Origin of the sequence: Hymenobacter glaciei, from assembly GCF_039539585.1 — a bacterium.
In the GTDB taxonomy this organism is placed as follows: domain Bacteria; phylum Bacteroidota; class Bacteroidia; order Cytophagales; family Hymenobacteraceae; genus Hymenobacter; species Hymenobacter glaciei.
The window spans coordinates 57,672-173,014 of the sequence record NZ_BAABDK010000029.1; the positions used below are offsets into that span (position 1 = coordinate 57,672).

Annotated in this window: 86 protein-coding genes and 1 riboswitch (2 of these 87 cut by a window edge); of the genes, 40 read left to right on the forward strand and 46 right to left on the reverse strand. The window is 60.4% G+C overall.

The window, feature by feature from the left end; translation table 11 throughout:
- From ABD837_RS18090 to ABD837_RS18120, 7 genes are all read right to left on the reverse strand, one after another.
- On the reverse strand, nt 1–114 hold the 5' end (the start) of the coding sequence (locus ABD837_RS18090) for a TldD/PmbA family protein (protein WP_345057282.1). It extends 1,212 nt beyond the left edge of the window; the window shows 114 of its 1,326 coding nt (coding positions 1–114); its start codon is at nt 112–114; its stop codon lies off the left edge, out of view.
- A gap of 131 nt (nt 115–245) precedes the next feature.
- Complete coding sequence (locus tag ABD837_RS18095) at nt 246–1,895, reverse strand: TldD/PmbA family protein (RefSeq protein WP_345057283.1); 1,650 nt, start codon at nt 1,893–1,895, stop codon at nt 246–248.
- A 105-nt stretch (nt 1,896–2,000) separates the two neighbouring features.
- The gene (locus ABD837_RS18100; RefSeq protein ID WP_345057284.1) at nt 2,001–3,194 is read right to left on the reverse strand and encodes a carboxypeptidase-like regulatory domain-containing protein; all 1,194 of its coding nucleotides are present in this window, start codon (nt 3,192–3,194) and stop codon (nt 2,001–2,003) included.
- Nucleotides 3,195–3,389: 195 nt separating this feature from the next.
- Complete coding sequence (locus tag ABD837_RS18105) at nt 3,390–4,724, reverse strand: TldD/PmbA family protein (protein ID WP_345057286.1); 1,335 nt, start codon at nt 4,722–4,724, stop codon at nt 3,390–3,392.
- A 171-nt stretch (nt 4,725–4,895) separates the two neighbouring features.
- Nucleotides 4,896–6,548, reverse strand: a complete 1,653-nt coding sequence (locus tag ABD837_RS18110) for a TldD/PmbA family protein (protein WP_345057288.1) — start codon at nt 6,546–6,548, stop codon at nt 4,896–4,898.
- A gap of 136 nt (nt 6,549–6,684) precedes the next feature.
- Entirely contained in the window at nt 6,685–8,004 is a 1,320-nt protein-coding gene (locus ABD837_RS18115) for a TldD/PmbA family protein (protein ID WP_345057290.1), read from the reverse strand.
- Nucleotides 8,005–8,169: 165 nt separating this feature from the next.
- Complete coding sequence (locus tag ABD837_RS18120) at nt 8,170–9,819, reverse strand: TldD/PmbA family protein (protein WP_345057292.1); 1,650 nt, start codon at nt 9,817–9,819, stop codon at nt 8,170–8,172.
- Between the two features lie 242 nt (nt 9,820–10,061).
- On the opposite strand from ABD837_RS18120, the gene ABD837_RS18125 reads away from it, so the two are divergent.
- Nucleotides 10,062–12,188 (forward strand): molybdopterin-dependent oxidoreductase, encoded by a 2,127-nt coding sequence (locus tag ABD837_RS18125; protein ID WP_345057294.1) that lies wholly within the window; start codon nt 10,062–10,064, stop codon nt 12,186–12,188.
- Between the two features lie 46 nt (nt 12,189–12,234).
- Here ABD837_RS18125 and ABD837_RS18130 read toward each other — a convergent pair whose 3' ends face one another.
- The 4 genes from ABD837_RS18130 to ABD837_RS18145 form a co-directional block, all read right to left on the reverse strand.
- Complete coding sequence (locus tag ABD837_RS18130; protein WP_345057296.1) at nt 12,235–13,041, reverse strand: phosphatase PAP2 family protein; 807 nt, start codon at nt 13,039–13,041, stop codon at nt 12,235–12,237.
- A gap of 454 nt (nt 13,042–13,495) precedes the next feature.
- Nucleotides 13,496–16,687 (reverse strand): efflux RND transporter permease subunit, encoded by a 3,192-nt coding sequence (locus ABD837_RS18135; protein ID WP_345057298.1) that lies wholly within the window; start codon nt 16,685–16,687, stop codon nt 13,496–13,498.
- Between the two features lie 376 nt (nt 16,688–17,063).
- Complete coding sequence (locus ABD837_RS18140) at nt 17,064–18,041, reverse strand: efflux RND transporter periplasmic adaptor subunit (RefSeq protein ID WP_345057300.1); 978 nt, start codon at nt 18,039–18,041, stop codon at nt 17,064–17,066.
- 113 nt (nt 18,042–18,154) lie between these two features.
- The gene (locus tag ABD837_RS18145; protein ID WP_345057302.1) at nt 18,155–19,501 is read right to left on the reverse strand and encodes a TolC family protein; all 1,347 of its coding nucleotides are present in this window, start codon (nt 19,499–19,501) and stop codon (nt 18,155–18,157) included.
- Nucleotides 19,502–19,678: 177 nt separating this feature from the next.
- Here ABD837_RS18145 and ABD837_RS18150 point away from each other — a divergent pair, with 177 nt between their 5' ends.
- The 16 genes from ABD837_RS18150 (at nt 19,679) to ABD837_RS18225 (ending at nt 46,887) form a co-directional block, all read left to right on the forward strand.
- The gene (locus ABD837_RS18150; RefSeq protein ID WP_345057304.1) at nt 19,679–20,356 is read left to right on the forward strand and encodes a response regulator transcription factor; all 678 of its coding nucleotides are present in this window, start codon (nt 19,679–19,681) and stop codon (nt 20,354–20,356) included.
- A gap of 85 nt (nt 20,357–20,441) precedes the next feature.
- A complete protein-coding gene (locus ABD837_RS18155) occupies nt 20,442–21,776 on the forward strand; it encodes a sensor histidine kinase (protein ID WP_345057306.1) in 1,335 nt (444 codons plus the stop codon).
- Nucleotides 21,777–21,821: 45 nt separating this feature from the next.
- Nucleotides 21,822–22,259, forward strand: coding sequence for a PepSY-like domain-containing protein (locus ABD837_RS18160; RefSeq protein WP_345057308.1), 438 nt, complete (start codon nt 21,822–21,824; stop codon nt 22,257–22,259).
- 115 nt (nt 22,260–22,374) lie between these two features.
- The gene (locus ABD837_RS18165; protein ID WP_345057311.1) at nt 22,375–22,857 is read left to right on the forward strand and encodes a DUF6799 domain-containing protein; all 483 of its coding nucleotides are present in this window, start codon (nt 22,375–22,377) and stop codon (nt 22,855–22,857) included.
- Nucleotides 22,858–22,909: 52 nt separating this feature from the next.
- Nucleotides 22,910–25,090, forward strand: coding sequence for a WG repeat-containing protein (locus tag ABD837_RS18170; RefSeq protein WP_345057313.1), 2,181 nt, complete (start codon nt 22,910–22,912; stop codon nt 25,088–25,090).
- Nucleotides 25,091–25,240: 150 nt separating this feature from the next.
- A complete protein-coding gene (locus tag ABD837_RS18175; RefSeq protein ID WP_345057315.1) occupies nt 25,241–26,056 on the forward strand; it encodes an SDR family oxidoreductase in 816 nt (271 codons plus the stop codon).
- Between the two features lie 150 nt (nt 26,057–26,206).
- Nucleotides 26,207–28,858: an MGH1-like glycoside hydrolase domain-containing protein gene (locus ABD837_RS18180; protein WP_345057317.1), complete on the forward strand. Its 2,652-nt coding sequence runs from the start codon at nt 26,207–26,209 to the stop codon at nt 28,856–28,858.
- Nucleotides 28,859–29,013: 155 nt separating this feature from the next.
- On the forward strand, nt 29,014–29,640 hold the full coding sequence (locus ABD837_RS18185) for a cyclase family protein (RefSeq protein ID WP_345057319.1): 627 nt from the start codon (nt 29,014–29,016) through the stop codon (nt 29,638–29,640).
- 460 nt (nt 29,641–30,100) lie between these two features.
- The gene (locus tag ABD837_RS18190; protein WP_345057321.1) at nt 30,101–34,372 is read left to right on the forward strand and encodes an Ig-like domain-containing protein; all 4,272 of its coding nucleotides are present in this window, start codon (nt 30,101–30,103) and stop codon (nt 34,370–34,372) included.
- A gap of 313 nt (nt 34,373–34,685) precedes the next feature.
- Nucleotides 34,686–36,158, forward strand: coding sequence for a CoA-acylating methylmalonate-semialdehyde dehydrogenase (locus ABD837_RS18195; protein WP_345057323.1), 1,473 nt, complete (start codon nt 34,686–34,688; stop codon nt 36,156–36,158).
- A gap of 155 nt (nt 36,159–36,313) precedes the next feature.
- A complete protein-coding gene (locus ABD837_RS18200) occupies nt 36,314–37,666 on the forward strand; it encodes an aminotransferase class III-fold pyridoxal phosphate-dependent enzyme (RefSeq protein WP_345057325.1) in 1,353 nt (450 codons plus the stop codon).
- A gap of 141 nt (nt 37,667–37,807) precedes the next feature.
- A complete protein-coding gene (gene hydA, locus ABD837_RS18205; RefSeq protein WP_345057329.1) occupies nt 37,808–39,181 on the forward strand; it encodes a dihydropyrimidinase in 1,374 nt (457 codons plus the stop codon).
- Nucleotides 39,182–39,353: 172 nt separating this feature from the next.
- On the forward strand, nt 39,354–40,220 hold the full coding sequence (locus tag ABD837_RS18210) for a nitrilase-related carbon-nitrogen hydrolase (RefSeq protein ID WP_345057331.1): 867 nt from the start codon (nt 39,354–39,356) through the stop codon (nt 40,218–40,220).
- 156 nt (nt 40,221–40,376) lie between these two features.
- Entirely contained in the window at nt 40,377–41,702 is a 1,326-nt protein-coding gene (locus tag ABD837_RS18215; RefSeq protein WP_345057333.1) for an FAD-dependent oxidoreductase, read from the forward strand.
- A gap of 75 nt (nt 41,703–41,777) precedes the next feature.
- Nucleotides 41,778–43,166, forward strand: coding sequence for an NAD-dependent dihydropyrimidine dehydrogenase subunit PreA (gene preA, locus ABD837_RS18220; RefSeq protein WP_345057335.1), 1,389 nt, complete (start codon nt 41,778–41,780; stop codon nt 43,164–43,166).
- A 928-nt stretch (nt 43,167–44,094) separates the two neighbouring features.
- Complete coding sequence (locus tag ABD837_RS18225; RefSeq protein WP_345057337.1) at nt 44,095–46,887, forward strand: TonB-dependent receptor; 2,793 nt, start codon at nt 44,095–44,097, stop codon at nt 46,885–46,887.
- 91 nt (nt 46,888–46,978) lie between these two features.
- Here ABD837_RS18225 and ABD837_RS18230 read toward each other — a convergent pair whose 3' ends face one another.
- Nucleotides 46,979–48,121 carry an XdhC family protein gene (locus ABD837_RS18230; protein ID WP_345057339.1) on the reverse strand — a complete coding sequence of 381 codons (1,143 nt, stop codon included), beginning with the start codon at nt 48,119–48,121 and terminating at the stop codon, nt 46,979–46,981.
- A 276-nt stretch (nt 48,122–48,397) separates the two neighbouring features.
- On the opposite strand from ABD837_RS18230, the gene ABD837_RS18235 reads away from it, so the two are divergent.
- On the forward strand, nt 48,398–48,757 hold the full coding sequence (locus tag ABD837_RS18235; RefSeq protein WP_345057341.1) for a hypothetical protein: 360 nt from the start codon (nt 48,398–48,400) through the stop codon (nt 48,755–48,757).
- A gap of 657 nt (nt 48,758–49,414) precedes the next feature.
- Here the strand turns inward: ABD837_RS18235 and katG are convergent.
- The gene (gene katG / locus ABD837_RS18240) at nt 49,415–51,673 is read right to left on the reverse strand and encodes a catalase/peroxidase HPI (protein ID WP_345057343.1); all 2,259 of its coding nucleotides are present in this window, start codon (nt 51,671–51,673) and stop codon (nt 49,415–49,417) included.
- Between the two features lie 203 nt (nt 51,674–51,876).
- Here katG and ABD837_RS18245 point away from each other — a divergent pair, with 203 nt between their 5' ends.
- A complete protein-coding gene (locus ABD837_RS18245; RefSeq protein ID WP_345057345.1) occupies nt 51,877–52,803 on the forward strand; it encodes a hydrogen peroxide-inducible genes activator in 927 nt (308 codons plus the stop codon).
- A gap of 142 nt (nt 52,804–52,945) precedes the next feature.
- A complete protein-coding gene (locus ABD837_RS18250; protein WP_345057347.1) occupies nt 52,946–53,398 on the forward strand; it encodes a hypothetical protein in 453 nt (150 codons plus the stop codon).
- A gap of 128 nt (nt 53,399–53,526) precedes the next feature.
- Here ABD837_RS18250 and ABD837_RS18255 read toward each other — a convergent pair whose 3' ends face one another.
- The 3 genes from ABD837_RS18255 to ABD837_RS18265 are packed head-to-tail and all read right to left on the reverse strand — an operon-like array spanning nt 53,527 to nt 57,404.
- Nucleotides 53,527–55,767: a xanthine dehydrogenase family protein molybdopterin-binding subunit gene (locus tag ABD837_RS18255; RefSeq protein ID WP_345057349.1), complete on the reverse strand. Its 2,241-nt coding sequence runs from the start codon at nt 55,765–55,767 to the stop codon at nt 53,527–53,529.
- Nucleotides 55,764–56,789: an FAD binding domain-containing protein gene (locus ABD837_RS18260; protein ID WP_345057351.1), complete on the reverse strand. Its 1,026-nt coding sequence runs from the start codon at nt 56,787–56,789 to the stop codon at nt 55,764–55,766. Before ABD837_RS18260 ends, ABD837_RS18255 begins: the two co-directional genes overlap by 4 nt.
- 24 nt (nt 56,790–56,813) lie before the next feature.
- Nucleotides 56,814–57,404, reverse strand: a complete 591-nt coding sequence (locus ABD837_RS18265; RefSeq protein WP_345057353.1) for a (2Fe-2S)-binding protein — start codon at nt 57,402–57,404, stop codon at nt 56,814–56,816.
- Between the two features lie 354 nt (nt 57,405–57,758).
- On the opposite strand from ABD837_RS18265, the gene ABD837_RS18270 reads away from it, so the two are divergent.
- The 4 genes from ABD837_RS18270 (at nt 57,759) to ABD837_RS18285 (ending at nt 62,822) form a co-directional block, all read left to right on the forward strand.
- Nucleotides 57,759–58,439: a response regulator transcription factor gene (locus ABD837_RS18270; protein ID WP_345057355.1), complete on the forward strand. Its 681-nt coding sequence runs from the start codon at nt 57,759–57,761 to the stop codon at nt 58,437–58,439.
- 185 nt (nt 58,440–58,624) lie between these two features.
- Entirely contained in the window at nt 58,625–60,019 is a 1,395-nt protein-coding gene (locus ABD837_RS18275) for a sensor histidine kinase (RefSeq protein ID WP_345057357.1), read from the forward strand.
- A gap of 258 nt (nt 60,020–60,277) precedes the next feature.
- Nucleotides 60,278–61,924: a SulP family inorganic anion transporter gene (locus ABD837_RS18280; RefSeq protein WP_345057359.1), complete on the forward strand. Its 1,647-nt coding sequence runs from the start codon at nt 60,278–60,280 to the stop codon at nt 61,922–61,924.
- 154 nt (nt 61,925–62,078) lie between these two features.
- Nucleotides 62,079–62,822, forward strand: a complete 744-nt coding sequence (locus ABD837_RS18285; protein ID WP_345057361.1) for a carbonic anhydrase — start codon at nt 62,079–62,081, stop codon at nt 62,820–62,822.
- Nucleotides 62,823–62,941: 119 nt separating this feature from the next.
- On the opposite strand, the gene ABD837_RS18290 is transcribed toward ABD837_RS18285, so the two are convergent.
- Nucleotides 62,942–65,425 (reverse strand): M1 family metallopeptidase, encoded by a 2,484-nt coding sequence (locus tag ABD837_RS18290; RefSeq protein ID WP_345057363.1) that lies wholly within the window; start codon nt 65,423–65,425, stop codon nt 62,942–62,944.
- 211 nt (nt 65,426–65,636) lie between these two features.
- On the opposite strand from ABD837_RS18290, the gene ABD837_RS18295 reads away from it, so the two are divergent.
- From ABD837_RS18295 to ABD837_RS18305, 3 genes are all read left to right on the forward strand, one after another.
- Entirely contained in the window at nt 65,637–67,616 is a 1,980-nt protein-coding gene (locus ABD837_RS18295; protein WP_345057365.1) for a TonB-dependent receptor plug domain-containing protein, read from the forward strand.
- 87 nt (nt 67,617–67,703) lie between these two features.
- Entirely contained in the window at nt 67,704–68,495 is a 792-nt protein-coding gene (locus ABD837_RS18300) for a M48 family metallopeptidase (protein ID WP_345057367.1), read from the forward strand.
- 221 nt (nt 68,496–68,716) lie between these two features.
- Nucleotides 68,717–68,808: riboswitch (SAM riboswitch) on the forward strand.
- Between the two features lie 232 nt (nt 68,809–69,040).
- A complete protein-coding gene (locus ABD837_RS18305) occupies nt 69,041–70,498 on the forward strand; it encodes an amino acid permease (protein ID WP_345057369.1) in 1,458 nt (485 codons plus the stop codon).
- 149 nt (nt 70,499–70,647) lie between these two features.
- On the opposite strand, the gene ABD837_RS18310 is transcribed toward ABD837_RS18305, so the two are convergent.
- The 3 genes from ABD837_RS18310 to ABD837_RS18320 form a co-directional block, all read right to left on the reverse strand.
- On the reverse strand, nt 70,648–71,106 hold the full coding sequence (locus ABD837_RS18310; protein WP_345057371.1) for a hypothetical protein: 459 nt from the start codon (nt 71,104–71,106) through the stop codon (nt 70,648–70,650).
- A 128-nt stretch (nt 71,107–71,234) separates the two neighbouring features.
- Complete coding sequence (locus tag ABD837_RS18315; RefSeq protein ID WP_345057373.1) at nt 71,235–72,155, reverse strand: DUF2382 domain-containing protein; 921 nt, start codon at nt 72,153–72,155, stop codon at nt 71,235–71,237.
- A 49-nt stretch (nt 72,156–72,204) separates the two neighbouring features.
- Nucleotides 72,205–72,639: a YsnF/AvaK domain-containing protein gene (locus ABD837_RS18320; RefSeq protein WP_345057375.1), complete on the reverse strand. Its 435-nt coding sequence runs from the start codon at nt 72,637–72,639 to the stop codon at nt 72,205–72,207.
- A 568-nt stretch (nt 72,640–73,207) separates the two neighbouring features.
- Here ABD837_RS18320 and ABD837_RS18325 point away from each other — a divergent pair.
- On the forward strand, nt 73,208–73,990 hold the full coding sequence (locus ABD837_RS18325; RefSeq protein ID WP_345057377.1) for a hypothetical protein: 783 nt from the start codon (nt 73,208–73,210) through the stop codon (nt 73,988–73,990).
- 567 nt (nt 73,991–74,557) lie between these two features.
- On the opposite strand, the gene ABD837_RS18330 is transcribed toward ABD837_RS18325, so the two are convergent.
- Complete coding sequence (locus tag ABD837_RS18330; protein WP_345057379.1) at nt 74,558–75,253, reverse strand: hypothetical protein; 696 nt, start codon at nt 75,251–75,253, stop codon at nt 74,558–74,560.
- Between the two features lie 352 nt (nt 75,254–75,605).
- On the opposite strand from ABD837_RS18330, the gene ABD837_RS18335 reads away from it, so the two are divergent.
- Both ABD837_RS18335 and ABD837_RS18340 read left to right on the forward strand, forming a co-directional pair.
- Entirely contained in the window at nt 75,606–76,328 is a 723-nt protein-coding gene (locus tag ABD837_RS18335) for a GAF domain-containing protein (protein ID WP_345057381.1), read from the forward strand.
- A gap of 46 nt (nt 76,329–76,374) precedes the next feature.
- Complete coding sequence (locus ABD837_RS18340) at nt 76,375–77,016, forward strand: HD domain-containing protein (RefSeq protein WP_345057383.1); 642 nt, start codon at nt 76,375–76,377, stop codon at nt 77,014–77,016.
- 77 nt (nt 77,017–77,093) lie between these two features.
- On the opposite strand, the gene ABD837_RS18345 is transcribed toward ABD837_RS18340, so the two are convergent.
- Nucleotides 77,094–77,513 (reverse strand): secondary thiamine-phosphate synthase enzyme YjbQ, encoded by a 420-nt coding sequence (locus tag ABD837_RS18345; RefSeq protein ID WP_345057385.1) that lies wholly within the window; start codon nt 77,511–77,513, stop codon nt 77,094–77,096.
- Nucleotides 77,514–77,640: 127 nt separating this feature from the next.
- Between ABD837_RS18345 and ABD837_RS18350 the strand changes: the two genes are divergently transcribed.
- Both ABD837_RS18350 and ABD837_RS18355 read left to right on the forward strand, forming a co-directional pair.
- Entirely contained in the window at nt 77,641–78,402 is a 762-nt protein-coding gene (locus ABD837_RS18350; protein ID WP_345057387.1) for a hypothetical protein, read from the forward strand.
- Between the two features lie 191 nt (nt 78,403–78,593).
- Nucleotides 78,594–81,182 carry a type IA DNA topoisomerase gene (locus tag ABD837_RS18355; RefSeq protein WP_345057389.1) on the forward strand — a complete coding sequence of 863 codons (2,589 nt, stop codon included), beginning with the start codon at nt 78,594–78,596 and terminating at the stop codon, nt 81,180–81,182.
- A gap of 108 nt (nt 81,183–81,290) precedes the next feature.
- Here ABD837_RS18355 and ABD837_RS18360 read toward each other — a convergent pair whose 3' ends face one another.
- Nucleotides 81,291–82,199 carry a hypothetical protein gene (locus ABD837_RS18360; protein ID WP_345057391.1) on the reverse strand — a complete coding sequence of 303 codons (909 nt, stop codon included), beginning with the start codon at nt 82,197–82,199 and terminating at the stop codon, nt 81,291–81,293.
- Between the two features lie 134 nt (nt 82,200–82,333).
- A complete protein-coding gene (locus tag ABD837_RS18365; RefSeq protein WP_345057393.1) occupies nt 82,334–83,824 on the reverse strand; it encodes an SDR family oxidoreductase in 1,491 nt (496 codons plus the stop codon).
- A 157-nt stretch (nt 83,825–83,981) separates the two neighbouring features.
- Here ABD837_RS18365 and ABD837_RS18370 point away from each other — a divergent pair, with 157 nt between their 5' ends.
- Nucleotides 83,982–84,839 carry a DUF2911 domain-containing protein gene (locus tag ABD837_RS18370; RefSeq protein ID WP_345057395.1) on the forward strand — a complete coding sequence of 286 codons (858 nt, stop codon included), beginning with the start codon at nt 83,982–83,984 and terminating at the stop codon, nt 84,837–84,839.
- A 141-nt stretch (nt 84,840–84,980) separates the two neighbouring features.
- Here ABD837_RS18370 and ABD837_RS18375 read toward each other — a convergent pair whose 3' ends face one another.
- The 11 genes from ABD837_RS18375 to ABD837_RS18425 all read right to left on the reverse strand — a co-directional run bounded on the left by ABD837_RS18375 (nt 84,981) and on the right by ABD837_RS18425 (nt 94,906).
- Entirely contained in the window at nt 84,981–85,745 is a 765-nt protein-coding gene (locus ABD837_RS18375; RefSeq protein WP_345057397.1) for a slipin family protein, read from the reverse strand.
- A gap of 135 nt (nt 85,746–85,880) precedes the next feature.
- Nucleotides 85,881–87,071, reverse strand: a complete 1,191-nt coding sequence (locus tag ABD837_RS18380; protein ID WP_345057399.1) for a sensor histidine kinase — start codon at nt 87,069–87,071, stop codon at nt 85,881–85,883.
- A gap of 2 nt (nt 87,072–87,073) precedes the next feature.
- Entirely contained in the window at nt 87,074–87,883 is an 810-nt protein-coding gene (locus tag ABD837_RS18385; RefSeq protein WP_345057401.1) for an alpha/beta fold hydrolase, read from the reverse strand.
- 282 nt (nt 87,884–88,165) lie between these two features.
- Nucleotides 88,166–88,429, reverse strand: a complete 264-nt coding sequence (locus ABD837_RS18390; protein ID WP_345057403.1) for a DKNYY domain-containing protein — start codon at nt 88,427–88,429, stop codon at nt 88,166–88,168.
- A 35-nt stretch (nt 88,430–88,464) separates the two neighbouring features.
- Nucleotides 88,465–89,592: a flavin monoamine oxidase family protein gene (locus ABD837_RS18395; protein WP_345057405.1), complete on the reverse strand. Its 1,128-nt coding sequence runs from the start codon at nt 89,590–89,592 to the stop codon at nt 88,465–88,467.
- Between the two features lie 25 nt (nt 89,593–89,617).
- Complete coding sequence (locus tag ABD837_RS18400; protein WP_345057407.1) at nt 89,618–90,538, reverse strand: carbon-nitrogen hydrolase family protein; 921 nt, start codon at nt 90,536–90,538, stop codon at nt 89,618–89,620.
- An 11-nt stretch (nt 90,539–90,549) separates the two neighbouring features.
- Complete coding sequence (locus tag ABD837_RS18405; protein ID WP_345057409.1) at nt 90,550–91,914, reverse strand: M28 family peptidase; 1,365 nt, start codon at nt 91,912–91,914, stop codon at nt 90,550–90,552.
- A gap of 170 nt (nt 91,915–92,084) precedes the next feature.
- A complete protein-coding gene (locus ABD837_RS18410) occupies nt 92,085–93,020 on the reverse strand; it encodes an enhanced serine sensitivity protein SseB C-terminal domain-containing protein (protein ID WP_345057411.1) in 936 nt (311 codons plus the stop codon).
- Nucleotides 93,021–93,205: 185 nt separating this feature from the next.
- Nucleotides 93,206–93,610, reverse strand: coding sequence for a c-type cytochrome (locus ABD837_RS18415; protein ID WP_345057413.1), 405 nt, complete (start codon nt 93,608–93,610; stop codon nt 93,206–93,208).
- 159 nt (nt 93,611–93,769) lie between these two features.
- On the reverse strand, nt 93,770–94,447 hold the full coding sequence (locus ABD837_RS18420) for an SCO family protein (RefSeq protein WP_345057415.1): 678 nt from the start codon (nt 94,445–94,447) through the stop codon (nt 93,770–93,772).
- A gap of 9 nt (nt 94,448–94,456) precedes the next feature.
- Nucleotides 94,457–94,906 (reverse strand): hypothetical protein, encoded by a 450-nt coding sequence (locus ABD837_RS18425; protein WP_345057417.1) that lies wholly within the window; start codon nt 94,904–94,906, stop codon nt 94,457–94,459.
- A gap of 488 nt (nt 94,907–95,394) precedes the next feature.
- Here ABD837_RS18425 and ABD837_RS18430 point away from each other — a divergent pair, with 488 nt between their 5' ends.
- Complete coding sequence (locus tag ABD837_RS18430; RefSeq protein ID WP_345057419.1) at nt 95,395–96,387, forward strand: aldo/keto reductase; 993 nt, start codon at nt 95,395–95,397, stop codon at nt 96,385–96,387.
- Nucleotides 96,388–96,427: 40 nt separating this feature from the next.
- On the opposite strand, the gene ABD837_RS18435 is transcribed toward ABD837_RS18430, so the two are convergent.
- Entirely contained in the window at nt 96,428–97,126 is a 699-nt protein-coding gene (locus ABD837_RS18435; RefSeq protein ID WP_345057421.1) for a hypothetical protein, read from the reverse strand.
- Between the two features lie 527 nt (nt 97,127–97,653).
- Between ABD837_RS18435 and ABD837_RS18440 the strand changes: the two genes are divergently transcribed.
- The gene (locus tag ABD837_RS18440) at nt 97,654–99,096 is read left to right on the forward strand and encodes an MFS transporter (RefSeq protein WP_345057423.1); all 1,443 of its coding nucleotides are present in this window, start codon (nt 97,654–97,656) and stop codon (nt 99,094–99,096) included.
- 76 nt (nt 99,097–99,172) lie between these two features.
- Nucleotides 99,173–99,682, forward strand: a complete 510-nt coding sequence (locus ABD837_RS18445) for a DinB family protein (protein ID WP_345057425.1) — start codon at nt 99,173–99,175, stop codon at nt 99,680–99,682.
- Between the two features lie 260 nt (nt 99,683–99,942).
- Here the strand turns inward: ABD837_RS18445 and ABD837_RS18450 are convergent, their stop codons facing one another.
- On the reverse strand, nt 99,943–101,610 hold the full coding sequence (locus tag ABD837_RS18450) for an amidohydrolase (protein ID WP_345057427.1): 1,668 nt from the start codon (nt 101,608–101,610) through the stop codon (nt 99,943–99,945).
- Between the two features lie 149 nt (nt 101,611–101,759).
- Nucleotides 101,760–102,530 (reverse strand): AMP nucleosidase, encoded by a 771-nt coding sequence (locus ABD837_RS18455; RefSeq protein WP_345057429.1) that lies wholly within the window; start codon nt 102,528–102,530, stop codon nt 101,760–101,762.
- 120 nt (nt 102,531–102,650) lie between these two features.
- On the opposite strand from ABD837_RS18455, the gene ABD837_RS18460 reads away from it, so the two are divergent.
- On the forward strand, nt 102,651–103,124 hold the full coding sequence (locus tag ABD837_RS18460) for a type I restriction enzyme HsdR N-terminal domain-containing protein (protein ID WP_345057799.1): 474 nt from the start codon (nt 102,651–102,653) through the stop codon (nt 103,122–103,124).
- 84 nt (nt 103,125–103,208) lie between these two features.
- On the opposite strand, the gene ABD837_RS18465 is transcribed toward ABD837_RS18460, so the two are convergent.
- The 5 genes from ABD837_RS18465 to ABD837_RS18485 all read right to left on the reverse strand — a co-directional run bounded on the left by ABD837_RS18465 (nt 103,209) and on the right by ABD837_RS18485 (nt 108,411).
- Nucleotides 103,209–103,514, reverse strand: coding sequence for a hypothetical protein (locus ABD837_RS18465; protein ID WP_345057431.1), 306 nt, complete (start codon nt 103,512–103,514; stop codon nt 103,209–103,211).
- 171 nt (nt 103,515–103,685) lie between these two features.
- Nucleotides 103,686–105,593: an LTA synthase family protein gene (locus ABD837_RS18470; protein ID WP_345057433.1), complete on the reverse strand. Its 1,908-nt coding sequence runs from the start codon at nt 105,591–105,593 to the stop codon at nt 103,686–103,688.
- Between the two features lie 109 nt (nt 105,594–105,702).
- Nucleotides 105,703–106,830 carry an alanine dehydrogenase gene (gene ald, locus ABD837_RS18475; RefSeq protein ID WP_345057435.1) on the reverse strand — a complete coding sequence of 376 codons (1,128 nt, stop codon included), beginning with the start codon at nt 106,828–106,830 and terminating at the stop codon, nt 105,703–105,705.
- A 141-nt stretch (nt 106,831–106,971) separates the two neighbouring features.
- Entirely contained in the window at nt 106,972–107,496 is a 525-nt protein-coding gene (locus ABD837_RS18480; protein WP_345057437.1) for a VOC family protein, read from the reverse strand.
- A 144-nt stretch (nt 107,497–107,640) separates the two neighbouring features.
- The gene (locus tag ABD837_RS18485; protein WP_345057439.1) at nt 107,641–108,411 is read right to left on the reverse strand and encodes a DUF1573 domain-containing protein; all 771 of its coding nucleotides are present in this window, start codon (nt 108,409–108,411) and stop codon (nt 107,641–107,643) included.
- A gap of 255 nt (nt 108,412–108,666) precedes the next feature.
- Between ABD837_RS18485 and ABD837_RS18490 the strand changes: the two genes are divergently transcribed.
- On the forward strand, nt 108,667–111,087 hold the full coding sequence (locus ABD837_RS18490; RefSeq protein WP_345057441.1) for an alpha-ketoacid dehydrogenase subunit alpha/beta: 2,421 nt from the start codon (nt 108,667–108,669) through the stop codon (nt 111,085–111,087).
- A gap of 18 nt (nt 111,088–111,105) precedes the next feature.
- On the opposite strand, the gene ABD837_RS18495 is transcribed toward ABD837_RS18490, so the two are convergent.
- The gene (locus ABD837_RS18495) at nt 111,106–111,693 is read right to left on the reverse strand and encodes a hypothetical protein (protein WP_345057443.1); all 588 of its coding nucleotides are present in this window, start codon (nt 111,691–111,693) and stop codon (nt 111,106–111,108) included.
- 118 nt (nt 111,694–111,811) lie between these two features.
- Between ABD837_RS18495 and ABD837_RS18500 the strand changes: the two genes are divergently transcribed.
- The gene (locus tag ABD837_RS18500; protein WP_345057445.1) at nt 111,812–112,828 is read left to right on the forward strand and encodes an acyl-CoA synthetase family protein; all 1,017 of its coding nucleotides are present in this window, start codon (nt 111,812–111,814) and stop codon (nt 112,826–112,828) included.
- 176 nt (nt 112,829–113,004) lie between these two features.
- On the forward strand, nt 113,005–113,649 hold the full coding sequence (locus ABD837_RS18505; RefSeq protein ID WP_345057447.1) for a hypothetical protein: 645 nt from the start codon (nt 113,005–113,007) through the stop codon (nt 113,647–113,649).
- A 121-nt stretch (nt 113,650–113,770) separates the two neighbouring features.
- Here ABD837_RS18505 and ABD837_RS18510 read toward each other — a convergent pair whose 3' ends face one another.
- Together ABD837_RS18510 and ABD837_RS18515 are read right to left on the reverse strand one after the other, a co-directional pair.
- The gene (locus ABD837_RS18510) at nt 113,771–114,304 is read right to left on the reverse strand and encodes a DUF3833 family protein (protein ID WP_345057449.1); all 534 of its coding nucleotides are present in this window, start codon (nt 114,302–114,304) and stop codon (nt 113,771–113,773) included.
- Between the two features lie 119 nt (nt 114,305–114,423).
- Nucleotides 114,424–115,343: the 3' portion of a sigma-54-dependent transcriptional regulator gene (locus tag ABD837_RS18515; protein WP_345057451.1), read on the reverse strand. 244 nt of this gene lie beyond the right edge of the window; 920 of the gene's 1,164 nt are visible here — the last part of the coding sequence; its start codon lies beyond the right edge, outside the window — the gene reads right to left on this strand; it ends in the stop codon at nt 114,424–114,426.

Here is a 115,343-nt window from a genome sequence, read left to right on the forward strand (position 1 = left end):
GCGGATGTTGCCGGTGGTGCGCCCGTTCAGCGACACCGCGCACTCGTCGGCGGTGCTGTAAGCAAGGACTTTTTTCAGGAGAGCCTGGGCTTCGTCTTTGGAAAGAATGGCCATGATGTTTTCAAATGTGGAGATGTGTAAAATGTGTTGAATGTGAAAATGAGAAATGCCCTATTAATTAATTAATCAATTAGTTGACTAATGATTTCCACATTTCCCACATCACTCATATTTCCCACATTTAATCAAACTTTACGGGCCGTGTTGATGACGTTCACGCCATTAAACCGCGTGGTGGCCGAGCCGTGGCTCACCGACGACACCTGGGCCGGCTGGCCCTTGCCGTCGAAGAAGGTGCCGAACAGGCGGTAGTCCGACTGGTCGCACGAGCCGGCGCAGGCGCCCCAGAATTCCTGGGTGTTCGACTGGTAAGCCACGTCCTCCAGCTGCTCGGTGATTTTGCCCTTCTCAATGGCGAAAAACAGCTGCCCGCCAAACTGGAAGTTGAAGCGCTGCTGGTCGATGCTGAACGAGCCGGCGCCCGCGATGTAAATGCCTTTGTCCACGCCCTTCACCATCTCGTCGGGGCTCATTTTGGCAGTGCCGGGGCGCAGGCTCACGTTGGGCATGCGCTGGAACTGCACGTCTTCCCACGACTGCGCGTAGGCGCAGCCGTCGGACTCCTTCTGGCCCACGATGTGCGCCTGGTCGCGGATTTTCTGGTAGTTCATCAGCTTGCCATCCTTAATGATGTCCCACTCGCGGGTTTTCACGCCTTCGTCGTCGTAGCCCACGTTGCCCACCGAGCCGGGCTGCAGCTTGTCGGCCACAATGTTCACGGCTTTCGAGCCATAAGGCAGGTTCTTGGCTTTCCAATCCAGTGTCGCGAACGAAGTGCCGGCAAAGTTGGCTTCGTAGCCCAACACGCGGTCAAGCTCAGTGGGGTGGCCCACCGACTCGTGAATTGTGAGGCCCAAATGCCCGGGGTCGAGCACCAAGTCGTACTTGCCCGGCGTCACCGATTTCATGGTCAGCTTAGCCTTGGCTTGCTTGCCGGCCAGCGCCGCGTCAGCCAGAATATCGTAGCGCAGCTTATAGCCGATGGTATCGGTGCCCTGCGGCCCGCGCACCTGTTCGGCCGCACTGGGCGTGAGGTATTCAAAGCCCAGCCCCACTGGCGCGCTCAGCGACTCGCGCGAGCGGAATTTGCCCGACTTCGTGTCCACGGCCGTGGCCGAGAACGTGGGCCAGAGCCGGTGAATGTTCTGGTCGATATAGGAGCCGTCGGTGCTGGCGAAATACTTCTGCTCGTTCACCTGAAACAGCGCCGAGTTGATGTAGCTGGCGCCGGCATCGAGCGCGGCGGCGTTGGCGGCCAGCAGCAAATCCACTTTCTGCTTAATCGGCACCTCGAAGGCATTTTGCTGGAGGGGCGTTTTCCAGCTCACCTCGCCGTAGCCGCTTTGGGCGGCCAACTGCACGGGCTCCTTCATCACCAGCCGGTTGGCTTTGGCAATGCTCACGGCCTCGCGGGCGGTGGCGGCCAGGTTGGCTTCCGTGACGACGCTGGTCGAGGCAAAGCCCCAGCAGCCCGCTACCAGCACCCGGATGCCCACGCCGTAGCTCTCGGTGCTCACAATGTTCTGCACCTGCTTCTCGCGGGTGAACACGTACTGGTTCAGCGAGCGGCCGATGCGCACGTCGGCGTAGTCGGCCCCGGCGGCTTTGGCGGCGTTCAGGGCCGCGTCGGCCAGGCGTTTTTTAATGGCCACGTCCACGCCCGGTTCCAGCAGGCGGGCGGGGTCAATAGGCGTGTGGCCAAAGCCCGGCAGGCTCGGCAGAAACAGGGCACCGGCGGCGAAGCCAGTGAGGCCCACAAAGTCGCGTCTTTTCATAGGTTGCAGAGAAAAGTGTAGCGTGGACTCTGCGAGTCCGCGCTTGGTTTGAGAGGTATACAAAATGTTCGCCCAAGCGCGGACTCGCAGAGTCCACGCTACAGGCTACGGCGTGAGCATGGTGCCGAAAGCGCCTTTCTGCTCGAATGATTTCATGACTTGTTCTTCCAGCGGGGTGCGTTTCACCACCGGGTTGTTCTGCCAGAAGGCGGGGTCGTAGGTGGTTTTTTTGATAGCCGCCAAATCAACTTCGCCGCCCTTTGGGGAGGCATAAGTTGCGCTGGCATCAGGAGTGGGGCGGCCGTTGTAGAAGTAGGTAAATGACGAGGCCCGAATCGCAACGTTGCGTTCCAGCGGGCTAACCAAAGCTGCCTGGTAATCGACTTTGATGTAAGAGAGTAGGGCAGCATTAGGGGCAGGCTGGAAATCCATTTCGCATATCACCTGCTGCTCCTTTAGTTTATCTACCACGCTGTTAATCTTGATTGCAATCAGGTCGGGCGATTCAAATCGCATGTGCAGTACCTGCCGGGTGGTTTCGTCGATGACCAAGGTGCCTTTTGCGGTGAGCGGAGCCAGTCCTGGCTTGCTCTCGAAACCTATTTCCACCAGATGCTGCCTTCCGTTTTGCGTCACGCCAATCAACGACAGCTTGTAGCACCGGGCAGTGTTAAGTCCCACGATTCCACGTTGTGTGAGGCTGTCGTCCTTCATATTAAAGCCAACTGATTTGGTTAAGTTGGAGAAGTTGTTGAAGCTTATTCGCGCCTTTTTTTTGGCAAAGCGTCCAGTGATGAAGGCGCTGCCATCCATGCCTGCACTATTGGTGGCCGTGTTCCATACCATTTCCTGCACTTCAGTGGCGTCGCCGGCAATGCGGGTTACCTGTCGGTAGAAAGCCTGGCCATACGTATTCTGGGCGTTGGTTCGGCGCATTTGACGGTAGGCCTGCGCAATCAAGTCGCCGAGATAGCTGCCCACCTGCACTTCGGGCAGTAGTACCGATGTTGGCTGCAGGCGCACCAGCAGCGGCGCGGTAGCAGCGGCGGCCACGGCCACCGTGTCGCGCTGATGCCCCAGCTCCGATACCAGCAGCTTGGCCGGCAGCACAATGCCGCGTAGCTCGAATTCTCCCTCGGCGTTGCTGGTGGTGCCGGCCGTGCTATTCAGGACCGAGACGCTGGCGTAGGGTACGGGCTGGCCGGTGGCAGCATCCAGGATTTTGCCCGTGAGGCGCTGCTGCGCCGCCAGGGGTAGGGTAGTAGCCAGCAGTAGGCCAGCTAATAAAGCAGTTTTCATTGCAGAAAGGAGGAAAGGAGGCCGCAAGATAGGCGTGAAGCGTTTGCGTCCAAGCGGGCAGATGCGACGGTGCCGACGGCGGTTGCTTGACTGGCTGTACAAATGAAAAAAGCCTCTGGTCTAAGTTGACCAGAGGCTTCTGATTGTCATGCCTGGCTACGCTCTGCATGACGTCCTGACAAGATTACGCACCGCCTACACGGCGTCCGACAAACTTGTGAAGGTGAAGTCGCGAATCTTGAGCGGCGGCACGAGGTTGCCGTTCAAGCGCACCGGCTTGCCAATGGCTTCCAGGTTGTTGAGCATGATGACCGGGCTTTCGTTGAAGCGGAAGTTCTTCACCGGGAACTTGATTTGGCCGTTTTCGATGTAGAACGTTCCGTCGCGGGTGAGGCCGGTGAACAGCAGCGTCTGCGGGTCGACGGGACGGATGTACCACAGGCGCGTGACCAGAATGCCTTTCGCAGTGCCCTTGATGAGGTCGGCGGTGCTTTGCGTGCCGCCTTCCATAATCCAGCCGTTGGGGCGGGGCAGGTCCGGAATACCGGCCTTCTGGGCCCAGAAGCGCGAGGTGTAGAGGTTCTTCACCACGCCCTTTTCAATCCAGGTGGTGCGTTGCTGTGGCCGGCCGTCGCCGCTGAAGGTGAGGTCGCTGATTTCCGGGTTCAGCGGGTCGGAGTATATCGTCACCCGCTCATCGAACAGCTTTTCGCCCTTGCGGTTGCCGCCGCCCTTCTTGCTGAGGAAGCTGCGGCCTTCGTCGGCGTTGCGCGCATCGAGGCTCTGCATGAGCGCACCGATGAGCGACGTATCGACGTTGGAAAGCAGCGCATTGGGCTCCATGATGACCGTGTATTTGCCCGGCTCAATGGCGCGGGCCTTCATCGAAGCAGCTGCCTTATCGGCCGCTACTTTGGTAAAGCGGGCCGCGTCCATCTTGGCCGCGTCCACGAAGTCGCCCGAGGCGTAGCCCGAACCGGTGCCGTCGGGCGTCCGCACCGTTACCGAAAACGTGATGTTGGAAACCTGCTGATAAGCCTCGAGCCCCTTGGAGTTTCGCTTGGCTACAAAGCCGTGCGAATCGTCCAGGAAGGCAGCCGAGCTGAGCTTGCGCTGGTCGCACAACGCCATGCTGGCTCCAATCTGCTTGGCGCGGTAATCGGGGTCGATGCCGGCTGTGGCGGCCACATACGAGCGGCTGCCGTCGAGGTATTGCTGCGGCCCGAGCAGCGGCATGTACTCTGGGCTCTCGGGCGCAAGCCGGGCAATTTCTTCAGCACGTTTCACGCAGCGGCGCAGGGTAGCTTCGTCGAACTCGTTGCAGGTAGCCACGCCGGCGCGGCGGCCGAAACGGCTTTCTACGGCCAGCGAAACGTTGTCGCTGGCCCCGGCCGTGCTGATGGAGTTACGCGCCGAGCGCACGTTGCCGCCAATGTTGCCGCTGAGCGTCGCGTCGCACTCGTCGGCGGTGCTGAAGCTGAGGACCTTCTTTAATATCGTCTGGGCTTCGTCTTTGGAGAGAATGGCCATGATTTTTCGAATGGGGAGATGCTAGATGAATTCAGAACGTCATGCTGAGCGGAGCCGAAGCATCTCGCTCGCATCGTTGTACCGCAGTCCAGTGCGGCTAACGACTGGATTACTATGGCACGCGAGATGCCTCGGCTCCGCTCGGCATGACGTTCTTACATAGCTATTCAATTACCCGATTTTGCGGGCGGTGTTAATCACGTTCACGCCATTAAAGCGCGTGGTGGCCGAGCCGTGGCTCACGGCCGAGCTCTGGCTGGGCTGGCCCTTGCCGTCGTTGAACGCGCCGAAGAACCGGAAGTCGCGCTCGTCGCAGGTGGCAGCGCAGGAGTTCCAGAATTCCTGGGTGTTGGCCTGGTAGGCCACGTCCTCCAGCATTTCCGTGATTTTTCCTTTCTCAATGGCGTAAAACACCTGGCCGCCAAATTGGAAGTTGTAGCGCTGCTGGTCGATGGAGAACGAGCCGTTGCCGGCGATGTAAATGCCCTTATCGACCTTGCTCACCAGCTCGTCCACGCTCAGCTTTTCCTTGCCGGGCTGCAGGCTCACGTTGGGCATGCGCTGAAACTGCACATCCTGCCACGACTGCGAGTAGCAGCAGCCATCCGATTCCTTCTGGCCCACCATGTGCGCCTGGTCGCGGATTTTCTCATAATCCACCAGGCGGCCTTCCTTGATGAGGTCCCAACGCTTGGTTTTCACGCCTTCGTCGTCGTAGCCCACCGCGCCGAGGGTACCGGGCGTCACCTTGTCGGCCACAATGTTCACCACTTTCGAGCCGTAGGGCAGGCCCTTGGCTTTCCACTCCAGCGTGGCAAACGAGGTGCCCGCGAAGTTGGCTTCGTAGCCCAGCACGCGGTCGAGCTCCAGCGGGTGGCCCACGGACTCGTGGATGGTCAGGCCCAGGTGGTGCGGGTCGAGCACAAGGTCGTACTTGCCGGCGACCACCGACTTGCAGGTCAGCTTCTGCTTCACCTGCTTGGCGGCGGCGGCCACGTCTTCCAGCATGTCGTAGCTGTTTTTGTAGCCAATGATGTCGGAGCCCGCCGGGCCGGCCACTTTGTCGGCGGCTTTGGGCGTGAGGTACTCGTAGCCCATGCCCACGGGCGAACTCATGGCCTGCCGCGAGCGGAACTTGCCGCTGGCCCGGTCGATGGCCGTGACGCCAAACGAGGGGTAAATCCGGTGAATGTCCTGGTCGATGTACGAGCCGTCGGTGCTGGCAAAATACTTCTGCTCGTTCACCTGCGATAGTATCGAATTCACGAACGACACGCCCAAATCCAGGGCCTTGGCGTTCACGCCCAGCAGCAAATCAACTTTGTCCTTAATAGGCACCTCGAAGGCATTCGTCTGAATCGGGGCCTTCCAGCTCACCTCGCCAAACCCCTTTTGCGGGGCCAGCTGCACCTTTTCCTTCTGCACTTTCGAATTGGCCTTGGCAATCTGCACGGCCAGCTGGGCGGCTTTGGCAATGCCCGCATCGGTCACGTTGTTGGTCGAGGCGAAGCCCCAAGTGCCGTTGGCAATCACGCGCACGCCGCAGCCGAAACTTTCGGTGCTGGCGATGCCCTGTACTTGCTTCTCGCGGGTGAAAATGCTTTGGTTGAGGTAGCGGCCGATGCGCACGTCGGCGTAGCTCGCACCGGCGGCTTTGGCGGCGTTCAGGCCCACGTCGGCCAGGCGTTTTTTCTGGGCCACGTCGAGGCCAGGTTCCAGCAATCGGGCCGGGTCAACCAGAATACCGCCGATGCTGGGGAAGCTGGGGAGGAAAAGGGCCCCGGTGGCGAGGCCAGTGAGGCCAACAAAATCGCGTCTTTTCATTGAAGTATTTTTTGAATTTAGAACGTCATGCTGAGCTTGCCGAAGCATCTCTACTGCACAGGTAATTAAGTTTAGTGTTGAGGTAGAGATGCTTCGACAAGCTCAGCATGACGACCTTTTTTCTGCGAACGCCGCGCTACACCGCGTCGGACAGACTGGTGAAGGTGAAGTCCCGGATTTTGAGTGGCGGCACGAGGCTGCCGTTCAAACGCACCGGCTTGCCCAGCGCCTCCAGGTTGTTCAGCATAATCACCGGGCTTTCGTTGAAGCGGAAATTTTTCACCGGGAATTTGATGACGCCATTCTCAATATAGAACGTGCCATCGCGCGTCAGGCCCGTGTAAAGCAGCGTTTGCGGGTCGACGGCCCGAATGTAGTAGAGGCGCGTAACCAGAATTCCTTTGGCCGTGCCCTTGATGAGGTCGGCGGTGCTTTGGGTGCCGCCGGCCATAATCCAGCCGCCGGGAGGGGGGATGTCGGGCACGCCCGATTTCTGCGCCCAGAAGCGTGAGGTGTACAGGTTTTTCACGATGCCCTTTTCCACCCACGTCACCTTTTGTTGCGGGCGGCCGTCGCCGGCAAACGTCAGGTCGGGCACATCGGGATGAGTGGGGTCGGAGTAGATGGTCACCCGCTCGTCGAATACCTTTTCGCCCTTTTTGTTGCCGCCACCCTTCTTGCTGAGGAAGCTACGGCCCTCGTCGGCGTTGCGGGCATCCATCGCGCCCATCATGTTGTTGAGCAAATCGATGGCCGCCGCGGGCTCCAGAATCACGGTATACTTGCCCGGCTCAATGGCCTTGGCTTTCACCGATGAAGCCGCTTTATCGGCTGCCACGCGCGTGAGGCGGGCCGCGTCGAACTTCGCCAAATCGGTGTAGTTGGCAATGGCGTAGCCCGAGCCGGTACCATCGGCCGTGCGCACGGTAATGGAGAAATCGACACTGCTCACCTGCTGGTAAGCTTCGAGCCCCTTGGAGTTGCGCTTGGCCACGAAGCCCGCCGAATCACTGAAGAACCCAGCGGAGCTCAGCTTCTTCTGCTCGCACAGGGCCATGCTGGCCCCAATCTGCTCGGCCCGGTAGTCGGGCGTGATGGCAGCCGTGCGCGCCGCAAACGAGCCCGGCGACGCCAGATACGTCTGTGGCCCGAGCAGCGGCACATACTCCGGCGACTCCGGCGCAAGGCGCGCAATTTCCTCGGCCCGCTGCACGCAGCGGCGCAGCGAAGCTTCGTCAAACTCATTGCAGGTGGCTACACCGCTGCGCTTGCCGAAACGCGACTGCACGGCCAGCGCCACGTTCTCGGCCGCGCCCGCTGTGCTGATAGAGTTGCGCGCTGAGCGCACGTTGCCGCCGGTGTTGCCGTTCAGCGTGGCCTCGCACTCATCAGCAGTGCTGAAGCTGAGGACTTTTTTAAGGATGGTCTGGGCTTCGTCTTTGGAGAGAATGGCCATATTTTCAGATGTGGAGATGTGCAGAATGCGAGAATGTGGAAATGAAGGGGATGTGGGAATATGAAGGATATGAGAATGGCTGAAATGAGGCTTATGGGGCTGGTTTTCTGCTTCTTCAATAACTCATTTTTACATTCTGCACATCAAGCACATTGCTCACATTTTCTATATTTTGCGGGCGGTATTAATCACGTTAACGCCATTGAAGCGCGTGGTGGCCGAGCCGTGGCTCACGGCCGAAACCTGGCTGGGCTGGCCCTTGCCGTCGAAGAAGGAGCCGAACAGGCGGTAGTCCGATTCGTCGCAAATCGCGGCGCAGCTGTTCCAGAATTCCTGGGTGTTGGCCTGGTAGGCTACGTCCTCAATCATGCCCGCAATCTGGCCTTTTTCGATGGCGTAAAACACCTGGCCGCCGAACTGGAAGTTGTAGCGTTGCTGGTCGATGGAGTAGGAGCCGCGCCCGGCAATGTAGATGCCCTTGTCCACGCCCTTTATCATGTCATCAACGCTCAGCTTGGCTTTTCCGGGCTGCAGGCTCACGTTGGGCATGCGCTGGAACTGTACCGAATCCCAGGAATCGGCGTAGCAGCAACCATCCGATTCGGTCTGGCCGACGATGTGGGCCTGGTCCCGGATTTTCTCGTAGTTCACCAGCGTGCCTTCTTTGATGAGGTCCCAGCGCTTGGTTTTCACGCCTTCGTCGTCGTAGCCCACCGCGCCCAGCGAGCCGGGCTGCAGCTTGTCGGCCACGATGTTCACCAGCTTCGAGCCGTAGGGAATCTGCCTGGCCTTCCACTCCAACGTGGCAAACGAAGTGCCCGCGTAATTGGCTTCGTAGCCCAGCACGCGGTCGAGCTCCAGCGGGTGGCCCACGCTCTCGTGGATGGTGAGACCGAGGTGGTTGGGCTCGAGCACGAGGTCGTACTTGCCGGCCGTAACGGACTTTGCCGTGAGCTTTTCCTTCACCTGTTTGGCGGCAAGGGCGGCGTCTTCCAGCATGTCGTAGCTGTTGCGGTAGCCGATGAGGCCGGTGCCGCTGGCCCCCGCAATCTTGTCGGCGGCCTTGGGCGTGAGGTATTCGTAGCCCAGGCCCATAGGCGCACTAAGCGCGTCACGGGTGCGGAACTTGCCGCTGGCCCGGTCGATGCCCGTGACCGAAAACGTGGGCCAGATGCGGTGCACGTCCTGGTCGATATAAGAGCCATCGGTGCTGGCGAAATACTTCTGCTCGTTAATCTGGAACAGCGAGGAATTCACGAAGCTCGCGCCGTTGTCGGTGGCCCGGGCGTTGGCGGCCAGCAGCAACTCTACCTTCTGGGCCACCGGCACTTCGAAGGCGTTTTGCTGAATAGGCGTTTTCCAGGTGACTTCGCCGTAGCCTTTTTGCGGGGCCAGCTGCACCTTTTCCTTCTGCACTTTCGCGTTGGCTTTGGCGATGGCCACGGCCAGTTGGGCTGCTTTGGCGAGGCCGGCCTCAGTCACCACATTGGTGGCGGCAAAGCCCCAGGTGCCGTTGGCCAGCACCCGCACGCCACAGCCGAAGCTCTCGCCGCTGGCGATGTTCTGCACCTGTTTTTCGCGGGTGAAAATGCTTTGGTTGAGGTAGCGGCCGATGCGCACGTCGGCGTAGCTCGCGCCGGCGGCTTTGGCAGCGTTCAGGGCCGCGTCGGCCAGGCGTTTTTTCTGGGTGGGGTCGAGGCCGGGTTCCAGCAGGCGGGCAACGTCTACGGGCGTGCCGCCCAGGCTGGGGAAATTGGGCAGGAAAAGGGCTCCGGTGGCCAAACCGGAGAGTCCTACAAAGTCGCGTCGTTTCAAAAGAGCGTAGGAATTCGGGTGATAGGAAAAGCAGATTCGTAAAGATGGGACGGAATCTTAATCAAAAAGACAGAAAGGACAACACAACGTTGCGTTGTTTTTAGAAGAATGTAGAGACGCGCCTCATCGCGTCTCGGCGGTGCACGAAACTAAACTTCGCGGACACCGAGACGCGATGGGTCGCGTCTCTACATCGTTCTAAACCCTACCTTGCCAACCCCAACCTTCCACGACTTCCGCCTATGCCTACCGAAACGCACTACCGCGCCTGTAATCTTTGCGAAGCCATTTGCGGCCTCGAAATCAACCACGAGCATGGTCAGGTGCTTGGCATCACCGGCGACATGCAAGACCCCTTCAGCCGGGGCCACATCTGTCCCAAAGCCGTGGGGTTGAAGGACATTTACGAGGACCCCAACCGCCTGCGCCGCCCGCTGAAGCGCACCGCCGACGGCTGGCAGGAAATCGACTGGGAAATTGCTTTGGACGAAGTGGCCGCCGGCCTGCGCCGGCAGCGCGAAGCTCACGGCCCGCACGCCACCGCCTGGTACGCCGGCAACCCCAGCGTGCACAACTCCGGCACGCAGTTGTCGGCACCCGGATTTCTGCGGGCGCTGGGCTCGCGTAGCCTGTTCTCGGCCTCGTCGGTCGACCAGCTGCCGCACCATTTCGCGGCCTGGCAGCTCTACGGCCACCCGCTGCTACTGCCCGTCCCGGATTTGGACCGCACCGACCACTGGCTCATTCTGGGCGGCAACCCTTTGGTGAGCAACGGCAGCCTGATGACCGCGCCCGACGTGGCCAAGCGCCTGCAAGCCATTCAGGCCCGTGGCGGCAAGGTGGTCGTCGTCGACCCGCGACGCTCCGAAACGGCTGCCAAAGCCGATACCCACCATTTCATTCGCCCCAGCACCGACGTGTTTCTGCTGCTGGCCATGACGCAGGTTCTCTTCGCCGAGAATCTGGTGCGCCCGGGGCGGCTGGCCGAGGTTACGGACGGCATTGCTGAGCTGGAAGCGGCCGTGGCCGAGTTCACGCCTGAGCACGTTAGCCCAATTACGGGCATTGCGCCGGCCGAAATCCGCACGTTGGCGCGGGAGTTGGCGGCCGCCGAGCGGGGGGTGATTTACGGTCGGGTCGGGGTGTCGGTGCAGGAATTTGGGGGGCTGTGCCTGTGGCTGATAAATGTGCTGAACCTGCTCACCGGCCACCTGGACGAACCGGGCGGTTACATGTTTGCCACGCCCGCACTGGATATTCTGGGCAAGCCGGGCATTTATAATAGGTACGACCGGTACCGCAGCCGGGTGCGCCAGGTGCCCGAGTTCATGGGCGAGCTGCCGGTGGCCTGCCTGGCGGAGGAAATCCTCACGCCCGGCGAGGGCCAGCTGCGGGCGCTGGTCACGAGCTGCGGCAACCCGGTACTGAGTACGCCCAACGGTGCGCAACTCGATAGTGCTTTGGCCGGCCTCGATTTCATGGTTTCGATTGACATCTACCTCAACGAAACCACGCGCCACGCGCACTACATTCTGCCGCCGGCCACCGGCCTCGAAACTGCGCACTACGACGTGAGCTTCCACGCCCTGGCCATCCGCAATACCAGCCGCTACTCCGAGCCGCTGTTCGATAAAGGCCCCGAGGCGCGCTACGATTGGGAGATATTCGAAGGCCTGCGCCAGCGCCTCGAATCCGGTGACGCGTACGATGCCGCCGCCGCTTCAGCGCCCGAAAACCCCGAAACAAAAATCGACCTGGGCCTGCGCTACGGCGCCTACGGCCGCACCGGCTTATCCCTGGATGAGCTGCGCAAGAACCCGCACGGCGTCGACCTCGGCGCGTTGCAGCCGCGCCTGCCCGCCGCCCTGCGCACCGAAAACCAGCGCATCAACTTGGCGACCCCGCTCTTTTTGGCCGACCTAGTCCGTGCCCGCCGGGTGCTGGCCGCGGCCCCCGTGGCAGCCGAGAATCAACTGCTGCTCATCAGCCGGCGCGAATTGCGCTCCAACAATTCCTGGATGCACAACCTGCCGCGCCTCATCAAAGGCCGCAACCGCTGCACGCTGCAACTGAACCCTGAAGATGCTGCCGCCCGCAACTTGGCTGACGGCCAGTTGGTGCGCGTGCGTTCCCGGGTAGGAGCGGTTGAGCTGCCCATCGAAATCACGTCCAACCTCATGCCCGGTGTAGCCAGCATGCCTCACGGCTACGGCCACGCCCGCGCCGGCACGCAATTGAAAGTGGCACAGGCCCACCCCGGTGTCAGCATCAATGATTTGACGGATGAAACCCGTCTCGATGAGCTGACGGGCAATGCCGCGTTGTCGGCCGTGCCGGTATGGGTGGACGCTTCGCTTAATGAGGAATGAGGAATTGCCGACTGGATAATTCCTCATTCCTCATTAAGCGAAGCGTTTACTTCGAGGGCCGCCACGAAAGGCTCATGCCGGGCGTGCCGTTGCCGAAGTAGGTAGGCGACATGCCGATGTCGCGGCCGATGGACTTGCGGCCCCAACGGTTACGGTGGCTCAAGTAAGCTAAGTGGGCCGATAGGATGCCGAAGCCCGCGCCGGCCACCACGTCGCTCTGCCAGTGCTTGTCATTCACCATGCGCAGGGCCGCCACGCTGGTGGCAATGGTGTACGCCCCAATGCCATACCACTGGCTTTTGTCCCGAAACTCGGTGTGTACAATGCTAGCCGCCAGAAACGCCTGCGCCGTGTGGCCCGACGGGAACGAGAGGTTATCGGACTCGTTGGGGCGGGGTTCGCCGCGCAGCTGTTTCACGGCAAATGTGGAGGCCAGCATGATGGCCTCGCCCTTGGCAATGATGAGCAAGGTGTTGACGCGGTCGTCGCGCGACTCCACGCCCGCCAAGGCCACAGCCGCCAGCTCGAAATAAGGCGCGATAATCAGCGTGTTATCAAACCCTGTGCTTACCGGCCGGAACTGCTTCTGCACAAACATCCGGGCATCGCGGTTGACGCCTGCATCGCCCTGGGCGGTAATGGCCCCGTAGGTTATCAGCACGGCCGGAATGGCCACGGCTTTGAATAGCTTGCTTTTGAAAAAAGTCGCTTTCACCGGCGCGGACACGCTGCCGGGGTTCGCGTATTTCTTGGTGGTGTCAGTAGGCGTGGGCTTAACCTGGGCCTGGGCCGGGTGGAAGGCCCCAAACAAGAGCATGGCGGCGGCCAAACGGGTAACTATAATCGAGCGCATGAAAGAAAAAAAGGAGTCAGAGAGATTACGAATCCGTTACTACGGACACGGTAACATAAACGTAATGACAGATTCTGATGGAAATCTTAAATGGCTGACTGTGCGATAATCTTTGCGATAAAAAAACCTGTCAGTCCGGCAGGCATTTTCAAGTCTGTGCGAAATCTGTTGCCTGAAGCACTATTCCTAGCCGCCGCCCAGCCCCCGCACCAAGGCCACGCTGGCCCCAACAAATTGCTCGGCCTGTGGCTTGGGGTTGAACAACTCGCGGCAGGATGGGCAACACGGCCCGAATGTCCGAGCCACCGGCTCGCAGCTAGTCGGCAGCGCCTCGCAGATGTGCGCCAGCCCCCGGCCCGTTCCCGTTTTAACTCTTCACTTTTAACTCCTAACTCTGACAGAGCAAAACCGGTACCCCCTCTTTTTTGGCTTCGCGCTTCAAGCGAACCGGGGGTCATGCCCCAATGGGGTCCCGTGAGGTTTTCGTCTGGTACGCCAACCGCAGCAGGCTGGGCAGCACCATCAGCAGCAGGGGCAGGGCCAGTAGCAGCCCGCCAATCACGGCAATGGCCAGGGGCTGGTGCAGCTGCGCGCCCGCCCCAATGCCCAGGGCCAGCGGCAGCAGTGCCGCAATGGCCGAAAGGGCCGTCATCAGTTTGGGCCGCAGGCGGGCGGCGATGGCGTAGCCCACGGCCTGCTCCACGGGCCGGCCTTCCTCCAGAATCTCGAAGAACTGCTGAAAAGTGAAGATGGCATTCTCGCCGATGATGCCGACCACCATAATCAGGCCGGTGTAGGAGCCCACGTTCAGCGGCGTGTTGGTGAGGAACAGGGCCAGCGAGCCGCCGGCCGGCCCCAGCACGGAAATCAGCAGGATGAGGCCCGCCGCTTTCAGGTCTCGGAACAGAAACAGGGCCACCGCGAATACCAGCAAACACGCCGTGCCCAGAATGGTGAGCAGCTCCTGAAACGACTGCTGCTGCTCGGCATACGAGCCGCCGTACTGGATGAAATAGCCGGGCGGCAGCGGCACTTCTTTGTCGAGCTTCTGGCGGATTTCGCTCATCGCGCCGCCCAGGTCGCGGCCGTCGAGGCGGGCCGTCACGGCCGTCATGGCCTGCAGGTTTTCGCGCTCCAGCTCGGCGTCGCCGGCGGTTACGCGCACGGTCGCCAGCTCGTCGAGGCGGCGGCGCTGGCCGTTGGGCAGGAAAACCGGCTCGCCGCGCAGCTGGGCCAGGGTGGCCTGGGCGGCGTTGGGGTAGCGCATTCGGATGTTGAGCAGCTGCTCGCCTTCGAGCACGTTGCCCGCGGTGGTGCCCGCCAGCTGGGTTTGCAGCTGGGTCTGGAAGTCGGTAGCCGTAAGGCCGTATTGGGCCAGGCGGCGCGGGTCGGGGCGCACCTCCACGCTCGGGCCCATGCGCACGATGCCGTCGAACACGTCGGCGGTGCCGGTGGTGCCTTCTACTACTTTGGTCACCTGCTCGGCCAGGGCGTAGCGCTTGGTGGCGTCGGGGCCGAATACCTTGATTTCGATGGGCTGCACGGTGCTCATCAGGTCGCCCAGCATGTCGCCGATAACCTGGCCGAAGTCGATGGTGAGGGCCGGCTGGGTGGCCTCAATCTTTTCGCGGATGTCTGAAATGACTTCTTCAGTCGTGCGCTGGCGGTTGGTTTTGAGCCGGATGAGGTAGTCGCCCCGGTTGGGCTCGGTGATGAAAAAGCCCATCTGGGTGCCGGTGCGGCGGGAGTAGCTGGCCACTTCCGGCACCTTCACAATCAGCTTCTCCGCCTGGCGCAGCATGCGGTCGGTTTCCTCGATGCTGGTGCCGGCAGGGGAGTCGTAGTCAAGCACAATAGCGCCTTCGTCCATGTCGGGCAGAAAGCCGGTGGCCAGGCGCGGGATGATGAGCACCATGCTGCCAATAAGCACCAGAATGCCGAGGATGGAGTAGGCCGGGTGGCGGATGACGGCGCGCACCCAGGGGATTTCGTGGTGGGCGGCAGGGGTAGGTTTGAGGTCACCCTCTGCGAGCGCCTCACCCCCCCGGCCCCCCTCTCCGGTGGAGAGGGGAGAGCCTGGCGATAGTTGAACGGAATCGTTCAGCTCCCCCTCTCCACCGGAGAGGGGGCCGGGGGGTGAGGCCACCGCTTGGCCGGCCTGGGGCTTCCGGCTCAGCAGCAGATAAATCACCGGCAGCCCCAGCCACGCCACCAGAAACGAGCACAACAGCGCCACCACCATTGTGGTAGCCAACACTTTAAAATAGGCCCCGGCCACGCCGCCCAGCAGCGCAAACGGCAGGAAAATCACAATCGTACTCAAGCTTGAGCCAATGAGCGCGGGCAGCAGGTGGCCCACCGAGCGGCGCACGACTTCGCCGGGCGTGGCCTCCGGGTGGTCCTCGCCCACGCGGTGCAGCTGCTCCACCATCACCACGGCGTCGTCAATCATCAGGCCGATGGCGGCGGCGATGGCGCCCAGCGTCATGATGTTGAAGGAGTAGCCCAGCCCGAAATGCAGCACCGCAATGGTGAGCGCCAGCGCCACTGGGATGGCCACCAAAATGGTCATCGTGGCGCGGAAGGAGCGCAAAAACAGCGCCGTCACCAGCAGGGCCAGCGCCAGGCCAATCCAGAGTGCGTCCTGCACCGACTTCACCACTTCGGCCACGAAATCGGCCTGGTCGTAGTACGGGGCCATGCGCACGCCGCGCGGCAGGCCCACTTGCAGGGCGGCCACTTTGGCTTTCACGCCATCCGACACCTGCACCACGTTGGCGTCGGGCTGGCGCAGGATGGAAATGAGCACCGCGTCGGAGCCGTTGGCGTTGATGCGGGTGTATTCCGGTTGTTCGCCCAACGCCACGGTGGCCACATCAGCGAGGCGCACAATGCGGCGGCCGTCGTTGCGCAGCACCAGGTTTTCAAGGTCCTCCTTCTGGAGAATCGTGGCGTCCGTGACGGTGAGGTAGAGGCGGCGGTAGTCGCTGAGGTAGCCGTTGCTCTGCACGAAATTCGTGGCGGTGAGGGCCTTGGTCACGTCATCGGGCCCGAGGGCGAGGGCGGCGAGCTGGTCGGGCAGCAGCTGCACTTGGTACTCCTTGGTGCGCCCGCCCTGCACCTGCACCGACGACACGCCATCGACCTGCGACAAAAACGGCTTAATCGTGTACAGGGCCAGTTTGCGCAACTCCAGCGCCGAGCGGCCCGGCGCTTCCAGCGTATAGCCCATCACCGGCAGAATGGCGGGATTCATGCGCTCCACCGTGATTTGCACGGTGGGGGGGAGGTCGCCCCGAATCTGGTTCAGGCGCGACTCAATCAGGGTCTGGCTTTTGGCCACGTCCACGTTCCAGTCCAGGAAAGCCGAGATTTCGCAGCTGCCCCGGCTGGTGGTGCTGCGCAGCAGCTTCAGGCCCGGCACTCGCTTGATGGCATCCTCCATCGGCTTGGTCACGGTCACCATCATGCGGTCGACGGGTTGCAAGCCGTTCTCGGCAATCACCTTCACCTTCGGGAAGGTCACCTCCGGAAACAGGGCCACGTTGATGCGCTGGTAGGCCACCGTGCCCAGCGCCAGGGCCAGGGCCAGCAGCACCGCGATGGGCGCTTTGTAGGCTTGAAAGATGGAAGGACGGTCAGGCATAAATATCAACTGGTTAAGCAAGCTGGCGCGCGTCCGCAACGCGCTGCCGACTGGATTTCGAGCCGATGGCTCATCATGGGCAATTTCGGGGCTGTCGTTCAAAGCCCGGGCCACCAGCCCGAACCCAACCCGCGTTGCGGACGCTCGCCAGCAGTGCCCGGGTGCCCGGCTCACGAATCCGGGGCCCCGTCCCGCCAACTCGGGCCCCTGTCCCGGCAAGACGGGGCCCCGGATTCGTGAGCCGGGCACCCGGATTGGCGACATGGCCCCCCGGATTCGTAAGTCGGACCCCCGTCCCGCCAGCACGGGCCCCCGTCTTGGAAATCCGGGAGCCCGTGCTGGCAATCCGGGCGCCCGAATTGCCGGCACGGGCTCCCTATTTTTCGGGCCGGGCTTCCGCCCCGACGGGCCGGGTCACCTTCACGGCCGCCGTGTCATCGAGCCCGAAGTTGCCGCTCAACAAAATCTTGTCTTTGGGATTGAAAGCCGGCGCTTTGATTTCGATGTGGTCCTTTTCCTGCGCCCCGACGGTCACCGGGACTTTCACGGCCGTGGAGTCGTTGAGCAGCTTCATCACCCAAAACTCGGTTTGCGTTTCATCCGTCAGCACGGCCCCGCGCGGCAGGGTGCGGGCCAGGTGCGGCGCGGTTTTGTCGAGCTCGACCTGTACGGCCAGGTTTTCGGGCAGCTCCGGCACCGGGCCGGTGGGCCGGATGGTGTAGCGCTGGGTCTGAATGCTGACATCGGCGGTGGCCAGCACCTCGGCCACGCGGCCGGTCAGGGTGCGGCCGTCGGGCAGGATGATGCGGCAGTTTTGGCCGGTATGCACGTAGCGCAGCTGCGTCACGGGCACGTCGAGCACGAAGCCGAAGCGGCTGCGGTCGTAGGTGAGGCCGAGCTGCTCGCCGTCCTGCACGTAGTCGCCGGCCAGCTTGTCCACCGTGGCGAGGATGCCCGCGCGGGCCGATTTTATCCGGATGATGCCGCTGAATTTCAGGCGGGGGTCGCCGGTGAGCTGGTCGAGGTGCAGCGTCTTCGACTCCTTGGTCTGGATGGTGAACACCGTTTGGCCGGCGCGCACCTGCTGGCCCACCACGGGCGTAGGGGCCAGCACGTAGCCGGTGGTGGTGGCCCGCAGGGCATCCTTGGCCGGAAAGGCGGATACCGCACTGAGCTGCAGCACATCGGTGAGGGTATCGGTTTGCACGGTGCCGACGGTGACCAGCGCCTTGGGCTTCACAGCTGATTCTTCCTCGCCGTCGGTGGGGGCAGCCTCGCCAGGGGCTGAATCTTTCGAGCCGCAGGCCGTGAGGAAGAGAAGGAGTGGAAGGGGAAGCAGACGGGAAAAAGCCATATGAAGTAGGGTGCGGGGCTTGCCCCCGCCCGTCGTTGAACGGAAATCGTTGAGAGTACGAGGCTGCCAATGCGAACGGCGGGCGGGGGCAAGCCCCGCACCCTACATCGGTTTTACTGCTCAGCCAGGTAGTCCAGCGCAAACCGGCTCCTGAGCTGGTCGGTCTGCGCCTGGGCCAAACTAAACTGCAGGGTCCGGTAGCTGGTCACCAGGTTCAGGTAATCAAGAATGGCCACGTCGCCGGTGGCCAGCTGTTGCCGCGCCGCGCCCACCAGCGCATCGGCTATACGCAGCTGCTCGCGGATGCGGCCCAGCAGCGCATCCGAAGCCCGAATCAGGCCTTCCAGCTGCTGGTACTGCTGCTGCCGCTGCACCGTGAGAAACTGCCGGTAGCCGCGCCGGCTCTGCTCGCTCAGTGATAAGCGCTGGTATTGCAACTGGCGCTGGTGGCCATCGAAAATGGGCAAGCCCAGCTGCAACCCGCCCCCAATGCCCACGCTGTGGGCCAGCGCCACGGGCAGGTACGACGACGATTGCAGGCCGGCATCGACCACGGCACTCACTTTGGGGCGGTAATTGGCATCGATGGCGCGGCGGTCGAGCAGCAGGCGGAGGCTGTCGAGCGTGTACTGGCGCTGGGCGGGAGCCAGCAGCCCGGCTAGCGGGCGGTGCGTGGGCGGGGTAGGGGCTTCGATGCTGATGAGCGAGGTATCGGCCACGCCGGCCAGAGCGCGCAGGGTGCCCAACTCGCGGCGGTAGGCCAGGCGGTTTTGCTCCACGGTCACCTCCTGGGTGCGCACCGACAGGTAAAAGCTCAGGTACTGCGTTTGCTTAAAAATGCCGCCGTTCACCAGCTGGCGCAGCATTTGGTCCTGCTGCCGCAGCTGGGTGAGCAGCGTGCGACTGAACGTGAGCTGGGTTTCGGCAGCGTAGGCCGTCAGGAACTGTTCGGTAATGCTGCGGCGCAAATCCAGGGCCGAGAGGCGGCCGGTGTTGCGCAGCACCTGGCCCTGGCTGGCCAGAATCTGGTAGTCGTTCTGGAGCTGGAAGCGGTTGAGGATGGGCTTGGTGGCCTGGGCAATGGCGGCGTAGTTGCCGCCGTTGGTCACGGCATTGTCGTAGCCTACCACGCTTTCGCCCTGGCTGTTGGTGATGGATGGGTAGTACAGCGCCGAGCCAATGCCGGCCACCTGCACCCCGTTCTGGCGGGCGCGCACCAGGCTGTCGAGGCGGTTCTGGCGCACCTGGTTGGCGGTTTCGCGCAGCAGGGGGCTGTTTTGGCGGGCCACCAGCAGGAAGTCGTCGAGGCGGCGCGGGCTGGTGGGCGCCGCTGCTGCGGCCGGAAGCGGCGCGAGCACTGCCGGCGCCGGCACCGGTTGCGCCTGTGCCGCGCGGGGTAGCAACACCGGCAGGCCAATAAAGGCCAGGCACCAAATCAGGCAGGAAAGGCGAGGGAACAACAGGCGGATTCGATGGTAAGCGCCGCAAAGCTGCGGGCCGATTCTGAAGGAAATTAGGCCGGCGCGACCGGTAGGCCGTTGCTGGTGCGCATGCATACGCATCGCAAGCCAGAAAGTCTTCAACCTTTGGTGCGTCCTTCGCCTTTGGTTCCGCTCAACGTAGCCTCCTTTTAGACCATGAAAATTCTGCTTGTTGAAGACGAAGCCGCCCTGCGTACGGCCCTGGCCAGCTCGTTGCGCCAGGCCGGCTACGTGGTAGAAGAAGCGGCCAGCTTCGCCCAGGCCCGGGAAAAAATCGAGTTGTACCAATACGACTGCGTACTGCTCGACCTCACCCTGCCCGACGGCGCGGGGCTGAACTTGCTGCGCGCCCTCAAGGCCGAAGGCTCGGCTGCCGGCGTGCTCATCATCACGGCCCGCGACGCGCTCGACGACAAAATCACGGGCTTCGACCTCGGGGCCGACGACTACCTCATCAAGCCCTTTCACCTCTCCGAGCTCAATGCCCGGGTGCGGGCCATCATCCGCCGCCGAAAGTTCAACGGCAAGCAGCAGCTCACTTTTCGCGACCTGCTGGTGCTGCCCGACCTGGCCGAAGTGCATGTGCGAGGCGAACTGCTCACCCTCACCAAAAAGGAGTACGACCTGCTGCTCTACCTGCTGGCCAACCCCGGCCGCATCCTCACCAAGGAGGCCATTGCCGAGCACCTGTGCGGCGACGCCGTGGATGCGGCCGACTCGTTTGACTTCATCTACACCCACCTCAAAAATCTGCGCAAGAAGCTTCAGGAGAAGGGCGCCGATAATTACATCCGCACCATGTACGGCGTGGGCTACAAGCTGAGCCACGAGTAGCGAGTAGCCAGTGGCGCAGCAGACAAAAAGCTTTGCCGGGCGCTTATAATGCTGCCCGCCCCACCTGTTGCTACGCTTTGCTTGCATGAACCTCCTCAACGCCACCACCCGCTACTACTTACTGCTGGCCCTGTTCCTGTTCGGGGTGGGGAGCGTGGGGCTATACTACGGCATCAGCTGGGCACTGCGGGGTGAGGTGGACGAGCAGCTGGCCGGCCGTCGCCTCGAGCTGCTGGCCCGGGCCCGGGCCGGTCAGCTGCCGCCCGTGGCCGAGCTGGCTGCCTTGCTCGACATCGACTGCCAGCCCCGGCACCCTGGTGCGCGCGATACGCTGCTGCTCGATACCCAGGAGCACGAAATGGTGCCCCACCGCCAGCTTAGCTTTATGCTGGCCGCGCCCGGCCAGCCGCCGGTATCCATCACGCTGCGCAAGTCGCTGGTCGAAACCGAAGAGCTGCTGGGCGTGGTGCTGGGCGTGATGTTGGCCGTGCTGGCGCTGCTGCTGGCCGGCATGGTGGGGCTGAACCGCTGGCTCTCGGCCCGGCTGTGGGCCCCGTTCCGGCACACGCTGGGAGCATTGCGCGGCTACAACTTGCAGCAGCACCAGCCGCTGGCGCTGCCCACGCCCGCCGTGGCCGAGTTTGCCGAGCTCAATCATGCCCTGAATGGCTTCAGCCAACGCCTGGTAGCCGACTACGAGAGCCTGCGCGAGTTCACGGCCAACGCCGCCCACGAAACCCAGACGCCGCTGGCCATCATGCAGGCCCAGCTCGAGCAGCTACTCCAGGTGCCCGCCCTGGCCCAGGACCCCGCCGCTGCCCCGTTGGTGGCCGAGCTGTACGGGGCCACGCTGCGCCTCTCGCGCCTGCACCAAGCCCTGAGCCTGCTCAGTAAAATTGAAAACCGGCAGTTTGCTGCCGCCCAGCCCGTGCGCCTCGACGAGCTGCTGACCGAGAAGATGGCCCAGTTCGAACCCCTGTTCGAAGCCCGCGAGCTGCGCTACGGCCTCGACGTTGCGGCGCCCGTAGTGCTGCACCTGCACCACGGCCTGGCCGATTCGTTGCTGCAGAACCTGCTGCAAAACGCCGTGCGCCACAATGTGCGCGGCGGCGAGCTGCTGGTGGTGCTCACGCCCCGCGAGCTGAAAGTGAGCAACACCGGCCCGGCTACCACCGGCGACCCGGCCCGGTTCTTCGAGCGTTTCCGCAAGCACAACGCCGCCTCCGACTCGCCGGGCCTGGGCCTGAGCATCGTGCAGCACATCTGCGGCTACTACGGCTTCGGGCTGCGCTACACGCTTTCGGAGGACGGTACCCGGCATACCCTGCGCGTGCGGCTGGCCCCGCTGCCGGCCACGGCGGCCGCCCCGCTTGCGGCCTCAGAATCGCCTCAGAATGTGGACAGGATAGCCACAGAATGAGGGCTTAGGTTTGGTCCAACATTCACTAACCTCCTCATTTTACGCATGAAAAATCTTCTCCTGGCTCTGGCCGCGACCGCGCTGCTTTCACCGGCCGCCCTGGCTCAGAAAGTTGCCCCTGCCAAGGTGCCGGCCGCCGCCGCTGCAACGTTTAAGCTACATTTCCCGGACGTGAAATCGGTGCAATGGGAAAAGGAAGGTGCTGATTTTGAAGCCGCCTTCGTGACGGGCAAAGCCGAAATGTCGGCCGTTATCACCGCCGCTGGTGTGCTGATGGAAACCGAAACTGAAATTTCGGTAGCCCAGCTGCCCGCGCCTGTGCAGAAAGCCCTCGCCGCAAACTACAAAACGGCCAAAATCACGGAAGCCGCCAAAATTGTGACGGCCGCTACCAATGCGACAACTTACGAGGCCGAAATCAGCCAGGGCGGCAAACGCCGCGACGTGCTCTTCAACGCCGACGGCACAGAGATGAAGAAGTAGCCCACGCCCGCCGGCCCGTAAAAAAACAGCCGCTCCGGCAGCCTGGCGCCGAATTTGACGTATGAGATGCGGCGCCGGGGCATTCTCCGGCGCCGCATCTCCTATGTCGTTTCCTGTGAAATCTTTACGTGCGGCCGGGCTGGGCCTGGGGGCCAGCCTGCTGCTGCTGGCCCCGGCGCGCGCCCAGCAACCGGCCGGCAACGACGGCTTCCGCCGCCACAATGGCCAGATGGAAGTTATCCGCAACGGCAAGCCTTATGCCATGACGCGCGATGCCCACCTGCCCACGGGGGCCACCGTTACCAAAGACGGCTTCGTGGTGGGCCCCACCGGCCAGCGCACCGAGCTGGGCGAGGGGCAGGGCTGCGACCTGCGCGGCCGGCCGGTGCTCGTGCTGGCGAATGCCACCAGCGGCGCGCTGGCCCTGGCCGGCCCGGAGGCCTCAGCGGCCGGCGAGGTGCGCGTGCTGCCGGCTGCTTCGCTGCTCGAACAGGTGTTTGGGCGCGGCGAAGAAAACGATGAAGGCAATGGCTTCTTCAAACCTAAAAAGCACAAGAAGCACCACGGTAAAGGCAAAGGCCGCTGGAAAGACGACTAGCCCGCCCCAGCGTGTCTCTTCCAAAAGCTTCGGCTTCCCTTTGAATTTGTTTATGGTTTCCCTTTTTCTCGCTGCTCCCTTCACCGACCCTGCCCGTGCCGCGCAGTTTGCCGCCGTGCGGGCTGCCCTGGATAGCGATACCAGCACCGATTCGCTGCTGCTGGGCAACCTGGTGCTCGAAGACGGGGCCGCACCCCTTGATGCCGTGGTGGTGCGCCCCCACAGCATCGCGCTGCTGGTGCTGGTGCCGCGTGGCGGGGTGCTTGGCATTCCGGCGCTGGGCTATGGCGGCTGGCAATTGGGCAGCGTCCCCCTGGCCGGGAGCGATGGATTCGATAATCCGTTTGAGCAGTTTCGCCAACAAAAAACGCTGCTCGAATCCTGGCTTGGGCCACGTTTCACTCCGGCCCAAGCCAACCTGCAGTTCATTAGCGGCGTGGTGGTGTTTGAAGCCCCGCTCACGTTTGGCCCCGATGTGGAGGCCGCGCTGAACGATGCCCCGACCGGTTTCCAGCTAGTGGCTGGCCCCGCTGAGCTGCCCCGCCGCCTGCGCCAGCTGGCCACGCCCGAAATCGACCTCACCGCCGCTGACCTGGCCGAGTGGGCCGCCGAGCTGAACGAATTCGCGGCCGCAGTACCACCAGACGCACAGACTCACACCACAGTAACAAGCCCAGGCGACTTGTCAGACGCTGCCGCTCAGCCCGCTGGCAGTTTCCTGGGCGGCAAAGCCCGCGCCCTCTGGGGCTGGCTGGGCGCCAACGATATTCCGGACGACGACTTGCCCTACGGCGCGGCTTCATCTCTGATGGCTCGGAACGAGGAAAAGCAGCAGCTCGAACAACTGCGCCAGCAAATGCAGGCCGACATCAGCGCCCAGCTTCAAGCCCTCGAAACCCGCGAGGCCGAGCGCGAGCGCAGCATCTCCCAGTTGCGTGCCGAACTGGCCCAGGCGCCGCCCGTGGCCGCCGAAGCCACCGCGCTGGTGTCGCGCCTCGGGGCCGAAACCCGCGAGAAAGCCGCCCTCGAAGCCGAAATGGAAGCCTCGCGCGCCGAGCTGGCCGCCCGCAACCAAGAACTCGATGCCAAAATCCAACAGTTGAGCCAACTCATCGGGCAGCTGAGCGCGGTACCCGTTGCCGCCGCGCCAGCCGTGCCGGTGCTGCCCGCCACCGCGCTGGAGCCGGGGCCAGCGTTAGCGCCGGAGCCAGCCCCGGCAGCACCAATGGCCCCAGCATTTGCCTCACCTGTCGCTGCCACTAAAGCTGAGCCGGTACCTGTCGGGGACAAGGCCACTATGGCTCCGGACGAGGCAGTTGCGCCGGCGATAACAGCTGTTGAGGGTAGCAGCTCGCATGGTCCCGTGAGCGCGGAGGATAACCCCACACCCGTTGCTAAAGCTGCTCCTGCACCGGCGGCCGCGCCGGTAACGGCTGCCCTACCAGCCGCTGCGACTGAGCCGGTTGCCGACCGTCTGCGGGCGTTTGGCAAACGGGCCCAGGCGGCGGGGGCGGGGGCGCTACCGCATCTGCAGCAGTTGGGCGCAGCGGCCCGTGCCCGGCATCGCGTGTTGCTGGGCGCGGCCGGTGCTGTCGTTGTCGTGCTGCTGGTCTGGATGTTCGTCCACCGCAGCGGCACCGCGCCGGTGCCTTACCAGGAAAACGGCCGCTGGGGCTACGCCGACGCCGGCGGTGCCCCGGTTATCAAGGCGCAGTTTGCATCGGCCGCGCCGTTTCAGGACGGGCAGGCAGTGGTGGAGCAGGACGGCGCTTTCGGGCTGGTAGACGAGGACGGCAAGCAAGTAGTTGCGCCGGCGTACGATGCCATCAACCCTTACCACGGCGGGTTTGCCCGGGTGCGGGTGGGGGAGGCCTACACCTTTCTTGAAAAAGACGGGCAGGAGTTCGACCACTTCTTCTTCAATGCGCTCGACTTTGCCGAGGGCCACGCCGCCGTGCTCGACCACCGCGGCTGGTTTTATATCAGCGGCCCAGAAGTACCCGACTCGCCGCCCATGTTCCGCGAAGCCTACTCGTTTGTGGATGGGCTGGCCCGCGTGCGCCTGCCCGACGGCTACACGTTCATCACCCCCGACTACCTCACCGACCCAGCCAGTGGCACAAAGCCTTTTGGGCGCTACAAGCTGGCTGCTGACTTCGTCGATGGCAAAGCCCGCGTGACGCAAAACGGCCGCAGCTTCCTGATTAACAAGGACGGAGAGGAGGTCAAATAAACCAGTGTGCCGCAGTTAGGGCTCAATTGCCAAACTAAGCTCGGCGGTGCGCGTACGTTCAGGGTGAGTGGCTGGCGGGGCTTCATCGAATCCTCAGCGCCGGCCCGTAGCATTGGCTTCATCTTTCCCTTAACTCCCGAACGTTTCCGCATGGCTACTCCCGACCCCCGGCGTCTCGCCAATCAAATTGCCCTCGTCACGGGGGCCAGCTCCGGCATCGGCGTGGCCGTGGCCGTGGCGCTGGCGGCCCACGGCGCTTCCGTGGTGGTAAACTACGGCCACGACGAGGAAGGCGCCAACGCCACCGTGGCCACCATTGAAGCGGCCGGCGGCACGGCCCTGGCCATCAAGGCCGATGTGAGCAAGGAAGACGAGGTGCAGGCTATGTTTAAACAGACCATTGAGCGGTTTGGTACCGTTCACATCGTGGTGGCCAATGCCGGCTTGCAGGTCGACTCACCTTTAATCGACATGACCCTGGCCCAGTGGCAGAAGGTGATTGACGTGAACCTGACCGGCCAGTTCCTCTGCCTGCGTGAGGGTGCCCGCGAGTTCATCCGGCGCGGCGAGCAGCCCGATATTTCCCGGGCCACGGGCAAACTCATCTGCATGAGCTCGGTGCACGAAGTCATTCCGTGGGCCGGCCACGTCAACTACGCGGCCAGCAAAGGCGGCATCATGCAACTGATGAAAAGCACGGCCCAGGAGCTGGCGCCGCACAAAATTCGCGTCAACAGCATTGCCCCGGGCGCCATTGCCACGCCCATCAACCTTTCGGCCCGCGACACGCCCGAGGAGGAAAAGGCCCTGCTTACCCTAATTCCATACAACCGCGTGGGCGACCCGGCCGATATCGGTAACCTGGCCGCCTGGCTCGTTTCGGACGAAGCCGACTACATCACCGGCCAAACCATTTTTATGGACGGCGGCATGACTCTCTATCCCGGCTTCGCCGACAATGGCTGAGGCGATTGAGTTGTTTGTCTATCTAAAAAAGAACGTCATGCTGCGCTTGCCGAAGCATCTCTACCGCTGAAGTAATTATCTACTTGCGCGGTAGAGATGCTTTGGCAAGCGCAGCATGACGTTCGTACTTAATCCGAAACCTGATAAGGAATGACCCCCGAACACCAACGACTCCAGGAAGACCGAGCCGGTGACAAATCCTGGCGCAAATTCGGCCCTTACGTGGCGGAGCGCCAGTGGGGCACGGTGCGCGAAGACTACTCGGCCAATGGCGACGCCTGGAACTTCACCACCCACGACCAGGCCCGCAGCCGCGCCTACCGCTGGGGCGAGGAAGCCCTGGCCGGCTTCTGCGACGACCAGCAGCTGCTCTGCTTCGGCCTGGGTCTCTGGAACGGGCAGGACCCCATCCTCAAGGAGCGGCTCTTTGGGCTGAGTGGCACCGAGGGCAACCACGGCGAGGACGTGAAAGAGGTGTACTACTACCTCGACGCCACGCCCACGCACTCCTACCAGCGGATGCTGTACAAGTATCCGCAGCACGCTTTTCCCTACGAGTGGCTGGTGAAGGAAAATGCCCGCCGCGACCGCATGAAGCCCGAATTTGAGTTGATGGAAACGGCCATCTTCCACGAAAACCGTTACTTCGACGTGTTCGTGGAATTCGCCAAAGCCGATTCCGAAGACATTCTTATTCAGCTCACCATCGTCAACCGCGGGCCCGACGATACCACGCTGCACCTGCTGCCGCAGCTTTGGTTTCGCAACACCTGGGCCTGGGGCAACAACGATTACCGGCCGGCGCTATCAGCCACAGGCGAGGGCCACATCCGCGCCGAACACCAGGATTTGGGGCTGCTCACGCTGTATTGCGACGAAGCCCTGCCAGGTACAAAGCCCTCGCTGCTCTTCTGCGAGAATGCCACCAACAACAGCCGCCTGTACGACGCGCCTTCGGATGAGCAGTTCTTCAAGGACGGTATCAACGACTACCTTGTGCAGGGCCAGGCCGGCACCGTAAACCCGGCTCAAACCGGCACCAAGGCCGCCGCGCACTACGAGTTGGCCATTGGGCCCGGCGCCACCCGCGTGGTGCGCCTGCGCCTGGCCGCGCCGGGTTTGGCCACTCCGTTCGCTGATTTCGACCCGACGCTGAAGCTGCGCCAGGTCGAGGCCGACCAGTTTTACCACGTGTTGCAGGCCGGGCTCACGGACCCCGACGCCCGCAACGTGCAGCGCCAGGCTTTTGCCGGCATGCTCTGGTGCAAGCAGTTCTACTACTACGACGTGCCGCAGTGGCTGGCCGGCGACCCGGCCCTGCCGGCCCCGCCGCCCGAGCGCCTCGGCGGCCGCAACGGCACCGGCTGGCACCACCTCAACAATGCCCACATCATCTCGATGCCCGACACCTGGGAATACCCCTGGTACGCGGCCTGGGACCTGGCCTTCCACTGCCTGCCGCTGGCCCGACTCGACCCAGAATTTGCCAAGGAGCAGCTCCTGCTGCTGTGCCGCGACTGGTACATGCACCCCAACGGCCAGCTGCCGGCCTACGAGTGGAAGCTGAGCGACGTGAACCCGCCCGTGCACGCCTACGCCACCTGGCGCGTGTTCAAGATGGACCAGAAGGCCCGGGGCGACGCCGGCGACATTGCCTATCTGGAAACCATCTTCCACCGCCTGCTCCTCAATTTCACCTGGTGGGTGAACCGCAAGGACCGCGACGGCCGCAACATTTTTGAAGGCGGTTTCCTCGGGCTCGACAACATCGGCGTGTTCGACCGCTCGGCGCCGCTGCCCTTCGGCGGCTACCTCGAGCAGGCCGATGGCACCGCCTGGGTCGCCATGTACGCGCTGAACATGATGCGCATTGCGCTGGAGCTCTGCAAAACCAACCCGGTGTACCAGGACCTGGCCAGCAAGTTCTTCGAGCATTTCCTGTACATCGCCGAGGCCATGACCAACGTGGCCAACGAGCACATGGACCTTTGGGACGACGAGGACGAGTTTTACTACGACGCCCTGAACACGCCCGACCGCGGCCACGAGCTGCTGAAAGTGCGCAGCATGGTGGGCCTCATTCCGCTGTTTGCCGTGGAGGTGATTGACGAAGACACGCTGGCCAACGCCCCGCAGTTTCTGGCCCGCATGAACTGGTTTCTGTCCAACCGCCCAAAGCTGGCGGCACTGGTGTCGCGCTGGCAAGAGCCCGGCAAGGGCGCCCGCCACCTGCTCTCGCTGCTGCGCGGCCACCGCGTGAAACGCCTGCTAGCGCGCATGCTGGACGAGGCCGAATTCCTGTCGCCCTACGGCATCCGCAGCCTTTCGCGCTATCACTTGGCTCACCCGTTCGTGTTCCGGGGCACCGAAACCAAGTTCACTGTCAACTACGAGCCGGCCGAGTCGCAAACCGACGTTTTCGGTGGCAACAGCAACTGGCGCGGCCCCGTGTGGCTACCCATGAACTTCCTGCTTATCGAGTCGCTGCAGCGTTTTCATCACTACTACGGCGACGATTTCAAGGTGGAGTATCCCACCGGCTCCGGCCAGCTGCACACGCTACTGGAAGTTGCCGATGCTCTCACCCAGCGGCTGACTCAACTCTTCTTGCGCGACCCCGAAACCGGCCGTCGTGCCTGCTTCGGCGACGACAAGCAGCTGCAAAACGACCCCAACTTCCGCGACCACCTCTGGTTCCACGAGTATTTCCACGGCGACAACGGCCACGGCCTCGGCGCCAGCCACCAAACCGGCTGGACCGGGCTGATTGCCAAGCTGCTCCAGCCGCGCAGCGGGGAGTAGCACATGCTTTAGCTTGTGCCCGTCATGCAGAGCGCAGCGAAGCATCTCGCGTGCAGTAGTAACTCAATCGATTGGATTACTACTGCACGCGAGATGCCTCGGCTGCGCTCGGCATGACGTTTTTTTATCCGCTTCTGTTAATAAATTCACCGATTATGTCCCTCCCACTTCCCTGGCTTGACGCTACCACCCCAATCCGCGACGGCATGGTGCACTGGCCCGATAATGCGCCCGTTCACATTAAAAAGACGCTGAGCATTGCCACCGGCGCGGCCGCCAACGTCACCGAAGTGTCGATGAGTGCCCATACCGGCACTCACGTCGATGCCCCGCTGCACTTCACCGCCGACGCCGGCGACAGCACGACCATTGACCTGGCGCGCCTTATGGGCCCGGCCCGCGTCGTCGGCATCGCCGACCCGCATAGCATCAGCCTGGCCGAGGTGCAGCAGTTGGAAATTGAGCCCGGCGCGCGCCTGCTTTTTCGCACGCGCATTTCGGATAGTGAGTGGAGCACGATGCCCTTTCAGCCCGATTTTGTGGCGCTCGATGCCGACGCGGCCCGCCACTTGCGCGACCGGGGCGTGGTCTGTGTCGGGGTCGATTACCTCTCCGTGGGCAAGGCCGATACCCACCACACCCTGCTCGATGCGGGCATCTGCGTTATCGAAGGGCTGGCCCTTCAACACATTGTGCCCGGCGAGTACGAAATGCTGTGCCTGCCGCTGAAAATTGTGGACAGCGACGGTGCGCCGGCGCGGGTGCTGCTGCGGCCCCTCTAGCAACTGGTGTTTTTGTAGGGTGCGGGGCTTGTCCCCGCCCGTCGGTGAACGATTCAACTATGAGCGGTTCGCCGACGGGCGGGGGCAAGCCCCGCACCCTACTTATTTATAACCGGTGGAGTGTGGAGGCGGGAGGATGTACATAATTTTGGCATTGGCTAATTATTTCGTTGTTTTTTAGCGGATGCCGGGAGGCCAGTATTGGCTGGGCCGGGCTGGCGGTAGGGTTCATCCCGGCGGTGAGCAGTTGTGTAGTAAGCGTATGAGGAGGGGAGTGAGGTAGGCATAAAAGGCCTTTTTCAAACGTTTGTGGCCATCTTTTGACTAACATTTTTTTCACCTTTGGGCCGTTGCTCCGTGGCTTGTTCCGGATTACGCAGGTTCATCGGCCGGTGAATGGTGCGCAGTCGGGGAGGAGTGGAGGGGCGACGCGCTGACCAACCTCATCCTAACCCCACCCATGAAAATAAACCTTACTCCTCCGGCTTTCCGGTGGCAAAACCGCCTGGCCGCGCTGCTCAGTTTCGGCCTGCTTTTTACCCTGCTGCCTTCCCGCACTTGGGCCCAGTGCAACCAGCTCGTCTGGGGCGATGAGTTCAATACAGCCGCCCTCGATACAACCAAGTGGAAAGTCATTGTGGGCGACGGCTGCCCCACGCTTTGCGGCTTCGGCAATGCCGAGCTGCAGAACTACCGCGCCCAGAACCTGGTGGTGGGCGGGGGCAACCTCGCCATCAATACCCGGCTCGAAACCACCACGGCGCCCAGCGGCAATACCTACCAGTACAGCTCGGGCAAAATCGAATCAAAGGTTGCTGGACTGGGCAAGCTCCAGACCTTCAAATACGGGCGCATCGAGGCGCGTATGCAGCTGCCTTCGGCCGGCGGCATCTGGCCGGCGTTCTGGATGCTGGCCGACCCCAGCAACTGGCCCTACACCGGCGAAATCGACATCATGGAGGCCAAGCACAAGAACCCGACTTCGATGTCGGGCACGGCCATCGGCAACGCGGGCGGCGGCAACCCCTACTTTGCCAGCCGCACCTATTCAGCGGGAGTCGATTTGTCGACCGGCTTCCACGTCTACGCCCTCGAGTGGGGCCCCGACGTGCTGCGCTTCTACGTGGACGGCAACCTCTACAACACCGTGACGCCCCAGACGGCCGCCGGCGCCTTCCCCTTCAACGACAACCAGTTTTACCTGATTCTCAATGCGGCCGTGGGCGGCCCAGGCTCGGGCTACACCGGCTACATACAGCCCACGCCCGGCGACTATCCTACCCAAACATTGGTAGACTACGTGCGGGTTTACAAGGGCACGTACAACTATGCCGTCATCGGTGATGAGGCCGTGTACCAGAACGAGCAGTACAAGAACTACCGCATCGATGCCATTGCCGGGGCCACGTATGCGTGGTCGGTACCGGCCGGGGCCACCATCGTTTCGGGGCAGGGCACCAACTCTATTTCGGTGAACTACGGCACCACTGCCGGCACTGTGGCCGTGACTGTTACCACCTCCGGCTGCACCACCAACGTGTATACCAAAGCCGTGACCATGAGCCTGGCACTGACGCTGGAGAAGGTGTACGAGGATTTCCAGGCCAACCGCTTTCTGACTTACGGAACCCGCACCGGTACCCTCACGCAGGCCGTGGCCAACCCTGGCTCCGCCGCACCCAATGCCTCGACGGCGGTAGGAAAGTATGTTCGCAACCCGTCTGAAACCTACGACGTGCTATACGTGCAGGGCCTTACCATTGGCAACGCCAATGACTTCGCGCAGAGCCGGAAGAAGGTGTACGTCGACGTGTACTCGACCGCGCCGGTGGGCAGCCGCGTCACCATGCAGTTCGAGAACGGTACCGTCACGACTGCGACCAATTTCCCGATGGGTCGGCACAGTTCCTACAAGGCCTTTACCACCCGTCAGAACGCCTGGGAAACGTTGGAATTCAACTACGAACAAACCATTGACGCGGGCACCAACATCTTTGCCATCAACAACGTGGCCTTCCTGTTTGAGCCCGGCCTGAACACCGCTAATACCTTCTACTTCGACAACGTGCGGGTGTATGCCCAGCCCGTGCCGCCGGTGGTCGCCACCGACATCATCGAAAACTACGACGGTACTAGCCGCATCAGCTACGATGCGGCCGTCACCAACGGTACCTACACGGCTGGCGTGGCCAACCCATCGGCTACGGGCGTGAACACCTCGGCCCGCGCCGCCAAGTACGTGCGCAACAGCACCCAAACCTACGACGTGCTGTTTTTCAATGCCGGCCCTCCCGGCACCGTCATCACCGATGCTGGCAAGTTCAAGGACCAGACTTACCAGCTGCAACTCGACCTGTTTACCGACGCGCCAGTGGGCAGCACGGTACGCATTACGCTGCAAAACAAGGTAGCCGCGGCGCCTACGGGCAGCTACCCCGCCGGCCGCAACAGCACCTACCTGGCCGTAACCACCAAGCAAAACGCCTGGGAAACCATTACGCTCAGCTTCGACACCGCGCCTGATGCCGGTACCTCCAACCTGGCCATCGACCAGCTGGCCGTGCTCTTCAATGGCAACACCAACACCGGCAATACCTATTACCTCGACAACCTGAAAGTGGTGAAGCACGTGGCCGACCCCACCTACACCGCCGGGACGCTGTTTGAGGACTACGAGGCCACGCACAACGTGAGCTATGTGACTGCCAACGGCACCTACCTCGCCACCCAGAACAACCCCTCGGCCACCGGCGTCAACACTTCGGCCCGCGTGGCCAAGTACACCCGCAACTCGGCTTCGACCTACGACGCGCTGACCCTGGCCACCGCCGCTGTGAAAGACGGCAGCCTGTATAAGTCGGGCGACAAAGTATTCGCGATGGAAGTGTACACCGCTGCGCCGGTCGGTACGGTGATTTCGTGGCAGCTGGAAAGCAGCGCGGCCTCGCAGCCAGGCAACTACCCGGCCGGCCGCCACAGCATCTACCAGGCCGTGGTGAAGCAGTCCAACGCCTGGCAAACCCTCACGTTCACCTACGCCAGCACCCCCGACGGCAGCACCACCGATGTCAGCGTCGACCGCCTCGTGTTCCTGTTCGCGCCGAACTCCAGTACCGGCGACGTGTACTATTTCGACAACCTGCGCAGCCTCAATAAAGTGGGCACTGCGCCGACCAACGTGGCCCCCACCGTCAGCCTGACTTCGCCTGCCAATGGCGCTACGTTTACCGCTCCGGCTAGTGTCACCATCAACGCCAACGCGGCCGACTCGGATGGCACGGTGTCGAAAGTTGATTTCTACAATGGCACCACGCTGCTCAACTCCGACACCAGCAGCCCCTACAGCTACACTTGGACGGGCATAGCTGCTGGAAGCTATTCCATCACGGCTAAAGCCACCGACAACGGCGGGGCCGTGACCACCTCTGCTGCTGTCAGCATTACGGTAAATGCTGCCCCAGCCGGCCAGCCGATTCCCGGCACCATTCAGGCCGAGAGCTTCTCCGCCATGCTCGGCATTCAAACCGAAACCACCACCGATACTGGCGGTGGCCTGAATGTAGGCTATATCGACGCCGGCGATTACATGGATTACGCCGTGAACGTGGCCACGGCCGGCACCTACACCGTGGGCTTCCGCGTGGCTAGCCTCTCGGGCGGCGGGCAGGCGCAGCTGCGCAACAGCGCCGGCACCACCCTGGGCAGCATTGCCATCGGGGCCACCAACAACTGGCAGGCCTGGACCACCATCAGCACCACCGTGACGCTGCCGGCCGGGGCGCAGACACTGCGCGTATACGCCGCCGCCGGGGGCTGGAATCTGAACTGGATGTCGTTCACGGCGGCGTCCAGCAACACGCCGCCCACTGTCAGCCTGACTTCGCCGGCTAATGGCGCCAGCTTCGCGGCCCCGGCCAGCATTACCATCAGTGCCAACGCGGCCGATGCTAACGGCACCGTAAGCTCGGTGGCATTTTATAACGGCACGATTTTGCTAAACACCGACACCAGTGCGCCATACAGCTACACTTGGACCGGCGTAGGCGCTGGCACCTACACCATCACGGCCAAAGCCACCGATAACACCAGCGCGGTCACTACTTCAGCGGCTGCGAGCGTGACCGTCAGCAGTGCCCTGGCTGGTACCTACTGTGCCACCACTGCCGACTTCAGCTACGGCGCGGTGAGCAGCGGCGGTAATGTCACCTTCACATTCCATCCGCTCGGCGCCACCGCAGGAGGGAACTTGGCCATTCTTTACCTGCGCAACGGCACTTCCGGCGGTTACCCTGGCTACTCAATGACCAAGAACGCAGCTGGGGATTTCACCTACACGCTGCCCCTGGCCACCGGCACGCTTACCAACCTGTACTTCACCTATCAGGTAGGCGCTGGCGGCCCCGAGCGCAACAACTCGGCCACGCCGTTCACTTACACAGCGGGTCAGTCCTGCACCCAGGCTCGTACTTTGGCAACTACTCCAGCCGTCGGTACGGTAGCCGGCGCTATTTACCCGAACCCGGTCAGCAATCAGCTTACGGTTGAACTGCGTGGTAATGCCGCACACACCCTTACGTTGCGCGATTTGCGCGGCGCCCTGGTGCGCGAAATCACGGCTGAAGCTGGTCGCACCAGCACCAGCTTCGACCTGAGCAAGCTGGCGGGCGGTGTGTACTTACTCACCATTAGCAGCGCCGATGGTGCGGAAGTTCGGAAAATCATGAAAGAATAACACTCCGGAAAAACGCCCTGCTGAGCGCTGTTGAAGCACCCGAGCCGCTGGGGAAATTCATTCGCTGTAACGAGGCGGTGAGTAGCTTTAATCAACTCAGCAGAATGTCTTTAAATTTTTACATCTGCTGGAAACCAGCCGCCCAATGCTTAGGCGGTAAAGTAAAATCAGCCGCTGGCTCCTGTCATTTTGGATAGGGGTCAGCGGCTGATTTGTTTGGGCCGATTCAGGAAAAACAATAAATTTATGTTTCGGCTATTGTGCGAGTTCGTGCAAAACCCTTAGCTTGCACCCCGCTTAACATTAAGATAACATGGAAGTCCAAACCTTGAAATATCCCGCCATCCAGAACTACGTGGGTGGAAAGTCCACAAACGATTCCGGAACGGCCACAATGGACGTGTTCAGCCCGCTTTCCGGGCAGCTGATTTCTACCCTGCCCCTGAGCAAAGCCGCTGACCTCGACGCCGCCGTGCAAGCTGCTAAAGCCGCCTTCCCCACGTGGTCGGCCACGCCCATCAAGGAAAGAGTCCAAATTTTTTATCGCTACAAAACCCTCCTCGAGCGCGACATGAAAGCCCTCGCCGACCTTGTGCGCGAGGAGAACGGCAAGACCTACGACGAGGCCCGTGCCGAAGTCGAAAAAGCCATCGAGCTGACCGAGTTTGCCTGCTCCATGCCGCAGCTCATCCAGGGCGAATTTCTCGAAGTGAGCAAGGGCGTAGAAGCCCGCGCCGAGCGCAAGCCGCTGGGCGTGGTGGCCAGCATCGCCCCGTTCAACTTCCCCAACATGGTGCCCCACTGGACCATCCCGAACGCCCTGGTGCTCGGTAACACCATGATTCTGAAGCCCTCGGAGCAGGTGCCGCTGAGCGCCGTAAAAATCGCCGAGCTGCTGAAAGAAGCCGGCCTGCCCGACGGCGTGCTGAACGTGGTGAACGGCGACCGCGAAATCGTGGAAGCCATCTGCGACCATCCCGATATCCAGGCGGTATCGTTCGTGGGCTCCACCGCCATTGCTAAAGTCGTGTACATCCGCGCCACCAGCAACCTGAAGCGTTGCGTAGCCCTCGGCGGGGCCAAAAACCACCTGATGGTGCTGCCCGATGCTCACCCCGAAATGACGGCCTCGAATGTGGCCGCCAGCATGTCGGGCTGCGCGGGCCAGCGCTGCATGGCCGGCTCCACAATGGTGGGAGTGGGCGCCGTTGACGACATCGTGGCCAAAATCGTGGAAGAGGCGAAGAAGATTGTCGTGGGTCAGAACCTCGGCTCCGTCATCAGCAAAGAAGCCAAAGAGCGCATCGAAAAGCACATTGCCGAAGCCGAAGCCGCCGGCGCGAAAGTCCTGCTCGACGGCCGCAACGCCGTAGTGCCCGGCTCCGAAGACGGCTACTATGTAGGTGCCACGGTAATCGACTACGTAACGCCCGACATGCGCATTGCCAAAGAAGAAGTATTCGGCCCGGTGCTCGCCATCATGCGCACCAACACCCTTGACGAGGCCATTGCCATCGAAAACGCCAACCCCTACGGCAACGCGGCGGCCGTTTTCACCAGCAGCGGCAGCAGCGCCCGCTACGTGATGGACCACGCCAACGCTGGCATGATTGGCGTGAACATCGGCGTGCCCGTGCCCCGCGAGCCCTTCTCCTTCGGCGGCTGGAATGACTCGAAATTCGGCGCCTGCGACATCACCGGCAAAAGCTCCATCGAGTTCTGGACGCAGTTGAAAAAGACCACGACCAAATGGAACCCCGAGTCGCGGGTGAACTGGATGAGCTAGGGTTAGCTCTGTGAAAAGTCTGTCATCCTGAGCTTGCGAAGGACCTGAGGACAATAGAATAGCTTGCAGTAAATTATTAAAGAGCGAACATCGCGGACGTGACAAGGTCCTTCGCTGCGCTCAGGATGACAGACGGCATTTTTGCCACCCTCTTAATGGAAACCACCTACGACCTCGATAAAGACCAAATCCTGCATGACAACCTCGACCACACCCTCTTCTCGTGGTCGAAGCAAACGGGCCTGAACCCCATCAACGCCGAGCGCGCCGAAGGCGTGTACGTGTACGACCGCGACGGCAAGCGCTACATTGACTTCTCGGCCCAGCTGATGAACGTGAACATCGGCCACGGCGACCAGCGCGTGACCCAAGCCGTAGCTGCCCAGATGCGCGAGCTCAGCTACGTGTACCCCGGCATGATTACCAAGGCCCGCGGCGACCTCGGTAAGAAACTGGCCGAAATCACTGCGCCCAACCTTACCAAGGCTTTTTTTACACTGGGTGGGGCTGAGGCCATCGAAAACGCCATTAAGCTGGCGCGGGTGTACACCGGCCGCCACAAGATTGTGTCGCTGTACCAGTCGTTTCATGGCGCCAGCTACGGCGCGATGAGTGTGGGCGGCGACCCCCGCAAGTTTGCCGTGGACAGCCAGGCCATGCCCAGCACCATTCACGTCGAAAACCCGTTTTTCTACCGTTGCCCCTGGCACAGCACCACGCCCGAGCAATGCGCCCAGCGCGCCGCTGAGGCCATGGAGCGCATCATCGGCTACGAGAACCCAGGCAGCGTGGCCGCCATCGTGCTCGAAGGCGAATCGGGCACTTCCGGCTGCATCAAGTACCCGCCCACGTACTGGACACGCATCCGCGAAATCTGCGACAAGTACGGCATCCTGCTCATCGCCGATGAGGTGATGTCGGGCTTCGGCCGCACCGGCAAGTGGTTCGGCTCCGACCATCACAATGTCAAAATCGACATCATGTGCATGGCCAAAGGCATCACCGCTGGCTACCTGCCTTTGGGGGCGGTAATGGTGGATGAGAAAATCGCCAAAAGCTTCGACGACAAACCCCTGCCGCTGGGCCTGACCTACTCGGCGCATCCTGTATCATGCGCCGCTGCCGTGGCCGTGCTCGACATTTACGAGACCGACAACCTGCTCGAAAACACTGTGGAGATGGGCAAGTATATGGACGAGCAAGTGGCTCAGCTCATGCGCCACCACCCCAGCATCGGCGACTGGCGCAACACCGGTCTCTTCGGGTGCATCGAGCTGGTGAAAAACCGCGCCACCAAAGAGCCCATGGCCCCTTGGAACGCCACGCCTGCCCAGATGGACATTATGAACCAGGTAGCTGCCAAAATCCGCGACCTAGGCATGTACACCTTCGTGCGCTGGAACTACATTTTCATCTGCCCCCCGCTCACGATTAACAAGGAGGAGATTGACGAAGGCTTGGCCATCATTTCCGAGGCTATTAGCATTGCGGATAAGTACGTGCACTAACGCTCGTCCACATCAACCTCACCCCCTCTCCAAAAAAGAGGGGTACCGGAAGTACTTTCTAACAGTCGTATTCAAAAACCGAGCTTGTCCGGTGCCCCCTCTTTTTTGGAAAGGGGGTCAGGGGGTGAGGTTATCCAGAACATGTCCATCCTTCTCAAAAACGGCCGCGTCGTCACCGCCGACTCGGATTCCGTCTGCGATATCCTGATTGAAGGCGAAACCATCGTTTCCATCGGCCGCAATCTGTCGGCCGATGGTGCGGAGGTAATTGACTGCACCGGCAAATTGATTATGCCCGGCGGCATCGACCCACATGTGCATTTGGAGATGCCCTTCATGGGCACCTTCAGCTCCGATACCTACGAAACGGGCACCCGCGCCGCGCTACATGGCGGCACCACCACCGTTATCGACTTCGTCCTGCAAAAGCAGGGCAGTTCGCTGCGTTCGGCTTTTGAGGAATGGAGTGGCCGCGCCACCGGCAACGCCGTGGGCGACTACAGCTTCCACATGGCCGTCACGGATTTCAACCCCAGCACCAAGGAGGAAATTAAGGACATGATTGCCGAAGGCATTACGTCCTTCAAAACCTTTATGGCCTACAAAGGCGCGCTCATGATTGACGATGCGCAGATGGTGGGCCTGATGCAGGAGGTGAAAAAGCACGGCGGCCTCGTAACGGCCCACGCCACCAACGGCGACATGATTGACACCCTCATCGCCCAGCACCGGGCGCAGGGCAAGCTCACGCCGCTCTACCACTACCTCTCACAGCCCGAAGTAACCGAATCCGAAGCTTCGGGCCGTTTCGCCGACATCGCCAACTACACTGGCGTGAATGCCTACATCGTGCACCTCACCTGCGAGGGCGCCCTCAACCAGGTGCGCCGCGCCACCGAGCGCAACCAGCGCGTGCTCGTCGAAACCTGCATTCAGTACTTGGTGCTCGATGCGCGGTTGTACGAGGACGAAACCAACGGCGCGAAAGTGGTGATGTCGCCGCCGTTGCGCGAGAAGAAAGACCAAGCCACGCTGTGGGCCGGTCTGAACCAAGGCCTCGTGAACGTAGTCGGTACCGACCATTGCCCCTTCCTGTGGGAGCAGAAGCTGATGGGGAAGGACGACTTCTCGAAGATTCCCAACGGACATCCGGCCGTGGAGCACCGCATGGAATTGCTGTTTTCGGAAGGCGTAAACAAAGGCAAAATCACGCTTCAGAAATTCGTGGAAGTAACGTCGACTAACGCCGCCAAAATCTTTGGCATGTTTCCGCGCAAAGGCACCATCAGCATCGGTGCCGACGCCGATTTGGTTATTCTCGACCCAAATAAAAAGCATTCTATTTCGGCCGAGTCTCACCACATGAATGTCGACTACTCTGCCTACGAAGGCTGGGAATTGACTGGTAAAATTGACACGGTGCTACTGCGCGGCCAAGTAGCAGTCGACGCTGGTGAAACCAAAGTCGAGAAAGGCTACGGGCAGTTTATTAAGCGCGGCAAAACCAATATCTAAGACAAGCAAAGTAGCGCGTCATTCCGAGCGAAGCCGAGGAATCTCGCGTGTAGTAGTAAACCAATTGTAGCAACGTCAATGATTAGCGGAAGCACGCGAGATTCTTCGGCTTTATTCGGACTGACAGCTAACTCAATATTCAGAATTTAAAACTCAACCCCACCTAACTACAATGCCCAGAATTATTAAATCCGGCCTCATTCAGATGAGCCTGCCAATGACCGAAGGCGAAGGCACGATTGCCGAAATCATGCAGGCCATGGAAGCCAAGCACATTCCGCTGATTGAAGAAGCCGGCCGCCAGGGCGTACAGATTCTTTGCCTGCAGGAAATCTTCAACACCCCGTATTTCTGCCCCGGCCAAGACAAAGCCTGGTACGCCTCGGCCGAATCGGTGCCCGGCCCGACAACCGACCGCATGGCCGAGTACGCCAAGAAATACAACATGGTCATCATCGTGCCCGTGTACGAACGGGAGTCGGCCGGCTTTCTCTACAACACGGCGGCCGTGATTGATGCCGACGGCACCTACCTCGGCAAGTACCGCAAAAACCACATCCCGCACACCACCGGCTTCTGGGAGAAATTCTTCTTCAAGCCCGGCAACATGGGCTACCCCGTGTTCCAGACCAAGTACGCCAAAGTGGGCGTGTACATCTGCTACGACCGCCACTTCCCCGACGGCGCCCGCGTGCTGGGCCTGAACGGCGCCGAAATCGTGTACAACCCCTCCGCTACCGTGGCTGGCCTCTCGCAGTACCTCTGGAAGCTGGAGCAGCCCGCGCATGCCGCCGCCAACGGTTACTTCATGGGCTGCATCAACCGCGTGGGCGAGGAGAAGCCCTGGAACCTGGGCCGCTTTTACGGCACCTCGTACTTCGTGGACCCTCGCGGCCAAATTATCGCGCAGGCCGATGAATACAAGGACGAATTGCTGATTGCTGAGTTCGACCTCGACATGATTGAGGAAGTGCGCAACACCTGGCAGTTCTTCCGCGACCGTCGCCCCGAAACCTACGAGAAACTGGTAGAGTTGTAGGCCCTTCGCTGACGTCTGAACGGTCATGCTGAGCGCAGTCGAAGCATCTCTGCCGCTTCGTTGCAATTAATGATAATTGGTTGCGCGGTAGAGATGCTTCGACAAGCTCAGCATGACCGTTCTTTATTCTCAAATAATCCGAATCAATCCGCCCCAATGGCCGAATTTTCTACACCTACTACCGAGCAGCAATTCGCGGAAAACTTCGCGCAGCTGAAGCCGGTGATGAACCGCACCGAGGCGCTTTACGAAAGCTCCCGCTGCCTATTTTGCTTCGATGCGCCGTGTATAAAGGCGTGCCCGTCGGGGATTGATATTCCGCAGTTTATTCGCCAGATAAATTCGGGCAACGACACCGGCGCAGCGCGTACTATTTACGAGGCCAACTACTTCGGCAACGCTTGCGGAAAAGTATGCCCCACAGAAGTGCTGTGCGAAGGTGCCTGTGTATATAACCTGCAGGAAGTGAAGCCAATTGAAATTGGCCGTCTGCAAAGCTTCGCCACCACCAAGGTGATTAAGAGCGGCGAAAAGCTGTTCGGTCCTGGGGCGGACAACGGGAAGAAAGTGGCCGTGATTGGCGCGGGGCCGGCCGGTATTTCAGCTGCCTGCGAGTTGCGGGCGCTAGGTTACAGCGTTGATGTTTTTGAAGCCAAAGCGCAGCCCTCGGGCCTGACGGTATACGGCGTTGCGCCGTACAAAATCACCAACGAAGAAACGTTGGCTGAAATGGCCTATTTGCAATCGCAATTCGGATATAACACGCATTTTAATTCGGCTATTTCTTCGCGCGAAGAATTGGCGAAACTGGAAGAGAAATACGACGCTATTTTCCTCGGAATTGGACTTGGTAAGACCAATGAGTTGGGTCTGCCGGGTGAGGATAAAGTCAATTGCACTGGTGCGGTAGAATTTATTGCCGAATTACGCCAGCATCATCATCAGGTAGCTGTGGGCCGCAAGGTAATTGTGCTGGGTGGCGGCAACACCGCCATGGATGCTGCCTCTGAGTCGTCGCGCCTCGGAGCCGACACCGTTATTCTGGCTTACCGCCGCGCCAAGGAGGAAATGGGCGCTTACGAGTTCGAATACGACTTGGCCAAAGGGGTAGGAGTGAAGGGGCTTTTCAACGTGGCGCCGGTAGAAATTACCGGTAACGGCTACGTGGCAGGCGTGAAATTTATCCGCACCGAAACCAAGGATGGCAAGGTGCAGGAAATTGCCGGTTCTGAATTTGTGGAAGACTGCGACATGGTGATTAAAGCCACCGGCCAAGCCAAGCAAACGGAATTCCTAAGCTTGATTCCAGGCCTGAAGCTGGACGGCAAAGGCCGCATCATCGCCAATGCCCACACCGGCCAAACGTCGAACCCGAAATACTTCGCCTCCGGCGATGCGTGGAACGGGGGGGCGGAAGTAGTAAATGCCGCCGCTGAAGCCAAGCTGACGGCTCGTGGTATCCACGCTTATCTGAGCAAGTAGCGCGGACTTTCAGTCCGCGAGTTGAGCCAACCTTCATTTCGTATTCAATCGCGGACTAAAAGTCCGCGCTACATTATGCCTGATTTATCCATCAATTTCGCCGGCATTAAATCGCCGAATCCCTTCTGGCTGGCTTCGGCCCCGCCCACCAATTCCGGCTACCAAATCATGAAGGCGTTCGACGCCGGCTGGGGTGGTGCGGTGTGGAAAACCCTGGGTGTGCCCGTGGTCAATGTATCGAGCCGCTACGGCGGCGTAAACTACCGCGACAAGCGCCTCATCGGCTTCAACAACATCGAGCTGATTTCGGACCGCCCGCTCTCGCACAACCTGCGCGAGATTGAGGAAGTGAAAAAGCGCTTCCCCAACCACGCCGTCATCGCCTCGCTGATGGTGCAGAGCCGGCAGGAGTGGCACGACATTGTGCGCCAATGCCAGGACGCGGGAGCCGACGGGTTCGAGCTGAATTTCGGCTGCCCGCATGGCATGTGCGAGCGCGGCATGGGCTCGGCCGTAGGCCAGGAGCCCAAGGTGCTGCAAACCATCGTGGAGTGGGTGATGGAAGTGGCTACCAAGCCCGTCATCGTGAAGCTCACCCCGAACATCTCCGACATCACCGAGCCTGCCATGGCGGCCCGGCGCGGCGGCGCCGATGCCATCTCGCTCATCAACACGATTCAGAGTATCGTAGGCGTTGATTTGGACCACTTTGCGCCATACCCGATTGTGGACGGCAAGGGTACGAATGGCGGCTACTGCGGCCCGGCCGTGAAGCCCATTGCCCTGAACATGGTGAAAAACTGCGCCCAGCACCCCGATGTTAAGTTGCCCATTTCGGGCATTGGCGGTATCGAGAACTGGCGCGACGCGGTCGAGCACATCCTGCTGGGTGCGAGCTCGGTGCAGGTATGCACGGCAGTAATGCACTTCGGCTTCGGCATCATCCGCGAAATGACTTCGGGTTTGGAGCAGTACATGGTCGAAAAGGGCTTCAATACCATTTACGACATGGTGGGTAAGGCTTTGCCCAACGTGCTGCACTGGGAAGACCTGAACATGAAGTATAAGGTTACAGCCAACATCGACGAGGACAAGTGCATCGGCTGCCAGCTGTGCTACACGGCCTGCGAGGATGGCGCCCACCAAGCCATTAAGCTGAACGCCGGCACTCGCGTGCCCGAAATCATCGAGGAAAACTGCGTGGGTTGCAACCTATGCTCGCTGGTGTGCCCCGTGGAGCAGTGCATTACGATGGAGCGCACCGACGACGGCACCGAGCACCTCACCTGGAAGGAGCGCACCGCCGCGGGCACCGCGCCTACCGAGTTTGAGGACGAGAAAGCCGGCGGCCGTCACCACTGGGTGCCCGAGCCCAGCGCCGCCCTGGGCAAGGAGCGCCACAAAACGCTGCCTGGTAAAGCCCGCTTGTATTCGGGCGAAACTGTTGCCCCGGCCGAGGCTTAGAATTGTTCAGAGTCACTAGTTAAGGCGCTCATAACTCGGCTCTTTACCAAGCGGTAGAGGGCCGTTTCCGTTTGGTGGCAGTCGATTTACGGACAAGCGAGCGCTTTCTTTGGCAATTCATCTTAGCCAGCCCTGCCGATGCAAAAGCTTTTATCTCAATAGTTGCTTAAGCGCAAACCTGGTCTACTACATGCCATACTGCTCTTGTCGCCGTTGGCTAGCCAGGCGTAAGGTTATGCTGAAGGTGGAAGCCTGGGCTACGAGCGACTGCCTGTGCGCCTCAAAACTCCGGACAAGTCAGCCTTTCATGCCGATATGTATCGGGCCAGCGCCATCGTACCGGTGGTCCAGGGGGCCCACGGTAGCTTCAGCCTGCTGGCTGGCGCGAGTGTGGAGTTGCTACATTTTTTCCGGCTACCGGCCCGGCTACCGGCCCGGCTACCGGCCCGGCTTCGGAGTTGGGAAAGTATTTGGGCTTTCGCCTATTATCGGGTACCGGCGAAAGGCTTAGCAATGAAGCTCGGTATTAGCTACCGTGTACCAACTCGATAGCATGAGTGGCGGATAAACCACAAATCATTTTGCGTGGTTGATGATTTGCATTTTAACGATACTAACGTGAGAGTGGGTAACTGGAGGCGCGAGTATCTACGTAATTATTTTCCCGTTTTGGGAAAGCCGAAAGCCATTCGGTTCAATTTAAGCCTTGTGTTTTGCTTTTATCGTTCGCGCAGTATATATGATAAATAAGCCCTAGATAAGTGCTTTTCGGCTAATGTAGTTGAACAGAGTATCGGTATGTAAAAGAGTTGGTCCCGCATTGGGAGGCATTCAACTTGTGTTAGGTAGTATCTGCCGAAAAAGGGTAGCCGAACCATATCGTGGTGTATAATTTTGACTTTTCTTATATACCGCGTTAATTACTCTCATGCGTAAAATTTACTCTGCATTGGTAGCAGCTGCGCTGGCTCCGACTATCGCTGCTACAGCCGCTCCGGGTGCAACTCCGGTACCGCATCACGTTTCTGCAAAAGCCAAAGCCAAAACCAAAAAGCTACGCTTGGCCCCCGACCCAACGGGAACGCACATTGGTGGGGCAGTGCTCACCAATACCGGGGACCCGTTGCCTGGGGCTACAGTCTTTATCAAGGGTACGTACGTTGGTACCAGCACCAACCAGGATGGGCATTTTGACCTCAACGGCTCATTTGCAAATGGTCCGGTGGAACTGTTGGTGTCGTACGTAGGCTACGAAACGCAGTCGATTATACTGCAGAAGCCGGAGGACCAACTGAATGTGTCGTTGGTACCCAGTGCCACGATGCTGAGCGAAACCGTGGTTTCGGCCTCCCGCGTGGAGGAAAACATCATGCGTGCGCCGGTAACGATTGATAAGGTGTCGGCCAAGCAGGTCGAGCGCATCAGTACGCCGGAGGTGTTGGCGGGGCTGGGCAACTTGGCGGGTATCGACGTAAACTCGGCCTCGATGCTGTTCACCAGCGTGAGCACGCGCGGCTTTAACACGGCTAAATCGGAGCGGGTGATTCAGCTCGTCGACTACATGGATACGGCCCTGCCGTCGCTCAACCTGAGCCCCGGCAACATGGTGGGCATTCCGGAGCTCGACATGGAAAGCATCGAAATTGTGCACGGTCCGGCCTCGGCTCTTTACGGCTCGAACGCGTTGAGCGGCGTGGTGCTCTTCAACTCAAAAGATCCGTTTGTGTACGAAGGTCTGAGCGTGCGCCTGCGCGGCGGCCAACGCAGCCTGCTCGATGGGCAGTTGCGTTATGCTCACAAGATTACGGATAAGCTCGCTTTCAAAGTAAACGCCAGCTATTTCCGCGCCAACGACTGGATTGCCAATGATTTTAACGCACAAACCTCTTCGACTAATCCGACGGGCTCGCCACTGGGTTACGATGCCGTGAACCGCTACGGCGAGCTCGATGTGACTTTTGCGCCGTATCCGGGCGTCAACCCGGAGCTGTACGGTAAGCGGGTGTACATCCCCGGCTACACCGAGCGCGATTTGGTTGCCGGCGACACCACTACTCGCTCGTACCGTGTGCAGGGTGCCGTTTCTTATCTCTTCAACAGCGACCTGAAGCTGACGTTTGAAGCCAAGCGCGGGGTGGGCACCTCCACTTACCAAAACCTGAGCCGCTTCCGGATTAAAGACCTGGGCACCGACCAGTATCGCCTGGAGCTGAAAAGCTCAAAAGGCTTCATCCGGGCCTACACGACCGAAGACTTCACGGGCAGCAGCTATGAGCTTACGCAGCTGAGCACCAAAGTGCTGCAATCGAAAGTGAACCCGGCCAACGCGCAGTCGCCCACCTATGCCCAACAGTATTTTGGTACTTACAATGGGGCCTATACCTACGCCCGCCAGGTAGGCAAGCAGTCGGTCGATATGGCCCTGGCTTCGGCACAAGCCGCCGCCAATGCCACGCTGCCAGTAGCCGGCAGCGACGTGTTCAACTCCCTGCGCAACAAGATTGCCCAGGACAACAACCCCATGACCGGCGCAGGCCAGCATTTCAACTCGCGCCTGAGCGATGTAAGCGCCCAGCGCAGCTTTGTGCTCGGCAGCCCCAAAACGGGCCTTATCGTGGGCGCCGCCTACCGCCAGTATATGCTGGGTTCGGGCGGCGTGTTGTTTGACGATTTGGATGGTAAGCGCATCCCGAACTACGAGTACGGTTCTTATGCTCAGATTACCCACTCGACGCTTAACGACCACCTGAAGCTGGCCCTCGCCGGCCGGGTCGACTTTTTCAAGAACTTCAACCCGTCGTTGTCGCCGCGGGTGGCCGCCGTGTACTCGCTGGGCGGCCGCAACCAGCATAACTTCCGCGCCAGCTACGGCCAGGCCTTCCGCAGCCCTTCGCAAACCGACCAGTTCCTACACTCCGACGTAGGCTCGTTCATTCTGCTCGGCAACATTGGCAATGGCTACCAGGGCTACGGCTTCACGGATGCAAAGGGCCGCGGCTACAACCCGTACGACCCTACAATGAAGCTGGCTGACTTTGAAATTAGCATCGACAAGCTCCGCCTGGAGCGCGTGAACACCTATGAGGTAGGCTACAAAGGCGCAATTCTGCCCAATGTCTACGTCGATGCCAGCTACTTCAATAGCCGCTACAACGACTTCATTGGCGGCGTGGCCTTCATTGGCAATCTGAACGGCAGCCGGCCCAGCGAAGCAGTAGTGAAGAGTGCGATTACCACGGGTAGCGGTTTCAATACGCCGGAAGCCCGCATCATCTTCGTGTCGCAGAACAACAGCCAGGTGGTGCGTACCCAGGGCGTTACTTTCGCCCTGACGTATTACCTGAACAAAGCCCTGAACCTGACCGGAAACTATTCGCTCAACGTTCTCGACCGCAGCAACCTGCCCATCGGATTCCGCACTTACTTCAACACGCCCAAGCACAAGTACAACCTGGGTGTGAACGGTATTGTAGCCAAGAACCTGAACTACACGGTAAACTACCGCTGGATTGAAGGCCATCAGCAGGAGATGCCGTTCGCCGCCGGCGAAATCGCTACTTACCGCACCACGGACGCCTATGTGGGTTACACCATCCCCAAGCTGGCTTCGACGCTGCAAGTGGGTGGCTCGAACATCTTCAACGCAAACAACATTCAGATTATCGGTGGCCCGCAAATCGGTCGCCTGATTTACCTCGGTTTGCTGGTTAACGTGAAGTAATTCATTGATGCCCCGATAGCCAAAGCGGCCCGCGTCATTCGACGCGGGCCGCTTTTGTTTGACAGCAACTGGTTGAACCGGCAACGACTGGCTAAAAGCTTGCCGTTGGCATTGCCAGCGCGGGGCTATGCACCGTTCCGGCCCGCTCGCGCAGTGGCCGGCCGTTGCGCTGGTGCCGCCGGGCCTGAATCTCGGCTACGATGGCTAGGGCAATTTCCTCCGGCGTTTCGCTGCCCAAATCGAGACCAATGGGGCTATGGAGGCGATTTTGCAGCACGTCACTGGCTTCGGCTTCTGATAATTCCAGTTCTTCAAGCAGCCGACTGGCTTTGGCTCGAGGGCCAAGCAAGCCAATGTAGGGCGCGTCTGTGGGCAGCAAGGTTTGCAGCGCAGCCAAGTCGTAGGCGTAGTTGTGGCTAAGCAGCACGTGGTAGGCACTGGCGTCGGCAACCTGCACTTCCAACTCGCGTACCGGCACGATGCGTACTTCGGCCGCTTCCGGGAAGCGGGCGGCGTTGGCCAGGTTGGGCCGCCCATCCAGCACCGTAATGTGCCAGCCGAGGGAAGCGGCCAGGTGTACCAGCGGCTGGGCATCGTTACCGGCCCCGTATACGACGAGGCGCAGCGGTGGCGTGAGGACCTCCAGCAGTGCCCGCACGGGGCCGGCGTCGGTTTCAATGTCGAGTACCTGCGACAAACCTTGGGCCAGCGTAGCCCGGGCGGCCTCAGCCAGAGGGACGGCCAGTAGGGGAGTGCCCCGCAGAGCGCCGGTTGCGGATAGCAACACCCGCTGACCCACGGCTACTTTCAGGCCCGAGGAATCGGCTGCGAACACCGTGGCCAGCACGGCCGGCTCGGGGTGCTGGGCAAAGCTGCGGAGCAACTCTACCGGGTTGTCGGGCGCGGCAAAATCCAGCGGTTCCAGCAGGATGCGCACCACGCCCTGGCAGCCGGGGCCAAGGCCGTGGCGCGGGTCGTCCTCGTCGCGGGTGTCGTAGGTGACCAAGGCGGGCTGGCTCCGAAAAATGGACTGGCGGGCCCGCTGGCGAGCATCGCCCTCCAGGCAGCCCCCGCTGATGGCGCCGGTCAGCTCCCCGTCTTCGGTCACGAGCATGCGGGCCCCGGGGCGGCGGTAGGCCGAGCCCAGCACCTCGACCACCGTGGCCAGGGCGCAAGGGCGGGCTTCGGCGCGGTGACGGTCGTAGGCGAGGAGTAGGCGTTGCAGTTCAGTCATTGGGTGGTAGTTTGCTCGCGGAATACGCCCGGTAACGAGGCGGGGTTCTGTAAACTACAGGCCGGGGGGCGTGGTTTAGAGTTGGCAACGCCCCCGGTATATGTGGAACTTGAGAGGTCACCGATTGGCAGGGACATTTCCCAGAAAAGCGCAACGCCATGAAGGAGCATCTTGAGCGACTGAAGCAAATTGGGATTGAGGCGATGGGGATTGAGTGGAAATATTGGTAAATACTGGCTTGATGAGGGTGCTCTTTGTTGAAAACTGTAGTAAGGCATGAAAAATAAAAATATCTATAATTACTCTCTGATTGATAGTGAGAAAATTGTTGTTTTTATTTCCGAGGAATATTTCTTCCCTGACTTTGTAGAAACTATAGAGTTTATTGAAGTTCAAGCGTTTTACAGCATTGTTAGGAAAGTGTTTTTAGACTTTAGTAAATGCAAGTTTCTTCATGGTATAGGGATGAGCTTAGAAACACAACTATATTTCGAAAAATCAAAATCAGATAATAAGCTTGTCTATTGGATTGGAAATAATAACATACACGCTGTAGTTAGAATATTAGCGGAAAGTCACTATGATTCAAGTGATATTATACCGTATTATTCTACAATTGAAGAAGTGCTTAGATAAATCTACGGTTAGGAATATACCCCAATCAGATGAACAGATTCAAAAAACACCGAGGACTCAAAAGGTATTACAGAAACCTCGCGACTGAAAACGACATTGACAAATTCACTTGGCTTAATTTGAGCAATACCGAAAATTGGAAAAAGAATTGGCATCAGCACTTTGACTGGTATGGCTATGGTAACCTAAGTTTCAAAAGAAGAAAGCCACACTTAGACAAACTTTTTAGGCATTTCGATATACTTGTCAATAAGACAAAAGACTTGCAATCAGACTTTCAGATTTATACTGTTTTGCTTGATTTTCACAGTTCAAGCGACGCACTATTTCTGCATATTCCAAATATAAATAACTCTCAATTCCCTTTCAAAGTCTCTGACTTGCAATTGACAACTACATTGAAGAACAACCAGCTCATTGAATACATAAGCAGCTTGGATGGCTATGAGAAGCTATACGGGCAAGGTGAAGAGGCTTTCTGTTTGATATTTAAGAAGAATGTAGGCCAATCCTTCTAACAGAATAGCTAGCCGCAAAAGCACAGAAGCAAATCTCGAAAACCCAAAACGCCCCGCAACCAACCAGTTGCGGGGCGTTTCTCTGTGCGGCAATAGCTGCCTTCCGCACCTTACGGGATGGAAGCGCTGGCGGGCGGCATTAGGCCTTAGCCAGGTCGAAGCGGCCGAGGTTCATCACCTTGGCCCACACGGCTACGAAGTCCTTCACAAACTTCTCCTGCGAATCGGCGCAGGCGTACACTTCAGCCAGGGCGCGCAGCTCGGAGTTCGAGCCGAAAATCAGGTCGACGCGGGTGCCGGTCCACTTTACCTGGCCGGCTTTGCGGTCACGACCCTGGAAGGCGTTTTGCTCGTCCGAGGTGCTGGCCCAGGTGGTGTTCAGGTCGAGCAGGTTTAAGAAGTAGTCGTTGGTGAGCGCGCCGGGCTTGCTGGTGAACACGCCGTGGTCCGAACCATCGAAGTTAATATTGATGGCGCGCAGGCCACCGAACAATACCGTCAGCTCGGGAGCAGTCAGGGTCAGGAGTTGGGCTTTGTCAATCAGCAGCTCCTCGGCGGCGGCGCGGTGGTGCGTCTTCAGGTAGTTGCGGAAGCCGTCGGCGGCTGGCTCCAAGGCAGCGAACGAAACCGTGTCGGTTTGCTCCTGCGAGGCATCGGCGCGGCCGGGGATGAAGGGCACCGTCACGTTGTGGCCGGCGTTTTTGGCGGCCTGCTCGATGCCCACCACGCCGGTGAGCACGATGAGGTCGGCCATTGAAACCTGCTTGCCGCCGGTTTGGGCCGTGTTGAAGGCCTGTTGGATACCGCCGAGCTTGTTCAGCACGGTCGACAGCTGCGCGGGGTTGTTCACTTCCCAGTAGCGCTGCGGGGCCAGGCGAAGGCGGCCGCCATCGGTACCGCCGCGCTTGTCTGAGCCGCGGTAGGTGGAGGCGGAAGCCCAGGCGGTGGACACCAGCTGCGCCACCGTGAGGCCGGCGGCGGCAATCTGGCCTTTCAGTGCGGCCACGTCCTGGTCGTCAATTACCTGGTAGGTCACGGCCGGAATGGGGTCTTGCCAGAGCAGCTCTTCGGTTGGCACTTCGGGGCCGAGGTAGCGCTCCTTGGGGCCCATGTCGCGGTGCGTCAGCTTGAACCAGGCGCGGGCGAAGGCATCGGCAAACTGGTCGGGGTTTTCGTGGAAGCGGCGTGAAATCTTCTCGTACGCCGGGTCGACGCGCAGGGCGATGTCCGTGGTCAGCATGAAGGGGGCGTGCGTTACGGCCGGGTCGTGGGCATCGGGAATGGTGCCCGCGCCGCCGCCTTTCACGGGACGCCACTGGTGCGCGCCGGCAGGGCTCTTGGTCAGCTCCCACTCGAAACCGAAGAGGTGGTCGAAGTAGTCGTTGCTCCACTTGGCCGGCGTGGTGGTCCAGGCGCCTTCGAGGCCGCTGGTGATGGTATGCTCGGAGTGGCCTTTGCCGAAGCTGTTGCGCCAGCCTTGGCCCAACTCTTCGATGCTGGCTCCGGCGGGCTCGCGGGCCACAAATTTGGCGGGTTCGGCCGCGCCGTGGGTTTTGCCGAAGGTATGGCCGCCGGCAATCAGCGCCACGGTTTCTTCGTCGTTCATAGCCATGCGGCCGAAAGTTTCGCGGATGTCGCGGGCCGAGCGCTCGGGGATGGGTTCACCGTCCGGGCCTTCGGGGTTTACGTAGATGAGGCCCATCTGCACGGCGGCCAGCGGGTTTTCCAGCTGCCGGTCGTCCACGTAGCGCTTGTCGCCGAGCCACTCGGTTTCGGGGCCCCAGTACACGTCTTCCTGCGGCTCCCACACATCGGCGCGGCCGCCGGCAAAGCCGAAGGGCTTCAGGCCCATCGACTCCAGGGCGCAGTTGCCGGTCAGAATCATGAGGTCGGCCCAGGAAATTTGCTTGCCGTACTTCTGCTTGATGGGCCACAGCAGCAGGCGGGCTTTGTCGAGGTTGGCGTTGTCGGGCCAGCTGTTGAGGGGGGCGAAGCGCTGGGCGCCCGCGCCCGCGCCGCCCCGGCCGTCGGCAATGCGGTAGGTGCCGGCGCTGTGCCAGGCCATCCGGATGAAGAAGGGGCCGTAGTGGCCGTAGTCGGCCGGCCACCAGTCCTGCGAGTTAGTCATCAGCTCGAACAGGTCCTGCTTCACGGCGTTCAGGTCCAGCTTGTTGAATTCTTCAGCGTAGTTAAAGTCCTTGTCCATGGGGTCGACAAGGGGCGAGTGCTGGCGCAGAATGCTAAGCTTGAGCATGTTGGGCCACCACTCGCGGTTGGTGCGGCCGCCACCGGCCGTCTGCTTCACCGCGCCATTGAGAAAAGGGCACTGGGCGGCATCCGCGTTCAGGTCGTGGAGGATGGAGTTATCTGCGGGGAGGTCGTGCAGGTTGGCGCTCATGTTAGAAGTGTTTTGTGTTGCCCTGGTTAAGGGCGAGATTATTAAAAAGTTTGCAGACTCGCTTAAGAAGCAGTTTGAGCGGCTTTAAGAAGCTCGGTGGCCAGCAGCTTTGCACAAAGCTAACTAGTGCAATCGCATAACCAAAATCGATTTTGTTTATAACTTTATAAGCAGAAACTATATCAGCGCAGCGCTTGCCTTCCATGAATTTACAACAACTCGGCTACCTCGTGGCGCTCGATACGCACCGCCAGTTCGGCTTAGCCGCCGAAAAAAGCTACGTGAGTCAGCCCGCGCTAAGCGTGCAGGTGCAAAAACTGGAAGAGGAGTTGAGCGTGCTGTTATTCGACCGCACCCAGCGCGGGGCCGAGCCCACGGCCATCGGGGCCCAGGTCATCGCCCAGGCCCGGCGCGTGCTTCACGAGGCCCAGCAGCTGCGCGAAATGGTGCAGGTAGCCAAAGGCGAGGTGGTGGGCGACCTGCGCCTGGGCGTCATCTCCACGCTGGCCCCGTACCTGGTGCCGCGCTTCCTGGTGGCCCTCACCACGGCCTACCCAAATCTGCGCGTTCACATTGAAGAGCTGCGCTCGGAAGAAATCATACTGCGGCTTAAGGATTACCGCCTTGATGTGGGCCTGCTGGTCACCCCGCTCGATGACCGGCTGCTACACGAGGTGCCCCTGTTGGACGAGCCTTTCCTGGTGCTGGCCTCCGAGAGCCACCCGCTGGCCGCCGCAGAAACCGTGCGCCCGGCCGACCTTGCCAGCCCCGGCCTCTGGCTTATGCAGGAGGGCCACTGCTTCCGCAACCAGGTCCTGAACCTGTGCGGCCGGACGGCTTCCACCGGGGCTATTGCCTACGAAAGCGGCTCCATCGAAACGCTGAAAGAGCTGGTGCGCCACCACCACGGCTACACGCTGGTGCCCGAGCTGGCCGTGTTGGACGAAGTCGACACCAACCCCCTACTCAAGCGTTTCGTGACACCAACCCCAGTGCGCGAGGTGAGTCTGGTGGTGCATCACGGCTTTGTGCGGACGACGTTGCTCACCGCACTACGGGAGTTGATTCTGGCCAGCGTGCCCGCCCGGTTACGGGCAGGCAAGTCCGGCGAGAAAATCCGCTGGCGCTAACGGTTGAATCATCTTGACTACCGAAGGTTTCTTATATACTAATGGTATCTTGCCTAATATAAATGCCTCATACGTTTCCAATAGTTTGGAGCTTTTGTACATGGGTGAGTATTCTAATTAAACCAACTAACTAAAGAAAAGCATGGACATATTAAGCAAAATTGCGTGGAGCTTTAATAAAACAGAATACAAAACAATTGATGATTTCAATCATAAGCTTCTAAAATATCAGCTTGATATTATGAAGGAAAGAGCTTGCTGGAAAAGTGATGAAATAGTTGTTGATAGTCCGGTAGTAGAAGTTGAATTTATGGCTTGGATAAAAAAAGGAAGCCTAGCGGAAAACGAGACTCTTTTAGAAGGAGACGATTTTTTCGAAGACGAAGACAATAGTGAGGGCGGGTTATTTCAGGCAGATATTAAAGCCCGTTTCGAAGCTGATAATGGGCAACATTTTACGGCGTTAGAGCTGCTATATAAGTTAGACAAGCAAATGAAATCTAAGGAACTTGGTGACCATATTTTTTTTGAGGGATTGGGTGATGAAAAAAATGAAGATGGAGTTTCAGTGTTTTATATGGGATGTGGAAGCTGATATTTAAAAGTTGTCTTCTTTAATTTCCAGCGTAAATCGTAAAGCTCTTCTAAAGTCAAAAACGCCCCGCAACAATTCAGTTGCGGGGCGTTTCCATGTCACTTCAGCGGCACTGGCCGCCGGCGTTTCTACAGCAGCTTGTCAATCGTGACGGGCAAATCGCGCACGCGCTTGCCGGTGGCGTGGTAAATGGCGTTGCTCACGGCGGCGGCCACGCCTAGTAGGCCTACTTCGCCCAGGCCTTTGATGCCGAGCGGGTTGACTTTGTCGTCTTCCTCGCTCACGAAAATCACGTCGATGTCGTGGATGTCGGCATTCACGGGGACGTGGTATTCGGCGTAGTTGTGGTTCATGTAGCGGCCGAAGCGGTGGTCCATCACCGATTCCTCCATCAGGGCCGAGCCGATGCCCCAGACGACCGAGCCGAGGACCTGGCTGCGAGCCGTTTTGGGATTGATGATGCGGCCGGCGGCCACGGCATTCACCACGCGGGTGACGTGCACGGTCATCAGCTCCGGGTCCACTTTCACTTCCACGAATACGGCGTTGTGGGCGTGCATGGAGTATTTCGGCGGCTTCAGCATTTCCAGCTTGGCCAGCACGGTGGAATTTTCGGCTTCGAGTTTAAGCTCGCCGCTGGCTTGCACAAGGTCGCGCAGCACGACGGCTTGCGTATTGTCGGAGCGCAGGCGCAGCTGGCCGTTGGCAAACTGCACGTCGTCGATTTTGGCGTCTTTGAAGGCCGGGTTATCCATCTTTTTGGCCTGCTTCAGCAGGGCTTCGCCGAGCTTAGTGCAGGCTTCCACCACGGAGTTGCCCACCGAGGCGGCCGTCCAGGAACCACCTTGGAGGGGCGACTCGGGCAGCGTGGTGTCGCCCAGCACGAAGGTGACGGCTTCGATGGGCAGGCCCATGCTTTCGGCCGCAATCTGCGTCATGATGGTGTAGGTACCGGTTCCGATTTCGTTGGTGCCGCTGCTTACGGTGAGGTGGCCGTCGGCATCGAGGCTGGCTTTTACGGTGGCGGGCAATTTCGAGGAATCCCAGACGCCGCCGCCCATGCCCCAACCCACCAACAGGTTACCGTCGCGCATCGAGCCGGGCTCGGCCGTGCGCTTCTCCCAACCGAATTTGGCCGCGCCCTCGGCGTAGCACTTGCGCAGGGCCTTGCTGGAGTAGGGGAGGTTTTGGGCCTGGTCGAAATCGGAGTAGTTGCGGAGGCGAAATTCGAGCGGGTCGAGGCCAGCGGCGTAGGCCATTTCGTCCATTGCAATTTCCAGTGCGATGGAGCCCGAGGCTGCGCCCGGCGCACGCATGTCGAGGGGCGAAAACACGTCGAGCTTGCTGAGGCGGTAGCCCAGCTCCACGTTTTTGCAGTCGTAGAGCATGCCGCTCCAGCCCACCACATTCTCGGTAAAATCTTCAAACTGCGAGGTTTCGGCCACGGCAAAGTGGTTGATGCCCGTGAGCGAGCCGTCGGCGGCGGTGGCTAAGGCGACGTGCTGCAAGGTTTCGGGCCGGTGGCCGAAGCTGAACATCTGCTCGCGGGTAAGCGACACGCGCACCGAGCGCTCCAACTGCAGCGAGGCCATCACGGCCAGAAACAGCTGGTACTGCGGCCGCAAACCGGAGCCAAAGCCGCCGCCGGTGTACTTCGAAATCACCCGCGCCTGGTCCTTGTTCAGCCCGAAAACCTTCATCACGTATTGCTGGCTGTTGAAAGCGCCCTGCGTTTTATCGTAGATATTCAGGTTCTTATCGCCGAGCCATTCCACGGTGCTGGCGAACACTTCCATGGGGTTGTGGTGCTGCGCGTGGTGCGAGTAATTCGCCTCCATGTGGGCCACGCCTTCCTTCCAGCCCTTGCCAAAGTTGCCGCGCGACTTCGGCGGCTTGTAGCCAGTCTTGCCCCGGCCAGGCTCGAAAGCCCTGTCGATGTGCTTGCTCAGCTCGGTTTCAAAAGCTACTTCCTTGTACTCAATGTGCAGGATGGACGCGGCGTAGCGGGCCAGCTCAAACGTGTCGGCCACTACCAGCGCCACGGGTTGCAGGCTGTACTTGATTTCAGCATCGTGCAGTGGGCGAAAGGGCGAGCCGCCGGGGGCCACGTCGTCCTTGTAGCTGCGGTCGAACCAGGCCAGCGAGGGCACGTTCTCGTGCGAGAAAACTTGGTGCACGCCGGGCAGCGCCAGCACCGGCGCGGCGTCGATTTTCGTGATTTTGCCCTTGGTAATCGGGCTGCTGACCACGTAGCCGTAGAGCAAGTTGGGCACGTTGAATTCGGCGGCGTACTTGGCGGTGCCGGCCACTTTTGCCGGGCCATCGACGCGGTTGGTGGGTTTGCCGATGTAGTCAGTGGTGTGGCTCATGGGTTGGAATTTTGGAAGGCGTTGGCGTCGAACGCCTGATTCATTTCGGTGGCTTGCTTGAGGGCGCGGACAATGGCGCGCTTGGCCAGTTCAATCTTAAAGTTGTTGGTGCCCTGGCCCTTGGCACCGGCCAGCACCTTGGCCGCCACGCGGAGAAAGGTGTCGGCGGTGGCGGGCTGGCCGATGAGCAGGGCCTCGGCTCCCTTGTCGCGCCAGGGCTTGTGGGCCACGCCGCCCAACGCTAAGCGGGCATCGGTGATGGTGTCGCCATCCAGCTCCAGCGCGGCCGCCACGCTCACTAGCGCAAAGGCATAGCTGCTGCGGTCGCGCAGCTTCAGGTAGCTGAAGTTCTTTTCGAAGCCCTTGGCGGGCAGGTCGAGGCCGGTGATTAATTCGCCGGGCTCCAGGGTGTTGTCGCGCTCGGGCTGGTCGCCGGGCAGGCGGTGGAAATCCTCGAACTTGATGGTGCGCTCGCCGTTCGGGCCGCTCACTCGCACGGTGGTGTCGAGGGCGGCCAGGGCCACGCACATGTCCGAAGGGTGGGTGGCGATGCAGTGTTCGCTGGCCCCGAGAATGGCGTGCACGCGGGTATAGCCCCCAATGGCCGAGCAGCCTGAGCCCGGCTCGCGCTTGTTGCAGGGCGTGGCGAGGTCGTAGAAATAGTAGCAGCGGGTGCGCTGCATCAGGTTGCCGCCATCAGTGGCCATGTTGCGCAGCTGCGGGCTGGCCCCGGCCAAAATGGCCTGGTTCAGCAGCGGATAGCGCTGCTCTACTTCGGGGTGGTAAGCGGTGTCGGCGTTGGTGGCGAGGGCCCCGAGGCGCAGGCCGCCACCGGGCAGGGCTTCAATGGCATCGAGGCCCAGCTTTTTGAGACCGATGAGGTGCGTGGGGCGGGCCACGTTTTCCTTCATCAGGTCAATCAGGTTGGTGCCGCCGCCAATGTAGGCCGCGTCTTCGTGCGCGGCTTTGTCCTGCACGGCGCTCGCCACGGCGGTGGCTTGGGTGAAAGTGAAACTGTTCATTTTGCGGGAGTTAAGGCGGAGGAATTACTTGGCGGGTTCTACCGGCGGCATCGTTTGCCCGGCCGTACCAGCCGACCACGCCTTGTCCTCGATGATTAATCCTTCGTTGTTGAGCACTTCCATCACCGCGCTCAAAATGTTGCTGTAAGCGCCGCAACGGCAGACGTTGCCGCTCATCAGCTCGCGCACTTCGGATTCGGTTTTGGCCTTGCCTTCGTTAATCAGGCCCTGGGCCGAGCAAATCTGGCCCGGTGTACAATAGCCGCACTGAAAAGCGTCGTGGTCGATAAAGGCCTGTTGCAACGGACTCAGCTTGTCCTCCGTGCCGAGGCCTTCGATGGTTGTGATTTCGGAATCTTCGTGCATCACGGCCAGCGAGAGGCAGGAGTTGATGCGCTTGCCATCGACCAGCACCGTGCAGGCGCCGCATTGGCCGTGGTCGCAGCCTTTCTTGGTGCCGGTCAGGTCGAGGTACTCGCGCAGGGCGTCGAGCAGGGTGGTCCAGGGCGCGATTTGCAGGGTGTGCGCCTGGCCGTTGATGTGGAGGCTGACGGCTTGGGTGGGGGCCAGGGACACCGGCGGCGGGGCCAGCGGGGCTTGGGTAACTTGCTTCATAGATGCGGAAAAGCTAGAGGTTGCGGATGCTGCTACTTCCCTACGGCTGCTTTCCGGCTGTGTTCCAAGTATTAGGACATTTTGGAAAAGACGCCCGCACAACTAAGCACAACCAGGTTAAGCTGAGCCTTTATCAATCAGGTCGCCATCCTATTCGAATTCGCAACTGGAAGGGTTGGGCGAATGCCCTGAAACGCCAGGCATAAGGGCCTCTTGTAGCGGTAGCCTAGCTGTATTGCCCGATACACAACGAATTGGCAACCGGCCCTGGCTCGCCCAGCCAGGCCCAGCCATTTTCCCACCGACGCCCGCCCATGCGGCCCGTTTTCCGAAACGGCGCTACCTTCCCGCCCCATGAAAATTCTTTTAGTTGAAGACGAGCCCTCGGTAGCCGCCTTCCTGCACCAGGGCCTCACGGAGCAGGACTACACCGTCGACCTCGCCGCCGACGGCCTGCTGGGCCTGCGCCGCGCCCAGTCAACCCGCTACGACTGCCTGATTCTGGACCAGATGCTGCCCGGCCTAAGCGGCCTCGAAGTGTGCCGGCAAGTGCGCGCCCACGACCCCGGCGTGCCCATTCTCATGCTCACCGCGCTGGGCGAAACGGACGACAAAATCCGCGGCCTCGACGCCGGGGCCGACGACTACCTCGTCAAGCCTTTTGCCTTTGAGGAGCTGCTGGCGCGGCTGCGTGCCCTCGTGCGCCGCCGTACCGAAGCGCCCGCGCCCAAAGCCGTGCTCCACCTCGCCGACCTCACCCTCGACCCCAGCGCCAAGCGCGTAGAGCGCGCCGGCCAGGCCATTCAACTCACGGCCCGCGAATTTGCGTTGCTGGAGTATTTGCTGCGCAACCAGAACCGCGTGGTTTCGCGGGCCGACTTGCTGGAGCACGTCTGGGATTTAAGCTTCGATACGGGCTCGAATGTGATAGATGTGTACATTAATTTTTTGCGCAAAAAAGTAGACAAGGGGTTCGAGCCCAAGCTGATTCATACTTTGGTGGGGATGGGGTATGTGATGAAGAACGAGGGGTGATTAAATGTGAAAGATGTGGAAATGTGAAGGATTCAGGACGCAGCTGAGCTGTTTAATGAATTACGAAAATCACTTGTAACCTCATGCTGAAATTTCGCTCAACATGATGCGCGTTTGACAGCCTACACGTTCGGTTCCGCATCCTTCACATTCCCACATTCTCTACATTCCCACAACCTCAAGAAATGTCCATTCGCCTCCGCCTTGCGTTGCAGTTCGGGTCCATTCTGGCCGTGACGTTGTTGCTGTTTGCGTTGGTTATCTACTTTGCCACGGAGCAGTCGCGCCGAAACGAGTTCACCCAGAGCCTGTTCAAGCGCACGCTGGTGGTTGGGCACGCCTACGTGGCTGGGCAGCAGGGCCGCGAAAATGCCGGCGAAGAGGCCTCGTATCGTCGCTATTTGCGCCAGCTGTATCGCACGCTGCCGGCAGAACAGGGGCGGGTGTATAATGCAAACAACCAACTGGTTTTTCGGGAAGGGCAGGGGGCTGCCCAACCCGCGCCGCCTGCGTGGCTCGCGGAGGTACGGCGCACTGGGCAAGCCATATTGGAACCAGAAACCAATTACCACGAAACCGTGGGCCTGCTCTACCGCGATGCCCGACTGGGCCCGTTGGTGGTGGTGGCCTCGTCCGTTGATGAGGACAGCCAGCTGCAGCTTGGCGAATTGCGGCGGCGGCTCGTGCTGGGGTTTTTGGTGGCTGTGGTAGCAGCAGGAGCAGGAAGCTGGTTTTTTGCAGGCCGGGCGCTGCGCCCGTTGCGCCGCATGGTGCGCGAAGTCGACGGCATCACGGCCACCGACCTGAGCCAGCGCCTGACCCGCACCGGCGAAGCCACCGACGAAATCGGCCTGCTCACCCAGCGCTTCAACCGCCTGCTCGACCGCCTGGAAGCAGCTTTTGTGGGCCAGCGCACCTTTGTTCGCGATGCCTCACACGAGCTGCGCACGCCGCTTACAGCCCTTATCGGCGAGTTGGAAGTGTCGCTGCTGCAAGCCGAGCGCCCTTTCGCCGAATATCGCCGCGTGCTGCAAAGCACCCTCGATTCGGCCCGGCAGCTCAACAGCCTCACTAATGGCCTCCTGCAAATTGCCCGCGCCTCCGACGACCCCTCGCAAGTGCCGATGGCCGCCGTCAGCCTCGACGATTTGTTGCTGCAAGCCCATGAGCAGTTGCTGCGTCGCCATCCTACCTGCCGCGTCGACCTGGACTTCGGCGAGGCCGATTCCTTCATCGTGCGAGGCAACGAAGCCCTGCTGCTCTCGGCAGTGCTCAATATCCTGGACAATGCTTGCAAATTCTCGCAGCAAGCCGGTGGCACCGTAACGGCCACGCTGGCTCGCAATGGCAAGACGATATCGCTGCTGGTGAACGACGAAGGCCCGGGCCTCTCTCCCGCCGATTTGCAGCAGGTATTCGTGCCTTTTTTTCGAGCAGCCTCGGCCCGGACGGTGCCGGGGCACGGCATTGGTTTGCCGCTGGCAGCCCGCATTATGGCGTTGCACGGCGGCACGGTGCGCGTAGAAAGCGAGTTGGGGCAAGGCACTTTCGTGTGGCTGGAATGGCCGGTGCCTCGATAAGCGTGACTTACTTGAAGAAGGTTAAGCAGTGCGTAGCGCAGCATTTCGCCTGTGGTCGTAACTTAATTGTCAGGAGTGATGGTAGCAAGCAAGATGCTGCGCTGCGCTCGGCAGGACGTGCTGGTTTGGCGTTCGATGGGCTCGACTCTGAATTTTAATTCCTTTTTAATTTGTCTTTAATTCGACCTTAATAACGCTCCCGTAACCTTGCATCGAGAAATTCCTTCAACTGTTGGCTGAATTTCTAACTGTTTGATTATGACCCAAATAATTTCTTCGCCGGCCCAAACTGGCACTCCCATTGCAGCTCCGGTTGCTCCTAACGAACCCCGACCCAAGGCCTCGCTTTTCAGCACCATCGGGCAGGATGCGCCGGCCGGGCTGGTGGTGTTTCTGGTAGCCCTGCCACTGTGTTTGGGCATTTCGCTGGCCTCGGGCGCACCGCTGCTGGCGGGCGTAATTGCGGGCATCGTGGGCGGGGTGTTGGTGAGTATGCTCAGCGGCTCGGCGGTGAGCGTGAGCGGGCCGGCGGCGGGCCTCACAGTGGTCATGCTGTCGGCTATTGCGACGCTGGGCTCGTGGCCAGCAGTGCTGGCAGCCACGGTTGTTGCCGGCGTTATTCAGATTGGTTTGGGACTGGCGCGGGCCGGCATCATTGCCTTGTATTTCCCGGCCGCGGTTATTCGCGGAATGCTGGCTGCCATCGGTATCATTCTGGTATTGAAGCAGCTGCCGCACTTTTTTGGCGCCGATACCGACTATTTCGAAGACATGAATTTTTCGCAGTTCAATGGCCTGAACACCTTCTCGGCCATTGGCGCGGCCATGAAGGCGCTAAGCCCCGGTTCGGTGCTGGTAGGAGCGGTGTCGCTGGTCATTCTATTGCTGTGGAACACGGCGCCGGTGCGGCGTCAGTCGTGGGCGCGGCTGGTGCCGGGCGCGTTGGTGGCGGTACTGGCGGCGGTGGGCCTCAACCAACTGCTGAAGTCCGTGGCGCCTGATATGCAGGTGCGTCCCGAGCACCTCGTGAAGCTGCCGGTACTGACGTCGCTGGGCCAATTGGCCAGCGAAATGACGTTCCCCGACTTCAGCGCCCTGCGCAACCCGGCCACCTACGGCGTGGCGTTCACCATTGCCATCGTGGCTTCGCTTGAAACGCTGCTCAGCGTAGAGGCCGTCGACAACCTCGACCCACAGAAACGCCACACGCCCACCAACCGCGAGTTGATGGCCCAGGGGACTGGCAACTTGGTGAGCGGCTTGTTGGGCGGCCTGCCGCTCACGGCGGTTATCGTGCGCTCGTCGGCCAACATTGCCGCCGGCGCGCAAACCAAAATGTCGGCTTTCATCCACGGCCTGTTGCTACTCACGAGCCTGTTGTTTCTGGGCTCGGTGCTGAACCTGATTCCGCTGTCGGCGCTGGCCGCGGTGCTGCTGCTGGTGGGCTATAAGCTGACTACGCCGGCGCTCTACCGCAAGCAGTGGCAGCTGGGCTGGGCGCAGTTTACGCCCTTCATCATCACCATCGTGGCCGTGCTTTTCACCGATTTGCTGAAGGGCGTGACCATCGGGCTGGTACTGGGCTTCTTCTTTATTCTAAGGGATAACGCGAAAGCGGGCTCCTACCTGCGCCGCGACGAGGCGGCTGATATTGCTGAGGGCGACGAAGGCGGCCTACTGCACCTACGGCTGCCCGAGCACGTTTCCTTCCTCAACAAAGCCAGCATCGTGACCACCCTGGAGCAGTTGCCCGCCAACAGCCGCGTTATCCTCGACGGTACCCGTTCCGATGTCATCGACCACGACGTGCTCGAAGCCATTGAGGCCTTCCGGCAGGCGGCTCCGGCCCGCGGCATCGACCTCGAACTGCGCGGCATTCGCCAGGTAGCGCTGGGTGCACACTAACTCTCTGGCCGCAACCCGTACTACTTTTGTAGCCTAAACCCAGCGCTGCCACGAGCAGCCCTTCTCAACCATCGCCGCCCTACAGCGGCGCTAACGCAACAGGATACTGGCTAGCCCGTGAGGCGAAGCTGGTTATCAACTACATCATTTTCCTATGGCTGGTATCAGCGAGATTCTCGAAAACAACAAGAAGTGGGTTTCCTCTAAAAACGCGGAGGACCCCAAATTTTTCCAACGCCTAGCTACCGGCCAGAAACCGAAGTACCTGTTCATTGGCTGTTCCGATTCGCGGGTTCCGGCCTCCGGCATCACAGGCACGGGCCCGGGCGAGATGTTTGTGCACCGCAACATTGCCAACCTGGTGGTGCACTCCGATATGAACCTGCTGAGCGTGCTGCAGTACGCCGTGGAGGTGCTGGGTGTGCAGGACATTCTGGTGGTGGGCCACTACGGCTGCGGCGGCGTGGCTGCAGCGGCTGCCAACAAGCAGTACGGCCTGATTGATAACTGGCTGGTGAACATCCGCGACGTAATCCGGCTGCACGAAGCCGAATACCTGCGCATCAAGGACGACACCCAGCGTGCCCGCCGCCTCGTGGAGCTGAACGTAATAGAGCAGGTGCGCAACCTGGCCAAAACCAACATCATTCAGAACGCCATGCGCGGCGAAAACCCGCCCCGCCTACACGGCCTCGTGTACGACATTGCCGATGGCGTGCTGAAAGACCTAAAAGTAGACGGCGACGAGGTGATGACCAAAATGGAGCACATCTACGCCACCGAGGCCGTGCGCCACAGCGTTGAAAAAGAGAAAGATGCCAACTCCTACGAAGGCCCCCAGCACGACCCGGCCAAGGAAGTAGTCGTCGTGAAAAAAGCAGTCGCTGAGAAGAAGTAGGGGCACCCCAACTTTCCTTTTTTCCCGCATAGCTGCTACTTACCCACAAAAAAGCCCTGCCGCATTACGCGGCAGGGCTTTTTGTTTTTGTTGTCCTGAACGGAGGATGACAGGTTTTACTACTTAGCAGCTTGCACAGCAGCCACTGCTTGGTCGACGGCCTGCCGGGTGGCGGCGGCCTGCGGGCGGCTGGCCTGGGCTGCGGCAATGCCCTGCAGCAGGTTCACCACCGGCTTGTCGGCCCCGTAGCTCTTATACTTCACGCCCAACTCCTGGAGGCGGGTAATGCCTTCGGTGATGGAAGCGGCATCGTCGAGGCGACCGGTAATGGTGGCCAGCGGCTCCATCATGTTGAACCGGCCCTGCGGACGGGCTGCATCAAACCGGTCGCGCACAAAGGCCCACTCGGCCTGGCCGCCGTTCTTGGCATACACTTCGGTTACGGCCTGGGCCACGGCGCCTTGTGCATTGGCTTCGTAGGTTTTGGCGCGGCCCAGGGCCTGGGCAGGCTGCACGGTAGCCAGAGCGCGCAAGGCGGCACCCTGCACGTTGTACGATTGGCTGCTGAGCTGTTTGCTGAAATATTTCTCGTCTTTCTTGTCCTTTAGCTTGGCCAGTGCGCCGAGCAACGAGGCTTGCACCCAAGGTTCTTTTTCGGTAGCGGCCAGCTTGCGCAAGGCGGGCGCGGCCACGTTGGCCACGGCCTTATCATCGAGCTTCAGCGCTTCAACAGCAGCTAGGCGGTTGTTGTAGAACTTGTCGTTGAGGGCGGCCAGCAACGTGGTGCGGTTAGCAGCAATGGTTTGGTCTTTAGCAGCGGCGTCGATGGCCTCGCGGCGGTCAACAAACAACGGCGCGTGGGCGTACTGGAAGGCGTACTCGGCGGCCGATTTATTGTCGGTTTTCAACCACAGGGTCTTTTTGTTGGCGTCCACGTTCACCAGGTCGGGCTTGGCCGATAGGGTCATGGTGAAGGTCTGGGTGGCCTCCGTCATGGTTACGGCTTGGTGCAGCACCTTGCCGCCCACGTAGTAGTCGATGGTGAAGGGCAGGCGGAATGTCTGGCCGGCCTGGGTCTGCTTCACGGTCACGGTTTCGGCCTTTTTAGCCGCGTCCCAGGCGTAGTCGATGGTTACGACGGGGTGGCCGGGGGCGAAGTACCACTGGTTCCAGAACCAGTTCAGGTCCTGGCCCGACACGGCCTCGAAAGCCAAGCGCATCTGGTGCGCCTCGCCGTTGCCGAGGGCATTGTCCTTAAGGTACTTCTGCAAGCCAGCGAAGAACACGTCGTCGCCCAGGTAGGTGCGCAGCATGTCCATAATGGCACCGCCTTTCTGGTAGCTCACCAGGTCGAACACCTCTTCCTGGTCGGTGTAGTGGAAGCGCACGAGGTTTTTAGCGGCATCGCGCGGCGAACTCAGGTAGCGGCGCAGGTAGCGGTAGTAGTGGGCATCGGCGGCGTCGCGGCCGTACTTGTGCTCGGCGTAGAGGCCCTCCGAAAAGTCGGCCATCGTCTCGTTCACGGTGATGTTCGACCAGCTTTCGGCCGTCACGTAGTCGCCGAACCACTGGTGAAACAGCTCGTGCGCAATAACCGATTCGCTGCCGAACTCGCGGTCCACCAACTCGCGGTCGGTCATCTGGACCTGTTCCCCATGCAGCGTGGCAGAGGTGTTTTCCATGGCGCCGCTCACGTAGTCGCGGGCCACAATCTGGGCGTATTTATTCCAGGGGTACTCCACGCCGAGGCGGTTGGAGTAGAACTCCAGCATGTCGGGCGTGTTCCCGAAAATCTGCTTGGCGAAGGGGGCGTACTTGGGTTCGAGGTAGTAACTCACCTCTTTGCCGCGCCAGGTGTCCTTATAGATTTTGAAGTCACCCACGGCCATCATGAACAGGTAGGGCGCGTGGGGCAGCTCCATCTTCCACACGTCGGTGCGCAGGCCGGGGCCGGCGGGCGTGCTGCTAACCAGGCGGCCGTTGCTGAGCGTGACGTACTTGGCCGGCACGGTCATTGAGATTTCCTCGGTGGTCTTCTGGTTGGGGCGGTCGATGGTTGGGAACCAGGCCGATGAGCCTTCGGTCTCGCCCTGCGTCCAGATTTGTACCGGCTTGCCCTTCACCGTCGAATCGGGGTTGATGAAATACAGGCCCTTGGCGTCGGTGATGGCGGCGGAGCCCTTCACTTTCAGCTCGTCGGGTTTCGACACGTAGTCGATGTACACCGTGTACTCTTCACCCGGCTTGAAGACGCGGCCCAGGTTGATGCGCAGGTTCATGCCATCGGCGTAGTCGTATTTCAGCGGGCTTTGCTGGCTGCCGTTCATCAGCGCGACCGCTTTAATATCCATGCCTTTGGCATCGAGGCGAAGCGAGTCGGTGGGGTAGCCGTGGGGCTTGAGCGTGACCCACTCCTTGCCGTAGAGGTAGCGCTTGGCGTAGTCGAAGCGCACGTCGAGCTTGGTGTGCACCAAGTCGTTGACTTTGGTGGCCGAAGCGCGGTAGGGCGACTCGGGCTTGCCGGCCGGCGGCGTGGGAGCCTGCGCGAAAGCGGGCGTGGTGGCCGCCAGGCCCAGCAGGCCCAGCGCGAAAAGGTGCTTCATAGAGAAACGAGATGGAAAAAATGAGTTTCGCGCGAAGGACGCAGCAGTACGGCCGACGTTGCCTGACGCTAAGGCGAAAGTAGCAGATAGGGCGGGGCTTGCCCAGTCAGCCGTGGTATAAAGCCGTTGTTTTCGTGCATACATCCGGGGTCGAACATGCTCCATCCTCTATATCGGGCGTAAGTTTGCACCCCCACCAATTCACCAGTGAATGCGACTTACGCGCTACGCCACCCCGTTTTTCTGCACCCTTTTCACCGTTAACGCCCTAGCTCAGAGTACTCCCACCGACAGCACCCGCGCCCTGAACGAAGTTACCGTGTACGGCACCCGCCTCGACCAAGTAGCTGGTCAAACCGGTCGCTACGTTACGGTGGTGCCCGGCCGCACCCTCAGCCAGTACCCGGTGGCCTCGCTCGATGATTTGCTGCGCCTGCTGCCGGCCATTGAGATGCAAAGCCGGGGCAACTTCGGCACCCAGGCCGATATTACGTTGCGTGGCTCCACCTTTAACCAAGTGCTCATTCTGCTCGATGGCATGCGGCTGAATGACCCTCTCACGGGCCACTTTGCGGGCTACCTGCCCATAACCCCGGCCGAAATTGAGCAGGTTGAAGTGGTGCGCGGCCCCGGCGCGGCCCTCTACGGCCCCGACGCCGTGGGCGGCTTCGTCAACATCGTCACCAAAACCTTCGCCGCTACCCACCGGCCCGATGGCGTGGAAATTGGCGGCACGTTCATGGCCGGCGAGTTCGACCTCAAGACGACCAACGCTGGCTTTTACGGCCAGGACAAGGGCCTGCGCCTGGCGGGGGGCATCCTCAACAACACCGCCAGCGGCCAGTTGCTGAACCTGCCCGGCGGCCTGCGCAACGACTTCAAGCTGAATACCTACTCTCTCTCGGGCGCTTACCAAATCAGCCCCAAGTTCAGCGCTGCCGCCCGGGCCAGCTTCGACCGGCGCGAATACAACGCCCAGAACTTCTACACCACCAACGCCGGCGACCGCGCCCGCGAAACCACCTCGCGCGACTGGTACCAGGGCCAGCTGCGCTACGACTGGAACGCCCGCGCCCGTACTGAACTGCAGCTGGTGGGCACCTCCAGCACCGATTACTACGTGTACACGCCTACCTCGGCGGCCAGCGACCACCTCATGCACTACCTCAACGTGCAGGGGCAGCACCAGCTGCGCTTCTCCGATAAGGTGCAGCTAACGCTGGGGGCCCAGGCCGACCGCCGCAGCGTGCGCAGCAACGACCGCGGCAACCATTCGGTGTGGCACCAGGGGGCGTTTGCCGTGGCCGGCCTGGCGCCCACCGCGGGCCTGAACCTGACGGCCGCCCTGCGCCTCGACCACGACCAGGCCTACGGCACCGAAGTGCTGCCCCAGCTCACGGCCAGCCAGCTGCTGGGCGAAAAGCTGACCGTGCGCGCCGCGGTGGGCCGGGCCATCCGGGCGGCCAACTTTACCGAGCAGTACAACTCGGCTATCAGGCCGGGCATTGTGCCCAATGGCTTCAACGTGGGCAACCCCGGCCTCGAAGCCGAGCGCACCTGGAGCTACGAAGGTGGCCTGGATTATGTGGTTTGCCCGGCCCTCACGCTGCGCGGCACCTATTTCAACCGCTACGGTCGCAACCTGATTGATTACGTGGCCACGCCCGGCCGCGACGTCCAGGCCAGCACCGGCTTCACCAACCTCAACCCGGCCAGCACTTACCGCTACGCCCAGAACCTGTTTGCTGTGAGCACCCAGGGCCTGGAATTCGAAGCCAGCACCCGCGCCCAACTCACCAAGGGGCTGCGGCTCGACGGCAGCGTGGGCTACACCTACACCCACCTGAACGTGGACGGCAACATCGTGTCGCAGTACCTGAGCAACGTGGCCAAGCAGCTTGTGAGCGGCAACCTGAGCCTGGTGCACCGCCGCTTCACGGCCAGCCTGGGCGGGGTGTATAAGCAGCGCGCCAGCCAGAATACCGTGCCCAGCGCCACGGTGAACGATGCTGCGTTGACGCCTGACTACGTGGTCATCAACGGCCGCCTTGATGTCGCGCTGCTACCCGAGCGCCTCTGGGTGGTGGGCCAGGCCCAGAACCTATTCGACGCCAAATACTCGGACCTGCTGGGCGCCCAAATGCCCGGCCGCTGGCTGATGGCCGGCGTGCGGCTGGCTTTGCGTCGCTAGGCCCCGAAAGCTACCCTTGCTGGCGCCCGCCCTGGCACTGGCCAGTCAATTTTTACTTCACCAATTTTCACTTTTTTTCCTTTCCACATGCGTACCCCTTTCCTCACGCTGCTGACCGCAGTGACCCTATTGGCTGCTGCAGCCCCGGCTCAGGCCCAATTCAAACTCAACACCGGCAGCCTCGGCGCGGGCCTGAAAGCGGCCAAGGCCTTGACATTGTCGGACGAAGAAGTGGTGGCCCACACCAAGGAGTTTGTGACTTGGTCTGATGCCAACAACCCGGTGGCGGCGCCATCTTCGCCCTTGGCCCAACGGCTGGCGAAAATCACCGCCAACCTCAAAACCTACGAGGGCATTGCACTAAACTATAAAGTGTACGAAGTGCGCGACGTGAACGCCTTCGCCTGCGCCGACGGCAGTGTGCGCGTGTGCGCCGGCCTGATGCAGCTGATGACCGACGACGAAGTACTGGGCGTGATTGGCCACGAAATCGGCCACGTGAAAAACCACGATTCGCGCGACGGCATGAAAACAGCTTTGCTCACCGCTGCCGCCAAAGATGGCGTATCGTCGCAGGGCGGTACGGCCGCCACCTTTAGCGACTCGCAGCTCGGCGCCGTGGGCCAGGCCCTCACAACGGCCACCTTTTCGCGCAGCCAGGAAAGCGCCGCCGATGCCTTCGGCTACGACCTGCTGAAGAGCCAGGGCAAAAACCCTTACGCCATGGCCACGGCTTTCGGCAAACTGGTAGCCTCGGAGCAGAGCGGCGGTGCCAAAAGCAGCAAAATGCAGCAGCTGTTTTCTTCGCACCCCGACACCGAAAAGCGCATGAAAACCGTGGAGGAAAGAGCTGCCAAAGACGGCTTCAAGAAAAGCTAATTTAGCTTAGGCCGTCGACTGAAGGCAAGATAGCAGAACGTCATGCCGAGCGCAGCCGAGGCATCCCGCGTGTGGTAGTAACTCTTTTCTTACGATTGGATTACTCCTGCATCCGAGATGCCTCGGCTACGCTCGGCTTGACGTTCTTTTTTCTGCCAAACATGCCGGAGCACGCATCCGGCGTTACCTTTGCCCCATCAATTTCTTCTCCGGAAGGATTGTTTTTATACAGAGGCGCTGAGAGACAGGCTCGAAGACGCGCCGGCAACCACCCGCAACCGCGGCCCGGTGCCAAATCCTGATTATATAAAAACAACTGCCGTGCCCGCTGTTTCTGTTGCCTCGCTTGCTGTTTCTGGTGCTTTTAGTTTCTGCCCCTTGGGGGCGGGCCACCCGATGGCGGGCTGTTGTTGCTGTTGATTGCCGGCACTAGCGCCGCGTAGCTGAGGCTACGGACGGCGCCGTTTTATTCCTTTTTATGGGTTTTTGCTTTGCGGCACGGCCGCCCCGGGTGGGGCGGTAGCGTGGCGCGTATTTATCTGGTTATGTTGAAAAAATCACTGGAGCTGCTTCGATTGGAAGCCGCCGAAACGGGGGCCAACACCCTCAAGCGCAGCCTGAACGGCGTGAGCCTGATTGCCATTGGCATTGGGGTAATTATTGGGGCGGGCCTGTTCTCGCTCACCGGCATCGCGGCAGCCAACAACACGGGCCCGGCCGTTACGCTGTCCTTCATTGTGGCCGCCGTGGGTTGCGCTTTCTCGGCGCTGTGCTACGCCGAGTTTGCGGCGCTGGTGCCCGTGTCGGGCTCGGCCTACACGTATTCGTATGCCACCATGGGCGAGCTGTTTGCCTGGATTATTGGCTGGGATTTGGTGCTCGAATACTCGGTGGGTGCGGCCACGGTGGCCATTAGCTGGTCGCAGTACCTCATCAAGTTTCTGGGCAAGTACGGGCTGCACATTCCGGCCCGGCTGGTGATGTCGCCGTTCGAGTCGGCCACGCTGGCCGATGGCAGCACCGTGCACGGCTACGTGAACGTGCCGGCCATGCTCATCGTGCTGGCCATCACGGCCATTGTTACGCGGGGCACCAAGGGGTCGGCATCGTTCAATGCGCTGGTGGTGGCCCTGAAGGTGGCGGTGGTGCTGGTGTTCATCGCGTTGGGCTGGCAGTACATCGACCCGGCCAATTACCAACCCTACATCCCGGCCAACACGGGCACATTTGGCGAGTTCGGCCTGAGCGGCATTCTGCGCGGGGCAGGCGTGATATTCTTCGTCTTCATTGGCTTCGACATTGTGGCCACGATGGCGCAGGAAACCAAGAACCCGCAGCGCAACATGCCCATTGGCATTCTGGGCTCGCTGGCGGTTTGTACCGTGTTGTTCGTGCTGTTCGGCCACGTGCTCACCGGCCTGGCCAATTACACCGAGTTCAAGAACAGCGCCGCGCCGGTGGCCATTGCCATCGAGAAAACGCCGTATGCCTGGCTTTCTTCGGCCGTGATTCTGGCTATTCTTATCGGCTATACTTCCGTGATATTGGTGGATTTGCTGGGGCAGTCGCGGGTGTTTTTCTCGATGTCGCGCGATGGACTGTTGCCGCCGGTATTCTCGCGGCTGCACCCGAAATTCAACACGCCGGCGCAGTCGACGCTGCTGTTGGGCTGCTTCATTGCCCTGTTTGCGGGCTTCGTGCCCATTGCCGTGGTGGGCGAGATGACGAGCATCGGCACGCTACTGGCCTTCGTGATGGTGTGCCTCGGCGTGCTCATCATGCGTAAAACCAACCCCGATGCCCCGCGCCCGTTCCGCACGCCGTGGGTGCCGGTGGTACCCATTCTGGGCATTGTGGTGTGCCTCGTGATGATGGCCTCGCTGCCCTGGGAAACCTGGCTGCGCCTCATTGTGTGGCTGGCGCTGGGCATGGTTATCTACTTCGGATACGGCAAAAAGCACAGCAAGCTGCGCCTGGCGCAGGTGGCAGCCGCGGCAGGGTAGGAGTAGAGATATGTTGCAATAAAGAACGTCATGCCGAGTGCAGCCAAGGCATCTCGCGTGGGGTAATAACTCTTTTCTTACAATTAGATTACTGCTGCACGCGAGATGCCTCGGCTGCGCTCGGCATGACGTTTTTTTTAACTGCTCACTCAGTGCGTCGTCAGTCCGTTTGCGTCCAACTCATCATCGTCGCGCACGCGGCTGAGGTCGCCTTCGAGGTCGATGTCGCTCGTGTCGGTAGTAGGGGTGAGGGGGCGCTGCTTGTACACATCCACTGCCCCGTTACGGTCCAGGATTGTGCGTGCGGTTTCGGCTTCTTCGGGGGTAGTAGTTTCTACCGTGACGACGGCGTAGTCGGGCCCAGTGGCAGCAATGTAGGCATTGGCATCATCGAGTTGACTGCTGCTAAAGAGGCCCGTGAAAAACCGGGTGATGCCTGCGTGTAAGGAATCAGTAGGAGCTTCCTGGGCGGGCAGGTTTTGCGCCTGCAGGGTTTCCTGAGTGGCAATGTTGATGCTATCGGGCGCAAAACCCGTTGCCTGCACCTGGGCGGCGGCAAACTCGGCTTCGGAAGCGCTGATGAACAAACCGACAATAATGCGGGCCATAAGGGAGTAGCGTAAAAGATGGAAAAAGCTGCCGCGCAGCCAGGCCACCAAACCGGCAACCGCTCCACCACGACAACAAAAAAGCGGCGACTGAATCATCAGCCGCCGCTTCTTACGTTTTTGCGAACCTAGCGGCTGGTCGAGCCGGTATTGGTGTCGCTGTCGGACAGGCGGGAAGTATCCGACTGGTTAGTACCAAGCTGCTCTACTTGCACATCGGTGCTGCGCACGGTGTCGCGCACTACCTGCTCGCGCTCGGTAGCGGTTTTGTCGATGCTTACTTCGCCTACCACGCGGGCTTCTTTGGCTACTACGGCCCGCTCGGCCTGCTCCGTCACGCTGATTTCCCCTTCCTTAAAGGCGGCAAAGTCGGCTTCGGTAGCGGGGCGGTCTACTTCGCGGCGCTGCACGTTCACGTGCTCTTCGCGCAGACGCACGCTGGCTTCCACGGGCTTCTCGATGATGCGGCTGCGGATGCGCGCGCCACCGGTCTGTTCCACGCGCTTGCCTACCTGCAGGTTCTCTTCGATGATGTTAACCTTCTGGGCACCGGCCTGGTCGGTGTTGGCGGCGTAGCCCTGGGCACCGGTCATGCCGTAGCCCTGGTTTTGGGCCTGGTCGCGCACGTCGATGGCACCATACTGGTCGAGAATGTCGCGGGCGCGCTCAGCTTCGCTAGCCGAAGCCGCGTGCACCGTTACCACCGAGCTGCCGCCGCGGGTTGCCCCCACATAAGCACGGGTATCGTCGCTGTCGTTGCCGCCAAACAGGTTGCTGAAGAAGCGGCTTACCCCGTCTTCGGCGGCGCCAGTGGCACGCGAAGCGGCATCGGCTGCGCCTTCAACGGCGGTGCCGCTGGTGTTCTGGTAATCGGAAGGGTCGTTATTGGAACCCGTGGTGCCCGTTGCGCCGGTCAGGCGCTGGGCGTTGCGGGCATCCTGCGCCGCTACGTCGACGTTGCTTTGCTGGAAACCGGCGGACATGAGCTGTTGAACGGCTTGCTGCGCTTCTGAAGCGCTATTGAACAGGCCTACTACGGTTTGGGACATGATGAAGAAACGTTAGGGTGTGAGAATGAAAGAAAGGGATACTAAAAAATCAGGCTTCTGGAGCTGGGGCGGATGTCGAGCCTTCGAGGCGCTCGAAGTGCACCTCTTCGCGGCGGAGCGTCACCTCCTGCGGGTGGTTGGTGGTGAGGGTTTGCTTGCGCACGTGCAGTTCCTCGACCAGAATGATGCGCGTAGTAACCACCACTTCCTCTCGCAGCACCGGGATAATCATGGTGTCGCCTTCGTAACGCACTTCTGGCGGCGTGTCGACAGGTTGGTTGATGGCTACGCGTTCCACGTGCACCCGCTCTTCCTGAGTAGGTACATCGACGGTGCGCGACTCGTGGTGCACCGTTTTGCGGATAACCACACGTCCGGTTTCGACCACTTCTTTGTCAAAACGCACCCTTTCCTCGATGATGGGTATCGGAGTGGAGAGCGGTTCCGGCGTGGTTGGATTAAGCGGGTTGTCGAGAGGCTGCATGAGCCGGATTACGGGCTCTGCAAAGCGGGGTTCAACCAGCTGGACGCGCTGTTCAGGGTTTCGGCGGTGTTTGCCTTATATAAGCTCAACCTTGGGTTGTGAGGTAATCTGAACCGTAGCTAGCCGGGCGTGTAGAATGTTTCATCTGTTAATCAGTGCCATTTTTGGGCTACGGCCGGGCTCAGTTTGGACGTTGCTACAGCGCTTGCACTACGGCTATAATTTATAACAACAGAATTTTGGCATTGGCCATTTTGGCGATGGTAAGGCGTGGTCGCCGGATTAATTCCGGCGCCCTCTCGGTGCGGCCGCCGTTCTGTTCTGTCTCACTCTTCTATACTCTAACGCTTTGGACCAACCAATACGGCTGGATGTAGCCATTCCCGAAGTCTGGAGCGACTCTCTGGCGTAACGGAAGGACTGCACGTCAACATCTGCTTAGCAGCGCGAGGCCGATTAGTGCGGAGTTTCGATGAAACTGGATAATTCTATGCGGCCCCATCTGCTTACCTTGCGGGCTGCCGTTGGCCGTGGCAAGCGAGTCACAGGATTAATAATTTAAAAATCAATGAAAATTCAGCAACTACTGCGCCTACTGTTTCCAACCATCCTGCTTGGAGCTTGTAGCTCCGACAGTGCAAAGCCGACGGACACCAAACCACTAACCCCAGCGCAAAGGCAGGCAAAAATCGAACAGATAAAGCTGCATTTTACTGCACCCGTACTTATCGATAGTTCCGTCTATGTCATGTACCCGCTGCTGCTTGGTTCTACAGATGAAGGGGACAAGGATGGCAGTATCGTAAGTAAAAGCTATAGCCGCTCGAATACTTTTTGGAACATTGCTTTTTACAACACCGAAACCGGCGAGTCGCACTTGCTTTCACCGGATAAAAAGATGGTTTTGTACGCCTACACTGAGCAGGGCTCGGAAAGCGGAGCATCCACGGTTTCGGCTTCCAAATTTGCCAAATACGCTGAATTGGGCTCCGGGCAGTTGGATAAGTTGCTTTACTATTCGGTCAGGACCGTGGATTTTAATCATGACGGCGTGATTGACCAGCAAGACCCGAACTACTTGTTTACTTCGGACAAAGCCGGCAATAATTTTCAACAGATTTCGCCAGATAATTACAATGTCGAAAGTTGGCACCTGGTAAAAGGGACCAATAAGATTTTAATGCAAGGCACTCCGGATACCGATAATAACAAGGAGTTTAACGAGCAGGATGTGACGACGCCATTGGTTTACAGCATCCGGCCTAAACGTGACGCAAAAGCGGTGTTTAGTGGCCCGTTTAGTTCTTCGGTGAAGCAACTGCTGGACCAGCATTGGGCTCAAAAGCTGTAGTCATGAGCTTGGGCAATCATCCGGTAATGACTTCACATGCGCTTCTGTTACCGCTACTCTTGCTGTCTTTTCCCGTGTTGCTAAGCTACCTTAAACCTGTTCCGTGCTGAACCAAACATATAGCCGGAACAGTTGCGCGCTCAACTTGCCCTTATCGGCACCGAAAAGCCCGTGGTGCGTGCATACTTGTCCTTACCCAAAACGCGTTGCCTGCCTGCTGGCGGTACTTGACTGGTCCGGTCCGACCGCCTTAGGCGGTCCGACCGGTTGAAGAACCCCCGATTTTGCCCCGCCAACAACCGGTCGGACCGCCTAGGGCGGTCGGACCGGAGCAACAACCGCCGTTTTGGGTAAGGAAAAGGGTGCGTACATACCGGGCTTTTCGGTGTCGATAAGGGCAAATTGAGCGCGTAGGCAAGGGGCTGTTACGACCGGCATAGGCTGCGTTACATGCGTCCAACAGGCTCAGCGCCGCGTGTATGCATATAGGCGTACCAACAACGATGACGGCCGGAAAATAGCGTGGTGCGCACGTGCCAGCGGCGCGGCGGTACGCCCACACCGTCACTACAGTACCCGTTCCCACACCTCACCGCCCTGGCTTACCATGCGCACTAGGCCGGCCTGCCGGTCGTAGTACAGCTCCTGAAGAGCCGCTGGAGGCAGCGCACGGCATGTAGACCCGCGCGCAGTGCTGATGAATGCTACCACCTCATGGTAGGTGTGCCCGCGCACAGTGAGTTGCTGAAACGGGCCATTTAATGCAGCGCCTCGGGGAAATTTCATTCCTCGGCAACTGAAGTAGTCGCTGATGAGGTCCGTATTGCCCACGAATTCGGAATTCTCGCCTTCTGCATAAAACTGGCTGACATGTTCATTGTAGCCGCCTGAATTTAAATTGGTAAGCATTGCTGCATCGCGGTAAAAGCGCAGTGTCGTACCTCCTTTGTTGAGGCTGTCGACTCGGTTCAGGTACAGGTACACTAGGTCATAGTAGTTCAGTAGTTTCGAAAAGCTTGGAATACCCATCGAAGTCTTTCGGCTTTCAGCTTTCAGATTCGAAACGACATTTGCCCGATACACGCGCTGGTAGCCGCTTGTGTTTTCAAGTCTCCATTCATCACCTTGGCGAGTTTGCAGCCACAGCCGGTCCGCATCGGTGAAGTGATAATAATACACGCCATTCGCCCTTGACAGGCCTAGGTCCTCGGCACCCTCTTTTTTGCAGGACGTGTGGCCAAACATTACCAAGCCGAGCAGCATAAGTCGAATTGTTGAAAAAGTTCTCATTGGGTGCGGAGAAATTACGGAATAAGGAACGCCCTGCAAGCTGCGGCCTGGGCACTGCAGGCGCAAACCAAAATCTAATCAAGCAGGACTTTGATACTTAGATATCACGCTGGGAAATACTTGTTCACCAATTTATTACGCCGCATCATTCAGACTTTATAAAATAAATGCCGTTACTACTGGAAACACGCAGCCATTTTGCGGATGAAATCATTATAACGAAGCCCCAACGGCTCTTTCCCGTACACATACATTACTTTTAACCCGTTCCGTGCTGAACTATAAGAATAGCCGGAACAGTTGCGCGCTCAACTTGCCGGCTTTCATGGACCAAACGCAATATCCCAACCTCATTCCCTCGTACGAACACAAGCGGTTGGAAGCGCTGCAGCCCTACCAGGTGTTGGGCACGCCAGGGCAGGACGTCTTCAATGACTTCGTGAGCATTGTGGCCAAGCTCTTCGATGTGCCCATTGCGCTGGTGTCGCTGGTGCGCGCCGATGATGTGGTATTCATAGGCAACGAGGGGCTGCCGGAAGCCACAACGCTGAACCGCCAAGACAGCATGTGCTCGGTGGCTATTCTGCACGACGGCCCCATGGTGCTGGAGGACATTCCGGCCCAGCCCTGCACGCTCGTTAACCCCTACGTGGCCCAGCAGATGCAGCTGGGCTTTTATGCCGGCCAGGCACTGCGGGCTCCCAATGGCCAGCCCCTGGGCACCCTTTGCGTCATCGACCGCAAGCCCCACCGCCTTAGCCCGGCCGAGGGAAAATTACTCACCCAGCTTGCCCTTGTGGGCCAGGACCTGCTCACGCTGCAAGCCACCAGCGCCTCGAATGCAGCTATGGACCCCGCCCTGCGTGCCCGCCTCGACGACCTGGTGCAGCAGTCGCTCACCCGCCTGCACACCCTGGCCGAACTGCGCACCCACGACCTGGCCCCCGAAGCGGCTGATACCGCCCGCTACAATGCTACTCGCATCGATGAAGCCAGCTTCTTGGCCAATTCGTTACACCGCGAGCTACTGGCAGTGCTGGGCAAGTAGGAGAGGAGAGTAGCACCTGCTGGCCGCAGCTTGTTCCTTTGCGGGTATGACCGTCGACCTGTCTGCCCGCTGGCACCAACTCACCGCTCCCCTCGTGCCCAATGCGGCCCGTCGGGAAGCTGAATTCCAGCGCCTGGCTGCCGCTTACCAGGCGTCCACGCGCCACTACCATACCCTGCACCACATCGAAAACCTGCTGCACCGACTCGATGCAGTACACCTGCAGGACCGCACCGTGGTGGAGCTGGCTGTTTGGTTTCACGATGCGGTGTACAACGCGCTCAAATCCGACAACGAAGCGCGCAGTGCGGCTCAAGCCCTGGCGTTTCTGCAGCATTCGGCGCTGGAACCCGCCCGGCAGCAGCGGGTGGCTTTTCTCATCGGACGCACCGCCGACCACAACCAGCCCCAGCCGCCCGACGATGCCGACCTGCTCTACTTCCTCGATGCTGACCTAAGCATCCTCGGTGCCCCGGCCGACGACTACTGGGCCTATGCCCGCCAGGTCCGGCAGGAGTACCGCCTGGTGCCCGACCTGCTCTACCGCCCCGGCCGGCGCAGGGTGCTGGCCAAAATGCTGGCCGCACCGGTGCTGTTTCAAACTCCGGGCATGCGGGACGAACTGGACGCGGCGGCCCGGCGCAACCTGGCAGCCGAAATCGCCGCGTGGGAGCAGGGCGGTCTGTAGCGCGAACTTTTAGTTCGCGAATGCTGGACCTCCAGCCCTCGCGAACTAAAAGTTCGCGCTACAGCCCGCCCCGCTCATCACTCTCCCAGTAGCGTAAGCACCAGCGAGCGCCGGCCGCCGTGCTCGCGGTGCTCGCCCAGGTAGATGCCTTGCCAGGTGCCCAGCGCCAAGCAGCCCTGCGCCACGGGAATGCTGACGCTGCTGCCCAGCAGGGCGGCTTTCAGGTGGGCCGGCATATCGTCGGGGCCTTCGGAGTTGTGGCGGAAGTAGGGGGCGTTTTCGGGTGCCAGGCGGTTGAAGAATTGCTCGAAATCGTGCCGCACCGTGGGGTCAGCGTTTTCATTGAGGCACAGGCTGGCCGAGGTGTGCTGAATGAAGACGTGCAGCAGGCCCGCCCGCACCTGCGGTAGCTCCGGCAGCTCGCGCAGCACGTGGTCGGTGATGAGGTGGAAGCCCCGGCGCAGGGCTGGTAATTGGAATTGCTTGGTGTAAATCATGAGCGGAGAGGGAGGGCTGACGCGCAGCAAAGGCTCACCTTACGGCAACTCGTCGCCCAACAACTCAATTTACCCTGGGTCCCGGTTATATTTATTGCTTGGCTGTCGACTTACCCCGAATTATCAAATGCAAGTGGTGCGAATAGTATTAACGGTGTGCTTTCTATTAAGCGGAGTAAATGCGTGGGCGCAGCAATCGGATTCCCTAAAGGCAGAAATCTACTCCACCTTTCTGCGGGACAAGTTTGTGAAAAATATTCAGTTGTTGAGCAGCCAAGGCAATTACGAAGCATCAAGTGGTCGCCAGATGAAACAACGCGCAACACGCATTAGTAAGGTTGCCTCAACGGTTTGGGTGGTTCCGCCCGTTAAAAAAAGTCATCCTTTTTTCAAGATGTCGCTAGCCAAGCGACTAAAGGATTACCGCTTTACGAGCAAGGACACCGTACAGGCACCCGAGGGCTGGGCTGGGCCATATTTACCGATTCCAGTCGGAATAAGACTTAAGCATCCCGGCTGGGAAATGAAAGAGTATATTCACAATACTCCCGAACTGCTCCTGCTTGGTCAGAAGTTCGATTCACTTCAACACACAACTTCGGTTTTGCCCGGACCCATCACAATACCCGGATGCGAGGTGAAAACAGAAAGCGCCAGTTTTCTGGAGGCACTCAAAGTAGATAACTTCTTTGACTGGAGTAAGTATGGATTGGGGATAGTTGAACTGTCTGAAATAGCGTTCAGCGCCGATAACCGTTACGCGGTTTTTTACATGCACAATATTCGGGGGGGTGGGTGTCTCCGTTCTGACTCTGGATTTGTGTTCATGGAGAATTCTGCGGAAGGGTGGAAGGTAAAGCTTGTCAGCGAGGAGCTTCAAAATCCTTGACATTGCGCGGATGAGCGAGTGGCACGCATCGAGTAACTCATTGTTCGTGGTGAACAAGCCACACATTGCGTGACGCCAAACCCGCATCAGAGCCCGCCAAAGGCGGCACCTGAACCGACCTTTTCTGCGGTTACCTTTGTTGGTTCCGCACGGCCAACAATCCGTAAAATCAGTTAAATCCGCCTACATCCGTGATAGTTTGCATTGCCGAAAAGCCCAGCGTCGCCCGTGAAATCGCCAACGTGCTGGGGGCCACCCGCCGCATGGACGGCTACATGGAAGGCAACGGCTATCAGGTGACCTGGACCTTCGGCCACTTCTGCCAGCTGAAAGAGCCCGACGACTACCAGCCCGAGTGGAAGCGCTGGAGCCTGCACAACCTGCCCATGATTCCGGACCAGTTCGGCATCAAGCTCATGCGCCGCGACGAGGGCGTAGTGAAGCAGTTTCACACCATCAAAAAGCTGGTAGACGAGGCCACTGAAGTGATAAACTGCGGCGACGCCGGGCAGGAAGGGGAGGTAATTCAGCGCTGGGTGCTGCAGGAAGCCAAGTGCCGCAAGCCCGTGAAACGCCTCTGGATTTCCTCGCTCACCGAAGAGGCCATTCGCCAGGGCTTTGCGAACCTGCGCGAGGCCAAGGAATTCGACAGCCTCTACCAAGCCGGTAAGAGCCGCGCCGTGGGCGACTGGCTGCTGGGCCTGAATGCCACGCGCCTGTTCACCCTCAAATACACCACTTACCAAGACAAGCAGCTGCTAAGCATCGGGCGGGTGCAAACCCCCACGCTGGCCCTGCTGGTAGAGCGCTGGCACGAAATCCAGAACTTCCGGCCAGAACCGTATTGGGTACTGAAGACCGAATACCGGGGCACGCTGTTCAGCCACATGGCCGCCCCCGATAAGGCCAAAGACGCCGACGCCGCGCCCGATACCAAGTCCCGCCTGCGCGCCCTCGGCTACTTCGTGACCGAAGAAGAAGCCCGCGAAGCCCTGGAAGCCGTGCGCCCCGCGCCGCTGCGCGTGACTGATGTGGAGATTAAAAAAGGCCGCGAATCCCCGCCGCGTTTGTTTGACCTGACCTCGCTGCAGGTGCAGTGCAACAACCAGTTGGGTTTATCCGCCGAAGACACCCTGAAAATCGTGCAGGCCCTGTACGAGAAGAAGGCCGTGAGCTACCCGCGGGTCGATACCACGTTTCTGCCGGATGACCAGTACCCGAAAATTCCCGGCATCCTGCGCGGCATTTCGGGCTACGACGCGCTGACCAAGCCTTTGCTGGCCGGCAAGATTCCGAAGACGCCCAAGGTCTTTAACAATAACAAAGTCACCGACCACCACGCCATCATTCCGACCGGCGCGGCCGGCCCCGGCGGCGGCATGGAAACCAGCGTGTACGACATCATCACGCGCCGCTTCATCGCTGCCTTCTACCCCGATTGCGAGGTAAGCAACACGACCGTGCTGGCTGAGGCCGCCGAACGCCCGTTTCGCGTGCGCGGCCGCCAGATTCTGAACCCCGGATGGCGCGTGGTGTACGGCGACCCCACCCAGCAGGCCGCCCCCAAACCAGCCCCCGCGCCCGGTGCTGCCGGCGCAGCCGCTGAAGCGGACGATGATGCTGTGTCCACGGTGCTGCCCAATTTCGTGAAGGGCGAAAGCGGCCCCCACGACCCGCGCCTGGAAAGCAAGATGACCCAGCCGCCCAAAGACTACACCGAGGCCACGCTGCTGCGCGGCATGGAAACGGCCGGCCGCAACATCGACGACGAAGAGCTGCGCCAGGCCATGAAGGAAAACGGCATCGGCCGCCCAAGTACCCGCGCCGCCATTATCGAAACGCTGTTCAAGCGCAACTACATCAAGCGCGAGAAAAAACGCATTATTCCCACGCCCACTGGCGTGGAGCTCATTGGCCTGATTCGCAACCCCACCCTGAAATCGGCGGAGCTAACCGGCCAATGGGAGCACAAGCTGCGCCAGATTGAGCGCGGCGAGCTCTCGTCGGAAGGCTTTCTGGGCGAGCTTTCGGGCCTCGTGAAGGAGATGGTAGCCGAGGTGAAGAACGACGGCCGCGGCCGCATGGTGACCTCCGGCAGTGCTGAACTGGCCGTGCAGGCTGCCCAGGCCGGGGGCGGGGCCAGCAGTGGCAAAGTGCCCGCCGGCATGACCGGCGGCCGCCCCACCACACCCGGCGGCCCGGCCACTTTGCCTGGGGCCAATGGCCTCGGCTACTGCCCGGCCTGCAAAACCGGCCACGTGGTGCGGGGCAAAACGGCTTTCGGCTGCGTGCGTTTCCGCGAAGGCTGCACTTTTCGGCTGGCTGCCGAGGTGCACGGCAAGAAACTGAGCGACCCGCAGGTGAAAGCCCTGCTCGCCAAAGGCCGCACTCCCGTGATGAAGGGCTTTGTGGGCGCCGAGGGCCAGAAGTTTGACGCTGCCATTGGCCTCGATACCAGCTTCCAGCCCATTCTGCTCCAAGTAGCTGATGCTAAACCCGGCGCCGCGCCCGACTCGGGCCTGATTCCGTGCCCGGTGTGCAAGCTCGGCACCATGCTCAAGGGCAAGACGGCTTACGGTTGCTCGCGCTTCCGCGAAGACTGCCAGTTCCGGGTGGCGTTCGAGTGGGGCGGCAAGCAGCTCACCGAAACGCAACTCAAGCAGCTGCTGCGTAAGGGCGAAACCAGTGTTATTAAAGGGTTTTTATCAGCCAAAACCGGCAAAAAGTATGATGCCGCGCTAAAGGTCGAGGAAGGCCGCGTGGTACCCGTGTTCGGGTAGCAGTGGGCAGTCGACCGAGGTAGAGACGCATACTTGCGTCTCGTCGTGTGCGCCATTTGGGCGTCGTCGAACGACGAGACGCAAGTATGCGTCTCTACATTTTTTCGCCTAGCGCCTAGCGCTGCTGGCCTTGCCGGGCAGCTTGTAGCCAACCTGTAGCGCCACCCGCTGGTAATGGGCCGAGCCGTAGGTAGTGAAAACGTTGGCCTGCCAGGGTCGGCCAGCGGGGGCTAGCACCACGCGGGCATAGCCGAAGGAGCTTTTCGTCCGGTCGAAGTCGAGTGAGGCGGCGCTGCTCACGCCCACCACCAGCGCCAGCGGGCTGCGCGGCCCAAAGCCGGTGCCCACACCAAAAAAATACGCGGGGTTGGCTAAGCCCAGCAAGCCGTTGGCGCCGTACCCGATTTCGTATTGCACCCAGTGGTTCCAGTTCATTTCGAGCTGGAAAGTGGGCACGGTGTGTACTGTGTCGACGACAATATTCGTGGCCAGTATGTCGAAGGAGCCGTCCTGACCATAGTAACCGACGCGGCCCGCCAGCATGCCCACGCCTACGCGCGTTTGCCACCGGTTCTTTTGCATATCGACGCTGAAGTGCGGATGCGCGGCCAGCAGGCCCACCGTGGCCCGGCGGCCATCGCCAATGCGCAGGCGGTCGGCCGCGCCCAGTACGTCGAGGCCCACGCGCAGGGTGGTGGTGGTGGGGTGGCCGGCGCGGCGCTTGGCCAGCACGTAATCAGCCCCAAGCATCAGCCCATCGAAGCGGTGCTCGACGGCTACGCCCCTAGGCGAACTTCCGCCACCACCAAACGGATTAAAGCTGGAATGAGTGTCGTTGGTGCTGTGCGAAAACCGGCCGCCCGTGTAGCCACCGTGTAGCTCGAAGCTGCTGGTTGTTTCAACCTTGGCAGGCTCCAGGCTGGCCGTTTGAGCGTGGGCAAGCGGGGCGGCTAACGAAGCCGGCAGAAAGGTGGCCACCGCAGCAAGTTGGCGGAGCGAGAAGGAAGCACGGAACATGAGGTGCAGAAAAGAAGTGGTGAATTGATGCGTCAAAGGAACTCCCCACAACTCATGCTGCGCCAACCAAAATATTTATTGAGCCGACTTTTCCATGTTAAATATAACGCATTAAGTTATTGAAAATAATTGGTTTAAAATTGATTGTCCTGACTTTTAGAATCAGCCTGAAACTCCACCAGATTCTTCACCATGCCTTTGAAGATGATGCCGTGGAAGGGCAGCACCGAGTACCAGTATAGCCGCCCGGCCAGCCCGCGCGGGCGGTAGGCCGCCAGCTGCTCCACGGCGTGGGTGCCGTCGGGCTGGTACACGATGCGGAACTGCAGCCAAGCCTCGCCGGGTAGCTTCATCTCGGCGTAGAGCAGCAGGCGGCGGCCGGGCTTGTCGGCCACCAGCACGCGCCAGAAATCGAGCGGGTCGCCGGCCCGCAGGCGTGAGGGCGAGCGGCGCCCCCGGCGCAGACCCACGCCGCCCACGGCCTTGTCCATCAGCCCGCGCAGGCGCCAAAGGAAGTCGGTTTTGTACCAGCCCCGGTCGCCGCCAATGCGCCAAATGTTGTCCAGCACCTCGGCCACCGGCCGGGTAAAAGGCTGCAGCTGGCGGTCGAAGAACATGCCGTTTTTGGGGATTTGGATGGCGTCCATGTAGTTCTGGCGCATGGTGCCACTGCTCAGGGCGTCGCTCCAACTGCTCACCACCTCGTTCTGTTCGATGCGGGTGAAGGCCAGCGCCAGCGCCTCACGGTAGCTCATGGGCGTGTGCGGCACTACGGCCGCAATGCTTTTGCCGGAGTCGCACACGGTGTCGTTTTTCAGGCTTTCGACCAGGCTTTGGGCCAGCGAAAACGTGGTGCTCGTGACCAGGTACAGCCACCACGACGAGAGGCGGGGCGTGAGCACAGGCACCGTCACAATCCAGCGCTTGTAGTCGCGCTCGGCGGCCAGGCCCAGCAGCATCTGGCGGTAAGTCAGCACGTCGGGCCCGCCCACGTCGAAGGCCCGGCCGAAACAGGCGGCGTTGTCCAGCACCTCGGTTAGGTAAAACATGATGTCGCGGATGCCAATGGGCTGGCAGCGTGAGTTCAGCCAGCGCGGCGTCACCATCACGGGCAGCTTCTCCACCAAATCGCGGATAATCTCGAACGAGGCCGAGCCCGACCCGATGATGATGCTGGCCCGCAGCACCGTGATTTTAGCCGGCTGGGCCTGGCTCAGCACGTTTTCGACGGCGCGGCGCGAGCGCAGGTGCACGCTCAGGTTGGTATCGTTGGCAATGCCCGAGAGGTAAATGACCTGCCGGGCAGTGGTCGTGTTGAGGTACTGCACGAAATGATGAGCCGACTGCTGCTCCTGCTCGAAAAAGTCGTGGTTGCCGCTGCTCATCGAGTGCACGAGGTAGTAGGCCGCGTCGATGTCGGTTGGAAGGTCGGCCAGGGTGCGGGGCCGCAGCAGGTCGCCGGTGGCCGTGCTCACGCGCGGGTGCAGGCTCTCGGGCATGGTATCGGGCAGGGCAAAGCGGCGCGGGTCGCGCACGAGGCACACCACGTCGTGGCCCGCCGCGGCGAGCAGCGGCAGCAGGCGCTGGCCAATGTAGCCCGTGGCGCCGGTGAGGAGAATTTTCATGCTGCCGAAGGGACGAAGTTTTAAATAGGAGCTCTCAGCATGAGAGTAAGTGAAGCCGTGGTAGTTGAACGGCCCAGCCGCTGCGTTGTTCGCCGAGGCACTGGCTGCCAGCGCGCCGCGCCCGCAACCCCGGCGGTGAAGCTGCATCTTTGGTGCTATGAAACACGCCCTACACCTCCTGACCGCCGGCCTGCTGTTTGCCACTGCTGCCCAGGCCCAGACCAAGCTCAGCATTCCACCGCTGAGCCCAACCACCCGCATCCACCAAAACTTCTCCACGTCCTACATCGACCTGACATATTCGCGGCCCTCGCTGCGCGGTCGTACGGCCTTCGGCGGATTAATTCCTTACGGTACGGTGTGGCGCACGGGGGCCAATACCATTACCAAAGTGCGTTTTGGCGAGGAGGTGAAAATCAACGGCCAGACGGTGCCGGCCGGGGCCTACGCGCTGCTGGCCATCCCCGATGCCAAGGAGTGGACGTTCATTTTGAACCGCGACACGGCCCAGTGGGGCACCTACGATTACAAACAAGCCCTCGACGTGCTGCGTGTGAAAGCCAAACCGACGAAGCTCGCTGCTCCGGTCGAAACCATGGCGTTAATGGTCGAAAATCTCAAGCCCGCCTCCGCCGACCTCGTTCTGAACTGGGACCGCACGCAGGTGGTATTGCCCATCGTGGCCGACCCCGACCGCATCGTGATGGGACAGATTGAGCAGGCCATGAAGGGCGAGAAGAAGCCGTACTACACGGCCGCCCAATACTACTTCAATACCGGCAAAGACCTGACGCCCGCCATTGGCTGGCTCGATGAAGCCATAAAGGCCAGCCCCACTTACTACGGCTACTACTGGAAAGCCAAGCTGCTGCAAAAGCAGGGCAAAAACACAGAGGCCGTTGCCGCCGCCAACAAGTCGCTGGAGCTGGTAAAGGACGACAAAAACGAAATATCGAAAGCCGAATACATGCGCCTGAACCAGGAAGTGCTGGCACTGGCAGGAATGAAGAAATAGGCTTTTCCTAAACGCCTGTCATGCTGAGCGCAGCGAAGGACTTTGTCGCATTTGAACGTTAGTTGTTCAGTCGTGATAAGGTCCTTCGCTGCGCTCAGGATGACAGGCGTTTTTTGACTGTTAAAAAGGTTGTCCGCGTACCTATTCGGCCGGCTTGTTCTGCTGCACCATCTGGCTGAAGCTGCGGGCGGCGTTGGTGAACTCCGACGGCACGAGCACTACGGTCGTTGTGTTGTTGTCGATGCCGATTTCCGAGAGCATCTGCATGCGGCGTAGTTCCAGGGCAATGGGGCTTTTCTCCATTTCAATTGCGCCCTGCGTGAGTTTGATACTGGCTTCCAACTCCGCTTCGGCCTTGATGATGCGGGCGCGCTTCTCGCGAATGGCTTCGGCCTCGCGCGCCATGGCCCGCTGCATGGATTCCGGAATTTCCACGTCTTTGATTTCGACCAACTCAATCTTCACGCCCCAGTTTTCGGTGGCGGCATCCACAATTTTCATTAGTGCGGAGTTGATGGCGGCCCGCTCGCGCAGCACTTCATCAAGCTGGTGCTGGCCAATGATGTTGCGTAGCGCCGTGACCGAAAGCTGGTAAACCGCCTGGTTGAAATTGGCCACCTTGATGATGGCATCGGCCGGGTTCACCACCCGAAACCACAGCACGGCGTTTACCTTAATGGTCACGCTGTCTTTGGTGATTGTTTCCTGCTGCTCCAGGTCCACGGTTTTGGTGCGGACGTCGATAGTTTGTTGGCGCTCCAGAAACGGAATTATCCAGTACAGCCCCGGTCCGCGCAGGCCAGTGAAGCGGCCCAGCCTAAACACCAGCGCCCGCTCGTATTCCTGGGCCACGCGAATACCGGAAAGGAGGAGGGCAACGACGAGTAAAACGATGTACAGCGACATGGCAGCTAGGGGTTAGTTGAGCCTAAATGTACCTACTGTATCGCCGCCTGCCGGGTCGCATTACACCCTGGCGAAAAGCAACGTGCTGTACTCGCCCGTCGGCGCAACGCCGGCCGGGCCAGGGGAAGCTGGCGCTCAGGCTATGCCCCCGGCAAGCGGCAGAAGGGGGTCGGGCAGGAATAGCCGAAACGCGGTGCCTTCGCCTACTGCACTGGTCACATCGATGCGACCGCCAGCCTGGGTTACGAGGCGGTTCACCAGGAACAGGCCCACGCCCGTGCCCGGCACCTCCGGATGGAAGCGGCGGAAAAGCTGAAACAGCTCGTTGCGGTGCCGTCGCAGGTCGATGCCCCGTCCGTTGTCCTCCACGCTCAAAACCGACGTGCCTTCGGTGCGGGTGGTGCGCACAGCAATGCGGGGCGGCCGCCCGGGCTGGGCGTAGTGCAGGCTGTTACTGAGCAGGTTCACCAGGATGCTGTGCAGGCTGGCGCGGCTCATGCGCAGGGCTGGCACGGCCGTGAAGTCCAGCGTAAATTCAGCGTCGGACGATGCCAGCCCCCGAATAATTTCTTCGGCAAATGGCTGCATTTCCACTACCTCGGTCGGCAACGTTTCGGCCAGGCGCTGCTGCTTTACCACGGCGGCCAGCCCTTCAATGGTGTCGCGCAGCTGGCCCAGGGCGCTCTCTACCAGCCCCAGCATCTGGCCGGCGGCGGGGTCGTGAAAAGTGGCCGTGCGGCTCAATTCCTCAAACAATCCGCTGAGGTTGTTTATCGGCTGCTTGAGGTCGTGCGACGCCGTGTACACGAAGGCATCCAGGTCGGCGTTGGTGCGGCTGAGCTGCTCGTTCTGCACCCGCAGCTGCTCGCGCTGGTGCTCGGCTTCGGTCTTGGCTCGCAGCAGCTGCTGCTCGTAGCGCCGTCGCTCGGTAATATCAAACAACGTAACCCGCATGACCAGCGGCTGGTCGGTTTCGTCCCGCTGCACCACGGCGCTCAACAGCACAGGCAGCGTGCCGCCATCGCGCCGCCGCAGCAGGTAGCTTATTTCGCGCACTTCGCCGGCCAGGGCCAGCAGCGGGGCGCAATGGGTTTCGTAGTGGATGCGGCCGCCCAGGGTAAACAAGTCGGGCAGGCGCTTTTGGGCTACCAGCTCGTGATATTGGTAGCCCAACCAACCCAGCAGCGTTTGGTTCAGCTTGACCAGGGTGCCGTCGGGCAGGCACGAGCAATAGCCGCAAGGAGCCCGGTCGTACAGGTCGACGAGCCTTTCCTCGGTCAGGCGCAGGTCGTATGCCAGATGGCCTTTAGTGGAAGTGCTTCCCATGGCTAAGCCGGGCTTCGGTCCTGCTTCAAAAATGCCTCGATGGCCGCGATGGTGCCCCGGGGCTCGCTCAGGTGCGGGCAGTGGCCGGTAGTGGGCAACAGTACCAGTTCGCTGCCGGCGAGCTGCTGGTGCAGGTAGTTGCCCACGGCCACGGGCGCCAGCGCATCGTGGGCACACTGAATAATCAGGCAGGGGGTATGCACCCGGGGCAAGTCGGCGCGGTTATCGGCCAAAAACGTGACGCGGGCAAAGTGCTGCGCAATGGCCGGGGTGGTGCGGCAAAAGCTCTGGTGCAACTCGCCAGTGAGCGCCGACTCGGCAGGCTGGCCCATGATGACGGGGGTGAGCGCCGCCGACCAGCCAAGGTAATTGTTGTCCATGGTCTCGAGCAGCTCATCAATGTCGGCCTGCTCGAAGCCACCGGTGTAGCCCACGTCGTTCAGAAAGCGCGGCGAAGGTGCCACCAGCACCAGCTTGGCCACGCGCTCGGGCGCCCGGATGGCGGCCAGCATGCCAATGGTGCCGCTCACGGAATGGCCCACGAGCACCACGTCGTACAGGTTCAGGGCGTTCAATACCTCCAGTACATCTTCGGCATGGGCTTCCAGCGTGGAGTAGTGCGCCGGGTCATACGCTTCCAGGTCCGACTGCCCGGCACCTACCAAATCGAGTAGTACCACGCGGTAGCGGTCCACAAAAGCAGGCGTGATGAACCGCCACATGTGCTGGTCACAGCCGAAGCCGTGCACTAACACTATGGCTTGGGTACCTGTGCCGGTTATGGTTACGTTGTTGCGTGCTAGTGCATCCATCGCGGAGGTAATGGGAGAATAAGGGGCCTTCCCAAAAGCAGGTTTCGGCAGTGCCCTTATACGGAAAAGCTTGAGGGTAAAGCCATGAATCTGGGTTTACGGATGCGATTTAGGATGCCTAAGGCTAACACCCTACCACCAGCAGCGCCGCTACGCTCCCGTGACCGGCTCGTATGTCTCCTCCACGCGAATACCGAAACGAATGAGCAAATGCTACAGAGCAAGTTGGGGCGCTGAAATTTTGAGAGAAATCGCTGCGCTGGGCAACTCATGACAACTGGTCTACCTCACTGATACAATTTCCCCATGCTTATCCCTCTCTACTTTGAGGTTTTTTGAGTCTATATTTTCCAAAATAGCTCCGTCTTTGAAGACATGGTGTTTGTCAACCGCAAATAGATAATTGCCTTCAAGAAGTTTGAAAGATTTGACGTCAGCTTTATCGAGTTTAGCAATCAGCATTCCCCACTCGGAGGTCTGTAATAGTAAGTAAACAAACCCGGCAGGAAACGCAAAGAAAGAAGACTTTCTGCGACCAGCAGCCAACTGTTTCGCGCGCGGCCTGCCCGCGTCAAGCGGGGTTACGCGCTGCTGCCCAGCTGCTGCAACACCTGCGCGGCAGCGTAGCGGCCCGACTCCACGGCCCCGTCGAGCCGGCCCCATTCGCTGGCGGACGTTTCGGCCCCGGCCCAGTGGAGCGTGCCTGCCCACGCGGCCTGCCGCAGCAGCGCGGGCCCGTGCAAGGGCACCGACGCGGGCGGCTGCTCGTCGCCCGGCGCGCTGGTGAACGGGTCCTGGGCCCAATCCCACTCGTGGTAGGCCAGCGGGGCGCCGGCCAACTCGCCAAATAAATGCTGGAGTTGGGCGAGTACCGCCGCCCGCCGCGCCGCGAGGGAGGCGGTGCGCAGCGCATGCGGTGCGGCAAAGAACCCGAACAGCACGCCGGGGGAATCACCCACCGGCGAGGCGTCGTGTATTTCCGTCAGCGGCCCGAGCTGGCTGACGGCGAAGCCCGACCAGCCGAGGGCCCGCCAGAAGGGCTCGGCGTACACCACGACGCTTTTCATGGCGTGGCTCATCCAGGTAGGTATTTCGCGCAGCGTTGCCAGCAGGGCCGCGGGTAGCGCCGGCTCGAAAGCCAGGCTGTGAGCTGCCAGCCGCGGCGGCAGCGCCAGCACCACCGCCGCGGCCACGTAGGTGCGGGGGCTTTCGCCCTGCACGGCCCGGACCTCGATGCCCTGCCCGTTGGGCAGCCGGCGAAGCTGCGTTACGCGGGTGTTTAACTCCAGGCTATCGGCCGGCAGCTGGCCGGCCAGGGTGCGGCAGAGCACCGCTACGCCGCCCGCAAATCGCAGGTAGCCGGCCGAGCCGGACGGGTGCGGCAGCCGGTGCACGCCCTGCGGGGTTTGGTAGGCCGTAGCTCCGGCGCTAGGCTGCACAAACGGCCGGATGGCCAACTCGTCGAGCAGCTGCATCAGGTGCGGGTGGTGGTGCCAGCCCCAGGTAGCGCCCAAGTCGAGCAGTTGGTCCTCCCCGCTGTCCGGCAAGGCCGGAATGGCCCACGTGCGGCCCCCAACCCGGCCGCGGGCTTCGAGCATGCGCACGGGCACGCCGGCGGCCAGTAGGACCCGCGCGGCCGTGAGGCCGGCCAGCCCGGCCCCAACGATGAGCACCGGCGGCACGGCAGGAGTGGGAACAGCAGGCGTCATATGCAGGAAATAAGCCGGGCCAACATCAATGCGGCCCGGTGGGCCCGAATACGTCGGGACGGGCGTAATGGCCGGTGACGTCCATTGCCATTTGCTCTTCGGGAATGCGGGCCAGGTCGATTTCGGCGGTCAGGATGGTTTCCACGTCGTACACGGGGCCCGCCAGAATAGCTCCATCGGGGCCGATGATGACGCTGCCGCCGTTGAGCACCAACGCGTCGGGGTTGTCGCGCAGCGCGCCGGCCGGCTCCAGCTCGGCGGGCAGGTCGCGGGCGTGCATGATGGCCCCGCAGGCGACGACGAAGCAGCGGCCCTCGAACGCGTAGTGGCGGCTGGCCACCAGGTTCATTTCCTTCACCTGGGGCCAGGCGGCCACGTGGATGTCTTCGCCGGAGGTGTGCAGTACGTGGCGAGCCTGCGGCATCCAGTGTTCCCAGCAGATGAGGCCCCCCACGCGCCCGATGGGGGTATCGACCGCGTGCAGGCTGCGTCCGTCGCCCTGGCCCCAAACGAGCCGTTCGGTGTAGGTGGGCATGAGCTTGCGGTGGTGGTGCAGCAGCGCGCCGTCGGGCCCAAAGGTGAGCATGCTGTTGTAGAGCGTGCCTCGTCCGGGGCCCACGAGCACCCGCTCGTGCACGCTCATGTTGAGCACCACGCCGTGGGCACGGGCGGCGGCGGCCAGGGCCTCGGTCTCGGGGCCGGGCACGACTACGCTGTTTTCTGCCAGGCGGCGGTACACCTGTTTCACCGGGGCCGAGTCCCAGAGGTTGACGTCGCGGCAGCAGTCGAGCCAGGCCGGGTAGCCGGGTAGCCACGTTTCGGGAAACACCACCAGCTGCGCCCCTTGGGCCGCCGCCTGCCCGATGAGCGTTTCGGCTTTGGCCAGCGAAGCCGCCAGATTCAAATAAACAGGGGCCGCCTGCACGGCCGCGACGGTAATGCGCATGGTTATTATGACTACTTCCCCACCACCGGCAGCACGGCCACGCTCTCGTGCCCGGCCGCATCCACGCTCACCACGCCGAAGATGAAATTGTCTTTGCTGATGTTCAAGTTGGCCGTCGTACCCGTCATCGGGAGGCGCTGCTGCCACTGCGGAGCGCTGGTTTCGCGTACCAGCACCACGTAACCGGCTGGCTTGGGGCCGCTAGTCGGGGCCTGCCAGCGCAGTTCGGTGCGGTTGGTGAGGTTGGCGGTGAGCACTTCAACTTTGGCGGGGGCAGCCGGAGCCAGGGCCAGGCTGGCCATGGTGGCGAGGTTGATACCGGCGTTGCGGCGCAGGTAGGCAAAGTCCACGCCTTCCGTCACGTCGCCGTAGGCCCGGCCTTTTTCGGTGCGCAGGTCCTGGTGCTGGTGGGTGTAGTCCTCGTTCATTTCGGTGAAGCGGACGGCGGCGAAGCCCTGCTGGTTGAAGGGCGTGTGGTCGCCGCCGCGCAGGAACCGGTCGGGGCGGTACACCAGCGTTGCTTTGTGGCCGCGGCCGTAGAGTTGGGCCGTGCGGTTGATGTAGCGGGCCAACAGGCGGCTGGGCGATTCGTTCTCACTGCTCAGCTGGCGGCGCACTTTGGCCTGCTCGGGCGTTTCATTGGCCGGTACGCCCTCACTAAACACCCGCACCTGCGTAGCGTCGTTAATCACCGGGTCGAAACCGTGGGAGTTGCCCACGATGTCGTTGTTGAGCATGGCAATCAGGTTCCAGCCTTCTCTTTTTGCCCGTTCGGCCAGGTGGCCCGAGCCGTAGAGGCCCTGCTCTTCGCCCTGCACGGCCACGAACTTGAGGGTGCAGGGAAACTTCTGGCCAGCCAGCACGCGGGCCAGCTCCATCACCAGCACGGTGCCCGAACCGTCGTCGTTGGCACCGGGCGCGTCGGCGGTGGCGTTCATCACATCGCTCACGCGCGAGTCGATGTGGCCGCTCACCAAGATAATGCGGGTATCCGTAGGGTCAGTGCCCGGCAGGGTAGCCAGCACGTTGGCCATCAGCACGGGCTTGTTGATGCGGCGGCCGTCGGGCTTCACCGTGAAGGTGTCCATCTCAACGGTCATGCGCCCACCGCCGGCTTTGCTGTATTTCAGGAACTCATCGCGCACGTAGTTGCGGGCCGCGCCAATGCCGCGGGTGGGGCTCTGCGTGTCGCTCAGGGTGTGGCGCGTACCGAACGAAACTAGCTTGCGGATGTCAGCCTCGAGGTTTTTGGCCGAGATTTCATCCACCAGCTTCTGGATGTTGGCATCGGCCGACGGCAGGAGTGGGGCGGGCTTAGGGGCTTGGGCAAGGGCGGCGAAGGGCGCGAGGGCGAGGAGGTAAGCGGCGAATTTCATAAGGGGAAGTTAGGGTGGGAGTCGGGAAGAAAAAGCAAAAAAGAACGTCATGCCGAGCTTGTCGAGGCATCTCTACCGCGCAACGTAATCCAATCGGGAGGGTTACTGCTGCAGTAGAGATGCTTCGGCAAGCTCAGCATGACGTGCTGTGCTGAGCAAGTTTGCTGAAATTAACCGGCCTTATAAAACGGCTCGATGGTGCGGAAGTAGGGATTTACGCCTTCCTCCGACTCTGGGTTTAGCAGCATCAAATCGACGAATTGGTACACGTTGGTCTTGCCTTCGAGCACGGGGCCGAGCTCCTGCATGAAGCCGGGGTCGGGGTTGGTGCTGATGAAGGCGAGCAGCAGGCGGGGCACGTCGGGATTGGTGGCAACCTGCATCTGGGCCAGGTAGGCGGCTTCGATGTGCGACTGGCCCGCGGCCCAGGCCGCCACAGCATCGGCTACGGCCTGGGGCATTTCGGCGGGCTGGTTGAGCATGACCTGGGCATCGCCGCCGGCGGGAGAGAGCGGGCCGGTGAGTTGGCCGTTGAGCAGGGCCGCGATTTCGTCCTTGGGCAGGATTTTGCCGGCGGGCGAGAAGGGGTTCAGTACGCAGTCCTGGCCCTGAATCATCGAGAAGAAGGCGTGGCCGGGGATGCGCACGTAGCTCACCGGGCCGTTGTCGACGCCGCCATCGCTCAGGCGCGGCACCGAGCTGAAGATGGGCAGCTTGCCATCGCTCAGTACCTGCAGCTGAATTTCCTGACCCTCGGCAAGGACGACTTCGCCGGTTCCGACGCCTTCCATGGGGGCCAGAATCATCAGGATTTCTTCCTGCAGCAGGGCCTGGTAGAAGGCGGGGCGGGCGTTTTCGTCGGTAGCAGCCAGCAGCAGCAGCTGCTCCAGCACGTTCTCCGGCTCGAAGGGCAGGGGCAGGGGCTCGGGCAGCTGGTAGGTGGGCACAATTGGCTCGGGCTCGACCGGGGCCGTGAACTTAGCGCCCTGGTAGCGCGGGCCGCCCGCGGGCTTATCGGCTGCGGCTGGGGTAGCAGTAGGGGCAGCCGGAGAGGGAGTTGCCGGGGTGTCGGCAGGTTTATTTTTCAGGAAATCAAACAGGCCCATAGTGAGTTAGGATGCGAGTGGGTTTAGGGGCGCAATCTACGCCGGAAAATGGGTTTTGGGCGCAGGAAAGGCACCTGAACGACGTAGGGGCGGGGCTTACCCCCGCCCGCCAGTGAACGGAATCGTTCGGGTGGGGCGGGCGCCCGGGCGGGGGGGCGCCCCGCCCCTACGTCGTTCAGGTTCGCTTAATGGCACTTATCAATCTGGGCCTGCACGTCGCTGATGGTGCGCGGCGAGGCTTCATTGCCCCAGTGGCTTTCGATGTAGTTCAGCAGGTTGGTGAGTTGGGCGGGGCTCAGGCCCTTGTTGCTGGGCATCACGTTGTGGTAGCCGATGCCATTCACGACAATCACCTCATTCTGGCCGTTTCGCAACAGGCAGGCCAGCTCAGCCCGGTGGTCGACCAGGTAATCGGAGCCGGCCAGGGGCGGGATGAGACGGGCCAGGCCCTGGCCCTGGTCGCCGTGGCAGCTGGCGCAGTGCTGCACGTACAGCTTCTCGCCCTGGTGGCGGTTGTTGCTGAAGCAGCCGGGTAGGGCCAGCAGCAACAGCAGCAACAGCAAGAAACCAGAAAGGCGGCGGCGGAGCATAGGGGTGGGATGGGAAGTGAGAAGACGATTTGTCATCCTGAGCTCGCGAAGGACCTTATCACGCTTGTGCCGTTTGCTAATTTGCTGCAAACCGTTCAGCGGTGATAAGGTCCTTCGCAAGCTCAGGATGACAGACCTAATTCAACTTATAAAAAATTGCTACCGCCCGGCCACCCCCTTTTTGCGCGCATCAATCTCCGCCAGCAGCAGGGGCAGCTCGGCTTTGAGGCGGGCTACTTCCTCGGCATTCATGCCATCATAGGCGCCGCGAATGTAGCCGCGGTCATCAATCAGGGCCAGGGTGCCGTTGTGGGCCAGGCCGCCGGGCGACTGCGCGTCGGGCATCACGCCGGTGAGGAAGCGGTTGGCCAGGGCGAAGGTGGCGGCGCGGTCGCCGAGGCTGGCGAAGTGCCAGCGGTTGGCATCGGCCACGCCCAGGCGCTGGGCGTAGTCGCGCAGCACGGCCGTCGAGTCGTGGGCCGGGTCGATGGTGATGGACAGGAAGCCGAGGCGCGGGTCGGTGGGGTAGAACTTGAACACCGACAGCATTTCGCTCTGCAGCTTGGGGCAGATGCCGGGGCAGGTGGCAAAAAAGAAATCGGCGATATAAGCGCGGCCGGCGAAGGTGGCGTTGCTCACGGGTTGGCCGGTCTGGTCGGTGAGTTTAAAGGCGGGCACGGCAATGGCCAGCGTGTCGGCCGGGCCGCCGTCGGCGCGCGGGCGGATGTCGCGCTCACCCAAAATGGGCAGTTGGGCGGCTTCTTTGGGCGGGGCAGTGCAGGCAGCGGCAAACAGCGTGGCGGCCAAGGCCGGCAGCAACAACAGGCGTTTCAGCATGGGGCGGGGTTATTTGGAAGCAGCGGGCACGTCGCCGGCAGCGGGGTGTTGGGCCTGGAATTTGGTGGCCGAATCGAGCGAGGAGCGGAACTGGCGGCGTACGCCGGCCAGCAGTTGCTGCTGCTGCTTGAAATAGCTCAGCCGCGCCTCCGGGGTAGCCGTGCTGTCGGGGGCTTTGTACTGATGCATCCACCCCATCATGGCATTGTCGGCGGCGGCCAGGCCGTGGATGTAAGGCGCGGGAGCTTCGGAGTGGTAGCCCGAGAGCTTGCCTTTAAGCGCCATGAGCTCATCGGCCTGAAACATGAGGGAGTCGTGGGTGGCCATCAGGGCCATTTCGGCGGCTGAAGCTGGCGAGGGAGCGGCTCCTTCGCTGATGGGCTTGTTGGGCGAGGAGCAGGCGGCCAGCAGGAAGGGCGCGGCAGCCACGCAAAGGGCTTTTTTGAAAGTGTTTTTCACGGGGCAAAGGTACAGCGGGCTCACAGCATGAACAGGTGAGGCGGGGGTTTGGCTAGCTGAGACTTGGATTATTTCGAACGAATCTTGGGTTAGGAGAGCTGTGGCGGGAGGTTGGAGAGGTGGGGCGCAGGGTTGGAAGGGCGAGTTGTAGGCTAGGAGAGGCGTGGCGGGGCTTCGGAGGGTCGTGGCGGGACTTCGGAGAGGTGAGACGCAAGGTTGGAGAGGCGTGGCATGGCTTCGGAGAGGCGGGGCGTAAGGTTGGAACACCGTGGCGGGACAGAGGCGCGTCGGGGCGGGACCGGGGAGAAATCTGCCAAATCAAAAGCTTCAGGCAACTGGTTTGTCAGCCTGAGCGTAGCGAAAGACCTTATCACGCTTGTTGCTATGTGAGAAAAAGGCAAACCGCACGACGGTGATAAGGTCCTTCGCTACGCTCAGGATGACAGATAGGTCGTCCCCTCACTCCACTCATCCACCAATCCACACTTATGAAAACCCGCCAACTGGGCCGCTCCGGCCTCACCGTGTCGGCCCTGGGCCTGGGCTGCATGGGCATGTCCGACTTCTACGCCGGCCAGGACGATGCCGAAAGTACCCGCACCCTGCACCGCGCCCTTGACCTGGGCGTGACTTTTTTCGACACGGCCGACATGTACGGCCCCTACAAAAACGAAGAGCTGCTGGGTCGCGCCCTCAAAGGCCGCCGCGATGCCGTGGTGCTGGCCACCAAATTCGGCATTCCGCGCGACCCCAACGACCCCACCAAGCGCAGCATCAACGGCCGGCCCGAGTACGTGAAGGCTGCTTGCGAAGGCAGCCTCAAGCGCCTCGGTACCGACCACATCGACCTGTACTACCAGCACCGCGTCGACCCCAACACGCCCATCGAGGAAACCGTGGGCGCGATGAGCCGGCTGGTGGAAGAAGGCAAAGTGCGCTTCCTGGGGCTGAGCGAGGCCGCGCCGGCCACCGTGCGCCGGGCCGTGGCCGTGCACCCCATTGCCGCGCTGCAAACCGAGTACTCGCTCTGGAGCCGCGAACCAGAGGACGAGATTCTACCCACCATGCGCGAGCTGGGCGTGGGCTTCGTGCCGTATTCGCCGCTGGGCCGGGGCTTCCTCACGGGCCAGATTAAGCGCTTCGAGGACCTGGCTGAGGACGACTACCGCCGCCACACGCCCCGCTTTCAGGGCGAGAACTTCCAGAAAAACCTCGATTTGGTGGCCCGCATCACCGATTTGGCCAAGCAGAAGCATTGCACCGCCAGCCAGCTGGCCCTGGCCTGGGTGCTGGCCCAGGGCGACGACGTGGTGCCAATTCCCGGCACCAAGCGCGTGAAGTATCTGGAGGAAAACCTCGGCGCGCTCGAAGTGGAATTGTCGAAAGACGAACTGGCCCAGCTCGACGAAATTGCGCCCAAAGGGAAGGCCGCGGCTGGTCTGCGCTACCCAGCCGCCATGATGGGCTCGGTGAACGGGTAATTGGCCGGCTAAAAAGCGGGGGTGATTGGCTGGCGTGGTCTTATAGGTTATAGCGCAGGCCGACACCCCCGCCACCGCCCACCGGCAACCCAGATGTTCCAAAGAGGCGGGCAATGCCCAGCACCCACGACACGTGGGCGCTGGCATCGGCAGTCAACTCCAGATGCGGGCTGAGGCGGTAGCTGGCGGCCAGGCCGGTGGTGATAGGCAGGTCGCCCAAGTGGCGTTGCTTCTCAAGGGTTGGGGGCGTGGGGTCAGGATTCGCAGTAAGTACATAGAAATACTTTTCTGTAAAGCGAGTCATCAGGTAAGTAAGGCCCACGCGGCTATCGAGTTGCCAGCGGCTTTCGGCGGCCGGGTGCAGCAGCGGAGCCCGAAACAGCAGTGACACCGCGAATGACTGCACGGCCTCGGTGGAGTAGTAATAGTAGTCTCGGTTGGCGTCGGAGTACACCCGGGCGCTATTGGTGGGTTCGGCCCGCTGGGAATGCATCACCCCGGCTTCTAGCCCAACCCCTGTCGCGAACCGGTGGCCCAGCAACACCTGAGCCGGTTGCAGCAGGTAGGGCGAAGCGGTGCCGTCGGTGTGCACGGTTTCGGGCTGCGCGTAGCGATGGTAGGCAGCCGTAGCCGCCACGTACCACGCTGATGCAGGGGCGGGAGCGGTTTGAGCGGCCCCGGATAGGCTGCCCGCCAGCAAATAGCTGGTGAGGGCGGGCAGGCTGTAGAAGTGGTGCATTGGTGGACGTGTGGCAAAGATGTCCGTAAATTAAACACGGTACTTCGCTGGCAACAGTAACAACAATAGGGGAAATCAGACTTTGCAAAATGTACGCTTTGGGCATTTTAGCTACTGGCGCTTTGTGCCAAAACGAGTTGTAGGTATGCCAAAGCATTGTTCGCCGTGGCCCAGGCCACTGGGTGGCTCCAGAAAAAAGGACTTTACAAAAGCGGAAAATGTGCCGGCTTTTGCTCGAAGGTTGAGTGCCACAAGTTGCGAGCCGCTTTGAGTAGGCGCAGATGCCGTGATACAAGCATCAAAGCGTTTTCGGGTCATCTTGCTGGGTAGCATGGGTAGCCGCCGGAGATGCGCAGTAGCCGCGGCAGCGGGCCGCCACGGACGCTGCCGAATTCGCCGGGATGGTGTGCGCTGATTTCCTCCAATTTGCCGCGCGTCTGAATTACCTCAACATTACCCCGGCAACGCAAACGGCCGAAACCCGTTACCTTGCCCGGCGCAACCCTTCACCTTCCCGGCGCCTGCATATGACCCCAACCCCGACTCCCTCCGCTGCCGCCCCTGGCATCGAAAAAGACAACAAGCGCATCACCACTGGCTGGACCTTCTACGACTGGGCCAACTCGGTATACCCGCTGGTCATTACCAGCTCGATTTTCCCAATTTACTGGGGCTCGATGGTGAAAGCGGTGACGCACACCGACAGCGGCAAAAGCCCGGTTGATTTCCTGGGCATGCATGTGCCGGGCACTTCGCTTCAGAACTATTCGGTATCGGCGGCTTTCCTGGTTATTGCCCTCATCAGCCCGCTGCTCACGTCGCTGGCCGACTTTTCGGGCCGCAAGAAGCTGTTCCTGCAAATCTTCTGCTACATCGGGGCCATCAGCTGCGCCGGGTTATATTTCTTCGAGCCCAGCACGTTTACCATCAGCGTGTTCGTGTTTGTCATGGCCACGGTGGGCTTTTCGGGCTCCATTGTCTTTTACAATTCCTACCTGCCCGATATTTCTTCCGAAGCGAAATTCGATTCGTTGTCGGCGCGCGGGTTTTCGATGGGCTACATTGGCTCGGTGCTGCTGTTGGTGCTGTGCCTGTTGCTCATTCAGGGCCCCACGCTGTCGGGCACGCCCATGTTTGGCCTGACTGTGGGCAAAGCCACCCGGCTCAGCTTCCTGCTCACCGGCATCTGGTGGGCCGGTTTTGCCCAGATTCCCTTCTTCACCTTGCCACCCGACCCCGGCCGGGCCCCTGGGGCCGTGTCCGATTCGGGCTGGTTGCTCAACGGGTTCCGCGAGTTAGGCAAGGTGTGGGAGGAAACCAAAAATCAGCCCAACCTGAAGCGCTTTCTGCTGGCCTATTTCACCTACAACATGGGCGTGCAGACCGTAATGTACGTGGCCACTCTCTTTGGCGATGAGGAGCTGCACTTGAACAGCAAGTCCCTCATCATCACCATCCTGTTGCTGCAAATTGTGGGCATTCTGGGGGCCTATCTGTTTGCCAAGCTCTCCGAGCGCATCGGCAACACGCGGGCGCTGAGCTGGGCCGTGTTCATCTGGATGCTGATTTGCATTGCCGGCTATTTTGTGCAGGCCGGCTGGTCGTTCTATGCGCTGGCCTCGGTTATCGGCCTGACGATGGGCGCGGTGCAAAGCCTTTCGCGCTCCACGTATTCCAAGATTATTCCGGAAAACACCCCCAACTCGGCCGCCTACTTCAGCTTTTTTGATGTAACGGAGAAACTCGGCATTGTCATCGGCCTCATCACGTTCGGCGCCATTTCGCAGCTCACCGGCGGCAACATGCGCTACAGCCTGCTCGCCCTGATTGTGTTCTTCGCCTTGGGCCTGTATTTCCTGCTCCAGCTGCGCGGCCGCAAGCTGCGCGAAGACGTGGCTACGGCCCCCGACGTGTTTCCCGGGCCACCCGTGGCGTCGGGCGTGGCCAGCACCCCCAGCACGGTAAAGTAAAGCGGAGCGGTATTCGTCTTTGCCACGCAAAGCGCGAGCTGAAGCGTATGACACGCCCCTAACCAAACCCACATTCATGCACACTTCCTCTATTCAGCAAAACATCCTCGCCGAGCTCGACCACGAGTTGGCCCAAACCCGCAAAACGCTCGAGCGCGTGCCCTTCGAGCAGGCCGACTACAAGCCCCATCCCAAGAGCATGAGCCTGTGGCAGCTGGCCACCCACGTGGTAAACCTGCTGGCCTTCAACACCCTGTTTGTACAGCACGACGCGCGCGATTTCCTCGACCCCAACGCGCCCAAGCCCGGCCCCACGCCCACCAGCCCCGAAGAGTTGCTGGCCCGTTTCGACGAGTACAGCGCCATGCTGCGCCAGGCATTGAACGAGAGCGACGACGAGAAGCTGACCCATAATTTCAGGCTGCACCGCGGCGAGCAAACCATCATGGAAATGCCCAAAGGCTCGGCCATTCGCATAATGGGCCTCAACCACAGCATCCACCACCGCGGCCAACTCACGGTGTACCTGCGTTTGCTCGATATCCCGGTGCCCGGCCTCTACGGCCCCAGCGCCGACGAGAAATAAGGCTTTTCATCCTGACGAAGTAGGTTCAGCCGCCGAATGTCAGCGTAGCCAATCTTTCCTGCTGCTGTAAAAAGCACATATCAATAAAAAGCCCCGGCACTGCGCAGTGCCGGGGCTTTTTGATTAATCCGATTTGCGCTGAAAAGCTTGTCGCATCTCAGCACAGGGCTATGAACATTGAGAGGACGGATTATTGAAGCTGACCATCGGGTGGCGTGTTTCGCTGCGTTGCCCTCGCACCGATATGCGCATCTGCCGGACTACTTTCGCACAAATACCGACTGCCCGCCAATCCAGGTTTGTAGTACCTGCGCGCCGCGCAATTTCTCTTTCGGCGCGGTTAGCAAGTCAGTGTCCAGTACCACAAAATCGGCCAGCATACCGGGCTTAATCTGGCCCTTGCGCTTTTCCTCGAAGCCGGCGTGCGCGGCCCAGGTGGTCATGCCGCGCAGGGCATCTGGGCGCGAAATAGCGTTTTCCATCTGGAAACCGGTAGCGGGAAAGTTCTTGGCATCCTGCCGGGCCACGGCCGAGTGGAAGCCAAACAGCGGGTTGATGTCCTCGACCGGGAAGTCGGAGCCCAGGGCCAGCTGGCCGTACTGCTTCAGCAGCTCGGCGTAGGCATAGGCCGTTTTCAGGCGTTGCGCGCCCAGCCGCTCGCCGGCCCAGTACATATCGGAAGTTGCGTGGGTGGGTTGCACCGAGGGCACGATGCCAAACTGCCCAAATTTGGGCATGTCGGCCGGAGTGATAACCTGAGCGTGCTCGATGCGCCAGCGGCGGTCCTTCTGGCCCTGCAACGCCTCGCCGTAGATGTTGAGTATGATGCGATTGGCTGAGTCGCCGATGGCGTGGGTATTCATTTGGAATTTAGACGCGGCGATTTCCTTGGCCAGGGTCCGGTATTCCTTTTCGGTCGAAAGCAGGAAGCCGGTTTCCTTTGGTTTGTCGGCGTACGGCTTCACCAGGCAGGCTCCACGCGACCCCAGTGCGCCGTCGGCATACACTTTAAAGGAGCTAACCGTGAGTTGGTCGGTGAGAACCGGGCCGTTTTTGAAGTAGTAGGCACGGTTCGCTGGCGTCGGGTTCAGCATGGCGTAGAGGCGCAGCTTAAGCTTCTTTTGCTGCTGCAGGGCGGCCATCTGGTCGATGTCGGCTTTGTCGAGGCCGGCATCGGCAAGGCTGGTGAGGCCCACCGCGAGGCAGTTCTGCTGGGCCTGCAACAGCAGCTGCGCTGCTTCGGCCGGGGCCGGGTCGGGGATTTTGCTGCTCACCAGCCGCGTGGCGTTGTCAACCAACAAGCCGGTGAGGTGGCCCTGGGCATCGCGCGTAATGGTGCCGCCGCTGATGGGCGTACTCGCCGAAACCCCGGCCAAATCCAGCGCCTTCTGGTTTACCACGGCCGCGTGCCCATCTACCCGAACAAGCAGCACGGGCACGTCCGGGAACAGCAGGTCGAGGGTGTCTTTGGTCGGGAACTGCTTGCCGGGCCAGTCGTTCTGGTCCCAGCCGCGCCCCGTGAGCCAGGCCGCCTGCGGGTATTTCTTCCGGTTTTCCTGTAGCTCCTGAATCACCTCTTTCCACGAATTGGTGCCTACCAAATCGGCGCTCGGCAGCGCCAGGGCATAGCGGTAGAAGTGGCAGTGCGCGTCGTAAAAGCCCGGGTAAATGAACTTGCCGCCGGCGTCTACTTCCTGCGCCGCCTCATACTTCCCTTTTAAGTCTGCCGCCGACCCCACGGCCACGAATTTGCCGTCTTTCACGGCAAAGGCTTCGGCTTTTGAGAAGGTCGAATCAACGGTGTAAACCGAGGCGTTGGTCACGAGCAAATCCACCGCCTCGCGCTTGCTTCCGCAGCCGCTGAGCAGGGTTAGCGCCAGGAGGGAAGCGGCGAGTTTTGGGATAACAGAAGGGGAGGAAAAATTCATGCGTAGAGATTGAAAATGGCAATAAAAAAGAACGTCATGCTGAGCGTAACCGAAGCATCTTTACCACGCAAGTAATTTGATTCACTCCTGCGGTAGAGATGCTTCGACTTCGCTCAGCATGACGTGCTGAAGTCGTTTAACATAGTGCCTTATTCGAAGCGCATGTGTTTCACCGACTCGCCCGAGAACTGCAACTCCTGCAGCGACTCGATGCCGATTTGCAGGTGGCGCTTCACGAAATCGGTGGTCACTTTCGAGTCCGACTCCGAGGTTTTCACGCCCTCGGGCGTCATCGGGTTGTCGCTCACGAGCAGCAGGGCGCCGTGGGGAATTTCGTTGGCGAAGCCCACCACGAAAATGGTGGCTGTCTCCATGTCCACGGCCAGGGCCCGCACGCGCTTCAGGTAGTCTTTAAAATCCTGGTCGTGCTCCCACACGCGGCGGTTGGTGGTATACACTGTGCCGGTGTAGTAGTCGAGCTCGTGCTTTTTAATCATCGACGATACCGCGCGCTGCAGCCGGAACGAGGGCAGGGCCGGAATTTCCTTCGGCAGGTAGTCGTCGGAAGTACCGTCGCCGCGAATGGCGGCGATGGGCAGCACCAGGTCGCCGAGCTTGGTCTTTTTCAGGCCGCCGCACTTGCCCAGAAACAGTGCCGCCTTGGGCTTGATGGCCGAAAGCAAATCCATCACCGTGGCCGCCATGGGCGAGCCCATGCCGAAGTTGATGATGGTGATGCCGTTGGCCGTGGCCGTTTGCATCGGCTTGTCTTTGCCGCGCACCTCGGTGTTAAACTGCTCGGCAAACATGTACACGTAGTTGCTGAAGTTGGTGAGCAGGATGTACTGCCCAAACTCATCCAGCGGAACACCCGTGTAGCGCGGCAGCCAGTTATTAACGATTTCTTCTTTGGTCTTCATAAAACGTGGTTGAGTGGCGGGATGGCTACGTGAGGGATTGAGAAAAGGGTATGCGTTTCGCAGTCACTTAGCCACTCGGTTGCTCAGTCACTCGATACCAGACCCCTACCTTTGGAGGTGATGCAAGCCCTGGACCTGCCGCCTTTCGATGCCAAACTTACGCAATCGGCCACAAATCAACCACTCATCTGGGACGGGCTGCGGCGCAAGCACGTCGTGCTCACGCCCGAAGAGTGGGTGCGCCAGCACGTGGTGCACTACCTGAGCAGCCACCTGGGCTACCCGCGCGGCCTGCTGGCCCTCGAGCGGGGCCTGCGCTACAACCAGCGCCGGAAGCGCACCGACCTGCTGGCCCTCGACCCCGATGGCCAGCCGCTGCTGCTGGTGGAGTGCAAAGCGCCCGCGGTGCCCATCACCCAGGCAGTGGCGCAGCAGGCCACTACCTACAATCAAACCATAGGCGCACCCTTGCTGCTGCTCACCAACGGCCTGGTGCATTACTGCTGGCGGGTCAATTTTGAGAAGCGAACCAATGAGCGGCTGGCCGATATTCCAACGTTTGCCGAAGCAGTGCAGCTTAACCAAGGAAACTGATTTCCCTCGCCAAGCTGCCACAAGAAAAGCCCGGCCGCAATTGCTTGCGGCCGGGCTTTTTTACAAAAAACGAAAGAGTTAAATTTAGTTTTTCGGCTTAATTTTCGTCTTGTTACGCTTCTCTTTCACTTTCGTGTTGGCGGGTACCGTCGTCTGCGCGGGAGCAGGTTGCACCATGGGAGCAGGAGCATGGTCGGCAGTTGTGGTAGTCGACTCCGTAGTGGTGGTAGAAGCCGGAGCAGTCGACGGAGAAGCCGGGGTCGCCGGCGTGGCGGGTGTAGCAGGCGTTACCGTGGTTTGGCGGGTCGTGGTAGTAGAGCTGCTCTGCGCGTGCGCCGAGAAGGTACCCATCGCAAACAGTACGGCAGCTAAGATGAGGGGCTTTTTCATAGGAATAGAAGAGTAAGTGAAAGTGCTGCGCCGCCAGCCATGACGGTTCAGTTGCAGCCTTCAACGGAGCTCATCCTATTAGGTTTGATTTTTTACGCTTAGTGGTTGAATAGCAACAAATTGTAGTCAATGGTAGTGTTGGTATAAGCAAAGGCCTGAACACCGTCTATATCACTTGTAAAGGCGGTTATCCAGCAACCCGTTTACATAGAACTGCACGCAGGCCCGCAGTTCGTCGCCGTACTGCTTGGCCAGTGCCGGGTCGGGATGGGCAACTGGGTCGGTAGGCATAAAGTGAGGCGCATAGGGGTACAGACGCACTTCGTTTTTATTGGTGAGCTCAGTCACGAAATCGCTGTGCACCAGATAGTACGAGTCGCCGTCGCGAAACATGGCGCGGCCCGCACTAGCAGGGTCAAAAACCGATGAACCGAAGGGCAGCAACAAGGGCTGCTCCTGCCGCAGGCCCAGTACGTCGAGCACGGTAGCGGGTACATCGGCCTGCTCCGTTACGTGGTGCGGTATGATAGCCGGCAGCGCCTGGCCGGGCGCAAAAAGCAACAGGGGCGTTTTGTGGTAGCCCACCAGGTTTTGGTAAGTGGCCTGGTCGGTTTGCGAAGTATGGTCGGCCGTGAGAATAAACAGCGTGTTGGCATACCAGGGCTGGCGGCGGGCGGCCGCGAAAAACCGGCGCAGGGCCAGGTCCGAGTAGGCAATGGTTGGGTGGATGGGCTGCGTCCCAACCGGGAATTTGCCCCGGTACGCTTTCGGTAGCGTGAATGGGTCGTGGGCGCTGAGCGTGAACAGCGTGGCCAGAAACGGTTGTTTGGTCGCCGAGAGCTGCCGGTTGAAATATTGCAGGTAGGGCTCATCAAAAATGCCCCAGTGCCCGTCGTAATCGGGGCTGCCAATTCCGCCCGGGTACTCATTGAGTCCATAGTAGTGCTGCATGCCAGCAATGCCACTGAACATGTCGAAGCCCATGGTGCCATTGGCCCCGGCGTGGTACATGGCCGTGGTGTAGCCGTGCCGGCCCAGGATTTCGCCCAGCCCGTGCACCTCCGCCGTCTGAAAGCTGGAAGTGATAAACGGTTCATCCATCAGCGAGGGCAGGCCCGCCAGCACAGCCGGCAGAGCCTCGATGGAGCGGCGGCCGTTGGCGTAGTTGTCGCGCAGTAGCCGTGCCTGCGGCACCACCGCCAGCGAATCGAAGAACGGGGTATAGCCACCCTGGCCTCCGTTTTCCACCCCGATGTACTCTGATGCAAAGCTCTCCAGCAGCAGTACCACCACGTTCAGCGGCGCAGCCGGGGCCGGGCGGGAGGGCACCGGCCGCGCCGCCAGCGCCGGCCGCAGCGCCGCCGTGCCGGGGAAGTAGTCCACCCGCTCAATCGGCACTTCATCGAAGGACTTTAGCACCGTGAACGTGCTGTTCAGAACCAGATGGCCGAGTACGGCGGGTTGCTGCTCGAAGGCTACACCGGTGCGCAAAGGCTTCAGCTGCCAGCCGCCGCGCAGGCCCAGTACCACCAAGCCCACCGCCAGCATAAATTCCACACTGCGCTGCACCCACCGCCAGCGGCCAGCCGGGGCGGCCAGTTCGGCGCGCGTCGGCATGGGGCACAGCCACCACAAGGCATACACCAGGGCCGCCAACGGAATGGCCAGGTACCAGTAGTGCAGCCCAATCTGGCCAGCCTGCCGGGCAATGTCGTGCCCAATGGTGTGCCACTCGTTGCTCAGGCGCCGCCCAATAAATTTGAAATACTCCCAGTCAATAACATTGAGCAGGATGCCCGGAATGTTGAGCCCCACCAGCAGCCCGCGCAGCCACTGTTGCGCCCGCACGGCCCGCACCGGCACCAGCAGCGAAAGCAGCACCAATGGCAGGTTCAGCCACAGCAACGCAGCCACATCGAACCGCAGCCCGTGCCAGAAGGCCAGCGCCACCGCGCCCGGCGCAATGCCGCGAAACGTAGCCGGGTTCAGCAGCAGAAATCCCAGCCGCAACAGCGAATACACGACCAGTAGCAATGCAAAGCGGCGCAGCAACAGGCGAATGGATGGAGAGGGAAGCAAAGGGAATTAAAAATTGAGAATTATGAATTAACCTAAATTAAAAAGTAAAAATGCCTTCCCGGCAATAAAGCGGGAAGGCATTTTTACTAGTTGACTCTCTGATTGTAATTTAAACCGCTGCTGCCTCGAGCACCGTCTCCACGTTCACCATGGGCAAACCCCAGGCATCGGCTACGCCCTGGTACACGACTTCGCCGTGCACCACGTTCAGGCCGAGGCGCAGGGCCTCGTCGCGGCGGCAGGCTTCCTGCCAGCCCTGGTTGGCCAGTTTCACGGCGTAGGGCAGGGTGGCGTTGGTCAGGGCCAGGGTGCTGGTGTAGGGCACCGCGCCGGGCATGTTGGCCACGCAGTAGTGCACCACGTCGTCGATGATGAAAGTCGGGTTTTCGTGGGTGGTGGGGTGGCAGGTTTCAATGCAACCGCCCTGGTCCACGGCCACGTCGACCACCACAGTGCCGGGACGCATGGTCTTCAGCATGTCGCGGGTGATGAGGTGCGGAGCTTTCGCGCCGGGAATCAGCACCGCGCCCACAATCAGGTCCGAGGTTTTGATGGCTTCGCGGATGTTGTACTCGTTCGAGTACTGCGTTACCACATTCTTGGGCATGAAGTCGTCGAGCTCGCGCAGACGGGTCAGGCTCACGTCCATGATGGTTACCTGCGCGCCGAGGCCGGCGGCCACTTTCGCAGCCTGGGTACCGACCACGCCGCCGCCCAGGATGAGCACGTTCGCGGGCTTCACGCCGGGTACGCCGCCCAGCAAAATGCCGCGGCCTTTCAGGGGTTTCTCCAGGTACTTGGCGCCTTCCTGCGGGGCCATGCGGCCGGCCACTTCGCTCATCGGAATGAGCAGGGGCAGGGCGCGGTTGCTGAGCTCCACCGTCTCGTAAGCCAGGCAAATGGCCTTGCGCTCAATCATGGCGTGGGTCAACTCCTCGCCGCTGGCGAAGTGGAAGTACGTAAACAGCAACTGGTTCTCCTTGATGAGGGGATACTCTTCCGCAATCGGCTCCTTCACCTTAATAATCATCTCGGCCTGCCCGTACACCTCGGCAATGGTGCCGAGAATGGTCGCGCCGGCCGATTTGTACTCGTCGTCCGAGAAGCCCGAGCCTTCGCCGGCCGTGTGCTGCACCAGCAGGGTGTGACCGTGCTTGCGCAGTTCGGCTACACCAGCGGGCGTGAGGCCCACGCGGTTTTCGTTATTTTTAATCTCCTTAGGAACGCCAATAATCATGAGCGAAGGTGGGAATAAGATGGGTGAGGGGAGGTGGTGAACTTTCGAGCCGCAAAGATACGCGGCGCGCCTAGTACCAATGGTGCGAGATTTTGGTTCAGCCAGGATTTATAGCCAACAGCGAAACGTGCCGACAATAGCTCAGACGGCCTCCGCCAGCAGGGCATTCAAATCGAGCGCGCGGGTGTACATCTGCACTTCGCCGTCGGCGCTAAGCGGCCACTCGGCCCGGGGCCGGTCCCAGTACAGCTCCACGCCGTTGCCATCGGGGTCGTCGAGGTAGATGGCTTCCGATACGCCGTGGTCGGCCGCTCCGGTAATAGGGTAGTCGGCAGTTACCAGCTGCTGCAACGCCCCGGCCAATTCAACCCGAGTGGCGTAGAGAATGGCGGTGTGGTACAGCCCCGCGCCCTGCTTCCGGGCCCGCGGCCCGCCCAGGCTGTTCCAGGTGTTGAGGCCGATGTGGTGATGGTAGCCGCCGGCTGAGATAAAGGCCGCCTGCAGCCCAAACCGCTGCATGAGCTTAAAGCCCAAAATGCCACAGTAGAAACTCAGCGCCTTGTCGAGGTCGGTTACCTGTAGGTGGACGTGGCCAATGCGCGTTTGCGCGGGTACTTCGTAGGCGCTACTCCCTGCAGGAGCGGGCCCATTATCTGAATTTTCCATAATGGAATGAAGTATTGCTGCAAATTAATGTACCGACATCAATCTAAAATCGCTCCAAAAAAAGCCCCGCCAAAGTGGCAGGGCTTTCAAATGGATTGCAATAAATAGAACAGCTTGAAATGCGCTATTCGCTGAGCACGAACCTTACTTAAATGGCACACTCGTCGTGCCTTCCTTCATCATGCTGGTGCCGGTGAGGTCGCGCACGATGGTAGCTCTCAGCGTGATTTTAGCGTCGCCGCTCAAGTCGTTCGAGGTAATGGTTACAGCGTCGCTCACCTGCCCAAGCTGGCGCTGGGTGTAGAGCAGCTCCACTACTTCGCTCTGGCCGGGGGCCAGCGGCGCGGGGTTCACTTTGTAGCCCACGCAGTAGCAGCCCGACGATAGCGCCCCCAACACCAGCTCGGTTTTGCCCGTGTTCTTGACAGTGAATCGAGCCACTGGCTGCTGGCCGGCCTCCATCTTGCCGAAGTCGTGGATGCCGCGGTCGAGCACCAAGTGGGGCGACTGCGCCAGCTGCGCCGGGGTAAGGGTCGGTTTGATTTGTTCCTTGGTGAGCACCGAGCCTTTGATGCTGAGGACCTTGCTGGCATCGGCAGCGTTGCTGGTCACGGTCACGGTTTTGTTGAACACGCCCGGGCGACCGGCGCTGTTGTACATGGCCTTGATGATGCCGGTTTTGCCGGGCAGCACGGGCGTTTTGGTCCAGTCGGGAGTGGTGCAGCCGCAGCTGGCCTGCACGTTGGCAATAATCACCGGCTGGTTGCCGGTGTTCTTGAACTTGAACTCGTAAGTGGCCATGGTGCCCTCGGGCACGTTGCCGAAATCGTGGTTGTCGGTCGTGAACTGCATCACGCCCTGGGCGCGGGTAGCGCCGGCCAGCAGCAGCAGGCAGAGGGTAAGAAATTTCTTCATGACAGAAAATTGAATAAGCGTTGTGAAAAGGAAGCCTAGAGGGGAGCCGTTGGCGCGGTTGCCCTACTAAATCAGCGGATTGAAGCGGCGGGACGGTTCGAATTGGCTGGCCCGCCCCGCCGCGCTTTCCTTGCCCAAATATACAGCCAAAGCCCCGGTGCCACCCGCCCGGCCCCAATTCCGTATTTTTGCCGGCGGGTTCCGACCCGCTCCCTGCTCCAGTCTAAATTCCCACCCCGCCCTTAGCCCATATTTATGCCCGCTGCCGAAACCGTAGTGCCCACGCAGGCCGCGCCCCTCACCAAGGCCGATTTCCTTACTGATTACCGCCTGGCCTGGGAAAGTCGGCACGCCTCGCTGGCTGGCCGCAAAGAGGTATTCATGGGCAAAGCCAAGTTTGGCATCTTCGGCGATGGCAAGGAAGTGCCCCAGCTGGCCATGGCCCGCGCCTTCCAGAACGGCGACTTCCGTGCCGGCTACTACCGCGACCAAACGTTTATGGTGGCCATCGGCCAGCTCACCTGGGAGCAGTATTTCGCCCAGCTCTACGCCAACCCCGACGTGGAGGCCGAGCCCGCTACCGCCGGCCGCGCCATGAACGGCCACTTTGCTACCCGCATGCTCGACGAGGACGGCAACCTGCGCGACCTGGCGCAAACCAAAAACTCCTCGGCCGATATTTCGCCCACCGCCGGCCAGATGCCGCGCCTGCTGGGCCTGGCCTACGCCTCCAAGCTCTTCCGTCAAAACCCCGACCTGCACCAGTTCGACAGCCTTTCCACCAAAGGCAATGAGGTGGCATTTGGTACCATCGGCAACGCCAGCACCTCGGAGGGCATGTTTTTCGAAGCGTTGAATGCGGCCGGCGTACTGCAGGTACCCATGCTGGTGAGCGTGTGGGACGACCATTACGGCATCTCGGTGCCGGCCGAGTACCAGACCACCAAGCAGAGCATCAGCGAAATTATGATGGGCCTGCAGCGCGAGGGCGAGGGCCAGTCGGGCTTCGAGATTTATGTGGTGCGCGGCTGGGACTACGCCGGTTTGGTAGACACCTACCAGCGCGCCGCTGCCGTGTGTCGCGAGCAGCACGTGCCCGTCCTCATCCACGTCACGGAGCTTACACAGCCGCAGGGCCACAGCACCAGCGGCTCGCACGAGCGCTACAAAAGCAAGGACCGCCTGACTTGGGAGGAAGACCACGACTGCCTGCACAAACTGCGCGAGTGGCTGCTAGCCGAGGGCCACGCCACCGAGCTGGAGCTCGACGAAATCGAGAAAGCCGCCGCGGCCGTCATCAAGTTGGCCCGTACCGCTGCCTGGGCTGCCTTCTTCAACCCCATCAAAGCGGAGCGCGACGAGGCTGTAGCCATGCTCGACAAGCTGGTGGCTGCAACCGGCAACGAAAACACCATGCACGATTTGGTGGAGCAGCTGCGAACCAATCCTACGCCCATTCGGGCCGATGTGGTGCGCACCCTGCGGCGTGCCCTGCGCCACGTGCGCCACGAGAAGCGCAGCGCCGGGCGCCGGGCCATCCAGCGCCACCTCGAGCAGCTGCTGGCCGAAAACGCCGACCGCTACAACTCCAACCTGTTCAGCCAAAGCGAATGGGCGGTGGGCAATATCGAGGAAGTTGCCGCCACCTATGCTGCCGATGCACCCGTAGTGGACGGCCGCGAGGTGCTGCAGGCTTGCTTCGACGCCAACTTCCAGCGCGACGCCCGAATTTTTGCCATTGGCGAAGACGTGGGCAAAATTGGCGACGTGAACCAGGCATTTGCGGGCCTGCAGGACAAATTTGGCGAGCTGCGCGTGACCGATACCGGCATCCGGGAGTGCACCATTGCGGGCCAGGGCATTGGGGCCGCGCTGCGGGGCCTGCGCCCCATCATCGAAATTCAGTACCTCGACTACCTGCTCTACGCCGTCCAGATTTTGAGCGATGACCTGGCGTGCCTGCAGTACCGTACCAAAGGCGGCCAAAAGGCCCCCCTGATTGTGCGCACGCGCGGACACCGGCTGGAAGGCGTGTGGCATTCGGGCTCGCCCATGCAGATGATACTGGGCAGCCTCCGGGGCATGCACGTGTGCGTACCACGCAACATGGTGCAGGCCGCTGGCTTCTATAACACGCTACTGCGCAGCGACGAGCCAGCCCTCGTGATTGAGTGCCTGAACGGCTACCGCCTGAAGGAAAAAACGCCGAGCAACGTGGGCGAATTCACCCTGCCGCTGGGCCGTCCCGAAGTGCTGCTGGCCGGTACCGACGTAACGGTGGTGACCTATGGCTCGATGTGCCGCATTGTGATGGACGCCGCCAAACAGCTGGCCGAAGTGGGCATCTCAGTCGAAGTTATCGACGTGCAGACGCTGCTGCCTTTCGACACCGACCAGCTCATTGCCGACAGCTTGGCCAAAACCAACCGCGTGGTATTTGCCGACGAGGACGTGCCCGGTGGAGCTACCGCTTACATGATGCAGCAGGTGCTCGATGGCCAGCAGGCCTACCGCTTTCTGGATGCGCAGCCGCGCTGCCTGGCTGCCCAGCCGCACCGGCCGGCTTACAGCTCCGACGGCGACTACTTCAGCAAGCCCAACGCCGAAGATGTATTCGACACCGTGTATGAGCTGATGAGCGAGGCCGAGCCCGAGCGGTTCCCCGAGATTTATTAAGCCAAAAAAACGCTGGGCTTACGGGCCCAGCGTTACTTCGGTAGTCGTGACCGCGTTGCTTTGATGCATGGCGCGGTCCATAATACTGATTTCGAAGCGGAGGACATCGTTCGCGCTATAGGAGGTTCGGTTGAGCGGCAGCCGCAGCTTATACCGCAGGGTTCCTTTCAGCGGCGCCGGTTTAGCGTCGGTCGTGGTCTCAAGGCGCGGATAACGGCCATCGTACTCGCCGGGGAAGCCCCCTGGGGTGTAGAAAGGAACGAACGTAGGGATGCCACCACTAATTACCCGTTTGAATGGCTGAATGAAATAGTTATTGCTGGTAGATAGGTTATTGTGGCCACCGGTCGGCGAGTTATAAGGCGGAATGGCGGCGTCGTCGGCATCGAGACCAAGGTCGCCGTCGCCATCCTGAAAATCAATGGCAAACTCCAAAGTATCAGCAGGGGTGGCTCCGGGCATTCTCGGCGCTTCGTAAGTCTTCTTCAGACTATTAAACGTGATGGTGGGCTCCAGTGGGAAATCGGGTGCTTTCAAGCAACTGCTGGTGCCAGCCCAGCCGAGGGCAAGCAGGGCAACCGCGCCGAGGGTACGAAACAGATTCATAGAAACCAAAGAAGTAAGTTCAGGAGCCTAACGGCTGCCGCGGCCCCAAAGTACGTTCTTCGCAACGAATAGTGCGCTTGGTTGGTTCAGCCTGGGCTTTGTTGCCACATTGCTGCTTATGTCATTCCGCTTCGATTTTATCGGCGCCCTGCCGCAACTCACACCGGCTACTTTCGAAACGGCTGCGCTGGCACTGTTCCGGTACCAGGCCGTGCATTGCCCGCCTTACGCCCGGTACCTGGCCCAGCTACGCGGTAATGCGACCGGCTACGACCCTACTACCGTAACCCGACTCACGGATATTCCCTTTCTGCCCATTGAGTTTTTCAAAAGCCACGATGTACGCACCGACCCGGGAAAATGGCAACCGCAGGAGGAATTCCTAAGCAGCGGCACCACGCTGCAACAGCGCAGCCGCCACCTGGTGCGCGAGCCGGGGCTATACCGCGAAAACGCGGCCCGTATTTTCGAGCAGTACTACGGTCCGCTCACGGACTGGATATTTCTGGCGCTGCTGCCGTCGTATCTGGAGCAGGGTAATTCTTCGTTGGTGGCAATGGTCGACTACTTCGCCCGGCAATCAGGGCAAACACAACCAGCGTTTTTCCTGCACGACCACACCGCCTTGCGCGCCGCACTGGCCGAAGCCAAGCAGGTGCCCGACCGCCGCGTCATACTCATCGGCGTGAGCTATGCGCTGCTGGATTTCGCTGCCGAAGTTGGTCAAGCACCGGAATTACAAGGCCTCACGGTGCTCGAAACCGGCGGCATGAAGGGCCGCCGCCGCGAGATGATTCGCGAAGAGCTGCACCAGGAGTTACAGCGGGCGTTCGGGCCGGCCGGAATCCACTCCGAATACGGCATGACGGAATTGCTGAGCCAGGCTTATTCGCTCGGCGATGGCCGCTTCCACTGCCCACCGCCGCTGCGGGTGCTGCTGCGCGAGCCTTCCGACCCTTTCTCTGTTACCGAGTTTCGGCCCGATGGCGCTATTAATGTGATTGACTTAGCCAACGTGGATTCCTGCGCGTTTATTGAAACCAAGGACTTGGCCCGCATGCATCCAGACGGTTCGTTTGAGGTGCTGGGCCGGATGGATAACTCGGATGTGCGCGGGTGTAATCAGATGGTGTAGTTGCACCGTAGCATGCTTCGCGCTACATTGTTCCTTAGCACCCAGCCGGTAGCAGATGGCTTGCCGAAAGTTATATCATTGTAATTTCGGAATTGCAAATATCGGGGCTTCCTTCGAAAACAGTACACGCTATAAAATAGCTACCCGAAATGCAAATTAGTCATTACATTCTTGCAATGTTACTTCCAATTGGTATGCTAACTAGCTGTACTAATTCGGAAAATCCCAAAATCGCAGAGAAAGCAACTATTCAAAAACATGTAAATGCTGATAGTATTCAACTAACAACTTTAATAAGGGACATCTACGAGTGGCACGAAACCAAACACCGGAATGTCGGCTTTCCTTTTAAAGGCAATTTCCCTTCTGATAGTGTATTTACGGGAATTGACTGGGATGCCTACAATAAAGAATCTGAAATTTTCAGGCAAACAAATTATTTCTCACAGGAATTTTTGAACAGGCATCGAGCAATTGCAACTACAATTGACTCCTCGGTGAAAAAGGCAAGTGTTGAGTGGAGGAATTTCAACGACGGAATTCCGCTTTGGAGCACCGATGCTGATGATTGGTGTGGGTGCCAGGACAGTCCTGATGAGTATTGGAAGCAACTCAGTATTAGTAACCTAAAACTGAGCAATAATAACACGGCAGTATTTAACTGGGCTTGGGGAATTAAAGATGGAGTTGAGCCTCCATTCACGTATAAAATGAAGGCCAAAAAAGAGAATGGAGTTTGGAGAATTTCTTACATGGATGGCTTCAGTCATTATGGCACCGTTGCCGATTACGACAAGACGATGAGCCAAAGCAAGAAGTAGAGCCATTGCCAAAGGACTATTAGCTTCCTGAAAAAGCAGCTATACTATCTGAAATATAGCTGTTGAGCGTCATGCGTTTGCTGCAGATGGCCATTTTGGAATTCTGAATTTACCCCCAATGTTAGTCGTCTTTGTGAAACTGCTCCGTTATTTCGGTGACAACGATTCCTAGCTTTCGGATAATACTCCAGATGATAAGCGTCTTGCCATCAGGCATGAGGTACATGCACTGCGTCATGTTAACATGCTTAACCAATCCCTTGTCAGCAACTTTTAGCCGAAAGCTCCAGGTAAAATAGTTGCCGTACAATTCTCCGTGGGCAGTGCCTTCGACATCACTGCCGGTGGCATCGACATGATGGGCATCAATGATTGTTAATTTAAAGTTGCGGTGGGTTGGCTTGCTGTTTTCGGAATGCAGGTCCTGTTCCATGCTCAAAATGCCGTTGGCATATACCCCTGCGGTTTGCGTGGTAATGCGTTCAGAAGGCTTGCCGCTGCGAGATTCCAGTACGCCAGTAGAATGCGTATGGCCGCCGAAAAATTTGACCGGGTCCAGGGTTGGAGTGCCATTGCTGAAGCTTTCAGGCTTCATGGAGGAGCAGCTTGCTAAACCAAAGAGGACTAAGAATGCTGGGATGCAGCTATTTTTCATAAAGTTGATTAAAATCAATTTTGCCACCGGTTACTTGGTTAGCTAAAAAAAGCAGCGCCTGAATCAGCTGATTCAGGCGCTGCTTTTTCATTTTACACTGATTGCGAAATAAACGCTTCCTATTTCCCCGCAAACGCCTTGGCGTCGCCTTCCGTAATGGTGTCGTCGCTCATGATAACGAGGCGCTCGACCACGTTGCGCAACTCACGAATGTTGCCGCGCCAGTCGAGGCTTTTGAGGTAAGCAAGGGCGGCGGGGTCCACTTTCTTGGGTTTGTTTCCGTAGTCGGCGGCGATATCGTTGAGGAACTTCTGAATCAGGTCGGGGATGTCTTCGCGGCGGTCGTTGAGAGCAGGCACCTGGATGAGGATGACCGAGAGGCGGTGGTACAGGTCTTCACGGAAGTTCTTGTCGGTGATTTCCTGCATCAGGTCCTTATTGGTGGCGGCGAGTACGCGCACATTTACCGAGATTTCCTTTTCGCCGCCTACGCGGGTGATTTTATTCTCCTGTAATGCCCGCAGCACTTTGGCCTGGGCCGAAAGGCTCATGTCGCCGATTTCGTCCAGGAACAGCGTGCCGCCGTCGGCCTGCTCGAACTTGCCGATGCGCTGCTTCACCGCCGAAGTGAAGGAGCCTTTTTCGTGGCCGAACAATTCGCTTTCAATCAGCTCCGATGGAATGGCGGCACAGTTCACTTCCACCATTGGGCCCTGAGCGCGGTTGCTGAGTTCGTGCAGCTGGCGGGCCACCATTTCCTTGCCGGCGCCGTTGGGGCCGGTGATGAGCACACGGGCATCGGTGGGAGCCACTTTTTCGATGGCTTTGCGCACGGCGCCGAGGGCGGCCGACTGGCCCACCATTTCCGAGCCTTTCGTGACGGAAAGCTTCTTTTTCAGCGTCTTGGTTTCGGTTACCAGCTTGGTGCGGTCGAGGGCGTTGCGCACCGTCACGAGCAGGCGGTTCAGGTCCGGGGGCTTGGAGAGGAAATCGTAGGCGCCTTTTTTGGTGGCATCGACGGCGGTTTCGATGTTGCCGT

What these genes read in the sequence shown, in the direction of transcription:
- ABD837_RS18095 (WP_345057283.1), bottom strand. Translation starts at nt 1,895, where the DNA reads ATGAAAAGACGCGACTTTGTGGGCCTCACTGGCTTCGCCGCCGGTGCC.
- ABD837_RS18100 (WP_345057284.1), bottom strand. Translation starts at nt 3,194, where the DNA reads ATGAAAACTGCTTTATTAGCTGGCCTACTGCTGGCTACTACCCTACCC.
- ABD837_RS18105 (WP_345057286.1), bottom strand. Translation starts at nt 4,724, where the DNA reads ATGGCCATTCTCTCCAAAGACGAAGCCCAGACGATATTAAAGAAGGTC.
- ABD837_RS18110 (WP_345057288.1), bottom strand. Translation starts at nt 6,548, where the DNA reads ATGAAAAGACGCGATTTTGTTGGCCTCACTGGCCTCGCCACCGGGGCC.
- ABD837_RS18115 (WP_345057290.1), bottom strand. Translation starts at nt 8,004, where the DNA reads ATGGCCATTCTCTCCAAAGACGAAGCCCAGACCATCCTTAAAAAAGTC.
- ABD837_RS18125 (WP_345057294.1), top strand. Translation starts at nt 10,062, where the DNA reads ATGCCTACCGAAACGCACTACCGCGCCTGTAATCTTTGCGAAGCCATT.
- ABD837_RS18130 (WP_345057296.1), bottom strand. Translation starts at nt 13,041, where the DNA reads ATGCGCTCGATTATAGTTACCCGTTTGGCCGCCGCCATGCTCTTGTTT.
- ABD837_RS18135 (WP_345057298.1), bottom strand. Translation starts at nt 16,687, where the DNA reads ATGCCTGACCGTCCTTCCATCTTTCAAGCCTACAAAGCGCCCATCGCG.
- ABD837_RS18140 (WP_345057300.1), bottom strand. Translation starts at nt 18,041, where the DNA reads ATGGCTTTTTCCCGTCTGCTTCCCCTTCCACTCCTTCTCTTCCTCACG.
- ABD837_RS18150 (WP_345057304.1), top strand. Translation starts at nt 19,679, where the DNA reads ATGAAAATTCTGCTTGTTGAAGACGAAGCCGCCCTGCGTACGGCCCTG.
- ABD837_RS18155 (WP_345057306.1), top strand. Translation starts at nt 20,442, where the DNA reads ATGAACCTCCTCAACGCCACCACCCGCTACTACTTACTGCTGGCCCTG.
- ABD837_RS18160 (WP_345057308.1), top strand. Translation starts at nt 21,822, where the DNA reads ATGAAAAATCTTCTCCTGGCTCTGGCCGCGACCGCGCTGCTTTCACCG.
- ABD837_RS18170 (WP_345057313.1), top strand. Translation starts at nt 22,910, where the DNA reads ATGGTTTCCCTTTTTCTCGCTGCTCCCTTCACCGACCCTGCCCGTGCC.
- ABD837_RS18175 (WP_345057315.1), top strand. Translation starts at nt 25,241, where the DNA reads ATGGCTACTCCCGACCCCCGGCGTCTCGCCAATCAAATTGCCCTCGTC.
- ABD837_RS18180 (WP_345057317.1), top strand. Translation starts at nt 26,207, where the DNA reads ATGACCCCCGAACACCAACGACTCCAGGAAGACCGAGCCGGTGACAAA.
- ABD837_RS18185 (WP_345057319.1), top strand. Translation starts at nt 29,014, where the DNA reads ATGTCCCTCCCACTTCCCTGGCTTGACGCTACCACCCCAATCCGCGAC.
- ABD837_RS18190 (WP_345057321.1), top strand. Translation starts at nt 30,101, where the DNA reads ATGAAAATAAACCTTACTCCTCCGGCTTTCCGGTGGCAAAACCGCCTG.
- ABD837_RS18195 (WP_345057323.1), top strand. Translation starts at nt 34,686, where the DNA reads ATGGAAGTCCAAACCTTGAAATATCCCGCCATCCAGAACTACGTGGGT.
- ABD837_RS18200 (WP_345057325.1), top strand. Translation starts at nt 36,314, where the DNA reads ATGGAAACCACCTACGACCTCGATAAAGACCAAATCCTGCATGACAAC.
- hydA (WP_345057329.1), top strand. Translation starts at nt 37,808, where the DNA reads ATGTCCATCCTTCTCAAAAACGGCCGCGTCGTCACCGCCGACTCGGAT.
- ABD837_RS18210 (WP_345057331.1), top strand. Translation starts at nt 39,354, where the DNA reads ATGCCCAGAATTATTAAATCCGGCCTCATTCAGATGAGCCTGCCAATG.
- ABD837_RS18215 (WP_345057333.1), top strand. Translation starts at nt 40,377, where the DNA reads ATGGCCGAATTTTCTACACCTACTACCGAGCAGCAATTCGCGGAAAAC.
- preA (WP_345057335.1), top strand. Translation starts at nt 41,778, where the DNA reads ATGCCTGATTTATCCATCAATTTCGCCGGCATTAAATCGCCGAATCCC.
- ABD837_RS18225 (WP_345057337.1), top strand. Translation starts at nt 44,095, where the DNA reads ATGCGTAAAATTTACTCTGCATTGGTAGCAGCTGCGCTGGCTCCGACT.
- ABD837_RS18230 (WP_345057339.1), bottom strand. Translation starts at nt 48,121, where the DNA reads ATGACTGAACTGCAACGCCTACTCCTCGCCTACGACCGTCACCGCGCC.
- ABD837_RS18235 (WP_345057341.1), top strand. Translation starts at nt 48,398, where the DNA reads ATGAAAAATAAAAATATCTATAATTACTCTCTGATTGATAGTGAGAAA.
- katG (WP_345057343.1), bottom strand. Translation starts at nt 51,673, where the DNA reads ATGAGCGCCAACCTGCACGACCTCCCCGCAGATAACTCCATCCTCCAC.
- ABD837_RS18245 (WP_345057345.1), top strand. Translation starts at nt 51,877, where the DNA reads ATGAATTTACAACAACTCGGCTACCTCGTGGCGCTCGATACGCACCGC.
- ABD837_RS18250 (WP_345057347.1), top strand. Translation starts at nt 52,946, where the DNA reads ATGGACATATTAAGCAAAATTGCGTGGAGCTTTAATAAAACAGAATAC.
- ABD837_RS18255 (WP_345057349.1), bottom strand. Translation starts at nt 55,767, where the DNA reads ATGAGCCACACCACTGACTACATCGGCAAACCCACCAACCGCGTCGAT.
- ABD837_RS18260 (WP_345057351.1), bottom strand. Translation starts at nt 56,789, where the DNA reads ATGAACAGTTTCACTTTCACCCAAGCCACCGCCGTGGCGAGCGCCGTG.
- ABD837_RS18265 (WP_345057353.1), bottom strand. Translation starts at nt 57,404, where the DNA reads ATGAAGCAAGTTACCCAAGCCCCGCTGGCCCCGCCGCCGGTGTCCCTG.
- ABD837_RS18270 (WP_345057355.1), top strand. Translation starts at nt 57,759, where the DNA reads ATGAAAATTCTTTTAGTTGAAGACGAGCCCTCGGTAGCCGCCTTCCTG.
- ABD837_RS18275 (WP_345057357.1), top strand. Translation starts at nt 58,625, where the DNA reads ATGTCCATTCGCCTCCGCCTTGCGTTGCAGTTCGGGTCCATTCTGGCC.
- ABD837_RS18280 (WP_345057359.1), top strand. Translation starts at nt 60,278, where the DNA reads ATGACCCAAATAATTTCTTCGCCGGCCCAAACTGGCACTCCCATTGCA.
- ABD837_RS18285 (WP_345057361.1), top strand. Translation starts at nt 62,079, where the DNA reads ATGGCTGGTATCAGCGAGATTCTCGAAAACAACAAGAAGTGGGTTTCC.
- ABD837_RS18290 (WP_345057363.1), bottom strand. Translation starts at nt 65,425, where the DNA reads ATGAAGCACCTTTTCGCGCTGGGCCTGCTGGGCCTGGCGGCCACCACG.
- ABD837_RS18295 (WP_345057365.1), top strand. Translation starts at nt 65,637, where the DNA reads ATGCGACTTACGCGCTACGCCACCCCGTTTTTCTGCACCCTTTTCACC.
- ABD837_RS18300 (WP_345057367.1), top strand. Translation starts at nt 67,704, where the DNA reads ATGCGTACCCCTTTCCTCACGCTGCTGACCGCAGTGACCCTATTGGCT.
- ABD837_RS18305 (WP_345057369.1), top strand. Translation starts at nt 69,041, where the DNA reads ATGTTGAAAAAATCACTGGAGCTGCTTCGATTGGAAGCCGCCGAAACG.
- ABD837_RS18310 (WP_345057371.1), bottom strand. Translation starts at nt 71,106, where the DNA reads ATGGCCCGCATTATTGTCGGTTTGTTCATCAGCGCTTCCGAAGCCGAG.
- ABD837_RS18315 (WP_345057373.1), bottom strand. Translation starts at nt 72,155, where the DNA reads ATGTCCCAAACCGTAGTAGGCCTGTTCAATAGCGCTTCAGAAGCGCAG.
- ABD837_RS18320 (WP_345057375.1), bottom strand. Translation starts at nt 72,639, where the DNA reads ATGCAGCCTCTCGACAACCCGCTTAATCCAACCACGCCGGAACCGCTC.
- ABD837_RS18325 (WP_345057377.1), top strand. Translation starts at nt 73,208, where the DNA reads ATGAAAATTCAGCAACTACTGCGCCTACTGTTTCCAACCATCCTGCTT.
- ABD837_RS18330 (WP_345057379.1), bottom strand. Translation starts at nt 75,253, where the DNA reads ATGCTGCTCGGCTTGGTAATGTTTGGCCACACGTCCTGCAAAAAAGAG.
- ABD837_RS18335 (WP_345057381.1), top strand. Translation starts at nt 75,606, where the DNA reads ATGGACCAAACGCAATATCCCAACCTCATTCCCTCGTACGAACACAAG.
- ABD837_RS18340 (WP_345057383.1), top strand. Translation starts at nt 76,375, where the DNA reads ATGACCGTCGACCTGTCTGCCCGCTGGCACCAACTCACCGCTCCCCTC.
- ABD837_RS18345 (WP_345057385.1), bottom strand. Translation starts at nt 77,513, where the DNA reads ATGATTTACACCAAGCAATTCCAATTACCAGCCCTGCGCCGGGGCTTC.
- ABD837_RS18350 (WP_345057387.1), top strand. Translation starts at nt 77,641, where the DNA reads ATGCAAGTGGTGCGAATAGTATTAACGGTGTGCTTTCTATTAAGCGGA.
- ABD837_RS18360 (WP_345057391.1), bottom strand. Translation starts at nt 82,199, where the DNA reads ATGTTCCGTGCTTCCTTCTCGCTCCGCCAACTTGCTGCGGTGGCCACC.
- ABD837_RS18365 (WP_345057393.1), bottom strand. Translation starts at nt 83,824, where the DNA reads ATGAAAATTCTCCTCACCGGCGCCACGGGCTACATTGGCCAGCGCCTG.
- ABD837_RS18370 (WP_345057395.1), top strand. Translation starts at nt 83,982, where the DNA reads ATGAAACACGCCCTACACCTCCTGACCGCCGGCCTGCTGTTTGCCACT.
- ABD837_RS18375 (WP_345057397.1), bottom strand. Translation starts at nt 85,745, where the DNA reads ATGTCGCTGTACATCGTTTTACTCGTCGTTGCCCTCCTCCTTTCCGGT.
- ABD837_RS18380 (WP_345057399.1), bottom strand. Translation starts at nt 87,071, where the DNA reads ATGGGAAGCACTTCCACTAAAGGCCATCTGGCATACGACCTGCGCCTG.
- ABD837_RS18385 (WP_345057401.1), bottom strand. Translation starts at nt 87,883, where the DNA reads ATGGATGCACTAGCACGCAACAACGTAACCATAACCGGCACAGGTACC.
- ABD837_RS18395 (WP_345057405.1), bottom strand. Translation starts at nt 89,592, where the DNA reads ATGACGCCTGCTGTTCCCACTCCTGCCGTGCCGCCGGTGCTCATCGTT.
- ABD837_RS18400 (WP_345057407.1), bottom strand. Translation starts at nt 90,538, where the DNA reads ATGCGCATTACCGTCGCGGCCGTGCAGGCGGCCCCTGTTTATTTGAAT.
- ABD837_RS18405 (WP_345057409.1), bottom strand. Translation starts at nt 91,914, where the DNA reads ATGAAATTCGCCGCTTACCTCCTCGCCCTCGCGCCCTTCGCCGCCCTT.
- ABD837_RS18410 (WP_345057411.1), bottom strand. Translation starts at nt 93,020, where the DNA reads ATGGGCCTGTTTGATTTCCTGAAAAATAAACCTGCCGACACCCCGGCA.
- ABD837_RS18415 (WP_345057413.1), bottom strand. Translation starts at nt 93,610, where the DNA reads ATGCTCCGCCGCCGCCTTTCTGGTTTCTTGCTGTTGCTGCTGTTGCTG.
- ABD837_RS18420 (WP_345057415.1), bottom strand. Translation starts at nt 94,447, where the DNA reads ATGCTGAAACGCCTGTTGTTGCTGCCGGCCTTGGCCGCCACGCTGTTT.
- ABD837_RS18430 (WP_345057419.1), top strand. Translation starts at nt 95,395, where the DNA reads ATGAAAACCCGCCAACTGGGCCGCTCCGGCCTCACCGTGTCGGCCCTG.
- ABD837_RS18435 (WP_345057421.1), bottom strand. Translation starts at nt 97,126, where the DNA reads ATGCACCACTTCTACAGCCTGCCCGCCCTCACCAGCTATTTGCTGGCG.
- ABD837_RS18440 (WP_345057423.1), top strand. Translation starts at nt 97,654, where the DNA reads ATGACCCCAACCCCGACTCCCTCCGCTGCCGCCCCTGGCATCGAAAAA.
- ABD837_RS18445 (WP_345057425.1), top strand. Translation starts at nt 99,173, where the DNA reads ATGCACACTTCCTCTATTCAGCAAAACATCCTCGCCGAGCTCGACCAC.
- ABD837_RS18450 (WP_345057427.1), bottom strand. Translation starts at nt 101,610, where the DNA reads ATGAATTTTTCCTCCCCTTCTGTTATCCCAAAACTCGCCGCTTCCCTC.
- ABD837_RS18455 (WP_345057429.1), bottom strand. Translation starts at nt 102,530, where the DNA reads ATGAAGACCAAAGAAGAAATCGTTAATAACTGGCTGCCGCGCTACACG.
- ABD837_RS18460 (WP_345057799.1), top strand. Translation starts at nt 102,651, where the DNA reads ATGCAAGCCCTGGACCTGCCGCCTTTCGATGCCAAACTTACGCAATCG.
- ABD837_RS18465 (WP_345057431.1), bottom strand. Translation starts at nt 103,514, where the DNA reads ATGAAAAAGCCCCTCATCTTAGCTGCCGTACTGTTTGCGATGGGTACC.
- ald (WP_345057435.1), bottom strand. Translation starts at nt 106,830, where the DNA reads ATGATTATTGGCGTTCCTAAGGAGATTAAAAATAACGAAAACCGCGTG.
- ABD837_RS18480 (WP_345057437.1), bottom strand. Translation starts at nt 107,496, where the DNA reads ATGGAAAATTCAGATAATGGGCCCGCTCCTGCAGGGAGTAGCGCCTAC.
- ABD837_RS18485 (WP_345057439.1), bottom strand. Translation starts at nt 108,411, where the DNA reads ATGAAGAAATTTCTTACCCTCTGCCTGCTGCTGCTGGCCGGCGCTACC.
- ABD837_RS18490 (WP_345057441.1), top strand. Translation starts at nt 108,667, where the DNA reads ATGCCCGCTGCCGAAACCGTAGTGCCCACGCAGGCCGCGCCCCTCACC.
- ABD837_RS18495 (WP_345057443.1), bottom strand. Translation starts at nt 111,693, where the DNA reads ATGAATCTGTTTCGTACCCTCGGCGCGGTTGCCCTGCTTGCCCTCGGC.
- ABD837_RS18500 (WP_345057445.1), top strand. Translation starts at nt 111,812, where the DNA reads ATGTCATTCCGCTTCGATTTTATCGGCGCCCTGCCGCAACTCACACCG.
- ABD837_RS18505 (WP_345057447.1), top strand. Translation starts at nt 113,005, where the DNA reads ATGTTACTTCCAATTGGTATGCTAACTAGCTGTACTAATTCGGAAAAT.
- ABD837_RS18510 (WP_345057449.1), bottom strand. Translation starts at nt 114,304, where the DNA reads ATGAAAAATAGCTGCATCCCAGCATTCTTAGTCCTCTTTGGTTTAGCA.